This window comes from Acinetobacter oleivorans DR1, assembly GCF_000196795.1.
Lineage (GTDB): Bacteria > Pseudomonadota > Gammaproteobacteria > Pseudomonadales > Moraxellaceae > Acinetobacter > Acinetobacter oleivorans.
Genome location: NC_014259.1, coordinates 1729584 through 1844926, shown reverse-complemented (window position 1 = coordinate 1844926; position 115343 = coordinate 1729584). Strand labels below are relative to the sequence as shown.

The 115343-nt window shown below is 38.2% G+C and carries 108 protein-coding genes and 1 pseudogene (2 of these 109 cut by a window edge); 40 read left to right on the top strand and 69 right to left on the bottom strand.

Going from position 1 to position 115343, the window contains the following annotated elements:
* On the top strand, positions 1 to 2042 hold the 3' portion of the coding sequence (locus tag AOLE_RS08700; protein ID WP_013197699.1) for a penicillin acylase family protein. Its footprint begins 421 nt before the window's first position; 2042 of the gene's 2463 nt are visible here — the last part of the coding sequence; its start codon lies off the left edge, out of view; its stop codon occupies positions 2040 to 2042.
* A gap of 70 nt (positions 2043 to 2112) precedes the next feature.
* Here the strand turns inward: AOLE_RS08700 and AOLE_RS08695 are convergent, their stop codons facing one another.
* The 14 genes from AOLE_RS08695 to AOLE_RS08630 all read right to left on the bottom strand — a co-directional run bounded on the left by AOLE_RS08695 (position 2113) and on the right by AOLE_RS08630 (position 18077).
* Positions 2113 to 3600 (bottom strand): NAD-dependent phenylacetaldehyde dehydrogenase, encoded by a 1488-nt coding sequence (locus AOLE_RS08695; RefSeq protein ID WP_013197698.1) that lies wholly within the window; start codon positions 3598 to 3600, stop codon positions 2113 to 2115.
* A gap of 44 nt (positions 3601 to 3644) precedes the next feature.
* Positions 3645 to 5252 (bottom strand): GMC family oxidoreductase, encoded by a 1608-nt coding sequence (locus AOLE_RS08690; RefSeq protein ID WP_013197697.1) that lies wholly within the window; start codon positions 5250 to 5252, stop codon positions 3645 to 3647.
* A 66-nt stretch (positions 5253 to 5318) separates the two neighbouring features.
* The gene (locus AOLE_RS08685) at positions 5319 to 6536 is read right to left on the bottom strand and encodes a hypothetical protein (RefSeq protein ID WP_081399306.1); all 1218 of its coding nucleotides are present in this window, start codon (positions 6534 to 6536) and stop codon (positions 5319 to 5321) included.
* Positions 6537 to 6680: 144 nt separating this feature from the next.
* Positions 6681 to 8996: a primary-amine oxidase gene (gene tynA, locus AOLE_RS08680; protein ID WP_081399140.1), complete on the bottom strand. Its 2316-nt coding sequence runs from the start codon at positions 8994 to 8996 to the stop codon at positions 6681 to 6683.
* Positions 8997 to 9205: 209 nt separating this feature from the next.
* Positions 9206 to 10120, bottom strand: a complete 915-nt coding sequence (gene feaR, locus AOLE_RS08675) for a transcriptional regulator FeaR (protein ID WP_013197694.1) — start codon at positions 10118 to 10120, stop codon at positions 9206 to 9208.
* A 198-nt stretch (positions 10121 to 10318) separates the two neighbouring features.
* On the bottom strand, positions 10319 to 11275 hold the full coding sequence (locus tag AOLE_RS08670) for a p-hydroxyphenylacetate 3-hydroxylase reductase component (protein WP_081399139.1): 957 nt from the start codon (positions 11273 to 11275) through the stop codon (positions 10319 to 10321).
* A 45-nt stretch (positions 11276 to 11320) separates the two neighbouring features.
* Positions 11321 to 12274: a PDR/VanB family oxidoreductase gene (locus AOLE_RS08665; protein ID WP_013197692.1), complete on the bottom strand. Its 954-nt coding sequence runs from the start codon at positions 12272 to 12274 to the stop codon at positions 11321 to 11323.
* 34 nt (positions 12275 to 12308) lie between these two features.
* On the bottom strand, positions 12309 to 13046 hold the full coding sequence (locus AOLE_RS08660) for an SDR family NAD(P)-dependent oxidoreductase (RefSeq protein WP_013197691.1): 738 nt from the start codon (positions 13044 to 13046) through the stop codon (positions 12309 to 12311).
* Between the two features lie 10 nt (positions 13047 to 13056).
* Entirely contained in the window at positions 13057 to 13542 is a 486-nt protein-coding gene (locus AOLE_RS08655; protein WP_004792056.1) for an aromatic-ring-hydroxylating dioxygenase subunit beta, read from the bottom strand.
* 10 nt (positions 13543 to 13552) lie between these two features.
* Positions 13553 to 14830 carry an aromatic ring-hydroxylating oxygenase subunit alpha gene (locus tag AOLE_RS08650; RefSeq protein WP_013197690.1) on the bottom strand — a complete coding sequence of 426 codons (1278 nt, stop codon included), beginning with the start codon at positions 14828 to 14830 and terminating at the stop codon, positions 13553 to 13555.
* A gap of 29 nt (positions 14831 to 14859) precedes the next feature.
* The gene (locus AOLE_RS08645; protein WP_081399138.1) at positions 14860 to 15393 is read right to left on the bottom strand and encodes a nuclear transport factor 2 family protein; all 534 of its coding nucleotides are present in this window, start codon (positions 15391 to 15393) and stop codon (positions 14860 to 14862) included.
* A gap of 4 nt (positions 15394 to 15397) precedes the next feature.
* A complete protein-coding gene (locus AOLE_RS08640) occupies positions 15398 to 15757 on the bottom strand; it encodes a hypothetical protein (protein WP_013197688.1) in 360 nt (119 codons plus the stop codon).
* A 25-nt stretch (positions 15758 to 15782) separates the two neighbouring features.
* Positions 15783 to 16931: an acyl-CoA dehydrogenase family protein gene (locus AOLE_RS08635; protein ID WP_081399305.1), complete on the bottom strand. Its 1149-nt coding sequence runs from the start codon at positions 16929 to 16931 to the stop codon at positions 15783 to 15785.
* Between the two features lie 36 nt (positions 16932 to 16967).
* Positions 16968 to 18077: an amidase gene (locus AOLE_RS08630; RefSeq protein WP_013197686.1), complete on the bottom strand. Its 1110-nt coding sequence runs from the start codon at positions 18075 to 18077 to the stop codon at positions 16968 to 16970.
* A gap of 149 nt (positions 18078 to 18226) precedes the next feature.
* Between AOLE_RS08630 and AOLE_RS08625 the strand changes: the two genes are divergently transcribed.
* From AOLE_RS08625 to AOLE_RS08615, 3 genes are all read left to right on the top strand, one after another.
* Positions 18227 to 18694, top strand: a complete 468-nt coding sequence (locus AOLE_RS08625; protein ID WP_009392094.1) for a MarR family winged helix-turn-helix transcriptional regulator — start codon at positions 18227 to 18229, stop codon at positions 18692 to 18694.
* Positions 18695 to 19109: 415 nt separating this feature from the next.
* Entirely contained in the window at positions 19110 to 20459 is a 1350-nt protein-coding gene (locus AOLE_RS08620) for a spinster family MFS transporter (protein ID WP_013197685.1), read from the top strand.
* A gap of 109 nt (positions 20460 to 20568) precedes the next feature.
* The gene (locus AOLE_RS08615) at positions 20569 to 21825 is read left to right on the top strand and encodes an OprD family outer membrane porin (protein ID WP_013197684.1); all 1257 of its coding nucleotides are present in this window, start codon (positions 20569 to 20571) and stop codon (positions 21823 to 21825) included.
* Between the two features lie 34 nt (positions 21826 to 21859).
* Here the strand turns inward: AOLE_RS08615 and AOLE_RS08610 are convergent, their stop codons facing one another.
* The 4 genes from AOLE_RS08610 to AOLE_RS08595 are packed head-to-tail and all read right to left on the bottom strand — an operon-like array spanning position 21860 to position 25697.
* A complete protein-coding gene (locus AOLE_RS08610; protein ID WP_013197683.1) occupies positions 21860 to 22603 on the bottom strand; it encodes an SDR family oxidoreductase in 744 nt (247 codons plus the stop codon).
* Positions 22604 to 22618: 15 nt separating this feature from the next.
* Complete coding sequence (locus AOLE_RS08605; protein ID WP_013197682.1) at positions 22619 to 23317, bottom strand: histidine phosphatase family protein; 699 nt, start codon at positions 23315 to 23317, stop codon at positions 22619 to 22621.
* Positions 23314 to 24435 (bottom strand): phosphotransferase family protein, encoded by a 1122-nt coding sequence (locus AOLE_RS08600; protein WP_013197681.1) that lies wholly within the window; start codon positions 24433 to 24435, stop codon positions 23314 to 23316. Before AOLE_RS08600 ends, AOLE_RS08605 begins: the two co-directional genes overlap by 4 nt.
* Positions 24436 to 24452: 17 nt before the next feature.
* The gene (locus AOLE_RS08595) at positions 24453 to 25697 is read right to left on the bottom strand and encodes an acyl-CoA dehydrogenase family protein (RefSeq protein WP_013197680.1); all 1245 of its coding nucleotides are present in this window, start codon (positions 25695 to 25697) and stop codon (positions 24453 to 24455) included.
* Positions 25698 to 25785: 88 nt separating this feature from the next.
* On the opposite strand from AOLE_RS08595, the gene AOLE_RS08590 reads away from it, so the two are divergent.
* Positions 25786 to 26706: a LysR family transcriptional regulator gene (locus AOLE_RS08590; RefSeq protein WP_013197679.1), complete on the top strand. Its 921-nt coding sequence runs from the start codon at positions 25786 to 25788 to the stop codon at positions 26704 to 26706.
* 42 nt (positions 26707 to 26748) lie between these two features.
* Positions 26749 to 27561, top strand: a complete 813-nt coding sequence (gene pcaU, locus AOLE_RS08585; RefSeq protein WP_000030964.1) for an IclR family transcriptional regulator PcaU — start codon at positions 26749 to 26751, stop codon at positions 27559 to 27561.
* 93 nt (positions 27562 to 27654) lie between these two features.
* Here the strand turns inward: pcaU and AOLE_RS08580 are convergent, their stop codons facing one another.
* The 21 genes from AOLE_RS08580 to AOLE_RS08480 form a co-directional block, all read right to left on the bottom strand.
* The gene (locus tag AOLE_RS08580; RefSeq protein WP_013197678.1) at positions 27655 to 28521 is read right to left on the bottom strand and encodes an MBL fold metallo-hydrolase; all 867 of its coding nucleotides are present in this window, start codon (positions 28519 to 28521) and stop codon (positions 27655 to 27657) included.
* A 4-nt stretch (positions 28522 to 28525) separates the two neighbouring features.
* Positions 28526 to 28939: a DUF6691 family protein gene (locus AOLE_RS08575; RefSeq protein ID WP_013197677.1), complete on the bottom strand. Its 414-nt coding sequence runs from the start codon at positions 28937 to 28939 to the stop codon at positions 28526 to 28528.
* Between the two features lie 4 nt (positions 28940 to 28943).
* Entirely contained in the window at positions 28944 to 29357 is a 414-nt protein-coding gene (locus tag AOLE_RS08570; RefSeq protein WP_013197676.1) for a YeeE/YedE family protein, read from the bottom strand.
* A 135-nt stretch (positions 29358 to 29492) separates the two neighbouring features.
* Positions 29493 to 29951, bottom strand: coding sequence for a DUF6438 domain-containing protein (locus AOLE_RS08565; protein ID WP_081399304.1), 459 nt, complete (start codon positions 29949 to 29951; stop codon positions 29493 to 29495).
* Positions 29952 to 30601: 650 nt separating this feature from the next.
* Positions 30602 to 33031, bottom strand: a complete 2430-nt coding sequence (locus AOLE_RS08560; RefSeq protein ID WP_013197675.1) for a glucose/quinate/shikimate family membrane-bound PQQ-dependent dehydrogenase — start codon at positions 33029 to 33031, stop codon at positions 30602 to 30604.
* 81 nt (positions 33032 to 33112) lie between these two features.
* Complete coding sequence (locus AOLE_RS08555) at positions 33113 to 34432, bottom strand: carbohydrate porin (protein WP_013197674.1); 1320 nt, start codon at positions 34430 to 34432, stop codon at positions 33113 to 33115.
* A gap of 69 nt (positions 34433 to 34501) precedes the next feature.
* On the bottom strand, positions 34502 to 35956 hold the full coding sequence (locus AOLE_RS08550; RefSeq protein WP_013197673.1) for a right-handed parallel beta-helix repeat-containing protein: 1455 nt from the start codon (positions 35954 to 35956) through the stop codon (positions 34502 to 34504).
* A 19-nt stretch (positions 35957 to 35975) separates the two neighbouring features.
* Positions 35976 to 36803: a type I 3-dehydroquinate dehydratase gene (gene aroD, locus AOLE_RS08545; protein ID WP_081399303.1), complete on the bottom strand. Its 828-nt coding sequence runs from the start codon at positions 36801 to 36803 to the stop codon at positions 35976 to 35978.
* A gap of 75 nt (positions 36804 to 36878) precedes the next feature.
* Complete coding sequence (gene pcaG / locus AOLE_RS08540) at positions 36879 to 37508, bottom strand: protocatechuate 3,4-dioxygenase subunit alpha (RefSeq protein ID WP_013197671.1); 630 nt, start codon at positions 37506 to 37508, stop codon at positions 36879 to 36881.
* Positions 37509 to 37522: 14 nt separating this feature from the next.
* Positions 37523 to 38248, bottom strand: coding sequence for a protocatechuate 3,4-dioxygenase subunit beta (pcaH, locus tag AOLE_RS08535; protein ID WP_004792028.1), 726 nt, complete (start codon positions 38246 to 38248; stop codon positions 37523 to 37525).
* 10 nt (positions 38249 to 38258) lie between these two features.
* Positions 38259 to 38672: a 4-carboxymuconolactone decarboxylase gene (pcaC, locus tag AOLE_RS08530; protein WP_005306044.1), complete on the bottom strand. Its 414-nt coding sequence runs from the start codon at positions 38670 to 38672 to the stop codon at positions 38259 to 38261.
* A 15-nt stretch (positions 38673 to 38687) separates the two neighbouring features.
* Positions 38688 to 40043: an MFS transporter gene (locus AOLE_RS08525; RefSeq protein ID WP_004792024.1), complete on the bottom strand. Its 1356-nt coding sequence runs from the start codon at positions 40041 to 40043 to the stop codon at positions 38688 to 38690.
* 42 nt (positions 40044 to 40085) lie between these two features.
* Positions 40086 to 40871, bottom strand: a complete 786-nt coding sequence (gene pcaD / locus AOLE_RS08520; protein WP_013197670.1) for a 3-oxoadipate enol-lactonase — start codon at positions 40869 to 40871, stop codon at positions 40086 to 40088.
* Positions 40868 to 42226, bottom strand: a complete 1359-nt coding sequence (gene pcaB / locus AOLE_RS08515) for a 3-carboxy-cis,cis-muconate cycloisomerase (protein ID WP_013197669.1) — start codon at positions 42224 to 42226, stop codon at positions 40868 to 40870. Before pcaB ends, pcaD begins: the two co-directional genes overlap by 4 nt.
* A gap of 2 nt (positions 42227 to 42228) precedes the next feature.
* On the bottom strand, positions 42229 to 43440 hold the full coding sequence (pcaF, locus tag AOLE_RS08510; protein ID WP_013197668.1) for a 3-oxoadipyl-CoA thiolase: 1212 nt from the start codon (positions 43438 to 43440) through the stop codon (positions 42229 to 42231).
* 12 nt (positions 43441 to 43452) lie between these two features.
* A complete protein-coding gene (locus tag AOLE_RS08505) occupies positions 43453 to 44106 on the bottom strand; it encodes a 3-oxoacid CoA-transferase subunit B (protein WP_004792017.1) in 654 nt (217 codons plus the stop codon).
* Between the two features lie 18 nt (positions 44107 to 44124).
* Positions 44125 to 44796 carry a 3-oxoacid CoA-transferase subunit A gene (locus tag AOLE_RS08500; protein ID WP_013197667.1) on the bottom strand — a complete coding sequence of 224 codons (672 nt, stop codon included), beginning with the start codon at positions 44794 to 44796 and terminating at the stop codon, positions 44125 to 44127.
* A gap of 340 nt (positions 44797 to 45136) precedes the next feature.
* Entirely contained in the window at positions 45137 to 45853 is a 717-nt protein-coding gene (gene ispD, locus AOLE_RS08495) for a 2-C-methyl-D-erythritol 4-phosphate cytidylyltransferase (protein ID WP_013197666.1), read from the bottom strand.
* Positions 45819 to 46208, bottom strand: a complete 390-nt coding sequence (gene ftsB, locus AOLE_RS08490; RefSeq protein ID WP_004643028.1) for a cell division protein FtsB — start codon at positions 46206 to 46208, stop codon at positions 45819 to 45821. Before ftsB ends, ispD begins: the two co-directional genes overlap by 35 nt.
* A 267-nt stretch (positions 46209 to 46475) precedes the next feature.
* Positions 46476 to 47429 (bottom strand): bifunctional helix-turn-helix transcriptional regulator/GNAT family N-acetyltransferase, encoded by a 954-nt coding sequence (locus AOLE_RS08485; protein ID WP_013197664.1) that lies wholly within the window; start codon positions 47427 to 47429, stop codon positions 46476 to 46478.
* Positions 47430 to 47575: 146 nt separating this feature from the next.
* Positions 47576 to 49753, bottom strand: coding sequence for a TonB-dependent siderophore receptor (locus tag AOLE_RS08480; RefSeq protein WP_013197663.1), 2178 nt, complete (start codon positions 49751 to 49753; stop codon positions 47576 to 47578).
* Between the two features lie 426 nt (positions 49754 to 50179).
* Here AOLE_RS08480 and AOLE_RS08475 point away from each other — a divergent pair, with 426 nt between their 5' ends.
* Positions 50180 to 50860, top strand: a complete 681-nt coding sequence (locus AOLE_RS08475) for a hypothetical protein (RefSeq protein WP_013197662.1) — start codon at positions 50180 to 50182, stop codon at positions 50858 to 50860.
* 23 nt (positions 50861 to 50883) lie between these two features.
* On the opposite strand, the gene AOLE_RS08470 is transcribed toward AOLE_RS08475, so the two are convergent.
* The gene (locus AOLE_RS08470) at positions 50884 to 51261 is read right to left on the bottom strand and encodes a hypothetical protein (protein ID WP_013197661.1); all 378 of its coding nucleotides are present in this window, start codon (positions 51259 to 51261) and stop codon (positions 50884 to 50886) included.
* Positions 51262 to 51597: 336 nt separating this feature from the next.
* Here AOLE_RS08470 and AOLE_RS08465 point away from each other — a divergent pair, with 336 nt between their 5' ends.
* Positions 51598 to 52275, top strand: coding sequence for a DUF421 domain-containing protein (locus AOLE_RS08465; protein ID WP_013197660.1), 678 nt, complete (start codon positions 51598 to 51600; stop codon positions 52273 to 52275).
* Between the two features lie 76 nt (positions 52276 to 52351).
* Here AOLE_RS08465 and eno read toward each other — a convergent pair whose 3' ends face one another.
* From eno to AOLE_RS08450, 3 genes are all read right to left on the bottom strand, one after another.
* The gene (gene eno / locus AOLE_RS08460) at positions 52352 to 53641 is read right to left on the bottom strand and encodes a phosphopyruvate hydratase (protein ID WP_013197659.1); all 1290 of its coding nucleotides are present in this window, start codon (positions 53639 to 53641) and stop codon (positions 52352 to 52354) included.
* A 61-nt stretch (positions 53642 to 53702) separates the two neighbouring features.
* Positions 53703 to 54560 (bottom strand): 3-deoxy-8-phosphooctulonate synthase, encoded by an 858-nt coding sequence (gene kdsA, locus AOLE_RS08455; RefSeq protein ID WP_003652054.1) that lies wholly within the window; start codon positions 54558 to 54560, stop codon positions 53703 to 53705.
* A gap of 30 nt (positions 54561 to 54590) precedes the next feature.
* Positions 54591 to 56228, bottom strand: a complete 1638-nt coding sequence (locus AOLE_RS08450) for a CTP synthase (RefSeq protein ID WP_004792002.1) — start codon at positions 56226 to 56228, stop codon at positions 54591 to 54593.
* A 223-nt stretch (positions 56229 to 56451) separates the two neighbouring features.
* Here AOLE_RS08450 and AOLE_RS08445 point away from each other — a divergent pair, with 223 nt between their 5' ends.
* Together AOLE_RS08445 and AOLE_RS08440 are read left to right on the top strand one after the other, a co-directional pair.
* Positions 56452 to 56925 carry a hypothetical protein gene (locus tag AOLE_RS08445; protein WP_013197658.1) on the top strand — a complete coding sequence of 158 codons (474 nt, stop codon included), beginning with the start codon at positions 56452 to 56454 and terminating at the stop codon, positions 56923 to 56925.
* 243 nt (positions 56926 to 57168) lie between these two features.
* Entirely contained in the window at positions 57169 to 58014 is an 846-nt protein-coding gene (locus tag AOLE_RS08440) for a metal-dependent hydrolase (protein WP_013197656.1), read from the top strand.
* Positions 58015 to 58077: 63 nt separating this feature from the next.
* On the opposite strand, the gene AOLE_RS08435 is transcribed toward AOLE_RS08440, so the two are convergent.
* From AOLE_RS08435 to AOLE_RS08420, 4 genes are all read right to left on the bottom strand, one after another.
* Complete coding sequence (locus AOLE_RS08435; RefSeq protein ID WP_013197655.1) at positions 58078 to 59172, bottom strand: YheT family hydrolase; 1095 nt, start codon at positions 59170 to 59172, stop codon at positions 58078 to 58080.
* Between the two features lie 19 nt (positions 59173 to 59191).
* Positions 59192 to 59908 (bottom strand): SGNH/GDSL hydrolase family protein, encoded by a 717-nt coding sequence (locus AOLE_RS08430; protein ID WP_013197654.1) that lies wholly within the window; start codon positions 59906 to 59908, stop codon positions 59192 to 59194.
* 38 nt (positions 59909 to 59946) lie between these two features.
* The gene (locus tag AOLE_RS08425; protein WP_013197653.1) at positions 59947 to 60354 is read right to left on the bottom strand and encodes a nuclear transport factor 2 family protein; all 408 of its coding nucleotides are present in this window, start codon (positions 60352 to 60354) and stop codon (positions 59947 to 59949) included.
* A 70-nt stretch (positions 60355 to 60424) separates the two neighbouring features.
* Positions 60425 to 62449 carry an NADPH-dependent 2,4-dienoyl-CoA reductase gene (locus tag AOLE_RS08420; RefSeq protein WP_013197652.1) on the bottom strand — a complete coding sequence of 675 codons (2025 nt, stop codon included), beginning with the start codon at positions 62447 to 62449 and terminating at the stop codon, positions 60425 to 60427.
* Between the two features lie 135 nt (positions 62450 to 62584).
* On the opposite strand from AOLE_RS08420, the gene AOLE_RS08415 reads away from it, so the two are divergent.
* On the top strand, positions 62585 to 63145 hold the full coding sequence (locus AOLE_RS08415; protein ID WP_005306103.1) for a PadR family transcriptional regulator: 561 nt from the start codon (positions 62585 to 62587) through the stop codon (positions 63143 to 63145).
* 2 nt (positions 63146 to 63147) lie between these two features.
* A complete protein-coding gene (locus AOLE_RS08410) occupies positions 63148 to 64065 on the top strand; it encodes an alpha/beta fold hydrolase (protein WP_005306106.1) in 918 nt (305 codons plus the stop codon).
* Positions 64066 to 64112: 47 nt separating this feature from the next.
* On the opposite strand, the gene AOLE_RS08405 is transcribed toward AOLE_RS08410, so the two are convergent.
* From AOLE_RS08405 to argC, 6 genes are all read right to left on the bottom strand, one after another.
* Positions 64113 to 65168 (bottom strand): 3-deoxy-7-phosphoheptulonate synthase, encoded by a 1056-nt coding sequence (locus tag AOLE_RS08405; RefSeq protein WP_013197651.1) that lies wholly within the window; start codon positions 65166 to 65168, stop codon positions 64113 to 64115.
* Between the two features lie 424 nt (positions 65169 to 65592).
* The gene (locus AOLE_RS08400; RefSeq protein ID WP_013197650.1) at positions 65593 to 65955 is read right to left on the bottom strand and encodes a YnfA family protein; all 363 of its coding nucleotides are present in this window, start codon (positions 65953 to 65955) and stop codon (positions 65593 to 65595) included.
* 3 nt (positions 65956 to 65958) lie between these two features.
* Positions 65959 to 68235, bottom strand: a complete 2277-nt coding sequence (clpA, locus tag AOLE_RS08395; protein WP_005306114.1) for an ATP-dependent Clp protease ATP-binding subunit ClpA — start codon at positions 68233 to 68235, stop codon at positions 65959 to 65961.
* A gap of 9 nt (positions 68236 to 68244) precedes the next feature.
* Entirely contained in the window at positions 68245 to 68658 is a 414-nt protein-coding gene (gene clpS / locus AOLE_RS08390; protein ID WP_002121129.1) for an ATP-dependent Clp protease adapter ClpS, read from the bottom strand.
* A gap of 9 nt (positions 68659 to 68667) precedes the next feature.
* Positions 68668 to 69426, bottom strand: coding sequence for a DUF6776 family protein (locus AOLE_RS08385; RefSeq protein ID WP_081399300.1), 759 nt, complete (start codon positions 69424 to 69426; stop codon positions 68668 to 68670).
* A gap of 75 nt (positions 69427 to 69501) precedes the next feature.
* On the bottom strand, positions 69502 to 70557 hold the full coding sequence (gene argC / locus AOLE_RS08380; RefSeq protein ID WP_081399135.1) for an N-acetyl-gamma-glutamyl-phosphate reductase: 1056 nt from the start codon (positions 70555 to 70557) through the stop codon (positions 69502 to 69504).
* A gap of 184 nt (positions 70558 to 70741) precedes the next feature.
* Between argC and AOLE_RS08375 the strand changes: the two genes are divergently transcribed.
* Entirely contained in the window at positions 70742 to 72265 is a 1524-nt protein-coding gene (locus tag AOLE_RS08375) for a hypothetical protein (protein WP_013197647.1), read from the top strand.
* Here AOLE_RS08375 and AOLE_RS08370 read toward each other — a convergent pair.
* Both AOLE_RS08370 and rpiA read right to left on the bottom strand, forming a co-directional pair.
* A complete protein-coding gene (locus AOLE_RS08370; RefSeq protein WP_013197646.1) occupies positions 72262 to 72942 on the bottom strand; it encodes a YgjP family zinc-dependent metalloprotease in 681 nt (226 codons plus the stop codon). The genes AOLE_RS08375 and AOLE_RS08370 overlap by 4 nt on opposite strands.
* Positions 72942 to 73613 (bottom strand): ribose-5-phosphate isomerase RpiA, encoded by a 672-nt coding sequence (rpiA, locus tag AOLE_RS08365; RefSeq protein WP_004791976.1) that lies wholly within the window; start codon positions 73611 to 73613, stop codon positions 72942 to 72944. Before rpiA ends, AOLE_RS08370 begins: the two co-directional genes overlap by 1 nt.
* 101 nt (positions 73614 to 73714) lie before the next feature.
* Between rpiA and ilvA the strand changes: the two genes are divergently transcribed.
* The 3 genes from ilvA (at position 73715) to AOLE_RS08350 (ending at position 77413) form a co-directional block, all read left to right on the top strand.
* Positions 73715 to 75262, top strand: coding sequence for a threonine ammonia-lyase, biosynthetic (gene ilvA / locus AOLE_RS08360; RefSeq protein WP_171056849.1), 1548 nt, complete (start codon positions 73715 to 73717; stop codon positions 75260 to 75262).
* A 145-nt stretch (positions 75263 to 75407) separates the two neighbouring features.
* Positions 75408 to 76058 carry a potassium channel family protein gene (locus AOLE_RS08355; protein WP_005306134.1) on the top strand — a complete coding sequence of 217 codons (651 nt, stop codon included), beginning with the start codon at positions 75408 to 75410 and terminating at the stop codon, positions 76056 to 76058.
* A 17-nt stretch (positions 76059 to 76075) separates the two neighbouring features.
* Positions 76076 to 77413: a TrkH family potassium uptake protein gene (locus AOLE_RS08350; protein WP_013197645.1), complete on the top strand. Its 1338-nt coding sequence runs from the start codon at positions 76076 to 76078 to the stop codon at positions 77411 to 77413.
* A 42-nt stretch (positions 77414 to 77455) separates the two neighbouring features.
* On the opposite strand, the gene AOLE_RS08345 is transcribed toward AOLE_RS08350, so the two are convergent.
* The 3 genes and pseudogenes from AOLE_RS08345 to AOLE_RS08335 form a co-directional block, all read right to left on the bottom strand.
* A complete protein-coding gene (locus tag AOLE_RS08345; RefSeq protein WP_013197644.1) occupies positions 77456 to 78607 on the bottom strand; it encodes a phospholipase A in 1152 nt (383 codons plus the stop codon).
* A gap of 20 nt (positions 78608 to 78627) precedes the next feature.
* Positions 78628 to 81567 carry an insulinase family protein gene (locus AOLE_RS08340; protein ID WP_013197643.1) on the bottom strand — a complete coding sequence of 980 codons (2940 nt, stop codon included), beginning with the start codon at positions 81565 to 81567 and terminating at the stop codon, positions 78628 to 78630.
* 251 nt (positions 81568 to 81818) lie between these two features.
* A pseudogene (locus AOLE_RS08335) lies at positions 81819 to 83874 on the bottom strand (TonB-dependent receptor).
* 237 nt (positions 83875 to 84111) lie between these two features.
* Between AOLE_RS08335 and AOLE_RS08330 the strand changes: the two are divergent.
* From AOLE_RS08330 to AOLE_RS08295, 8 genes are all read left to right on the top strand, one after another.
* Positions 84112 to 85116 carry an adenosine kinase gene (locus tag AOLE_RS08330; protein ID WP_013197642.1) on the top strand — a complete coding sequence of 335 codons (1005 nt, stop codon included), beginning with the start codon at positions 84112 to 84114 and terminating at the stop codon, positions 85114 to 85116.
* 16 nt (positions 85117 to 85132) lie between these two features.
* Entirely contained in the window at positions 85133 to 85441 is a 309-nt protein-coding gene (locus tag AOLE_RS08325) for a Rieske (2Fe-2S) protein (RefSeq protein ID WP_003652095.1), read from the top strand.
* Positions 85442 to 85466: 25 nt separating this feature from the next.
* A complete protein-coding gene (locus AOLE_RS08320) occupies positions 85467 to 86075 on the top strand; it encodes an OB-fold-containig protein (protein ID WP_005306154.1) in 609 nt (202 codons plus the stop codon).
* A gap of 377 nt (positions 86076 to 86452) precedes the next feature.
* A complete protein-coding gene (gene cydP, locus AOLE_RS08315) occupies positions 86453 to 86647 on the top strand; it encodes a cytochrome oxidase putative small subunit CydP (RefSeq protein WP_005306157.1) in 195 nt (64 codons plus the stop codon).
* On the top strand, positions 86647 to 88233 hold the full coding sequence (locus AOLE_RS08310) for a cytochrome ubiquinol oxidase subunit I (protein WP_005306160.1): 1587 nt from the start codon (positions 86647 to 86649) through the stop codon (positions 88231 to 88233). Before cydP ends, AOLE_RS08310 begins: the two co-directional genes overlap by 1 nt.
* Complete coding sequence (cydB, locus tag AOLE_RS08305; protein WP_013197641.1) at positions 88230 to 89375, top strand: cytochrome d ubiquinol oxidase subunit II; 1146 nt, start codon at positions 88230 to 88232, stop codon at positions 89373 to 89375. The genes AOLE_RS08310 and cydB overlap by 4 nt, the downstream gene beginning before the upstream one ends.
* Positions 89376 to 89385: 10 nt before the next feature.
* Positions 89386 to 89487, top strand: a complete 102-nt coding sequence (gene cydX, locus AOLE_RS19810) for a cytochrome bd-I oxidase subunit CydX (RefSeq protein WP_000270276.1) — start codon at positions 89386 to 89388, stop codon at positions 89485 to 89487.
* Positions 89488 to 89787: a cyd operon YbgE family protein gene (locus AOLE_RS08295; protein ID WP_023274216.1), complete on the top strand. Its 300-nt coding sequence runs from the start codon at positions 89488 to 89490 to the stop codon at positions 89785 to 89787.
* Positions 89788 to 89799: 12 nt separating this feature from the next.
* Here AOLE_RS08295 and AOLE_RS08290 read toward each other — a convergent pair whose 3' ends face one another.
* The 6 genes from AOLE_RS08290 to AOLE_RS08265 form a co-directional block, all read right to left on the bottom strand.
* A complete protein-coding gene (locus AOLE_RS08290) occupies positions 89800 to 90324 on the bottom strand; it encodes a GNAT family N-acetyltransferase (RefSeq protein WP_013197639.1) in 525 nt (174 codons plus the stop codon).
* A 78-nt stretch (positions 90325 to 90402) separates the two neighbouring features.
* The gene (locus AOLE_RS08285) at positions 90403 to 91074 is read right to left on the bottom strand and encodes a YccT family protein (protein ID WP_013197638.1); all 672 of its coding nucleotides are present in this window, start codon (positions 91072 to 91074) and stop codon (positions 90403 to 90405) included.
* Positions 91075 to 91292: 218 nt separating this feature from the next.
* Positions 91293 to 91889 carry a nitroreductase family protein gene (locus tag AOLE_RS08280; RefSeq protein ID WP_009392698.1) on the bottom strand — a complete coding sequence of 199 codons (597 nt, stop codon included), beginning with the start codon at positions 91887 to 91889 and terminating at the stop codon, positions 91293 to 91295.
* Positions 91890 to 92077: 188 nt separating this feature from the next.
* On the bottom strand, positions 92078 to 93190 hold the full coding sequence (gene ftsY / locus AOLE_RS08275; RefSeq protein ID WP_013197637.1) for a signal recognition particle-docking protein FtsY: 1113 nt from the start codon (positions 93188 to 93190) through the stop codon (positions 92078 to 92080).
* Between the two features lie 120 nt (positions 93191 to 93310).
* A complete protein-coding gene (locus tag AOLE_RS08270) occupies positions 93311 to 93637 on the bottom strand; it encodes a hypothetical protein (RefSeq protein WP_005306180.1) in 327 nt (108 codons plus the stop codon).
* A gap of 104 nt (positions 93638 to 93741) precedes the next feature.
* Positions 93742 to 94101, bottom strand: coding sequence for a hypothetical protein (locus AOLE_RS08265; protein ID WP_004791942.1), 360 nt, complete (start codon positions 94099 to 94101; stop codon positions 93742 to 93744).
* 216 nt (positions 94102 to 94317) lie between these two features.
* Between AOLE_RS08265 and AOLE_RS08260 the strand changes: the two genes are divergently transcribed.
* The 3 genes from AOLE_RS08260 to AOLE_RS08250 all read left to right on the top strand — a co-directional run bounded on the left by AOLE_RS08260 (position 94318) and on the right by AOLE_RS08250 (position 95817).
* The gene (locus AOLE_RS08260) at positions 94318 to 94551 is read left to right on the top strand and encodes an SEL1-like repeat protein (RefSeq protein WP_002121063.1); all 234 of its coding nucleotides are present in this window, start codon (positions 94318 to 94320) and stop codon (positions 94549 to 94551) included.
* A 315-nt stretch (positions 94552 to 94866) separates the two neighbouring features.
* On the top strand, positions 94867 to 95241 hold the full coding sequence (locus AOLE_RS08255; protein ID WP_005306184.1) for a DUF2750 domain-containing protein: 375 nt from the start codon (positions 94867 to 94869) through the stop codon (positions 95239 to 95241).
* Between the two features lie 144 nt (positions 95242 to 95385).
* On the top strand, positions 95386 to 95817 hold the full coding sequence (locus AOLE_RS08250) for a CBS domain-containing protein (protein ID WP_004791938.1): 432 nt from the start codon (positions 95386 to 95388) through the stop codon (positions 95815 to 95817).
* Between the two features lie 51 nt (positions 95818 to 95868).
* Here AOLE_RS08250 and AOLE_RS08245 read toward each other — a convergent pair whose 3' ends face one another.
* A complete protein-coding gene (locus AOLE_RS08245; RefSeq protein ID WP_004791935.1) occupies positions 95869 to 97077 on the bottom strand; it encodes an aspartate aminotransferase family protein in 1209 nt (402 codons plus the stop codon).
* A gap of 227 nt (positions 97078 to 97304) precedes the next feature.
* On the opposite strand from AOLE_RS08245, the gene grxD reads away from it, so the two are divergent.
* On the top strand, positions 97305 to 97646 hold the full coding sequence (grxD, locus tag AOLE_RS08240) for a Grx4 family monothiol glutaredoxin (RefSeq protein WP_004791933.1): 342 nt from the start codon (positions 97305 to 97307) through the stop codon (positions 97644 to 97646).
* A 47-nt stretch (positions 97647 to 97693) separates the two neighbouring features.
* Here grxD and AOLE_RS08235 read toward each other — a convergent pair whose 3' ends face one another.
* Positions 97694 to 98017 (bottom strand): hypothetical protein, encoded by a 324-nt coding sequence (locus tag AOLE_RS08235; RefSeq protein WP_013197636.1) that lies wholly within the window; start codon positions 98015 to 98017, stop codon positions 97694 to 97696.
* Between the two features lie 244 nt (positions 98018 to 98261).
* Here AOLE_RS08235 and AOLE_RS08230 point away from each other — a divergent pair, with 244 nt between their 5' ends.
* Entirely contained in the window at positions 98262 to 99161 is a 900-nt protein-coding gene (locus AOLE_RS08230; RefSeq protein ID WP_005306196.1) for a LysR family transcriptional regulator, read from the top strand.
* A gap of 42 nt (positions 99162 to 99203) precedes the next feature.
* Here AOLE_RS08230 and map read toward each other — a convergent pair whose 3' ends face one another.
* Positions 99204 to 99998: a type I methionyl aminopeptidase gene (gene map / locus AOLE_RS08225; RefSeq protein ID WP_013197635.1), complete on the bottom strand. Its 795-nt coding sequence runs from the start codon at positions 99996 to 99998 to the stop codon at positions 99204 to 99206.
* Positions 99999 to 100352: 354 nt separating this feature from the next.
* Between map and brnQ the strand changes: the two genes are divergently transcribed.
* From brnQ to AOLE_RS08210, 3 genes are all read left to right on the top strand, one after another.
* Positions 100353 to 101654: a branched-chain amino acid transport system II carrier protein gene (gene brnQ / locus AOLE_RS08220; protein WP_013197634.1), complete on the top strand. Its 1302-nt coding sequence runs from the start codon at positions 100353 to 100355 to the stop codon at positions 101652 to 101654.
* Positions 101655 to 101844: 190 nt separating this feature from the next.
* Positions 101845 to 102258 carry a GlcG/HbpS family heme-binding protein gene (locus AOLE_RS08215; RefSeq protein ID WP_013197633.1) on the top strand — a complete coding sequence of 138 codons (414 nt, stop codon included), beginning with the start codon at positions 101845 to 101847 and terminating at the stop codon, positions 102256 to 102258.
* 273 nt (positions 102259 to 102531) lie between these two features.
* Positions 102532 to 102786, top strand: a complete 255-nt coding sequence (locus tag AOLE_RS08210; RefSeq protein WP_013197632.1) for a hypothetical protein — start codon at positions 102532 to 102534, stop codon at positions 102784 to 102786.
* A 25-nt stretch (positions 102787 to 102811) separates the two neighbouring features.
* Here AOLE_RS08210 and AOLE_RS08205 read toward each other — a convergent pair whose 3' ends face one another.
* A complete protein-coding gene (locus AOLE_RS08205; RefSeq protein ID WP_013197631.1) occupies positions 102812 to 103267 on the bottom strand; it encodes a hypothetical protein in 456 nt (151 codons plus the stop codon).
* 141 nt (positions 103268 to 103408) lie between these two features.
* Here AOLE_RS08205 and AOLE_RS08200 point away from each other — a divergent pair, with 141 nt between their 5' ends.
* From AOLE_RS08200 to AOLE_RS08185, 4 genes are all read left to right on the top strand, one after another.
* Entirely contained in the window at positions 103409 to 104266 is an 858-nt protein-coding gene (locus AOLE_RS08200) for an alpha/beta hydrolase family protein (protein WP_023274214.1), read from the top strand.
* Between the two features lie 322 nt (positions 104267 to 104588).
* Positions 104589 to 107444, top strand: a complete 2856-nt coding sequence (gene ptsP, locus AOLE_RS08195; protein ID WP_013197629.1) for a phosphoenolpyruvate--protein phosphotransferase — start codon at positions 104589 to 104591, stop codon at positions 107442 to 107444.
* Positions 107445 to 107459: 15 nt separating this feature from the next.
* Positions 107460 to 108407 (top strand): 1-phosphofructokinase, encoded by a 948-nt coding sequence (pfkB, locus tag AOLE_RS08190; RefSeq protein ID WP_013197628.1) that lies wholly within the window; start codon positions 107460 to 107462, stop codon positions 108405 to 108407.
* Positions 108394 to 110112 (top strand): fructose-specific PTS transporter subunit EIIC, encoded by a 1719-nt coding sequence (locus AOLE_RS08185; protein ID WP_013197627.1) that lies wholly within the window; start codon positions 108394 to 108396, stop codon positions 110110 to 110112. Before pfkB ends, AOLE_RS08185 begins: the two co-directional genes overlap by 14 nt.
* A 104-nt stretch (positions 110113 to 110216) precedes the next feature.
* Here AOLE_RS08185 and AOLE_RS08180 read toward each other — a convergent pair whose 3' ends face one another.
* Positions 110217 to 110720 (bottom strand): peptidase associated/transthyretin-like domain-containing protein, encoded by a 504-nt coding sequence (locus AOLE_RS08180; protein ID WP_013197626.1) that lies wholly within the window; start codon positions 110718 to 110720, stop codon positions 110217 to 110219.
* Positions 110721 to 111480: 760 nt separating this feature from the next.
* Here AOLE_RS08180 and AOLE_RS08175 point away from each other — a divergent pair.
* The 4 genes from AOLE_RS08175 to AOLE_RS08160 all read left to right on the top strand — a co-directional run.
* Complete coding sequence (locus tag AOLE_RS08175; RefSeq protein ID WP_004791909.1) at positions 111481 to 111945, top strand: MarR family winged helix-turn-helix transcriptional regulator; 465 nt, start codon at positions 111481 to 111483, stop codon at positions 111943 to 111945.
* A 180-nt stretch (positions 111946 to 112125) separates the two neighbouring features.
* Positions 112126 to 112341 (top strand): hypothetical protein, encoded by a 216-nt coding sequence (locus tag AOLE_RS08170; protein ID WP_013197625.1) that lies wholly within the window; start codon positions 112126 to 112128, stop codon positions 112339 to 112341.
* A 601-nt stretch (positions 112342 to 112942) separates the two neighbouring features.
* Complete coding sequence (locus tag AOLE_RS08165) at positions 112943 to 115039, top strand: sensor domain-containing protein (RefSeq protein ID WP_013197624.1); 2097 nt, start codon at positions 112943 to 112945, stop codon at positions 115037 to 115039.
* A 140-nt stretch (positions 115040 to 115179) separates the two neighbouring features.
* On the top strand, positions 115180 to 115343 hold the start of the coding sequence (locus AOLE_RS08160) for a universal stress protein (protein ID WP_005046644.1). Its footprint extends 280 nt past the window's final position; 164 of the gene's 444 nt are visible here — the first part of the coding sequence; its start codon is at positions 115180 to 115182; the stop codon falls past the right edge of the window.

Genomic DNA, 115343 nt, shown 5'->3' with positions numbered 1-115343 from the left:
AGGTTTTAGCAGATCCAGCTCTTATGCCTAAAGAGTTCACAGATCATGGTTTTAAACCATCAACATGGCAACCAGAAGATATTGCTATGGTTTGGGTAGGCTTAATTTTGAATCGCTTCTTTTCAGCCAGTTCTGAAGTATCAAATTTAGATTTGCTCACGCAACTGCAAAAAGAAAAAGGCCAAGAAGAAGGTCTTAAAGTCTATCAACAATTACGTTGGCTAAATGACCCAAGTGCTCCAACCATTATCCAATATGCACAAAAACCACAGCTTATAGCGCGTCAACAGCAAATACTTAAAGACATTAGCCCTATTTCAAACAAAGCAGCAAAAACCTATCTAGCGCAAGCTCGGATTGCTTTAGGCAAAAGTGTTGTAGATGGTGTACCTACCGCCAGTAATGCATGGGTCTTAAAAGGTGATAAGACTATTGAAGGCCAAGCAGTTTTATATAATGGCCCACAGCAAGGATGGTATACACCAGCAATCACCTACGATATTGGTTTACATGGAGCGGGCTATAATTTGACAGGTATTACTCCTGTTGGCTTACCTGCAATTTTATTTGGAACCAATGGCAAAATAGCATGGGGCTCTACGGTAGGCTCACTCGATACTAACGATGTTTACCAACTCACTCTAAATCCAAGCAATTCAAAAGAATATTTATACAAAGGAGCTTATATTCCATTTGAGCACAAGCAAGTAAAAATCAAAGTTAAAAATCAAGCAGACCATGTTTTAGATGTTTATAAGAGTAAACAAGGTTTTATAAGTACATGGGATGATAATAACCATACGGCGTATGCGCAAAAACGTAGCTGGGAAGGCGTAGAAATTGAAACTTTGTTAGGATGGGCAAATGCAGCGAAAGCCTCAAATTGGGATGAATTTCTTGCTCAAGCCAAACGTGTCGCAGCCTCTATCACTTGGTTCTATGCCGATACTAAAGATAATATCGGTGTTGCTGCTTTAGGTCGTTTACCTATTCGTCCTGAAAACCAACATATTCAGCTTCCAGCTAAAGGTGATGGTTCAATGGAGTGGCAAGGTTTTTATGACTTCTCGCATAACCCTAAAGAATACAATCCGCAAAAAGGTTATGTCACAAGCTGGAATAACAAAGCCTATGCTGGCTTACGCTCAGATTCGTCAAACTTTTCTTATGTAGATCGGGCGAATGAACTGATTGAACCTTTAAAAAGTAAACCAAAACTGAGTCAGCAAGAAATTTGGGAAATTAATAAAACAGCTGCATGGTCTGATTTAAATGCCCGTTATTTTGTTCCTTATATGATTCAAGCGGCACAAAGCCCTAATGCATCGCCATTAGCCAAAAAAGTCGCACCACTACTTGCCAGTTGGGATCTTAAATTACGCCCTGATAGTGAGGCGAAATATTATCAAGGTGCAGCACCAGCAATTACACGTGCATGGCTTAATCAAATGATTGAACTGGTACTCAAACCAAACCTTTCAGAAAATATTTATAAGCGTTATACCGATACGCTTTATCCAGTAAATAATGATCCACGAAGTGCACAGCCTGCGAGTGCTTCAAAATTAATCTGGAATGCCCTGCAAGGAAAACAGGCGAGTATTCCTCAACAAGTTGATTTCTTAAAAGGACAAACAGCAGATGAGGTTGTCTTAAAAGCTTTAGAAAATGCGTTGACTGAACTTTCAAAACAGTATCACTCTACTGACCCGAATGACTGGAAAATTCCAGTAGCAACGATGGGCTTTTCTAGCAAAAACTCCGTCGGTATTCCATGGGCTGCCCCATCACATGAACAACACCTTAGTACTTATGGAAATACGGGAAGTGCTACGTTTAGAGTGGTCTTAAATCCAAATCAAGTCACCATGTGTTCGATTTTGGCCCCAGGACAAAGTGGATTTATTAATCAAAATGGAAAACCTGATGTCCACTTTGCAGATCAGCTTCCTTTATTTGAAAGTTACAAGTGTAAAGATGATGCGGTGAGTCAAAAGGAAATCGACCAATCAACTCAACAAAGCATCACTTTAAACTACTAATGTTTTAGTCCAATTTTTATTTTAAAAGCTGAGGTTTGTTATTTATAAAGTGACAAACCTCTTTATTGGCTTAATACCGAATCATAACTGATTTTAATTCGGTGTAATCTTCAATAAATGCATCAGAAAACTCTCTGCCAATTCCTGAAGCTTTTACCCCGCCAAATGGAACAGATGGATCTAAGAACGTATGCATATTGACCCACAAGGTTCCTGCTTCAATTTTAGGAATTAAACGCAAAGCTTTAGATAAGTCATTTGTCCAGATACTAGCGGTTAAACCAAAGCGCGACTGATTCATCAGTTGAACGAGTTCTTCATCAGTTTCGAATGACATTACCCCAACTACTGGACCAAAAGTTTCCTCTGAAAATAAAGGATCATCCGTATTTTTGAAGGAAATCAAAGTCGGCTGTACAAAATACCCTGTCTGATCTAGAGCCGCACCACCAGCAATAATCTGATTGTTGGCTTTAGCCATATCTAAATAATGTTTCACTTTATTAAAATGTGGCTGATTAGAGAGTGGACCAAACATACTTCCTTCATCCATAGCCGATCCAATTTTAAAACTAGAGAGTGCTTTAGAGAGTTTCTCGACAAGTTCATCATGTTTTGTATGGTGTACAAAAAAACGCTCTGGAGATGCACAAACTTGGCCTTGATGTACAAAAGTTGCTTGCAACAAAGTTGGTAAAATCTCATCAATATTTGTATCTGCCAAAACAGCTATGGCATTTTTACCACCCAACTCCAGACTGACACGAGTTAAATCGCTGCTCATCGCGAGCTTACCAATGGCAATGCCTGTTGGTACCGAACCTGTAAACGAGACTTTCTTAACGAGCGGCGACTCAATTAAATATTGCCCTGTATCGCCCTTACCTGTAACCACATTAATTACACCAGCCGGAATACCTGCCTCAATGGCAAGTTCAGCTAAACGTAATAAAGATAAGCTGGCAAACTCACTTGGTTTAAGCACAATGGTACAACCAGTTGTTAAAGCTGAGCCGATTTTCCAAACACCAATCATGAGTGAAAAATTCCAAGGCACAATCCCTGCAACCACGCCAATAGGCTGTCTTAAAGTAAAGGCTGTATATTTCTCACCTTGCATAGAAGGAATAGACGGTTGCATGGTTTGACCATTAATTTTGGTTGCCCAACCAGCAAAATATCTTAAGAAAATAACAGATTGTGCAACTTCAAGATGACGGGAAATATTGATGAGTTTTCCAGTAGATAACGTCTCGAGCTGTGCAAGTTCTTCAGCATGTTGCTCAATTAAATCTGCCAACTTATTTAGTTTAACGCCACGTTCATACGGCGTCGTTTCAGCCCAAGCATTTTGAAAAGCATGTTCAGCACTTTTCACCGCACTTTCGACATCTTGTTGACTACCTATACTAATTTGAGCAACAACTTGTTCGGTCGATGGATTTACAATATCCACTTTATCTAAATGCTCAGCAACAACTAATTTTCCATTAATAAAATGTCCATGTTGACGTGCCATAAATTGTTGGACGCTTTCTAATATCTGAACTTCACTCATTTTCTTTTCCTCTTTTCATTTCTAAAATATTGTTATGACAGCAACTACGCGACCTGATTCAAAATAAAGTCTGCACCTCGTTCACCAATCATGATGGCAATTGCGTTAGTATTGCCGCTTGGAACTTGTGGGCAAATAGAACAATCCACCACACGTAAATTTTTAAAACCATGTACTTTAAGCGTCTGATCGGTGACCGAATCTTGCGGAGCATTGCCCATTTTGCAGCTACCTGCGGGGTGATAGACCGTTTTAATGTTCTGGCGCATCCATCGATCAATCGCTTCAATATCATCAGGATCGATATTTGCAGGCTCAATCACTTCTTTGACAATCGCTTTCAATGCTGGTTGTTGTAATAAGCGAAGTCCAGCCTGTACCGCACGGATATTTACATCAATATCTTCTTGATGGCCTAAATAATTAGGGTCAATAACAGGTAAATCTTTTGGATCTTTACTGCGTAAACGTAAAGTCCCACGTGCTTTTGGCTGTACATGTCCGACTTTAATGGTAAGGCCATGTGCCTGAGCCGCTGCTTTTTCACCTGGGGTATTATCGAAATTATCCAGCACAGGTAAAAAATGAAATTGGACATCAGGTCGACCATTGTTATTGGTGTCAATAAAACCACCACCTTCTAGAATATTGGTGGTTAGCAATCCTGAACGTGTAAAACACCATTGTAAAAAGTGTCGTACTGCGGTTAAACCTTGGTCTTCACCGAGCAGACTATTATTGGTTGTTACTGTCGCATTAACCGACATATGCAAATGGTCGTGAAAATTGTCACCTACAGGTAAGTCACGAATGCATTCTATTCCGAGTTCATCTAAATGCTGTTTTGGACCAATTCCCGAAAGTAATAAAACCTTAGGACTGCCAATTGCACCAGCACTCAGAATGACTTCTTTTTGAGCCTTTATCGTAATTGGTGATTTTCCGCCAACACTATAAGTCACCCCAGTAACCTGATCCCCTTGAGTTTCAATTTTATGTACTAAGGCATCCGTAATGACTGTAAGATCTGGGTGGTTTTCGACTGACTTTAAATAGGTTTTAGAAGTACTCGCCCTAGAACCGTTTTGAGTAGTAGTTTGATAAAACCCTACACCCGCCTGATCCCAACCATTAATATCATTGACATAATTCATCCCCATTTGTTGACCTGCTTTAATACAAGCAAGCGTTAAAGGATGGCGATAGCGGTTTTCACTGACAGGTAAAATGCCATCTTGTCCATGATATTCATCAGCAAGACTTTCATTTTTTTCTGCTTTCTTAAAAAAAGGCAGCACATCCTGATAAGACCACTGATTGCATCCCCATTCCGAAGCCCATAAATCATAATCCTGTCGTTGGCCTCGGCAATAGATCATGCCATTAACCGAGCTTCCACCTCCCAACACTTTTCCTTGTGCAAGGATCATTTCACGATGATTACAATATTTCTGCGGAACAGTCATGTATTGCCATGATTTTTGCTGGAATACTTTAACTACTGTTGCAGGTATAGTATGAAACATACTGCTATCGCGGCTTCCAGCCTCTAAAACAAGAACGCGCCCTGCCTTGGCTTCTAATAGTCGTGCTGCGACCACACAACCTGCTGAGCCAGCACCAATCACGATATAGTCATATTGTTGATCCATCTGATTTCATCCTAATTTTATTTCTATGAATGTACCGCCAATAAACACGATCTCCTTCGCTCTAATTTAATAGATGTATTGCAGAATCAACTGCGCATATACATTGGTCTTATCATCGTAGTTTTGAGTACCACCACTATGGATATCGTGTTTTGGTTTATAGAGTCCCACTAAAGGAATAACATTGAATTTTTTATTAACCGACCAGACCGAAAAAACATCCAGCTCATGTCCGTCTACATTAGTTAAAGACTTATTTACTGTTTTGAACTTATAGGCCAAAGCACCCAGCATAAAATTTTCTTTCAAGTTCATCATGTAAGAAACTTGATGAATATCTGCATTTTTATTGAATGGACCAGCATAGTTTCCGGCAACTTCACCCTGAAACCATGTGCCAAAGCCGACTGTATTTCCATAAAACATAGTGTCATATTGGTCTGAAAAATGACTAAAGCGGTAACCGAATGAAGGCGTATATTTTGAAGATAAAAAATTATAGTTCAGCGCTAAATAGCCAGCATTTTCGTGGCTATCTTTTTTATCTTGAACTACAAACTCAGTTTTAACTTGTAGCTCTGGTAAAGGTTGATAATTCAAACGTAAAGCATAATTTTTAAGGTCTTGTCGTCCTGAAACCTGTTCAGCATCTTCAAGGTCTAATACATTTAAATAAGTAAACCCAACGCCCTTATCTTTAAGCTGATACATCAGATCAGTCACAAAGAGTTTTGGGAAAAATTGTGCTTTATTGTCTGACTTTAAATAAGCCAGCTTTAACGTTGTATTCTCTTGCGGTTTGTATTGAAGCAAGCTTGTAAAATCAAAGCTTCGACGAGCTGCCAAATAATATGCTCCGCCCCGATCTAGTGTGCCGTCCGCAGGCGCTTTACCGAGATTTAATGCATCACCCGCAATAAAGAACCCATCACCAATCATGATATTTTGTCGACCGATACTTAAATCATAGGTCGTTAACTCATCTTTATTGGTACCGTCTTTAAAACCAATGATCCATTCATTCACATCCGTTTTACGTTCTTTGCCATTACTATTTTGGCCAGCGTCGCCATCACCAAATGTTGCCGAGCTAATACCGCTCAAGCTTGCATAGAGCTGATTGTTTTTAAAGGTATATTGCCCTTTAGCACCATATTTAAGATGACCTTCTTGCCAATTGACTCTTTCATCATCTAGGTTTTCGCCGTTATAGCTTTTACCGCTACTAAAAGCCCCAAAAGTTGCTTCAAAAGTTGGCTTAATTTCAAGCTCACCAGCATGCACAGTTGAAAAAAATGAGACAAAGAGAGTCCCTCTCACAACCTGAGAAAATAAATTTTTCATTGAGAAATTCCTTTTTTGCGAACTGCCTAACCGTGCTCAAGTGTGGGTAACCGATTCGTTACCCACTCTAGATCATGCACCCATTTAGTGATGGTCGTGCTGTGTGTTTTGCTCTTCTTCACCCAAGTTTAAAGTCGGGGTACTGTCAAAGAAGTTCCAAGGTTTGATGAGTGTATTCACCCATTCTGTTGGCATGATTGGCCACTCTTCAGCACGTGCCACATGGGTTGTTCCTGTTGTCATCCACACTACAAGGTCTTTATTTTCAATATTTTCATTGTTGCCAATGAATTGTCCTAACCCTGTGTCATGAGTTGAACGGTTTGAATATTTCCCTTCTGGATAGCGTTCGTCTGGGTTGTACTGAGTCACCCAAATTTGCTTATCCATAAAGTTCAAACGTTTAAATAACCATTCATCTTTAGAGAAATTGGCTCCTTTTGCCACAGGGTGTGTTCCACCTGCAAACGGAATGAGTTGGTAAGAAACTGGATTACCTAATTTATTTTCCTTATTGAAATTCGTGAGTAAACGAATGGTGGATGGATCAAATTTTTCAGCTGCATTTTGCTCATTCGTAATGACTTTACTGTCAATTTGCATTGAACTTGTACGAACACCGCCTTTGTCGTTGGCTTTCACTACAGGGTCCATATGCATAAAGCTGTTGTTTTCACCATCGACATCCATGTCTAAGCGGAAATTATAGATGTGCTGATGCGTTGTACCCACAATATTATGGTCAATTAAAGTTCCATATTTGGTGTCTTCTTTGGCAGTACTGTCATGCATGGTGCGTGATTTAACGCCTTTAACAGCTTCAATACCTGTTGCACCCGCATTAATCCCAATTACACCATTTTGGGCAAATACCCAGTCAAACATGTAATCGTAGTTTCCAACCGTACTAATCCAGCGAATGACAAGTTCACGGCGTGCTTCACTGGCATCTTGATTGCCAAAAATTTCGTGATGTTTATATTCAGGCCCAGCATAACGTTCAAACACAGCAATCGCATTTGGAATCACTTGTGGCTGGCCTTTGTAGTCTGCAATCACAGCATCAAGTAAAACAGCGTTGTCAGGTGCATCTGTTCCCGGAAGAATAGATGAGGTAAGTGTCCCCATACCATATTCGCCAGAGTCTAAATAGGATTTGAAGTACCATCCAATATCAGGGTCACCATATGGAACTACCATTCCACCCAAGTTCCCTTCATACATAACTTTACGCTTAACGCCTTTATCTTTATAGGTCACCGTTGAAAGCTGTAAGCCAACACGAGAATCTAAGGCCACATGCAAACACCAATTCCCCCAATGTATGGTTTGGCCAGTAATGCTAAAGTTCTTACCCTCAGGTTCAGTAATATTGAGTGGTTTTAGCTTACTTGCTACGGGCTTATTCGACATATAAGGTCGATTTGCCATCGGTACAGGAATGATTGCGCCTTCTTCAATCTTGATAATTTTTTCTTTATCTAAATCCACTACAGCAACTAAATTTTCAATTGGATGCGCCCAATAATTACCATCGCCTACATCGAGGTAAGCGACGACTTTTAATATATTGAGTTGTTTGTCCAGACCATCTTTACCGCCAAAATATCCAACAGTTAGTGGTGTAGCAATCACTTTCTTCACATCGGTAATGCCACGTTTCCGTAAAGCCTCCTGATATTCTTTACTTGTCTCAATTACACGCTGTACGGCTTCAAAATTATCGAGCAACACCATTCCATGAGTGTCTTTAAGTACATTCCATTTGGTGACTTGTTGAGTGTTAAGGTTAACTTCACCTTCAATCGCTTGACTCCCCTTTAATAAAATAAATGAGGCAATACGATCTTCTTTAAATTCTTTGTGATTAATAAAGTAATCCCAGACTTTGGCTTTTTCAGGTTCTTTAAGCTTTAACTCGGCAAAACGCATATTTTTATAGGCGTATTTCGAGCGATTAATCACATCAAAGGTCTTTTTAATTTCGTCAGAGTTTAGGCTATTGAGCGGGTGAAACGTATTTTCAATTTTAAAAGTTTGATCTAAACCAGACTGGAATACTTCATTAAAAAAGTCTTTTCCAATAACAGGCTTACCATCTTTGATTAGTAAAGGCACGCTGAGCTTGAAAGGTTTGCCGTTCACCAAAACCTGATCTGAATTGGGTTTAGCTCGAACCACCATAGAACCTTTGGTGATCATATAAGTATTGGTAAAATCGTCTTTGACAACTTTAGCGCCTTGCTCACTCATGTTTTGATAAAGTGAGACCATTTCGGCCTTGCCACCATGCGCAAACGCTTGAGTATTGAGTCCCCAAAAGCTTGCAGCGATTGATAAGTTAAGTGCCAGTATTTTTTGTATGTCATTCAATAATCGTTGTTTACGCATTGGTTTCATCCTTTTGGTCTATCCCTGAACTATCTGAATCAGACAGTTAAAATGCACTTTCCTGTGAGTGAAATTAATTAGATTAACTTAATAGTTTTATGATTATTAAGCTTATCTAGCCTGCTCTAATGAATTTAATTTCAACACAGTTACATAGGGCTAGCTTGTTCAAGAATGACGTCGAACTTGTCTAAAAATGACATTGAGAGATGAAAGTTTTAAACCGAGATACCCTCTCTAAATTCTTTAGGAGAAATACCATAAGTCTTTTTAAAGATTTTTGAGAAATGAGCGCCGTCCCAAAAACCCCATTTCAAGGCAACTTGGGTAATTGAGCTTTGTTTATTTCTTTTATCAAGCAAATCTGCTTTGACTTTTTCTAGGCGTTTGAGCTGTATATATTTGTTAATAGATAAATTTTCTTGAAGAAATAAACGGTAGAGATGACGCAGCGATACCCCAATATGCTCTGCAATTAATTTAGGTGTTAAATCTGGTTTTGCTAAGTTTTCTATAATATAACGCTCAGCTTTTTCCATAAGATTATTTGAGCTATTAATATTTTTATAATTAATTGTGGGTTTGATTAAAGCAATTAACGCATCTTCAAAAGCATTACCATCTTCGGTTGCGTACCAAAGTTTAATGTTTTCAGCAGACATATTTTTCAAAATATTCTTGAGCAAAAAACCACTCATATTTTGAGTAATCAGTTTTCCAAAATATTCGGTACTAATATTTTCTTTAAGTAATTTTTCACGCGACAGATGGACTGAAATCTGACTTACCAAACCTTGCGGATACATCGAAATTGTTTCGACCGGGTCCACCAACACAATATCGCCTTCATTTAGGCTTAAGGTTTCATTTTTATATTCGAGCAGCATTTTTCCCGAATACTGTAAAATCAAAAAGCAAAAACGATTATTCACTCGATCGATTTCATCGGCTTTTCGGACAATTTTATTGGCATTGTTTTTGATAAAAGCAATTTCGGTATCACCCAATAAAAAGCACTGAACTTCACCAATGAATAAATTACGGGTTCCGTCAAAATCGGTTTCAAAATTGCCGCACACACTTTTAATATGGTGCGTCCATGTGAGTAATGCGTCGCTTACATATTGGTTCATCCCTTACCTCTCTATACATGTGCAACCGCTCAAAATTTTGCGTTTGTGGTGGTGCACTGTCTTGGCTTATTTGCAATCTTGTTTTATTGATAAACAAATTGTGTGCCAAAAATTCCTTATCCTTGGAATTGTTTTGATGATAGTCAGCTAGATATGAAGAAGCCGATAAATCAATTCAATTTATCAGCTTAATGGGACTTATGCTACTCCTGCAAAATCTCGCAGCATGGTAATAAAAATATCTTTTTGTTCCTCAGAATACTTTTTAAACACCTCATTTTGGTGGCTGTCGGCGATATCAAACAAATACTGTGCCGTTTGTTTACCCTTTTCCGTTAGTGCGTATAAATTATCGTGATCGACCAGCAACCCTTCAAATTTTAGAATTTCAGCCGATCTTTCAACTTCCTGCATTGGCATAGCAATATCGCGCGGTAAATCTTCCTTACTTGAAGCAGTACCACTAGCCAAAACAAGTAAGAGACGTGATTCACTGGTACGGAACCCAGAAGCCATTTGCTTAGGAATATAGTCGGTTTGATAGGCTTTAAAAGCACGACTCATTAAATAGCAGACATTGTTATATAAGTGTCCATAATGTGTTTGGTCTACGCCGTTCTGTTCAGTTTGCTTAACTTGAAGGCTCGGATGCGGCATGACACAAGAATATGCGCCTTGATGGTAGACCAACGGGCTTCGGCCTTGGTCATGGAAACGAACCACTTTACCAACAATAATCCAGTGGTCACCACCTTCTATCACTTGATAGCGTTCGCACTCAAATACCGCAGAACAATTTTCTAAGATTGGTGCACGTCCTGCACCAAGTTGAAAATTGGTGTCTGCAAATTTATCAATATTGCGTCTCGAAAACTTATTAGACAGTTCAATTTGCGTGCCCGATAAAATATTGACTGCAAAATGTGTGGCTTGTTCAAATACTGAAAAACTTGACGATTTTTTATCAATACTCCACAAAATAAGCGGTGGGTCGAGTGACACCGAGTTAAAACTATTTGCAGTTACACCGACTTTCTCACCTTGTGCATTTTGTGCAGTAACAATGGTAACACCTGTTGCAAAATTTCCTAATGCTCGTCGGAACTGTAATGGATCGACCGTAAACTCATCTATTTGTTGTAATACATTCATCATCTTTCTCCTAAACCTTCTCTTACATCCATATAAATCGCGAGAGCATTAGATATCTAAAACTAGTCTCGGTGTTTTAGAGCGCGAACAGCACACCAATATTTGTTCATTGCTGGCTTTTTCTTCATCAGTAAAATAAACATCTCGATGATCAGGTTCGCCTTCAATTACATCGCACATACAGGTTCCGCATACGCCTTGCTCGCAAGACATTTCAATGTCGATCCCTTCTTTAGCTAAAGCCTGTAAAATGGTTTCGCCAGCTTCAACCATAATGATTTTTCCGCTACGCTCAGCCACCACCTCAAATGAATCACCAGAAGTATCAGTTTCAACTTGGAAATATTCTTTGTGGATTTGCTGTTCAGGAAAATCGTGAGTTGTAGCAAGGTTAATCACCCAGTCCATGAAACCGACTGGACCACAGGTATAAATATGGCTCTCAAGGTCAATATCTTTAATGGCAGATTCAAAAAATGCTCTGTGGCTTGCACCTTCGGATTTAAAATGAAATGTTGTATATTTTGCTAACTCACCATTTTTAATTTCATCAACAAAAGCACAGTGTTCAGGGCTAGCACCACAGTAGTGAAGCTCAAATGATTCACCTTCGTGTGCAAGTTGATAAGCCATCGTGATTAACGGCGTAATTCCAATTCCACCGCCAATCAATACACTGTGTTTGGCTTTTAAAAGTGGAAATAAATTTTTTGGTTCACTGACCTGAATTTGCATACCATCTTTAATTTCATCAAAAGCCGAGACTGAGCCACCACGTGATTCAGGGTCACGTAAAATTCCAAGGCGGAACTTTCCTTCGTCATTTGGATTTTGACAAAGTGAATATTGGCGCACCATGCCATTCGGTAAGTGCACATCAATATGCGCACCCGCTTCAACTTTTGGCAATGTTGTAGAGGTTGCAGATTCAAATTCCATGACTGCAATATTTCCACCTTCCACATGGCGATTTTTAACGACAACATCATAAAGTGTAGTCATGATTTAACTCCCTTTTCATGCTTGAGCGATTGGCTTAACGCATGAATAAACCACCGTTAATATCCCATGTTGCACCAGTCACAAACCCCGCATTTGGACTCGCGAGCAACCCACAAGTTTCAGCAATAAAATGCATACTTCCTAAGGATTTAACCGGAATATTCTGGATGAACTGTTCCATTTTCTCGTCAGACACCACACTATGAACGATTGGAGATTCCATCGGACCCGGTGCAACCGCATTAACCGTCACCCCTTTTGCCGCAAATTCTTTGGCAAAAATTTTGGTTAACGTCATAATTGCACCTTTGGTTGCCGCATAGTGTGCACCCGTTGCAGTACCGCCATTTTGTCCTGCTAACGAGGCCATATTAATGATGCGTCCATAGCCTTTTTTAGCCATATATTGACCAATAATTTGACAAGCTTGAAAGGTGCCGCGTTGGTTAACTTGGGTCACCCAATCAAAATCGGCTGCAGTAATTTCTAATACGGGCGTTGCTTTGGTAACGGTGGCATTGTTAATTAACACATCAAGTTTAGAAAATTTCTCTTCAATCCATTGCACCGCAGCATGAAAATCTGCTTCAACCGAAATATCTAATTTCAAGGGAAACATATTTTGTGCATATTGACTTTGTACCTTGGCATTTTCGGCTTTTTCAAGCGTACTTGCTGACAAAACCACTTGATGGCCTTGGCTCGCAAAATATTCAGCAATCACATTACCGAGTCCAGAAGCAGCACCTGTCACTAAAACAACTTGTTTCATGTTACCGCTCCTAAAGAATGTAGCTAATACCAGCTAAGGTATCGGTTGAGTTAACTAAGTTAATGATTTTACGGTTAATCTTAAAGCCTGTAGCCGCATCACGAGTCAAATGGTAAGTAATATCAGCTGTGTAATGCTTGAGGTTTTCTTTACGGAACTCGCGCAAGTTTTGAGCACAACGCAAAACGATCTCATTATCTTGATCTTGAATAACACGTACACGAGAAACACTACGTACAGTATTGGCTTTAGGTGCTGTAGAAATTGCTTCACCATTTTCCAGACGCTCTACACGTAAAGTACGCATATGATTATCGTCATAGGCATAATTTAAGTTGTTTTCGTAGTCAGTGAGGTTTGGGTCAATCGGAATGATATAAACACCTTTTTCATTCCATAAATTGAGCCATTCACGGTATTCACTGTGGTCCAACATATCTGCTTCAGCCCAGATGAAAGCAGTGACTTCATTTAATAATTGCAGATTCATATTCATTGCTCTCTCCTTAAGCCGTCATCATCTTTTTCCACTGCTGATATGCTGCTCGCATACCTGTTTCAGCACTGACATCACTTTTTAAGCCATCTTCAGTTTTGACTTCGCCCGGTAAACCACGGTTAAGCATGATCCATAAATCATTACCAGCATTGGCGCCGTGTTGTACGCGTTCCCAAGCTTCAGAGTCATCTGGCGTACCAAAACCAAATGGGCCTTGAAAATGCTCATGCAAACGTAAGCGATATTGGTTGGCAATTTGTGGACCACCGTCCATGGTAATTACCGAGTGATGAATTTCTGTTTCAGCAACTGAAATTGGCTGTAACACACGGAAGAACGCCATCGAACATGCAATATTCGGGAATAAATTTAAGTTAAAGCCAGAACCACCGACTGCACGAACAATACGGCGTACTTCTAATTCTTCATGTCCTTCGTCACGCAAAGCTTGAGCCAAGTCTTCAAAACGCTCTTGAATTGGACGTTCCATGAGCTCTTCGTCTAAATCAACCAGTTCAGGAATCATCACCATGACACTGTGACCATTACCTAAATCTTCAACAAAGCCCGGTTGGTTCTCGAAGTTAAAGAGTTCTTCGGTTTTTTCATCGACAGAACTCAAGAATGACTTGTGTACCAACGGGAAGTGATATGCATCGGTGGTATTTTCAAGCTGGATTTTCCAGTTACCCGGGAAACGGAAACGGTGTTCACCCAACACTTTAATTGGATAACCCGCGCCCTGTTTCATAAACAGGTCAATCCATTTTTTCGCAGGCCCAAGGAACTCTTCAAGCGGTTGAATGTCTTCTTTAAATGAAGCGAAGATCATGCCGTTATATTCTTCTACCCGTAGACTCACCAGTGGTAATTCTGATTTATCTAAACAATCACCGTAGCTTTCCGGAGATGGCACACCACGTAAACTACCGTCAAGTGCATAACTCCAACCGTGGTACGGACATACAAAACTATTTGTTTTTCCCTTTTTATGTTCGCATACGGTTGCTGCACGGTGACGGCAACGGTTTAAAAGTACATGGACTTTCTTTTTACGGTCACGCACCACAACAACAGGCTGTTTACCGATGTTAATGGTTTTATAGCTTCCGCCTTCCGGAATTTCGCTGGCATGTGCAACCCACACCCAAGTGCTATAAAAGATTTTTTCCATTTCTTCATCAAAAATGCGTTCATCTTTATAAAGAGAAGTATGAGCACGGTCACTTTGAACCAAAGTATCGTAATCAGTGCCAATGTTATGCGTCGGGATAATACTGTTCATATCAATAGTCCTTTTAAATATGTCCTGGGTCATTCCTCGGAAGGTACCGGCAGTTCGGCTTCACTGTGCCAATGCGATACGGGACGACTGAAAATATTCTGTGTTTGGAAATGTTTAATTTTCCATGTTCCATCTGCTTGCTTTTGAAACTTCACATTGAGCTTTGCTGCATTTAAATGACTACGGCCATCTTGAAACGTTGAAGTCTGCAACATCAGCCATGAAGCTTTTGCATCATTTTGATTTACATAAATTTGTTCTGAATTTACAAAGTGTGCATTCATAACAAAGTGAGATTCTTTTTGGGTATAGCTTTTAAACATGTCGTAAATCGACTGCCAAGAATCATAACGGCCAAAGGATTTGGCATATTTCTCACCAACACCTTCCCAAATACAGTCTTGATCAAAAAGATTCATCAGCTCGTTAAGGTCTGTATTTGCATTGAGCTCGTCGCAGATTTCCATATAACGGTTCAGGCAGTTACGAATGGCGTTGTGCGCTTCTAACTGTTCTAGTCGCTCTATGATTTCTGCAAAATTCACTTTGTCATTCATTACCATCGCCTTAACGTTGGATAATCAATTCACGCCCAACACGAGCTTCAACTTTGCAATATTTCCAAAGTTTGTATGGCCCTTCGCCCACTACCGTCGTTCTAAATAAGTTACAAGCGGCATGTACGGTTTCAATATCCGGAACATCAGCAAGCAAATAAGTTGTCCAAGGCCAACCTGCACTTGGGCCAACCATGCTTTGGTCATCATCAAGATTTCCAAAAACATGTACACCCGGTAAGTCATGAATGCCATTCCACATTTCACCAAATGCTGCCCAAACTGCTTTTGCTTCAGCAGGTTCCGCATCAAAAAAGTTTTGGTTAATACCCATGCAGAACAAAACGCGTAATGATTTTTTAACTTCCATCTCAATATCCTTTTAAAAATTAAACTTATAAATAACCTGGGGTTGGCTTTAACCCGAAACTGATTGAGCCTGCATTTTGTAAAGTCGCATCACCCATAAAGGCATGCTGGGTCACCACGTTGGTGTCATTCACAAAACGGCTAAATGGATTGTTGGTATAGATTGCTGTCATACCCGCGAGCATTTGCATTTTTCGGGTCACTTTGGCGCAAACTCGCGCTGCATGGGTACATGCCAGACGCATATCGCTAATTTGTTCAGTAGTTGCTTCACGCCCAGTAATAATTTCATTCCAAACAATATCCATGGTTTGATAAAACCATGACTTTGCCGCTTGAAACTCTGCATCAGCTTGAGCGAACTCATATTGAGTCACTGGACGGTTGGCAATTTCTGACCCACCTGTAATCGATGCTTTACCCGGAGCTAATTTTTCAAATTCTTCTAATGCGGCAGCTGCAACACCAATACCCACCACGGTTAATACTTGAGTCGCTAAAGACAATGACGGATATTTAAAAAATGGCTCGTTTAGTTTTGAAGGTTCACCACGGACAAAAGTCCATTTCTTTTCAACCAATACATCTTCGACCACTAAATCATGGCTTCCTGTACCTTTTAGGCCAACGGTGTCCCATGTCATTTCAATTTTGGCTTTTTTGGCAGGCATCACTGCCATGCGTGGTAAGCCCTGCATTTCATTATTTTTAAGCGGTGAAATTCCCACGCCAACAATGTCAGCTCCCATACAGCCACTTGAGAATTTCCAACGTCCACGAACTACGACACCTTCATCGGTAATTTCGGCAGGTTGTGGTGGGAAAATACCTCCAGCAAACACCACATCAGGCCCGTTTTGGTACAATTCTTTCAGTGTATCTTCAGGCAAACTTCCTAAATACGCAGGGCTCATACCGAAACTTGCCACCCAACCGACTGAACCATCAGCTTTAGATAAAGTTTCAATCAATTCGCAAAACTGACGTGGTGACCATTCTTCCCCGCCAAAACGTTTCGGAACCAATGCACGGTAAACACCGATTTGCTTAAGCTTTTCGATAATGTCTTGGCTCACATAGGCCTGATTATCAAACTCACCTGCACAGGCACGCTCACGAATTTCTTGACACAAAGCATCTAAGTCAACTGCTTTGTCTTGAGAAGCAAACTCCATTTTAGACAACTTATTCATCATCTAACTCCTTGTAATTTATTGCATTGCATCAACACAAAATTTAGCTATAGCGCATAATTGCTCATCTTTTTGATGCTTCGATACGATCTGTAAGCCCACAGGTAAACCTTCACTGGTTTCAAGTGGCACTGAAATAACGGGATGTCCTGATAAATTAAATGGTCGAACTAAACCGGTAAGATTCAAAAAAGCAACCGTGTTTTCAGCTTCAGAAACTTTTGGTGGAATTTGCGGAAGTGTCGGTAAAACCAATGCATCATATTTTTCTAATAAAGCATCGAGTTCTTGGGTGAGCTGCGCTTTCACAACTTCCGCTTGTTTTACTTGCTCTAAAGTGGTGTGTGCCGCTTTTAATAAACGACCATTTACATCAGAACCAATTAAGCCAGTTTGGGTTAATTCACCAAAAGCTTGCCAATTTTCATAATTAATAATCTGCATGCCTGCATCATAAGCAGCTTCAAAATGTTCAACTTTTTCTGAAGTGGACTGTAAATTGGCTTTTTGAAGTGCTTGATGGATACAGTTCCAAACAACCTCATCTGCTTTGACATCTAAAACCGCAATTTTTGGTGTACGAGTAAATTCAGTTGGTTTGAAAGTTGGATCAATAATTTGCATGGCCTTTTCAATCATCTCGACTGAATTTGCAAAAGGACCAACGCAATCTAAAGAACTCGACGGCGGATATACGCCTTTTCTGCTGACACGACCAAAAGTTGGTTTTAAACCAAAAACTCCGCAGCACGCAGCGGGCATACGGATAGAGCCGCCCGTGTCTGTACCTAAAGTAAAGTCAGCTTGTTTAGCAGCAACTGCCGCAGCCGAACCACTCGAAGATCCGCCTGGAATAAGTTCAGAATATTTAGGGTTGATGGGTGTACCAAAAGCATGGTTAATGCCTGTAATACCAAAAGCCAATTCGTGCAAATTTGTTTTGGCAATAATTTCACAGTCAGCTTTTAAAATGTTTTTAACCACCTCAGCATCATCTTGAGCAGGTTCAACATTTAATAAAGCTCGACTACCAGCAATAGTTTTTAGACCTTGAATATCAATTGTGTCCTTGACCATCACCTTGAGCTTGCCACTTCCTTTGTGCACGCTTTGGCTAACAATATTCATTCACTTTTCCATGTATTTTTATTCATTAATTAAAATATCGGAAAATTTAATGGAATTGTCAAGTATTTTTTATAATTTGTTCCCAAGGAAATATCCAAAATTTTGTTTATAATAGGATTACCCTTTTTTCACTAAGTTATTGCTTAGCTATGCTTGATCATTTAGAACAATTTCTTCCTAATAAAGAACCGTCGAGTATTCAAAACTTCCCTTTTTTTTGGGTTTCCCAAGTGAATGGAAAATATTCACAACTCATTGAAAAATCAATAAAAAAACTAGGTATTGATAATACACGCCGTAAAATCATTTTAAGTACTAATGCTTTGGGTGAAGCCAGTATTACCGATATCGCTAATCTTTCTACCTTAAAGTTAACTACGGCAACAAAAGCTGTATATCGCTTAGTAGAAGATGGAATTGTCGAGGTCTACTCTTCTACCACCGATGAACGCATCTCGATGGTGAAATTAACGGCCAAAGGTGTTGAGTTGGTTGAACAGATTAATCAAATTAGTGTGGTTACCTTGGCAGGCATCCTGAATGCTTTTTCAGAAGATGAGCTTCACAATTTAAATCACCAGTTAAAAAAATTATTTGACCTCATGCCATCAAGTTGATTATTTGACTTGATATCAGGTTAGATACGCTCAAGAGCAGCATTAAACAGTTCTTCTTTGCTCGCTGCTCTTTATTAAAATAAGTTTTAATATTAAAAAATAAATAAAAATCAGCTTCTTAAATCAATAAATTATTACTATCTGTTTACTTAACATACTTTTTAGGTATTCTAACATACTCAATAAGTAATGGAATTTTACATATAAAAAGAAAATAATAATTCCATGATCTTTAAAAACCCATTAACTCCTAATTGGGTTTAAAAACACTCTTCCGGTCTGTACGAGACCAAATTACTCATTTCTAGCCTATTTATTATTCTTATCTAAAAGGGGGAAATATCGAAAACTTCAGAGGAATAATAAAAGTTAGATATCAATTTCTTTAAGCGTTTTATACATAAGGATTAAGTGTATGAACCAAAGTAATATCGCTGTTGAAAGGACACAAAAGAAAAGCAATGCTTATGCATGGTATGTCGTCACACTTTGTATGTTGGCATATATATTTTCATTTATTGACCGCCAAATTCTGGCACTGATGATTGAACCCATCAAAGCAGATCTCCAACTTTCAGATACACAATTTAGCCTGTTACATGGCCTTGCCTTCTCATTGTTTTATGCCGTTATGGGTTTACCTTTAGCCTATATTGCCGATCGTTTTTCACGACCAAAACTGATTTCAATCGGGATTATTGTTTGGAGCCTAGCAACGGCAACTTGTGGTTTAAGTAAAAACTTTATTCAACTGTTCTTGAGCCGCATGGCAGTCGGTGTGGGAGAAGCTGCGTTATCTCCAGCTGCTTATTCAATGTTTAGCGACATGTTTAGTAAGGACAAACTAGGCCGCGCGGTCGGGATTTATTCAATTGGCGCTTTTTTAGGTGGTGGTATCGCCTTTTTAGTTGGTGGTTATGTCATTAACTTGCTTAAAGGCGTGACACTCATTGAAGTTCCACTATTAGGTGCACTTAAAGCATGGCAAATTGCCTTTTTTGTAGTCGGTTTACCTGGCATCATTATTGGTCTGCTATTTATTCTGACCGTTAAAGACCCCGCACGTAAAGGACAACAGCTCAACCAAAATGGACAAGTTGACCAAGTCAAATTCTCACAATGTCTTCAGTTTATTAAAAAACATGCAAAAACATTTGCTTGTCATTATTTAGGTTTTACCTTTTATGCGATGGCACTCTACAGTCTGACTAGCTGGACGCCTGCATTTTATATTCGAAAGTTTCAACTCGCACCGACCGAAACAGGTTATATGCTCGGCACAATTCTGTTAATTGCAAACACATTAGGCGTATTTTGTGCAGGTTGGCTAAACGACTGGTTTATTAAGAAAGGTCGCCAAGATGCACCTCTGTTCACGGGGGTGATTGGTATTGTTGGCCTAATTATTCCAATTGCATTTTTTACCCAAACAGATCAGCTTTGGCTTTCAGTTAGCTTACTGATTCCTGCAATGTTCTTTGCATCTTTCCCTTTAGTGATTTCAGCAACTGCTTTGCAGATGTTAGCACCTAACCAATTTAGAGCACGTCTTTCTGCCCTATTTCTTTTGGTGAGTAACTTAATTGGACTCGGTATTGGTACAACATTGGTGGCCATTATCACAGATAAAGTTTTTGGTAGCCCGTTAATGGTAGGTTCTTCTTTATCTATTGTAGGTGGTCTGTCGTGTGTACTGGCTCTAATTCTGCTTTTTAAAGGCTGCAAATTCTTTAGTGAAAGCATGAAACTTGAAAAATTAAATTAATAGGTCTCACCAATTGCAAAAATGTACTCTCTAACTAAACGCTTAGAGAGTACCGAAATATTCAAAATTACGTAGTGCCGAGGACTGGCATACATCTGGGAAATGGATTATGGAATTATTTCACCGTTTTAAACCACACACTTTAGCCGTTGCCACTTTATTACTGATGTGCAGCAACTCATGGGCCGCAAATCCAAATCAGCAAACTGAAGATGAATGGAAATTCACTTTAAAAAATGCCTACATTAACCGTGATTTTGATAATGATGCCTTAAAAGATACTGGCAGTTGGTCTCAGGCAGCGTCTTTATTTTATAAATCGAAAATGCATGACACTCCGTTAGTCATAGCAGACAAGCCAATCACAATTGGGGCCGATGCATCGGTTCAATACGCCGTGCGCTTGAGTTCAGACAAACATATCGCTGACACAGTTTTGCCTTTTAATAAAGAAACGCAATCTCAGGCTTCAGACTATTTAAAATACGGCGCGACTTTAAAGCTGGGCTATGACAAAACACTTTTAAGTGTCGGTGAACTCTGGCTCGATTTACCTGTAACGGCAGTCGATGCTAGTCGTCAGTTACTTACTTCGTATTGGGGAACCAACTTAAAGTCACAACTTTCAGATCAGCTCTATGCCGAAATTGGCCGAGTTGAAAAAGTGTCTCCACGTAATGAAGAAGACTTTAAAAAGTTTTCTTTCACGTCAAATGGGGTTACTAAAGAATCTGATGGATTGAACTATATTGATCTGCGATATCAATTTACGCCGTCTTTAAAGGGCGAATATTATTTTGGCAATTTGGAAGATCTGTATAACAAGCATTATGTTGGGCTTGAACATACGTGGAAACAGCCAACTTTTGCCCTCACCTCTAAGTTTAAATACTTCAATGCAAAAGATGATGGCAATACTTTAGATATTGATGCGCAGAACATTGGATTACTTGAAACCGTTAAAGTAAAAAACCACACATTTGGCTTGGGTTACCAACAGATTATTGGTGAATCAGCTTACCCATTACCAGATGGTTTCTTACCAGAAACTTATTTTATTAACTGGAATGCTACGGGCTTCTTTAAAGAAGATGAAAAGTCTTACCATGTCATGTATGGCTACGACTTTAAAGATTATGTGCCAGGCCTAAATGCGATGGTGAAATATGTTTACGGAAATGATTTCAAGGCAGCCAATGGTGAAAAAAACCATGAAACTGAGTCTAATGTGATTTTAAACTATGCATTTCAGCAGCCTTTCTTAAAAGGCGTTGCCCTGCAATATATTCGGATTGATTACAACGTAAAACACGGCAATGACTTTGGTGAAGACCGTTTATTCGTCAATTACACCAAAAAGTTTTAATTAAAAATCCCCCTAAATCTTAGGGGGTAATTTTTTATCCTAATTTATTGACCAACTTTAATGGTAAAACCTTCATGGCAATACTCATTGGTAACCATGGCCACTGCGGCACATAAGCTTTTACAGGTTGTTTTTCAATAGCTTTGACCAAAGCTTTACATCCTGTTTTGGCATCTACCTCAAAAGGTAGATGTTTAGCACCCTCATTTATTTCAGTACGAATGTAGCCTGGGAAAATTGTTGAAACTTTAATTGGCGTATCCAATAATTCAGCACGAATACCTTCAGCCAAGTGAGCGACCGCAGCTTTACTTGCCGCATAAGTCGATAAGTGTTTTGGTAATCCACGCATCGCACTCATGGATGACATCACCACCAAATGACCGGCATTTTGCTCTCTAAAAATTTCAACTGCTGCTTCACACTGTGCTAAAGCAGAAATAAAGTTTGTTTCAGCTGTGGCTCTGTTAATTTCAAAATTACCTTTACCAATACGGCGACCATTTCCGACTCCCGCATTTACAATAATTCGGTCTAAATAGCCAAATTCTTGTTTAAATGCGCGAAATACTTCAAAAACCTGATCGTAATTGGTGACGTCCAGACTTTTTGCAATGACTTTAATACCGTACTGATTTTCAAGTTCAGTTTTTAAAGTTTCCAATCTGTCTAAACGGCGTGCACAAATCGCTAAGTTATAGCCTTTGGCAGCAAATTCATGCGCCATACCTGCGCCCAATCCAGAACTCGCACCTGTAATTAAAATTGTCTTCGCCATGCTTTTATCCTTATTTTAAATCCATGTCAGTAAATCTGGACGCTCAGCTTTTATAAAATGATGTTCATTTAAACTTAAAACCTGAGCTTCATTTCCAACCAAACGCAAAGTCGTGAGGCTTGTATTCGCAATTGCCCAATTCAAAGCAAAAGTTCGATTGGGGCTCAGTTCAAGCAATTTTCCAATTGCTACAGAAATCACACCACCAGAGGTAAAAACGACTGCATAACGAGGCTTGGTTTTTGCTAACTCATCACAAAGTTGCTGCAATGCTGTTTCGACTCTTTCTTTAAAATGTGGCCAAGACTCATCATATTCATGATGAAAATCGCCATCGGTCCATCGTCCAATTGCGCCTTCAAATATTTTGGCAAGATATGCACGTGGGTTCTGTTCTTGCGCCACGTCAGCTTTTAACAGTTCAGGCTGTTCAAAACGCGGCTCATAACGGGCAAAAACCTGTTGATGGTTAAACTCATTCCATAAATTATTATGATGAATCACCGCATCTGGAAAGCATTCATTGAGTGCGAGCTTTGCAGTCTGCTCATGACGCTGCATGGTTCCTGCAACCACATAAGGTTGTTCTTTCAATATTTGCTTAAAATATTGGCCTAATAAAGTCGCTTGAGCTTCACCATTTTCAGACAACTCATCATAATTACTTTTACCAAATGATGCCTGACCATGTCTTACCAGATAAATTGTGGTCATTTTCTTAAAATACCCTGTATTTTCTGTAGAGATTGTTGAGCAAATTCTGATTCTTGCAATTTTTGCTGTGCAATAAGTTTTAAAGCTCGGATATGTAGCGCATGAATGACAATCCAGAAATCTTTAAAAGCAGGGTTTCGGGTTTGTTTATGGTAATAACGGTAATAGATTTGCTGAGCAATCACTGCTAAACGGAATACACCAAACACTTCATAAAAAGCCCAGTTTTGAGGTTCCAATCCAGTTTTTTGCAAATAATAGTCAACGACTTCTTTTCGAGAGAACATTCCCTTTAAGTGAGTCGGCTGACGGCGTGTTGATCTAAAAATCATGTTATCCGTTGGCTCAACCCAATAGGCCAAAGCACTGCCCAAATCCATTAATGGATCACCCAAGGTCGCCATTTCCCAATCGAGCACGCCAATCACTTCTGTTGGATGTTCTGGATCTAAAATCACGTTATCAAAACGCCAATCATTGTGAATAATACAAGTCGTAGAGTCTTGAGGAATATTATCGTTTAGCCATTTTCGAACATATTTAAATGAAGGAACGTTGATTGTGCGGACTTTTTCATAGCGCTTATCCCAACCTTCAACTTGTCTACGGCAATATCCCGCACCTTTGCCTAGTTCAGCTAAAGCCGTGTTCTCATAAGGAACTTGATGTAGCTCAATCAACTTATCAATAACATTTATACAAAGCTCATGAACATCTTCTTCATTAAAGCCAAGCTCAGGTGGCAATTTTGCACGAGGAATAATGCCTTCAATGCGTTCCATGACATAAAAATCACAGCCAATGACCGACTCATCCTGACAAAGTGCAACCATTTTAGGAAGCACTGGATAATAAGGCGCAAGATTTTTCTGCACCATATATTCACGGGCCATATCGTGGGCCGACTTCGCTTTAGTTCCTTTTGGAGGACGGCGCAAAATTAAATCGGTATTTTCATACTTTAAACGGTAAGTCCAATTCGACGCCCCGCCCGTATATTGAGTAACGACTGCTGGGCCAACCAAATCAACGCCTTGGCTTTTTAGCCAGTTTTCAACTGCCCCAATATCAAGCTCTTCACCTTCACGTACTTCACCGCCTACATCAATTACCGACATATTCACTTCCTTTAAACTTATACTTTCTTATGACGACCGAAATAACCACGTTTGGCCAACTCTAATTTGGCAATCATGCCTTTATGTACTTCATCTGGACCATCAGCTAAACGTAAACTGCGTGCTTGAGCAAAGAAACCTGTTAATGGTGTATCTCTTGAAACGCCTGCACCGCCATGTAGCTGAATTGCCATGTCGACTACTTTTTCTAAAACGCTCGGAGCGACCACTTTAATTGCAGATATTTCTGTTAAAGCAGCCATATTTCCTAAAGTATCCATTTTATAAGCAGCATACAAGGTTAAAAGTCTAGCTTGATCTATGGCTACTCGTGCATCGGCTACGCGTTCGAGGTTTCCACCGAGTTTTAAAATTTCTTTGCCAAACGCCGTTCTAGACATGCCTCTATCAATCATGAGTTCTAGCGCTTTTTCAGCAGCCCCGATACAACGCATGCAATGATGAATACGCCCTGGCCCTAAACGCCCTTGTGCAATTTCAAAACCTTGGCCCGCTCCACCAATAAAGTTTTCAATAGGTACTCGAACATTATTAAAGTGAACCTCACCGTGTCCATGTGGCGCATCGTAGTCACCAAACACAGGTAACATCCGTTGAATTTCGACACCCACCGTGTCAATCGGTACTAAAACCATAGAGTGTTGATGATGGCGGTCTTTGGTTTCATCTGGTGTATGCGCCATAAAAATAATGACTTTGGCATTTGGGTCACCTAAACCAGACGACCACCACTTTTTGCCATTTAAAACAATTTCATTACTATCGATGAGTGCAGTCGCTTGCATATTGGTTGCATCGCTAGAAGCAACATCGGGTTCAGTCATACAAAAAACCGAACGAATTTTTCCGTCCAATAAAGGTTCTAACCATTGTTGTTTTTGCTGTTCACTACCATAGCGCCATAACAATTCCATATTTCCTGTGTCTGGTGCATTACAGTTAAAAACGGTAGGTGCCAATAAGCTGCGGCCTGTTAATTCAGCTATGTGCGCATATTCTTGAACAGTTAACCCTGCCCCCAGCTTTTCATCTGGTAAAAACATATTCCAAAGGCCAGCTTGCTTTGCTTTAGATTTCAAAGTTTCTAAAAGCTCAGGCCATTGCCATTTTTTCCAGTTTCCATCTGGATTTAACTCGTGAACTTCTTCCCAAAATTTTGCTTCGACAGGTTCTATTTCTTCTAAAATAAATTTTCTTGTTCGCTCGTTAAAATCCTGAGCTTTCTTGGAGAGTTCAAACATTCTTTTTCCTTTACATCATTATCTGGTCTTTACATCAACATAACTTGAAACTTAATATGAATGAAATGATTTTATTAAATAACACCTCATGAATAATATTCATAACCTGCATGGCCTAGACTTAAGTTTTTTCCATCGAATTGATATCAATTTATATCCGCTATTTATCGCAATTTATGAACAAAAAAGTATTTCAAATGCAGCAAGCAGTCTCAATATTACACAGTCAGCAGCAAGTCATGCTTTGCAGCGTTTACGCCAGCAACTTGAAGATGATGTATTTATACGTGTAGGCAATAAAATGTCTGCAACTCCTTTTGCAGAACAGATTTATCCAACTGTTAAGCAAGCACTTTTAACGATTCAAAATATTAGCCAACAGAAACATGTCTTTGATCCAACCAGTTTAAAAAGCTTAAAAATCGCCGTTCATGATGAGATTGAACCGATTATTCTTCCAAGGCTTGCTCAACATTTTCAAAATCTTAATTTAGATTTGCAGTTTGTCAGTATGAAGCTAGATCGAAAACATATTATGGCGGACTTGGCGACACAGCAGCTCGATTTCGTGATTGACCTAGAACAATATTTATCTCCAAAAATTACCTTTGATCATTTGGTAACAGATGAGTTCGTCATTTGCAGCCAACTTAAAGAAGTCGATTTATCTCGTTATATTAATGGACGACACATTGGTGTTTCATCACGCCGTACGGGCGCGTTACTTGAAGATATTTATTTAAACCAACACCAAAAAATTTCAAGAAATGTATTTATGCGCTGTCAAAACTACTCAACGGCGTTACAAGTTCTGGCGGCTCAGGCCAACGCAATATTGACCATGCCTCGTATGATTTTGCAGCATTTATCTTATAGTCCTGAAATTTGCTTACATTCTCTGCCTTTTGAGATAACCAATATTAAAATGGGTATGTTTTGGCACGAAGATTTAAGGGATAATTTAAGACATCAATTTTTGCGACATGAAATTATTAAACTTTTTCAGTAAAGCAAATTGATCTATTAAGCTTCTATCGTACAAGGACCAGTAATGAGTAAAGATGAACGGATAATCCAGAATCAGGACAACAAAAAAACGATTCGTCATGAAGATTACATTGCTGGCATCGGTAAAGGCATGGCGATTTTAGATAGCTTTAGCAGTAATCAACATCGTTTAAACATTTCTATGGCGGCTGAAAAAACCGGGCTCACCCGAGCGGCAGCAAGACGTCATTTATTAACTTTAGAATATTTAGGTTATCTTGAGTCAGATGGTCACTATTACTATTTAACCCCGAAAGTTCTTAAATTTTCAGGAGCTTATTTAGGTGCAGCTCAGCTTCCGAAAGTGTCTCAGCCTTTATTAAATCTGTTAACTAACCAAACTTCACTTATTTATTCAGTGATGGTACTTGATGGTTATGAAGCCATTACCATTGCCCGTAGTGCTGCCCACCAACAAACTGACCGCGTAAATCCATACGGCTTACATTTGGGTAACCGCTTACCTGCACATGCGACATCGGCAGGTAAAATTTTACTGGCACATTTAAGCCAAGAAGAACAATTAGACTGGCTTCAAAAATATCCTCTTCAGCGTTTGACCAAGTATACGCATGTCGAAAATGATAAATTTTTAGAGTTACTACAAGAGATTCGAGAACAAGATTGGTGTTACTCACGTGAAGAACACGAATTAGGCGTTCATGCGCTCGCCGTACCAATTTATGGACAAGACTTTAAAGTTGTTGCAGCTTTAAATATTGTCTCTCCAACCATGAAAACAACTGAAGAATATTTAGTTCAACACATTTTGCCTTTATTGCAAGAGACTTCGCGGGACTTAAGACAAGTTCTTTAAATCTTACTTAGGCTATTTTATAGAGTAAATTTTATTATTCGCTTAGGCTATTTAGAGTATGAGAAAGATCCCCAGTAAATGCTTAGGCTATTTCTAGAAGTAGTTGAAAGGAATTTTCAAATAACGAATGCCGTTTGATTCTGGCTCCGGAAAGTTTCCACCGTTCATATTAATTTGAATTGAAGGCAGAATTAATTTTGGCATTGTCAAAGTAGCATCTCGTTCTTGGCGCATTTTTATGAATGATTCTTTGGAAACTCGTCGATTTAAATGAATATTGCTTTGCTTTTGGGTTCTAATATCTGTTTGACAGACATATTCATCACGACCTTCGGGCTTATAGTCATGGCATAAAAACATACGCATGTTGTCAGGAAGTGTATAAAGTTTTTGTACCGAATCATAAAGTGCAGCAGCACTTCCCTTAGGAAAGTCGCATCTGGCCGAACCATAATCAGGCATAAATAAAGTATCACCCACAAAAACAGCATCACCAATCACATAACTTAAGCAAGCGGGTGTATGCCCTGGTGTAGGAATGTTATAGGCTTCTATATCCCCTATTTTAAAATGTTCATGATCTTCAAATAAATAATCAAAAGGTTGATTTTCATTAAATTTCTTAAAATCAAAATTATAGATAGCAGAAAATGTTTCTTGTACGATTGAAATCTTCTGACTAATTGCAATGTCACCGCCCAATTTAGATTTTAAATATTGGGCAGCAGTCATATGGTCGGCGTGGACGTGGGTTTCTAAAATCCATTGCACTTTAAAGTTTTGAGCCAAGACATAATCGACAATCAGATTAGCATTAGTTGTTTTTGTAGTCGCCGAAGCTGCATCGTAGTCAAGCACACTATCAATAATCGCGCATTGACGGGTCGCTAAATCCGCAACAACATAGCTAAAAGTATTGGTGTTTTCATCAAAAAAATCTTTTACTAGAGGTTGTTGCATAGGTTTAATTTCCTTTATTTAAGACTCGGTAAATAAACATTCCTAATAACATTGCCACAATAAAATAAAGCGCTTCAAAATGTCCTAATCCAATAAGAGTTAAAGCGGGCGCTGGACATATCCCTGCTATTCCCCAGCCTATACCGAAAATAAAAGCACCAACAATTAATCTTTGGTCAATCTGTGTATTCATTGGTAATTGAATTTTCTCATTAAAAAGCGTTTTAGGACTTTTTATAGCCTTTTGAAATGGAATAAATGCCACAGCAATTGCGCCTAACATCACAAACATTAAGCTGATATCCCACTGCCCAAAGATATCTAAAAAACCTAATACCTTTTCTGGATTAGACATGCCCGAAATCATTAAGCCTAATGAAAACAAACCACCAAATATAAAAGCAAAAATGTTTTTCATAGGATTACCCCAGCACATGACGAATGATATAGACGGTTAACATGCCAGCAAACATAAAAACTGCTGTCGCTATCATCGAGCGTTTTGATAGCCTGCTCATACCACAAATGCCATGGCCGCTTGTACATCCAGAGCCTAGCCGTGTTCCAAAACCAACAAGTGCGCCGGCTAAAATAAGTGCAAATGTATTGGCTTTAATTTCAATTTCAGGCTGATAAAAATAGCCATATATGAAAGGTGTAATCACGAGTCCTGCAATGAACCAGAATGCAGAACTTTTAAAAGTATCTTTAGTAGGATTAATGAGTTGAGCAAGCAATCCACTAATTCCGGCTATACGACCATTTATATATAAATATCCAACTGTTGCGATGCCGAGTAATAAACCACCCAAAAAGGCATAGACAATATTTGACATATAACCACTCTTAACAATATATGTTTTTATAATCTGTATTATACGCTGATTCTTTTAGAAATACTTAATATAAAACTTTTGAGTTTATAATTCTTCTTAACAAGTAAAAGCCCCAAGGTTTTGGGGCTTTTGTCATTAAATTAGATCTTTAATGCCTAATTGTTCAGGCAGTTTTTCCATGACCTTATTCAATCTAGTATTTGCAGGAGAGATACAACCTGTGTAATGGCTTAATTTTGTTTCCGTGCCATTTGGTTGAATCCATGAAATGTAATAGCTAGACATGTCGGTTGCCGTTTGCTGACAACCCGCAGTTTTAGATTGTGTACCTGTTTCAGGACGATAAGCTTTTAGATCATCTGCAAGTTTTTTATAATCTTTTACGCTACCTTGAATTTCTTTAACACCGATAGCTTTAGTATATTGCTTGCCTTCAAAACGAATTAAACCTGTAGGTGTTACTTCTACAGAATAGATTGGGCATGCGCCAAAGCATGGACTAGAAGCATAACGAATTGTCTCTTGTGTATTCGGTGCTTGCTGAACAGAAGCACAACCCATCAAAGCTAAACCAGATAAAGTTGCAAGAACCAAAAATCTCATCGTATCACCTATTATTATCAAGTGGCTTTAATTTATCAAATCATACACTTCTTGTCATTAAAGACTATTTTTTGTGATTGTTTTCATCAATTCATATATCTTATTGCTTAGGCTATTTTTATAAAAATTAAATATTATGATCTAAAGAGCATAAAAAAAGGCCCATCTTGCGATGAGCCTTAAGCCAATAAAAGCTTAAATTCCTGAAATACAAATTATTACTGGGTAGTAATAATCTGCGATGACCATTCTAACGTAATGCTATAAATTATATAAATATAATATAAATATATATTTACGCTGGTTTTTCCAGCAAAAAAATCCGACTTTTAAGGACTAAAAAGACAATAATGTTTATTTCTAATTAAAATTCACAACCTTAAGTTAAACAAAACTTAATAAACAAATCAGTTTTATTTATAGGTAAAACATTGTGAAAAATATCTAATCATTCGGCCACCTCTGCGGTTCAAGTATTCTCAATCTTAAGAATATTTTAGGTTTTGCAATGAGTTAAAGCACTTTTTTACTATTTGGTAAATCTATCTAATTAAAACAATAGAATTTACCACAGCACTTTAATATAAAAAACATATTAAAATTAAAGGCAAAAGAGAATTACTCTCTTTTGCCTTATTTAATTATTGTTCTAAGCTATAAGCGATTACATAATCACCATGATCAGGTGATTGACGTGCTCCGCCTGCCGTAACAACCACAAATTGTTTACCTGTTTTCGGTGAAACATAGCTTATTGGAGTTCCTTGGCTACCTACAGGCATGCGTGATTTCCACAGTTCTTTACCTGTAGATGAATCAAATGCACGTAAATAGTAGTCCTGTGTCGCAGCAAAGAAAACCAAGCCACCTTGAGTTGCCATCGGCCCGCCAATTGTTGGCATACCAATCGGTGCTTTTAAGCCCATTTTGATACCCATAGGTCCTGTGTCTTCAACTGTACCCAGTGGTACTTGCCATGCAACTTGACGAGTTTTCATGTCAATTGCAGTCATAGTACCAAATGGTGGTTTCTGACAAGGAATACTTAAGGCCGACATAAAGCGGTTTTTATTCACTTTATATGGTGTACCTTTCATTGGTACAGCACCCATACCAGTATTTACTTTTTCACCGCCACTCGCCTGAATCTTAATATCTTCAGGAGTTTGTTCCATTAATTGAACCCATAAGCCAAGGCGCATATCGTTCACGAACATATAACGATGAGTCGGATCAAACGCAATGCTACCCCAGTTCATGCCACCCAAAGAACCTGGAAAGCTTAATGAAACGTCAGTACCCGGTGCAGTAAATAGACCTTCGTAACGCATTGACTTGAAGTTAATACGGCACATGAGCTGATCAAACGGCGTTGCACCCCACATATCTGATTCAGTTAAAGTCTGATTACCAATTTGAGGCATTTCAACTGAACGTGGTTGAGTTGCACTATATTGCTCACCCGGAATATTGGCAGGCTTAACTGGCTGTTCAATTACTTTAGTCAGTGGTTTACCGGTTACACGGTCAAGCACAAAGAATTGACCTGATTTGGTTCCAATCACAACAGCAGGTTTAGTTGTACCATCTTTCAATGGGAAATCAACTAGGCTTGGTTGCATTGGTAAATCGAAGTCCCATAAATCGTTATGAACAGTTTGATATACCCACTTTTCTTTACCTGTTGTCGCATCAAGTGCCAAAACAGAAGTATTGTATTTATGATCTAACGGATTACGGTTACCACCCCAAATGTCGACAGATGAGCTACCCATAGGTAAGAACACCGTATTCATTTGCGGGTCATATGACATTGCAGCCCAAGAGTTTGCCGAACTACGTTTATAAGTTTCACCTGGTTTAAGAACATAGTTAGGATCTGGATTACGTGCATCAAATGCCCAACGAAGTTTACCAGTAATGACGTCATAACCACGGATAACACCACCCGGCATATCTGCTGCTACGTTATCGGCAATACGGCTACCCACTACAATGGTTGTTCCAGCAATAGTCGGAGCAGAAGTCACTTCAAAACGTGGAGCTTTAGTTCCAGCTCCCAGACCTTCTAACAGATCAACTGTTCCATTTACACCAAAATCAGCACAGCGCTGACCGTTATCTGCATTCACTGCAATTAAACGACCGTCAGGTGTATTTGTATATAAACGACGCGGACATGCTGTATTGGTTGCAACTGTGGTTACTGCATTTGCACCAGCCAAAGTTGGTTGTACAAGTGGTTTGGTCGAATCAAAGTATGCAACCCCACGGCAACGTTCCCAAGCATCGGCTTTAGAGTTCACTTCAGCTTTCCAGAGTTGTTTACCCGAGTCAGCATCTATCGCAAAAATGTTGTTATGTGGTGTACATAAAAAAACTTTATTTCCAACTTGTAGTGGGGTCATTTGGTCTTCAGCACCATTACCACTACCTGTTGTAGAATCACCTGTTCTAAAACGCCAAGCTTCTTTTAGTTTATGAACGTTATCTCGGTTAATTTGATCGAGAGCAACAAAGCGACTACCACCTGCATCATTTCCATAATTTTCCCAATTCACCTGTTTTTTAGCTGGGTCAACTGGTACTAAAGGTAGCTTTTCACCGGAACTTGCTACTGTTGGATGCGGTTGGAACATTTGATAAAACGCAATCAACATACCAACAACAACTAACCCACCCACTGCATAAGATGAAGATGCCAAGCTAGTTTGAAATTGATAACGTCGAATTGAAGGCAAGGTAAATAATAATGCGGCAAAAAGACCTGCAGGAAACATTAACCGCGAAAATAACGGCCAAAATTCCCATCCTGCATCAACAAATGACCAAATGACTGTGCCAACAAAAACAGCCGCAAAAATCCAGACACCAAGTGCCTTTTTACGAAAAATACTAAATGCGGAAATGGTAATTAACAGTCCTGCGACTAGGAAATACCAAGACCCGCCTAATGAAACTAGCTTGCCACCGCCTACGATGTAAAAAACACCAGTAGCCAATAAAACTAGGCCTAATAGAAAACACCATATTTTGAATAAGATATGAAACTTAGAATCTGACTCAGACATAGATCCTACTCCACATATACTGAACACAATAGTTCAAGCATTTGGGCCAGTTAAACTATGTCTAACTAGCCATCAACATTGTTAAAAATTGACTTTAACGCTTAAGCCCGCCACCCAAGCATCATCGACCGCTTTTACACCAGCAGGTTGATGGATATATTGAATGTTTGGACGTAACATAACGGCCGGAGACCATTGATAGGTATAGTTCAATTCGACATTTAGCTCGTCGTCTTGAATTGGAATATAGTCAGATGCAATCGCATCATAGCTATAATATCCACGACTTTCGTTAGTTGCGATTTGCTTATCTTTAGCACGATCATTGACCAAATAATTGGCAATACCAAAACCAATCGAATCATTTGGACGGCTATCAAATGGCCCTTTATACCAAAGAGCAAGTTGTTGGGTACTTTGAACAAAGGTCGTTGCCTTATCATTTACAACGCCATTAAAACTTACATATAAACCGCGTTTCGGATCTTGGCCGTTATTCGTCAGTTGTTGTTGTGCATTAATCCAGAAACTTTGTTTTCCGTCATGAACCTTCCCCGCAGTTTTAATATCATTTGCTTCTGCGGTTGAGTACAGCGCACCTACTTTATATTCACCCGGTAAACCATTAAAAGCAGCAAGTTTTGGTTTCCATGCGAGCTCAACTGGTATGGTTGCACCCTTCACGTTGTTCATATCCAGATTAAAACCATCACTATTTGATTCGGTTTTAATGTTGTCTGGATTTACTTCATAAACACCGACACCCAAAGTCCACTCAGGCGCAAATTGATATTTAACGTTTGCAGCCCAAACACCAACTGGTGAGTTGTACCAAATTGAACCAATTGATTTTCCTAGCTGCCCACCGCAAAGCAATAAGTTCTGAAACTCACATTGAGAACTATTGAAGTCTTCTGACATGCCCATACGGCCAACTTTGGCCTGTATAGTATTATCAACAAAGCCTTTCTTTACCCATGCTTGAGACAGACGCCAGATTTTACCGCGGCCATAAATCTCTTGAGCATTACCTAATTGGCTAGAACGCGGGTCTTTAATACGCTCCAAAGTAAGCGCATTTCCGTCACGTTTAGTCACGACTAGACTCGCTGTTGTATCTTTCCACCCAGCAATCTTTTCTAAATCGAAGTTTGCACCTAAAGAAAGTTGCGCAGCATTTTCAAAAGTATTGCTGTCGTTGTAACCACCATCTAAATTTGTGGCACTTTGGCTCATAATAGAAGCTGTAAATTTATAGCCCTGTTGTTCTAGCTGCTGGCGCTCACCATTCCAGTCGCCTAGCAACCATTGACGGTCTTGTGACCAAGGCTCATTAGCAAGTGCAAATTGACTGCCTAATACTGCGATTGTTAACACACTCAGTTTCATTATATTTGGCATTTCAAGTCCCTTTTATCATTTCTATATTTCTATGCTGCGCCTCAGTTTGAGGCGCTTCCCTTATTGTTATTATTTAGTTTGTACGGCCGAACTAAGTTCAGACGTCGCGCCAAAACGATCCGTTACATTCGCTGTAATTGAAGCAACTTTGCCAGTTGGCTTCCAATTTGCTTTTGCATTGCCTTCGGCATCTGTAGCAACGATAACCGCTCCCAAATATTGCTCAGCTTCTTTTGATGCCGCATTTTGATTTCCAAAGAACTCAACTTGATAGCGTTGGTTTGGTAATCCATTAATTTCTACAGCAACTGAACCTTTATTAACGGTTAACTTAGGCGCTTTAATGCCCTGATTCGGCTGAGCATTACAGTTTTGTTGATTTGGTTGAGTACAAGTTTTTTGTTGCTTAGATGGATCAACAACTACACCGCCACCACGAGAACCGACAAAACCTTCATGCTCAAGTGCAGGTACACCAAATACAATTGCACCTAAACGCTGATTTGGTACACATGAACCACCTGCTTCACAGCGTTTAATATCTTTACCATTGTCCCAAATCAGGTTTTTAGTCAATGTAATTTTTGCATTTGCATCTTTTTCCGAACGAATAGCAACACCAATACGGTTACCATGCACTCTATTGCTATCAAGAATGTTGCCATCACCTGTCATGTTGAAACCAATCGAGTTATTGGTCATTTCGTTGTAAGCAATATAGTTACGCTTACCCCAGTTAATCTGTAAACCATCCGAGTAGTTTTCGAATTTATTACCGACTACGGCATTATCATTACCCCACAAAATTTCAATACCTTGTGATGGCTCTGGGTTCGCTTTCGTTGAAACAAAATGGTTATTTGCAATTAAGTTAAACGCAGCGCCACGGGTCAGTTCTAAACCATCACCATTATCTTGGAAGATGTTGTCTAAAACTTTATTGTTATTGGTCGTGGTTGCAGTTGGGTTACCTTGTCCGTCATCACCAGTAAGCATGACACCAGCACCACCGTAATTATTACTAATACGGTTATGTTGAATAAGGTTATTGCTTGAACGGTTAACCAATACACCAATACAAAAACGATGAATGTCTAAACCTTTTAAAGTGACATTGTTGACGTCACGTAGTACCAATCCCGGTAAAGTCATGGTACGGACATTTGTTCCGTACTGTTCAGGGTTTGCACCTGGGCAAGCTTTTGCACCTTCGCCTTTAATATAATTTGAACCATCAATTGCGATGTATTCACCCGTTTTATCCCACTGGGTACCAATAATTTTGACAGGTGCTTTAATTTCAGGAAGTGCGCTATTTAATTTAATTGCATAAGGTGCTTTGCCTACCGCCTGAATCAAAATCTCGCTCGCTTCGCTTGAATTTGCATTGGCTTGTTCAATTGCCCAGCGTAAAGAGCCTTTATTGCTATCGTCTTGATAACGGTCAACAACATAAGTTTGTGCTGCAGTTATTCCTGAAACCATCAAACCTAATGCAAGAGTAGTTAAACGTAATGTATTCATTTCATCATATCCTTATGATTTATGGGTTTGTTGGTTGAACGGTTTTTAAAATCTGTTTGAGCTTAGTCACATCAATTTGCCCTGGTGCAGAAGCCTCGCCAATCATGCCAAAGCTATAACTTCCGCCCATGTTGGCAGTCGCAACACGAGAAATCGTACCCAGCTGTCCCATCGACATCGTTAACAATGGTTTAGTAGTTTGCTGACTTACTTTTAAAGTTGCGTTCATTAGAGTGAAAACATCTTGTTTAGATTTTGGCATTACGGCAATTTTTAGAATATCTGCCCCCATTTGATCTTGTTTTAACAAACGTTTTTCAATTTCATCTTGGCTCGGTGTTTTTTGGAAGTCATGATTAGACATCACAATCAATACTTTCTTTTGATGTGCTTTTTGAACAATCTCTGAAACTACTTTTTGATCACGGAACATTTCAACATCTAACCAGTCCATGAACGGATTTTTTAAATAAGCCTGATAAGTCTTACCATAATCAGCATCGCTAATTTCAAGCTGACCACCTTCGTTTTTGGTGCGAATTGTGGCGATTAGTGGCTTATTGCCTAAAATCTTTTTTAATTCATGCCCCAATGCAATCACTTGTTTCGTATCACTCGCAAAACTGAGTAAGTCGATACGGAACTCTGCCAAATCAGCATCTGCTGTATTCGCAATCACTTGAGCTTGCGCTAAAGCTTGTTCTTTGGTTTTTGCTGTAATTGGAACAATTGTTTTAACTGCTGTAGTCGCAGGTTGTGTTTGATTAGCTAAAGCAACAGGTTCAGCATTTACCTGTGCTGTAAAAAATGGGAGTGCAAGCAAACTTAAGCTTAATAATGTTTTCATTTTCATCTCTTTCATACCATCCTTTAAAAAGGCTACACGCATCCATGGACAATCATGTGTAGCCTTAGGTGTTTCTTAAATATCAAAAAATACCGTTTCGTTATCGCCTTGAATACGAATATCAAAGCGGTAAACAATTTCACCATTTTCTTCAAAACGTTTTGCAATAAGCGTTTGGCGACGCGGTGCCCACTCAATGCTATTTAAAATTGGATCATTGCTATTTGCTTCGGCTTCATCTTCAAAATAAACACGTGTATGAAGACCTAAGTTAATACCGCGAGCGAAAATGACTAATGCAATATGCGGTGCTTGAGTTGAACCTTTACGACCGGCTGTAGCACCTGGCTTAATTGTATTAAAGCTCCAGATACCTGTTTCAAAGTCAGCGCCAGTACGTCCCCAACCCTGAAATGCAGGATCAGCTTTTTGCTCACGCGTATCTGCCTGACTTGGGTAAATACCATTCGCATCGGCTTGCCAAATTTCGATCAGCACATCGCGCAGCGGTAAACCTAATCCGTCAAATACCTGACCTTCAAGACGAATACGCTCGCCTTTGGTTTGGTCTTGTACTAACTGGTTATTAAAGTTGTTTTCAAACACTTCAATATTTGCTTGTTGTGGCAATAAACCAATGTGGACGTAAGGACCACCTGTTTGAGATGGAGTTTCTTTTAATTCCTGAAAATTCCAGTTATTCATGCTCGTGCTCCTGATTAAGTCAAATCATTTTCGAAGTAAGTCGCTCGACGACCACGTAAAGTGATGTCAAAACGGTAACAACGGCTATCAGCTTCGATAAAGTTGTTTTTATCTTCTAGTGCAATCAATGCACGACGTTGATCTTCAGAAGGAATCGTTTTTAAAATCGGGCAAGTGTCAATGAGCGTATCGCCTTCAAAATAAAACTGCGAAATTAGGCGCTGAGCCCAACCATCAGCAATTAAAGAGAAGTGAATATGAGCTGGACGCCATTCATTAATACGGTTACGCCACGGATATGGACCTGGTTTAATCGTACGGAAAATATAAAAACCATTTTCGTCAGTTAATGTACGACCACAACCACCGAAGTTAGGGTCCATTGCACCAATAAACTTATCGTTTGGATGGCGATAACGGCCAGAAGCATTGGCTTGCCATACTTCTAAAAGTGCATTTTTAACAGGACGACCAAACTGGTCACGGACATAACCATGAACAATGACACGCTCACCAATTGGTAAACCATCTTTGGCATAGTTCAAAATCAAATCGTTATCTTTTGGGCCAAACAAATTTGAAGAAAAATGCGGCGCAGTAACTTCAGTTAAAGTCTCATTAATAGAAATCAATGCATTTTTTGGCGAACGTAAAACACTTGTCTTATAACCTTCCGCATATGCAGGTGGATGATCTTCTGTATTACGTTGGGCGTAAGCACCCCAGCTATGTTGTGACATCTTTATCTCCTTAATCCTGTTCTTTTGCTGCAACTGAGTTGACTTCTATTCCCAACTCTTTAAAGACTTCTTCGGCCATATGCATTGCAGCATTTGCAGCAGGTAAACCTGCATAGAGTGAGCTATGTAAGATCAACTCTTTTAAATCTTCTTTGGTTACGCCATTGTTGAAGCAAGCACGTAAATGCATGCGTAGTTCATCTTCGCGGCCAAGCGCCAATAAAATTGCGATCGTCACTAAACTACGTGTATGACGCGGTAGGCCCGGACGAGACCACACCTCACCCCATGCGTAACGGCTAATAAAGTTTTGAAAATCTTGGTTAAAGTCATTTAAGTTTTGCAAAGACCGACCAACATGCTTTTCACCCAAAACTTCAGTCCGCACCTCAATGCCTTGTTTATAGCGTTGTTCATCATTCATTGTCATAGACCTCTATTAAGTTGCATCGGTATGCGCAACAAGTGATTTAACAAATACAGCAACAGCCGCAGCAGTCGCTGGAATTAGTAATAAACTGAGAATGGCAGTAAACGACCAATCATTACCAAGTAGTACGGCACCAATCCAAGCACCAAATACCGCACCGAAACGACCAATACCCGTCATCCAAGACACACCTGTTGCACGGCACTGCGTTGGATAGAAACGAGCACTTAACGCTGGCATTGAAGATTGCGCACCATTAATCGCGATACCGGCACAAAGAACGAGTACAGCAAGTAATGTTGAATTTCCTAAGCTTTGACCAACAGCAATCGCAAATAGACCCGCAGCAAAGTAGAAAATGGCAATAACTCGGTTCGGGTTAAATTTATCCATCGCCCAACCGATGAATAATGCACTTACCACACCACCAAACTGGAACAATCCACCAATAAATGCAGCACGCTCCATTGAAGCACCTGTTTCACGCATCAGTGTTGGTAACCAGCTTGTAAGCAAGTAAACAACCACTAAGCCCATGAAATAGGTCAACCAAAGTAAAAGTGTTCCTTTTGCATATGGTTTAGAAAACATAATTCCAAAGACATTTTTCTTTTGAGCTGTTTCAGTTTTCTCTTCAGGTACGTGGAATGCAGTCGCATTTTGAACTTGAGTTGGCGCGATATGATTTAAAATCTTGCGTACTTTTTCAGGGTTCTTACCTTTAACAATTAAAAAGCGGTAAGACTCAGGTAAGACAAAAATCACTAAAACCATTAAGATCAAAGGTGACCAGCCGCCAAGTAAAAATAGACTGTGCCAACCGTAGGTCGGGATGAGCCAGCTACTAATAAAGCCACCTGTTGCCATACCTAGGTTGTAGCCACAGAACATACATGTCACCAGCAGTGAACGAATGCGTGTTGGACAGTATTCAGAGAATAATGTGGTGGCATTTGGCATCGCTGCACCCAAACCAATACCTGTCAAAAAGCGTAAAACGACAAGGCTATCTAAGTTGGTTGCATAAGCAGATGCTAAAGTAAAACCACCAAACACAAGCATCGAAAAAGCTAAAACGATTTTTCGACCAAAACGGTCAGCTGTTGGGCCAGAAACCAAAGCTCCAATAATCATTCCACCAAGTGCAGCACTCATCACTGGGCCTAACTGAGAGCGATCAACACCCCAGTCTTGAGCCAAAGCTGGAGCGATAAAACCCATTGCAGCAGTATCGATACCATCAGTAAAAATAATTAAGAAACAGATGATTGCAATCATCCATTGATACTTACTGAGTGGAGCATCATTAATTAATGCTTGAGCATCGATACTTTTATTTGGTGCAGCGTAATCCTGAGACGCCATGTTTGCCTCCTTAAGGCCAATTCCTTTTAAACTACTAAGCTATTAGATTTGCTGAATAAACCTAGTCAATTCCTGAGTAAATCTTTGCGGTTGCTCGATATTAGAAAGATGAGATGCTTCCAATTTAGCAATTTGACTGTTCTTAATAGCATTCTGCATAAACTCAGCATCTGCTACTGTAGTTACCGGATCATATGTCCCTGCAACCAGCAATACCGGGATCTGGATTTGTGCAATTTCATCTCTTAAATCAGCATGTGCTAAAGCACGACACGCATTGGCATAACCTTGTGCTGGTGTGTTTGCCAGACTTTGAATCGTCGTTTGAGCAACCACATTATGTTGATAGTCGAATTTTTCACTAAACCAACGTGTATGCGTAGTTTTAACCAATTCAGCCAGTCCATTTTGTTCTACTGATTCTGCGCGACTCAACCACGCCTCAGCCTGTCCAATTTTTGCCGCCGAATTTGCGACAGTAATGCTTAGAAAGCGCTCTGGGTAATGGATAGCTAACCAAAGCCCTGTAATTCCGCCCATTGAAATGCCACAAAAATGAGCTTTTTTAATATCTAAGGCATCTAAAATATCAGCAACATCTTCACCTAAATTTTGTAAAGATGTTTCAGCGATCACATCACTTTCGCCATGACCACGTGTGTCGTATGTAATGACATTAAAATGACTTTTAAGCTCATCTACTTGCGGCTGCCACATTCCATGATCTGTTCCTAACGAGTTAGATAACACAAGTGCTGGAGCATCTTTTAATCCATCGGTATATACAGCGAGCTGTTTACCTTGTCGATTGGTTATAAGCTGTTTCACTTTATGTCTCCTCCTTGTGCTTCTTGCAGAACAGCATCAATTTGAGCTTGAATGTTGCCCAAATAGTTTTCTGCTTTAAATATTTCCAAAATTTCTGTTTGACTAAAATGTTCTTTTACTTCATCTAACTGACTAACAACCTTAGATAAATGCTGCTTTTGAGCCACGGCTGTTTTACAAGCTGCTTCAACAACATGATGAGCAGTTAAACGTCCAATTTTTGGAGCAAGCGCCATCATCACAGCTTCTGCCATAATCAGCCCGTTGGTACAGTCAAGGTTCTGCTGCATATGCTCAGCACTAACTTCGAAACCTTGTAAAACTTCACCAGTACGAGTTAATGCTCCAGCACAAAGCTGAAAAATTTCAGGGATTGCTAACCATTCTGCATGCCATGCGCCTAAGCTACGCTCATGTTCCTGCACCATGCTTTGATAGATGCTAGACATAAGTGCTGGTACACGATTTGCTGCTGCAAGTACTGAAGCTGCTGCAACTGGATTCCGCTTATGAGGCATGGTTGATGAACCACCACGGCCCTTTGCAGTTGGTTCAAACAATTCGGCAATTTCAGTTTGCATCATGAGTGACCAATCACGTGCCATCTTGCCCGTATTCCCAACAATCATGCCAAGCACACTTGCGATTTCTACAATACGGTCGCGCTCACCATGCCATGTGCTTGTCGGTACAGTCAGATTCAGCTGCTGAGCAAATGCACTGACCACAAGTGAACCTTGATCTTGCAAAGAAGCTAATGAACCTACAGCACCGCCTAACTGAGCAGTGAGTACACGTGATTTCATTGCTTGAATACGATCTAAATCACGTTTAAATGCAGAAGCCCAGCGAGCAAGCTTATGCCCTAAAGTAATTGGTAAAGCTTGCTGCAACCATGTACGCCCAATCATGACTTGATAGCGATATTGCTTAGCTTGGTGTAATGCAGTGGTGTAGCAATGTTGAAGTTGTTCTTCCACAATGTTTAACGCATCACGGCATTGCAAAATACAAGCTGTGTCTAAAATATCCTGACTCGTTGCGCCCCAATGCACATAACGTGAAGCATCTTCATCAACATCTTTAACAATTGCCGTAAGCTGCTTTACAAATGGAATTGCGATATTTCCAGCTAAACCTGTTGCGACAGCCAAAGCGGAAAAATCAAACTTTTCTATTGCCTGCTCAGCTACTTGGGCAATGGTATTAGCCGCATTTTGAGGAATCACGCCAACTTTTGCCTGTGCTTGAGCTAACGCAACTTCAACCTGAATCATATATGTGATTAAAGATGAGTCACTAAAGATGTCAGTGACGTCTTTTTGATAAAACAAACTGGCATATAAGTGGCTCATGATTAGACTCTCTCAATAATCAATGCGATGCCTTGGCCTACACCAATACACATTGAACATAAGGCATAACGACCACCTGTTTGCTCAAGCTGGTTTAATGCTGTTGTCACTAGGCGTGCACCTGATGCACCAAGTGGATGACCCAAAGCAATTGCACCACCATTTGGATTCACCTTGTCAGAACCATCTGGCAAACCTAAATCACGGGTCACGGCCAAAGCTTGTGCAGCAAAGGCTTCATTGAGCTCAATCACATCCATCTGATCTAAAGTCAGGTTGGCTTGTTTAAGTAGTTTCTTAATGGCTGGTGCCGGAGCAAAACCCATAATGCGTGGTTCTACACCCACCGCTGTTGAAGCAATGATTCTGGCACGTGGTTTTAAATTGTAAGCTTGAACTGCCTCATCAGAAGCAATCAGCAATGCTGCTGCACCATCGTTAATACCTGAAGCATTCCCCGCAGTCACAGAACCATCTGCTTTGACAACAGGTTTAAGTTTGCTTAAAGCTTCAAGGGTGGTTGATGCACGTGGATGTTCATCGGTATCAATCACAACAGCATCACCCTTACGCTGAGGGATCTCAACTGCCACGATTTCTTTAGAAAAAAAGCCTTTGGCTTGCGCGCTTGCGGTGCGTTGTTGGCTCACCAAGGCAAACTGGTCCTGATCTGCACGATTCACGTTAAACTGTTCAGCGACGTTTTCGGCAGTCTGGGGCATGGTGTCTACACCATACAATTCTTTAAGTTTAGGGTTAATGAAACGCCATCCCATGGTGGTGTCTTCAATCTTCTGGCTACGGCCAAAAGCACTGTCAGACTTACCCATCACATAAGGTGCACGGCTCATGCTTTCTACACCACCTGCAATCACCAAGTTTGCTTCACCTGCTTTAATGGCGCGGGCAGCAATAGCAATCGCATCGAGTGAAGAACCGCACAAACGGTTAATGGTGGTTGCTGGAACCTGATACGGCAAACCTGCAAGCAGTGCTGACATACGACCGACATTACGGTTATCTTCACCGGCTTGGTTGGCACAGCCATAGATCACATCATCGACCTGTTCCCAATCTACATTTGGGTTACGCTGCATGAGTGCTTTAATCGGTACAGCGCCAAGGTCATCGGCACGAACGGGAGCAAGGCCACCAGCATAACGGCCGAATGGAGTACGGATGGCATCGATGATATAAGCGTTTTTTAATGTCATTTCCCTACTTCCTTACCCTTGAGTCGCATCAATCAAAGTTGCACCAGTCAAAGCCTGTAACTCATCAAAGCTAAGACCTTCCACTTTCTCAATCACCTTTAAACCATCTTTAGTCACGTCAATCACACACAGGTCAGTGTAAATACGATCAACACAGTGTTTACCCGTAACCGGATAGCTCAGCTCAGCCACAATCTTCGGCTCACCTTGCTTGGTCACATGGTCTGTGGTGATAAATACTTTTTTAGCACCTACAGCTAAATCCATCGCACCACCCACCGCAGGAATCGCATCAGGTGCACCCGTGTGCCAGTTCGCCAAATCACCATTCGCTGCAACCTGAAATGCGCCAAGCACGGCAATATCAAGGTGTCCACCACGCATCATCGCAAATGAGTCGCCATGGTGGAAAAAGCTGCCGCCTTCAAGCATGGTCACAAACTCTTTACCTGCATTAATCAGTTCAGGGTCTTCTTCACCTGCCGCTGGTGGTGGGCCAAAAGCCAACAGGCCATTTTCAGAATGAAGAAAAATATCTTTATCGTTAGGTAGGTAGCTTGCAATCTTGGTTGGTAAACCAATGCCTAAGTTTACATAGGCGCCATCTGGAATATCTTGTGCCACACGTTTTGCAATCTGGTCACGGCTGAGTTTCTGGTAGCTCATGTTATTTCTCCTTATTGCTTACTGTGCGGGCTGTACTTGTACAACGTGCTGTACAAAGATACCTGGGGTGATGATGTGCTCTGGATCTAATCCACCTAGCTCAACCACTTCAGACACCTGAACAATGGTGACATCAGCAGCCATGGCCATAATCGGACCAAAGTTACGTGCAGATTTACGGTAAACCAGATTGCCCCAGCGGTCGCCTTTGTAAGCTTTAATCAAGGCAAAGTCCGCCTTGATCGGATATTCGAGTACGTAATCTTTACCATCAATTTCACGGGTTTCTTTGCCTTCAGCTAAAAGTGTTCCAAAACCTGTTGGGGTAAACACAGCACCAAGTCCCATACCTGCTGCCTGAATACGGCAAGCCAGATTACCTTGCGGAACTACTTCAAGCTCGACTTTTCCGGCACGGTACAATTCATCAAAAACATAAGAGTCTGACTGACGTGGGAAAGAACAGATCACTTTTTTAACTGAACCAGCCTTAAGCAGTTTAGCCAGACCATAATCGCCATTACCGGCGTTATTACTAACAATCGTTAAATCTTTAACACCGAGTTCAATCAGTCCATCAATGAGTTCAGCGGGTTGTCCTGCGGTACCAAAACCACCAATCAGAATGGTCGCGCCATCTTTAATCTGCGATAGTACCTCGCTTAGAGAGGACTTACTTTTGTCAATCATTAGACAACTCCATTGTGCTCATTCAGGAAGGAATAGATAAGAGATTTAGGCACACAGAGGCAGAATGAACAGATAGATATTTCACTCAATCCCGAGTGTTTCCCTTAGATTTCCTTTTAAACATTCTTGATAATTTTTGTAATTTGATCTAGTTATCAAACCATGGTTTTGTTCGGTATAAATATTTTTTGTTCGATGATCGAACATTATCTAGTATAGTTGTACGATTTTGATAAATCATAAAACTTATCAATGTAAAAGAATATGAGTGGTTATAAATAGATATGTAGAAAACTTACTTAGATGGGCAAATCATCTAAGCAAGTTAAAAATAATAGAATTATGACTGAGATTGCAGAATCAAACGTGCAAGTTCTAAATCATCGGGATAGGTAATTTTTATATTATCCGAACGCCCCATTACAACCTGTACAGTTTCACCCATATACTCGAGTGCACTTGCCTCATCGGTAATAGTGACGTTATTTTCTAAAGCGTGTTCAATTGCTTTTTTTAGTTTACCGATTTTAGTAATTTGAGGAGTTTGAGCTTGCCATAATAAATCTCGGCTAACTGTTTTATCAATTTGATTGCCTGACTTAACCTGCTTTAAAGTATCACGAACAGGAATTGCTAAAATAGCGCTCTCATTTGATTCAATTGCATTTGCAACAAGTGCATTTAAACAATCAAGGGTTACACAAGGGCGAGCCGCATCATGCACAAGGACCCAATCATTTTCATCAGCAAAATTTAAAAGATGATTTAACGCATTTAAAACTGAATGAACTCGCTCAGCTCCACCAATGCAAAAATGCGCCTTATCTATATTTTGAAATGCTAGAGTCTGAGCAAAGGTATCTTGTCCACCAATTGCCAAAACATAACCATTTAATGGAAGTTGGCTTATACGGCCAATCGTATGTTCTAAAACAGTCCTATCCTGAATATATTGATACTGCTTCAATTCAGTTTTAGAAAAACGACTTCCTGATCCTGCAGCTGGAATTACTGCCCACAATTTAGTCCGGGATATCTGGGGATGCAGGTGTCTCATTCGTTTCCAAATCAACTTTAGCGTTCGGGTCAATATAAATAGGTTTGTAATGGGTACTGATCGTACTCATTTGAACAAATGTCTCGTGAGGTTTAACCAAACCAAGATCAAGGCGAGCATGTTCTTCTATTGCTTCTGTACCATTTTTCAGGTCAAAAACCTCTGCTGCCAAAATACGGTTTCGTTCTTTAAGCTCTTCATTTACCTCAGCTTGTTGCTGAATTTGTTGCATAAGAGCTTGATGAGGGATATAGCCACCCTCACCTAACCAAAATTGATATTGCAGAATAGCTACTAAAACAATAACAAGTAGCAATATCAGTTTGCTTGAAGTGGATCGAAATACTTCTAACATATCATTAAGATTTTTAATTAAAAACTTTCGTTAAGAGATTGTATTGTATAGTAATTAACAAGTAGCATGCGCAATTCCTGCAAAAATTTAAGCAAAATTATTAATGGGCATATTACTTTAATTGACCATTGTGACATGTTTCATTTTGTCAAAAATGAATAGAATTTGAAAGGGAAATAATATTTATAAGTACAACTGTTTATAAATCAATCTACCCACAAAAAATCATTCTAAGTATAAGAAATTTATGTCGAGAAAAGCTTATGGTTAATTTCCATTATTTACCCGTGTAAATTGTTGCTCTAACATGGTGTTGCCCCATTGGTCTCCTTCCCATTCATTCGTCAGCTTAAAACCAAAAGTTTCATAAAGTTTTCTTGCGGCGCTAAGGCCACTAAACGTCCATAATTGAACAGCAGAGAATTGCTTTTGATCACAAAAGTTTATTGCTTCTTTTAATAGCTTTTTGCCGATTCCCTGTCCTCGACAATCGTCACTTAAAATAAACCACCGAAGATGAGCCTCGTTATTTCCTAAATCTTCACCATCAATCGCAACAGAACCCACAATCTTATTATTTTTTATTGCCAACCAAATATTATTAGAGTCTTTATAAAGACGGTTAGAGAACTCAGCTAAATTGGTAGCCACTTTTCCTTCAAAAAAAGGTCCAAAATTATAATTTTCATAATAATAAGTACCATGCATTTCTGCGATTCTGCCAATCATACCTGCGCGGTAGCCACTCACAATTTCAATAGTATTGTTATCTATAAGATCTTTATTACCTCGACAGTCTACTAAAGATTCAGCATAGGCTGTCAAACCTTGAGCAATAATAAGTTGTTCAGAAGAGTTTAACTTTTCAATGGCTTGAATAACTCGCATTTCTCCATAATTATTAATTTTTCTTACAGTATCCACTCCTTTCGGTGTAAGTTTAATCACTTTTAGTCTGGCATCATTCTTATCTTGTTCCTCTTTAATCTCACCAGCCTTAATGAGTTTAAGCAACATTCTACTCACACTCGATTTCTCTAGACCTAAAAGCTGTCCTAATTGTACAGCGGTTAAAGAACCTCTATTTTCAAGCTCAAGTAAAGAATGAACAGCTGACGGAGAATAATCAGTAGTAGCAAGAGTTGAACTCATAAAACCTAATTCACGAACCATGATTCGAGATGAACTACGGATTTCATCAATAATTTTTTGGTCAATCATCACTGCACACTCAACATATAGTTGTACAATACAACCATATTTGTAAAAAAGAAGTCAAGATTTTCTTCTCTTTTAAAACCAGCTTAAAAAGAATAAAAGCCCTCTTTCGAGGACTTTTATAAATCGTTTTCTTATGTGAGTTTAAATCAGAAATTATAACGAACACTCAACGTTGCATTTCGTGGTGTGCCCCAATTCATTGAGTTAGCACCAATACCTTCATAATATTTTTCATCAAAAATATTATCGATATTAAATTGAAGTTTGATATTTTTATCTACTTGATAGCCAAGCATCGCACTTGCTAAAACATAGGCATCTTGCTCAATGCGAGAGCTTCCACTTCCCGTATAGTATTTACTCTTATAATTTAAACCAAGTCCTGCACTCCATTGATCAAGTTTGTACTTAACAAATAGATTCGAGGTTGTTCGAGAGTTTGTCGTATTAACCTTTGTGCCTTGTGCATCTTTTGCTTCAAAATTAGCAATACCAAAGTTAATACCCCAATTGTCGTTAATCTCACCATCAGCTTCAAACTCAAAACCTTTACTTTCAACCCCATCTACAGCGCGATAGGCCTGCTCTGTAGTTTGTGTACCATTACGGACAATAAACACTCCCGGTATCGATTCAGCAAAATTAGATTGTTCTATTCGGAATACTGACAATGCTGTATTTAAACGCCCTCCAAACCATTCACTCTTTAAACCAGCCTCATAACTCTTACCAGTAATCGGATCTATATATTGATCATTTATATCTTTACGTTCTTGAGGTTTAAAAATTTCTGTATAACTTGCATACACAGAATGATCTTGAGCAAAATCATAAATAGCGCCAACATATGGTGCTAATTCATTGTTAAATTCACGATTCCCTTTATCATTTTCAGACTTATACTCCCAGTTAGATAAACGTGCCCCAGCAATAATTTTCAAAGGATCCAGAATCTGAAATTTTCCAGCAACATAAGCAGCAGTTTGTGTGGTTTCATTTAGTGCATTTTTACCATTTAATACTACTGGTTGAAGCAACTCTTGAGCCATATCATTATAGTTAAGTGGTCCACCTAAATATTTTTCAATGTCTTGGTTTGTGTTAGAGCCACCAAAAATATCTTTTGTCTTTTCATTCTTATTCCACGATCCACCAATAATGATTTCTTGTGGACGATTAAATAGCGTAAATGGAGCATTGATAAAAACATCAATATTGTTTTCTTCATTTGCAGCTTTTGCGCCATATACTGAGACATTATCCTTACCCTCTTCATTTTTTAATGGACTGGTATTGGTTGCCTTGTCTACTTTTCCAGCTGTATACAACAACATAGAAGCTGTATCTTCTTTACGGAAGGTATAAGCAATATTTAAATTAACGTCATTAAATAAATTCTGTTTTAAATTTGCAAATACTGCCGTTGTATTTACATCCCAATAGGTCCAAGGTGCACTTACTGTTAAGCTTCTGGAAAAATTGGTACGAGTCCCATCAGTGTAAAAAGCAGGTGTACCGCCCCAACGAATACCATCACGATGTAACTCTTGATAAGTTGTACCAAGCGACATGCTTGTTTTATCACTCAAGTCATAATCAACCGCACCATAAAATACATTGCGTTCTTTCTCATAGAAATCCATAAATGATTTTTCATCAGAATGTTTTACAAACATGCGACCACGCAATGATCCATCTGCATTAAGTGGTGTGGAAACATCTGCTGAGCTACTCCAAGAGTTCCACGAGCCTAAAGATGTGCTGACATTACCAGTGAGTTCTTTTGAATTTGCATGTTTCCGAATCATGTTCAGCGCCATCGCTGGGTTTCCCGCACCTGTGGTTAGTCCATTGGCGCCCTTTACAACTTCGACACGATCATAAATATCTAAATCTAAATCTCCAGTGCCTAAGTTTGTAGTACTAGGTATTCCATCAATTAAGTAATAATCCACCTCAAAACCACGTGCATAAACTCTTTGACGTTCATCGGTACGTGAGGTTGAAACACCCGTAATATTATTCATTAAATCTTGAAAGGAATCGATTTTTCGATCATCTAAATATTCACGAGTTAAAACTTTGACCGATTGAGGAGTTTCACGAAGAGATAAATTTAATTTTGTAGAAGTATTTGTGCTTTTTGCTGTATAGCTCCCTGAACCTTCAGTAACGACCGGATTTTCTTGTTCTGCTTGTACTTTTATCGTTGCTAAAGTGGTTGTTTCAGTTTGTTCTGCATAAACAAATGAAGGTACCGTTAAAGCCATAGAAATTGCTAAAGGGTGAACTCTAAATGCTTTTCTAAAGGGCGGATTGTACATAAGAAAATTCCATAATAACCAATGTGCTGAACCATATTTTTAGCCTTCCACTACCTTGTTCCTTGTTACACAGTAGTAAAAGTTCGGCACAAAAATTAACACGAATGATAATTGTTATCAACTTTAAGTTAATAATTATTCTTATTTGTTTAATTTAAATTACCAATTCATCATTGCATTAAAGAATCGCTATCCACGACATCAAAATTTGGATTTCTAACAGATTGAGTGTTGATCTTGTTGAAGCATAATGCTGAAACCCCAGGCTTTATATTATTGATTCAAAAATATATAAACCAATTTTCAAATTCAAATTGACTGTTGAACTGCTCATGAACATGAGAAATAAAAAACTACACAGTATTTTCTTTTATATTTTATTATTCTTCATAAATCTCATGAAAGAGAATAAAGGTATAAACTGTAGTGCACAAAATTTTAGCGTTTTCTTTAGTAAGCTTAGGTTTAAGCGCTTGTGATCACCCTACTGATGATAGCCCTTCAAAAATAATTAATATGGAGAGCAAACATAAACAATATACACCTGCTAACCCTTATATATTTGAATATAATGATATTGTTTACAGTCTAAAAGCTGGGCAACCCCAAGATACTTCCCATATAAAATTTAAGAACTTATTAAAAAAAATTCCCTCTAATGATAATAATTTAGATATTTTAAAAACCAAACGCAAGGTGCTTATTCACTTAGGTTGCCTTAAAGAGGCATATATAGTTACCGAAAAAATTTTAAATAAAACAGATAGTTCACAACTACAAGAGATGCAATGTATTTTCTTAAGAAAAATGAAAAAAGATGCTCATGAAATAAAAGAATGTTATGAAAAAACGGCTCATAGCTATTTAAACGAAATAAATTTAATTCCAAAGGCAGCCATACGATATCAATATGCACTGTGGGGCCATTATGCAGCGATGTTTCATGCGGGACATATAGAATATAAAGATAAACTTCAAGAAATCGTTGATTATCATCATATTGAGGATCATAAACGAACATATCAACAAATGTATGAAAATATACTGAATCCAAATGTTTTTCAAAAACGTTTAGACGCTATTCCCTACAGTCCTGATTGCCACTGAATCATATTCGCAATTATTTATAATTAATCATCGTAGCTCAGTTCATCCTCCTCAACATTGATATAATCTGGTTGAGGGTCTTTATCAAATCGTACAGCACATATTTTAACCTTACCTAAAATTTTTGCTTTCCCTACCCTATGCATACCATCCATTATTCTTCCCTGTGAACATAGTATTATTGGATAAGACAAATCTGCTTCTTGAATTAATATCATATGATCAATGATATCTTGAGTGGTGGGATAAGAATCTGGATACCAGTAGGGTTCATTTAATTCTTTTATTTCTGATAGCAAAATTTCTTTTACTTTAAAATTTCTAGTTAATGCTACTAAATTATCTACATCCCAAATATAAGTATCATTTTTAACTTTTCTAAAATGATATTGCTTTATCATCATATGAAATTCTCTTAAAAAACAATAATATTAAAATATATCATATACATATTAAGACCAAACATTATAAAAATTGAGAAACTAAATTTAGGCCATACATATCAAAATTTTTATTTTATTTGATAATTTTAACAATCATTTTTCTTGCTGTTTCATATACAACTGAAGCTCCAACTATATGTTTATTTTATTAAATATTTTAAATAGTAGAATTTATACAAAATCACATAAAGTTCGAATTTTTAACCAACAACTACTTAAAAAGTATATTTTTTCTATTTTTAATTTGCTAAGAATTTTATAAAGACTTCATATACCTATTAAAAAGGAGAAAAAATGGATTTTTTTAATATTTTCATAGGTGACACGACTTGGACCTTTATTTTAGAAATCTTGGTTCGATGCTTTCTTATGTTTATCATTATTATTAGTTTTTTAAGACTATCAGGTAAACGTGGTGTTCGCCAACTCTCCCTTTTTGAACTCGCAATTATTTTATGTTTAGGCTCGGCTGCTGGTGATCCAATGTTTACCAAGGACTTACCTATTTCTCATGCTTTTGTCGTATTTATCGTTATTCTTTTTCTCTATCGTCTTGTAACTTGGGCGATGGTGAAACATAAAAAAATTGAAGACTTATTGGAAGGAAGAGCTCTCTGTGTAGTCAAAGATGGACTTTTGGTTTACAAAGATTTCCAGAAACAATCATATTCACATGATGAGTTTTTCTCAGAAATGCGCCAACAAAATGTTGAACATCTAGGCCAAGTGAGAACAGCCTTATTAGAGTCTGACGGTATCTTGAGTTTACTTTACTATGAAGATGAAGAGGTAAAATGGGGACTCCCCCTATTCCCAAATGCTTATTGCAAAGCTGACGTACTTAAAATCAATACTTTTTATTCATGTATGAAATGTGGTGAAACGAAAATTCTAAATACACTCGATCAAGAATGTTCTCGTTGCAAACACCATAGTTGGGCTAAGTCGTTAAAAACCCGTCGTCTAGGATAATAAAAAAGGTGCTATTTTTTATTAAAAATAGCACCTTAAAATGTTAAAAAACTAATTTTAACTTTTTATTTAAAGATTAGTTTAAACCTTTAAACTCAGCTTTACCGCGGTAAGCAGCTTTAGTCAATTCTTCAATACGAAGCAATTGGTTGTACTTAGAAACACGGTCAGAACGGCAAAGTGAACCAGTCTTAATTTGACCAGCCGCTGTCCCTACTGCTAAGTCAGCAATAGTTGAATCTTCAGTTTCGCCAGAACGGTGAGAAATTACAGTTGTATAACCATTTTCTTTAGCAAGGTAAATTGCATCAAGAGTTTCAGTCAACGTACCAATTTGGTTGTATTTGATTAAGATAGAGTTACCTACTTTCTCATTAATACCACGTTGTAAAATCTTAGGGTTTGTAACGAACAAGTCATCACCAACCAATTGGATTTTGTCACCAAGGATAGATGTCAAGTAAGACCAACCTTCCCAATCTGACTCATCTAAACCATCTTCAATTGAGATAATTGGATATTGGTTTACAAGGCCTGCTAAATAGTCAGAGAACTGGTTGCTTGTGAATGCTTTATTGCCTTCACCCGCAAGAACATATTGACCATTTTTGTAGAATTCTGAAGATGCACAGTCAAGCGCCAACATAATATCAGAACCAGCTTTGTAACCAGTTTGACCGATAGCTTCAAGAATAACAGTGATTGCTTCTTCATTTGAACGCAAGTTTGGTGCAAAACCACCTTCATCACCTACAGCAGTGTTTAAACCTTTTTTGTTTAAGACTGATTTTAGTGAATGGAAGATTTCAGCACCAGCACGTAATGCTTCAGCAAATGAAGTAAAGCCTACTGGCTCAATCATAAACTCTTGAATATCAACGTTGTTGTCTGCATGTGAACCACCATTGATGATGTTCATCATTGGTACAGGCATAGTCAAAATCTTTTGACCACGTAAGTCAGCGATGTATTGGAAAAGAGGAATTTTCTTTTCATCAGCAGCAGCGCGCGCAACAGCTAGTGACACAGCCAAAGTTGCATTTGCACCCAATTTTTCTTTGTTTTCAGTACCATCAAGTTCGATCATCGCATTATCGATGTCTTTTTGTTCAAATACTGATTTTCCCACTAAAGCGTCACGGATAATCGTGTTTACGTTGTTAACCGCAGTTTTAACGCCTTTACCTAAGTAACGTGATTTATCACCGTCACGTAGTTCTAAAGCTTCACGAGAACCAGTTGAAGCACCAGATGGTGCACATGCACGACCAACAACCCCAGATTCTAAAATTACGTCTGCTTCGATGGTTGGGTTACCACGAGAGTCCAAAATTTCACGTGCACGGATGTCAACGATTTGGCTCATGAACAATTCCTCTGTTGAATGAATATGAGCTGCGATTAAAGCAGCGTAAATGAGTAAAAACTCAATGGGTGTCTAACTTTTTGAATCCTTTAACCAAAGTATCCAATTCTTTTATTTGTGCCAAGAATGGCTCAAGCTGCGACATGCGTAATGCACAAGGTCCATCGCATTTTGCATGTTCTGGGTCTGGATGACCTTCCAAGAACAATCCAGCCAAGCCTGTTGCCATTCCAGCGCGTGCTAAAGTTGTAATTTGAGCACGACGACCACCTGCCGAGTCAGCACGACCACCAGGAGTTTGCAACGCATGTGTTACATCGAAGAAAACAGGAACATTCATTTCTTTCATGATGTCAAAGCCAAGCATGTCTACAACAAGGTTGTTATAGCCAAATGCTGAACCGCGCTCACAAAGAATTAGTTTATCGTTTCCTGCTTCTAAACATTTATTCAGGATATGGCGCATTTCATGAGGTGCCAAAAACTGAGCTTTCTTAATGTTAATAATAGCCTGTGTTTTTGCCATCGCTTCAACAAGATCAGTTTGGCGACTTAAGAAAGCCGGTAACTGAATAATATCAGCTACTTCTGCAACTGCTTCAGCTTGGTGTGGCTCATGGACATCGGTAATGATAGGAACATTAAAATGTTTTTTAATATCGCCTAACCATTCAATACCTTTTTCAAGTCCAGGACCACGGAACGAATGCAGACTAGAACGATTTGCCTTATCGAAACTCGCTTTAAATACATAAGGAATGTCTAAGCGTTTGCAGATATCAACATAAGTTTCTGCAATTTCGAAAGCTAAATCTTTTGATTCAAGTACGTTCATTCCGCCAAATAATACAAATGGCAAATGATTTGCCATTTGTATATCGCCTAAACGTACAACTTCTTGTGGTTTTAATTGTGACATTTAAACTTTCCCAGTTTATTTAAAATCGCATTATTTACTTTTTTGATGCTGTGTTTTCGCAGCGTCAATAAAACTAGCAAATAATGGATGTCCATCACGTGGTGAACTTGTAAATTCCGGGTGGAATTGTACAGCAATAAACCAAGGATGTTCAGGAATTTCTACAGTTTCAACCAAATGTTGAGCCGAAGAGTAACCAGAAATCTTCATACCAGCTTGTTCAATCGCCTCAATGAAACGGTTATTCATTTCATAACGGTGACGATGACGCTCAGTAATTTCTGCTTTACCATAAACTTCACGTGTTTTAGTGCCTTCAACCAATTCAGATTTTTGTGCACCCAAACGCATAGTTCCGCCTAAATCAGACTCTACGCTACGTTGTTGTAACTCACCACGCTCATCTAACCATTCAGTAATTAAACCAATCAATGGATACTTGGTAGAACGGTTAAACTCTGTAGAAGATGCTTCTGGCATTGCAGCAACATGACGTGCATATTCGATTACAGCCAATTGCATGCCTAAACAAATACCCAAGAATGGAACTTTGTTTTCACGTGCATATTGAATAGCTTTCATTTTGCCTTCAGTACCACGCTCACCAAAGCCACCTGGGACTAAGATTGCGTCAGCTGTTTGCAAAATAGAAACGTCTTGGCTTTCAAGCTCTTCAGCATTGACATAGTCAATCTGTACTTTCACACGGTTTTTGATGCCTGCATGCAATAATGCTTCATTAACAGATTTATAAGCATCTGGTAATTCAACATATTTACCAACCATAGCTACACGCAAAGTGTATTCAGGATTGAGTAATGCTTCGACTACATTGTCCCAATCTTCTAGGTTTGCTTCTGGAAGATCATTAAATCCAAAACGTTCACAGATCAAGTCATCAACGTTTTGTTCATAGAAAGTACGTGGAATTTGATAAATCGTTTTCGCATCTTTACATACCACAACGGCACGCGCTTCCACGTTAGTGAACAATGCAATTTTGCGTTTAGTATCAACATCTACATCATATTCAGTACGGCAGATTAAGATATCTGGTTGAATACCAATTGAAAGTAATTCTTTTACAGAATGCTGAGTTGGTTTCGTCTTAAGCTCTGCTGCCGATTTAATATATGGCAACAAAGTTAAATGCATAAGCATGGTACGTTTATGACCAAGCTCAACCATTAACTGACGAACTGACTCCATAAATGGAAGTGATTCGATATCACCTACCGTACCACCAATCTCAACGATTGCAACGTCGTAACCTTCACCAGCGCGAAGTACGCGTTCTTTAATATTGTCAGTAATATGTGGAATAACTTGAACCGTACCGCCTAAGTAGTCACCACGACGTTCTTTATTTAGAACATCTTGATAAACACGGCCACTAGTAAAGTTATTCAGTTTGGTCATTTTCGCACGACGTAAGAAACGTTCGTAATAACCCAAGTCTAGATCAGTTTCGGCACCATCCTCTGTGACAAAAACTTCACCATGTTGGAAAGGACTCATTGTCCCCGGATCGACATTAATGTAAGGATCCATTTTAACCATTGTGACTTTTAAGCCACGGGCTTCCAAAAGTGCAGCAACTGAAGCAGCAGAAATACCTTTACCTAGCGATGAAACCACACCACCAGTAACAAAAATAAAATGGGTCATTAAGTTTCTCGTACAATCAAGCCGAAATCGGCCTACAATGTTGGGCAATTTTACTGTACTCTGCCCCTATAAAGCAAAGTCAAACCGCACCAATTCAAAGATCATTAAACAACTGGCTATTCTATCAGCATTTTTAATAAAAAATTAGGTCAATCTCACATGATTTTTTCATTCTCTTTTGCTGTTATAATGCGAGCTCCTCAATTAAATGTTGTTTAGGACAATGGCAAATAAAAAACTTTTAATCTGTGCTGCTATTGCGGCTGGACTATTGTTAACCGCATGCGTCAAAAAAGAAACACCAGAAGAAGAGCAAGAAAAGGTTGAAACTGCTGTTTCAGAACCTAAACCTGCTGAACCTGCAAAATTTGAGTCTTTAGAAAGTGTTAAAACTGAAGAAGCTCAAACTCAGGAACCAACGCAAGTCGAAGTTCATCACGAAGAAACAGCGAATACTACAACTGAAATTCGCCGTGAAACTCGTCCTGCCCATTCTGAGCAAAATTCACAAACAACTGTTTCTGAACAACCTAAAGCAGAGCCGAAGCCTAAGCCAGAACCTAAACCTGAGCCAAAAGCAGAGCCAAAGCCTGAGAAAGCTCAGTCTAAACCTGCTAAGCCAGCAGAACCATCTCAAACTGAAGATGATGCTGTTGCCGCTGCAATTGCTGCTGCTACGCCAGCGCTTAAAAACTAAGTTATCGTATGAATATGCCCAAATTAAACACTTGATTTGGGCTTTTTAAATATTATTAAAATTATCAATTCACTCATTAGTTTCACTTTTTTATTCCAATTTGTCTTTAAAGTTTCCCTAGATATCAATTCAGGACAACCTACTTCTTTTACTTCAAAAAACATTGACGCTCCCTATTCCGAGATGTAATTTTTAATCAAGTTCCTTTTTGGAACTTTAATTAAAAGAAGATTGGAGCTTAAAATGAATACCGTATCAAATCGCGTGCCTGCCTCATTTCCAGTCCGTCGTATGGACTATAATTTTGAAAATGTACCTCGCTATTGGTGTAATAATGAACCCACTTTTACACATTATTTTACGGGTTTATCTACATTGTTCCCCGAGGGTGAATCATATTTTGTTCGTTCAGTTCGAGCATTACGCGCAAAAGCAAAGTCGAATGAACTTCTAGATCGTGAAATTAGTGCTTTTATTGGTCAAGAAGCAATGCATTCTAAAGAACATCATGCTTTTCATGTGAGTGCACAACAACATGGTTTAGATCCAGAATCTTTAGAAAAAGTAACGGGTATTGTTTTAAAGAGTATTGAAAAAGTTTTTAGTAAGAAATGGAACCTACTTGTAACGGTAGGCCTTGAACACTACACCGCTGTACTTGTAGTAAGCATGATGCAGTCTGTTAATGAACTGATGACAGACTCAACGATTCGTAACTTATGGTTATGGCATAGTATTGAAGAAACTGAGCATAAAGCTGTAGCCTTTGATCTTTATGAACACTTATATGGAAGTGGGCTAAGCGCATATCTCCCACGTATCACCGTCTTTACTTTAAGTTTATTTTTAATTACTGGCTTCTCAACAATCTATCAATTCGTTCTTATGAAACGGGATCGTCAACTTCTTAATTTTAAATCTTGGCGTAAGTTTCTTGGTTTTATGACAACACAATATAAAGTTCTAACTCCGAAATTTTTTGACTATTATCGCTTTGACTTTCATCCTAACCAAACTGACGAAAAAGATCTGGTTGCCAGTACTAAAATCAAAATTGGACTAAAAAATTCAAAATTACTTTTATCCTGATCCGATAAAACAATAAAGCCCATCTATTGAATGGGCTTTATTGAACCAATTACGGCAACATAATCACTGCTTATGATCAACCATAAAATAATTCGATATTAATTTGGCTGCCCATGAAGTACTTTTCCAACCTTCGTAAAAACCACAATGACTTCCCTTTTTAGTGGTTACCACTGCAATATTACTCATTTGCTGAATAGTTTCTTTATACGGCTCTAAATTTTTAATAGAACATACTGGATCATCTTCAGCATTAAGAATCATTAATGGAATTTTGACATTTTCAAATACATAAATTGGATTAATTGCCTGACAATAACTTTGATAGTCCTGAAAACCTGCCATTTCAAAGTATTCTTTTTCAAACTCTTCGAGACTAGTCGTTGCAAGAACTTTTTCTAAAGAAGCAACCTGATTCCAAGTACTTTGATAAGGATGAATAAAATATTTGAATAACTTTTTGGTCATCATTTTGCTATAAAACGGGTGAACATTTTTAAAGCCAATCTCCGTGTTGTAGCCTGGGCACATTGCAAAAGCAGCTTTAAATGGTGTGTCAGAGCCTTGCTCACCCAAATAACGAACTAACAATCCTGTGCCAGCAGAAGACCCGACTGCGTACAAATCCGATTCAGGAAACAAACTTTGAATATGCGTAAGCTGCTCTTTAAGATCACTGGTTGATCCGAAAAGAGAAATCTGTGGTACAGGCATAGGTAAACCCGCATGCCCACGGCGTAAACATAGTGCTATTCTCCATCCCGTATATTTATGAATATCTCTCACCAATTCACGCATACTTTCAGGTGTCCCTGTAATGGTGTGCATGATAACCACTGTAGGAGTATCTTTCGGAAGATTATAGCCATACCATGCAATTGCAGTTACACCACCATCTTTCATACTGAGTTGCTCAATACGGTCATATTCAAGCTTGATGGTTTTTTTTCTAATAATATCGAAATATAAAAGATGGACATGATTGTTAGTTAACCATGGCGTAGGACGATATTTCTGCTTAAGTTGGGGCAACTTATCCAAAACATCTTTAATTTTCCCTTGTGGGTCATAATAGATTTTTGGCTGTTCAGCACCGAGTACTGAGTCAAACAATTCTGAACCGAAAGCTTTAATTTTATTTAAAGTAGATATGTCCATATCCAATCACGACCTCTGATTATGAGTTAAATGATTGCCGCACTAATGCTGCAACCTGCTGTCCCCAAATTGCATAAATTTCTTTGCTTGGATGAAAGCCATCACTTGCCATAGGCAGATTCAAAGCTTGAAAACTTTCAATATCATATTGAATGAATCTAAATTGGTTTTGTGCTTCTACCCAGTTATATAACACTTGATTCATTTGCTCCGCGTATTTTCCAAACAACCAAGCCAATGGATTGGGTAAAGCTGGAAAATGTTGCATGGGCGGAACGCCTGAAACAATAATGAGTTTAGGCTGAAAACGTGCTTGTATATATTCAAATAATTGCTTTTGTTGTTTTATCCATGAATTTTCTGACGTTAATTTTGTCACATCATTAACGCCAATAGATGTAACAACAACATCATAATTTTGCGGCTCTAAATACTGTAAAGCTTGAAAAACCTGCTTAGTAGTATCACCTGTTTTTGCATGAAGTTTCCAATTTATCAAATATTGATTTTGTAACTCAGAAATAATTGCGCCAGATAAAGCATCTTGTTGTGTTTCAACGCCAACTCCCGCTGCGGCAGAGTCTCCTAAAATAAGCAGAGACAATGGTCTGCCCTTACCAACCATGCCTTCTCTTTCACCACTGGCTTCTAGCAAGCGTGGTGTATTCTTACGAACCTTTGTTCCCTGCACAAAAATTACAGGTAACAATGCTAAAGTTGAAAGTTTTAACCACATTCTATTAATCTCTATCTCACTTAGGCTATTTATTAAAATTATTGTGGTTGAAACTTGGCAATTCTTATACCCATTTGTTCAGCCAGCGCAGCTAAGCCACTCATTGGACGAATCATTACTTCAAAATCAACAATTTTGCCTTGTTCATTAAAACGAATCATATCAATACCTTTTAATGATTTACCACTGACATTAGCACTGAACTCAAGCACTACATTCTCGCCATCTTCTGTATAAAACTCACGATGATAAGTGAAGTTTTCGAACACTTGGATGACATTGGTAAGAATAAAGAAAACGACCTGCTTTCCTTCATAAGGTTTATAGGCAACTGGTGAACGAAAAACTACGTCATCTGCCAGTAAATCATTTAGATCAGACAAGTTACCTGCCTGAATCATGTGATGCCATTTTTCTAAAGACTGTTTTGTAGTTTCAAGTGTCATTGTTATTTTATCCTGTAATTTAACCAATAACGTTAGGGGCATTTCGGTATAAAGAAATGCCCCACAATATTTATAGTACTGCTGCTAATTCAGCACCTTGACGTATTGCACGCTTTGCATCTAGCTCTCCTGCCTCTTTAGCACCACCAATTAAATGAACATTTTTACCTTCTGTTTTTAATTGGTCATACATTGCAGTGAAAGATTCTTGACCCGCACAAATCACAACATGATCAACTTCAAGCACACTCGGTTGCCCATCTATAGTGATATGTAAGCCCTGATCATCTACTTTGTTGTATTGAACGCCTGCAAGCATTTTAACTTGGCGATTTTTAAGGCCTGCACGATGAATCCATCCTGTAGTTTTACCTAAACCTGCACCGACAACAGCAGTCTTACGTTGCAGTAAATAGATTTCTCGTTCAGAAGTCTCAACTTTTGGCTGCTTTAAACCACCTACATGCTCATATTGAGTGTCAATTCCCCATTCTTCATAAAACTTTTCTGGGTTTAAACTGCCACTTTCACCTTCGTGAGTGAGATATTCAGCCGTATCAAAACCAATACCACCTGCCCCAATAATGGCTACACGTTGTCCCACTGGCACACGTTCTTTTAAAACTTGTAAATAGCTAAGTACTTTAGGATGTTCAATACCCTCAAATTGTAATTGACGAGGCGTTACACCAGTTGCAACTACAATTTCATCAAAATTTGCTTGGCTCAACTCTTCATAAGTTGCTTTATGATTCAGAATTAATTCAATGTTTGGTCGTAACTCAATTTGGCGAGCAAAGTAGCGTAAGGTTTCATAGAACTCTTCTTTTCCAGGAACAGTCTTTGCAATATTAAATTGGCCACCAATTTGATGACTAGCCTCAAAAATTTTAACTTGATGACCACGGTCAGCTGCATATACAGCAAAACTTAAACCCGCAGGCCCTGCACCAATAACAGCAATATTTTTTTGAACTTGTGCATCTTTAAAAATAAGTTCAGTTTCATAACATGCACGCGGGTTCACTAAACAAGTTGCGATTTTCATTGAGAAAATATGATCTAAACAAGCTTGGTTACAGCCAATACATGTATTAATTTCATCACTACGGCCTTCACTTGCCTTTAAGACAAATTCAGCATCAGCAAGCATTGGGCGTGCCATAGATACCATATCAGCATGACCAGATGCCAATACATGCTCAGCCATTTCTGGCGTATTAATTCGGTTAGAAGTAACTAAAGGAATAGAGACTTCACCTTTAAGTTTTTCAGTAACCCACGTAAACGCAGCACGAGGAACTTTGGTCGCAATTGTTGGGATACGAGCTTCATGCCAACCAATCCCCGTATTAATAATAGTTGCACCTGCTTTTTCAATTTCTTTTGCAAGCTGAATCACTTCTTCAATACTTGAACCACCTTCAACTAAATCAAGCATCGATAGACGATAAATAATGATAAAGTTTTCACCTACTAATGCCCGTGTACGTTTTACAATTTCGATAGGAAAACGAATACGGTTTTCATAACTACCGCCCCATTCATCATCACGATGATTCGTACGCGCGGCAATGAACTCATTAATTAAATAACCTTCAGAACCCATGATTTCCACACCATCATAACCCGCATACTGAGCAAGTTTGGCGCAGTTTGCAAAGTCATCAATGGTCTGCTGCACTTCGGCAGAACTTAAAGCTTTTGGCTTAATTGGGTTAATCGGTGCTTGAATTGCTGAAGGAGCAACGTTATTTGGCTGATAAGAATAACGTCCAGTATGTAAAATCTGCATTGCAATTTTACCGCCAGCTTCATGAACAGCTTGGGTAATCACTTTATGTTTTTCAGCTTCTTCAACTGTATCTAACTTCGTACCATGGCTAAATACAACACCATCATCATTCGGAGAAACACCACCAGTTACAATTAAACCCACATCACCTTTTGCACGCTCAGCATAAAACGCAGCCATGCGTTCATATCCCTGTGGTGCTTCTTCTAAACCAATATGCATAGACCCCATAAGCACACGGTTTTTTAAAGTAGTAAAGCCTAAATCAAGTGGCTTCAATAAATGCGGATAAGCTGACATATTTTCTCCTTTGGCTAGCAATAAGCTTGCTAATGCAACTTGTTGCATTAACTTATAATCAAATTTTGACTTTTATGCAACATGTTGCATAATCTCATCAGTCACACTTTACTTTTGCTTACAAACCGGATTGCTATGTCACTTCCTCATGTTTTATTAACCAGTTTGCTTGAACGACCAAGTACAGGGTTCGAACTTGCCCGCCGGTTTGATCGTTCAATCGGTTTTTTCTGGAATGCTACCCATCAGCAAATTTATCGCGAACTCAATCACATGCTAAAAAAAGGTTGGGTTTCAACTTTAGAAAATGAAATGGAAAATAGTCGAAAAAAAACCTACCAAGTTGAGCAATTGGGGCGTATTGAACTAGCTTCATGGATGACACAACAAAGTGAACCCGCGCAGCTTCGTGATGATTTAATGGTTAGATTGCGTGCTGAAGCACAATTGAGCAATAATCAGATATTACCTGAGCTGTTAAGGCATCTTGGTTTACATCAAGAGAAACTAAAACTTTATCAAAGTATTTATGATAAGGATTTTAAAGATAACGATGATCTAGATAACCGTGTTTTATACATTCACAAAATGATCTTAGAACTTGGGATTACGATGGAAAGTGAATGGATCAAATGGTTGGAACAAGTCATCCCTCAATTAAAACGCTTTGCTCAAGATAGCGTAGCCGGAGAATAGTCATGCCATATTACACCATGCCCGATCGGGAAAATTTATTTGTTCGTCGTGTTGGTCGTGGTGAACCAGTTTTGGTTTTATCTGGTCTTGGCATGCAAAGCTGGCAATGGCTTCCTTTTATTTATGCAAACCGTAAAGATTATGAGTTTATCATTCCAGATTGGCGTGGTTTCGGTGGATCAAAGAACTGTGCAATCCCTGAACAAGATGCAATTTCTAGCCACTGGCAAGATGTCGCCCATTTAATAGAACAATTAAAACTCGATAACTTTATCTTAATGGGTTATTCAATGGGCGCTACAACGGCCATGCATGGCATGAAGCATGCTCATCTGGCGCAGCAGTTAAAAGCCTATTTGCATATTGATCAAACACCAAAAATATCTGTCGATTCAACATGGGAATATGGTCTATTCGGTCCTCTGCACCCCCAGTTCAAACAATTATTAAATGATATTTATCAATTATTATCAAAGCACAAAAATGCAAAATATCTTTATGAATTATCGCTTCCAGATCGACAAGAACTGGTTCGTCTTTGGGTAGATTTTATTGAGTTACAAAGCAGCAATCCATTTAGCCCTTTAGTTTTTAAAACAGCGCTCAAACAGCCTTTTCTACAAAAATACTTATTACCAATTCAGCGTCTAGATTATTTATTTTGGTATGTCGAAAATTATCTTTATCACAATGAAGATTATCGTGAAGCCATTCAACAATTACAATGCCCAACAACCTTCTTTATTGGTCGTAACTCGACGCTTTATCCAGAAACTGGACAGACACTTATTGCACATAGTGTTGAACACGCAAAAGCAATATATTTTGAACGCTCAGGCCATACACCTTTATTAACCGAGCCGAAAAAATTTGGGCATGAAATTACTACATTCTTATCAGAACTAAAACATGCTTCTTAAAAAATAAAGGGATCTATTCGTAGATCCCTTTTTAAATCGACAAATGATTAAGCAGAATGAGCTAACTCTTTCACTTTTAATTGCTCAGAAACACTTAACAAAAGTTGCTCGGTTTTTTCCCAACCTAGACAACCATCAGTTACTGACTGCCCATACGTCATATCACAAGAAATCTTTTGGCTACCATCAACCAAATGACTTTCAATCATGACACCTTTTACTTGTGTTTTTAAACGTTCAGCAACGATTTGCTGTAAAACTTCTGGCTGACGCAATGGATCTTTACTGCTGTTGCCATGACTACAGTCAATGACTAATGCAGGAAGATTTTGTTTATGTTTTTCTCGTATTGCCTGAATTGAAGCTAAATCATAATTTGGCCCATGATTCGCTCCACGCAAGATCAAGTGCGGTAACGGATTGCCAGCGCTCTGAATCACTGAAGGCAAGCCTTGTTGATTCATTCCTAAAAATTGATGCTCATTTTGTGCTGACTGAATTGCATCTAATGCAATCTGAATTGAGCCATCTGTACCATTCTTGAAACCAATGCTGTATGGCATGTGGCTTGAAATTTCACGATGAATCTGAGACTCGCTGGTACGAGCACCAATTGCGCCCCAAGCCAATAAATCATCAAAATAACCAGTTGCCATTGGACTTAAAATTTCACTCGCAATTGGCAAACCCTTTTCAATAATTTGCAGGTAAAGTTCACGAGACCTTTCTAAACCAAGTTGTAAATTTGATGAGCCATCTAAATTTGGATCGTACATGAAACCTTTCCAACCCACAGTTGTACGCGGTTTTTCAATGTATGCACGCATCACGATAAAAATCTGATCTTTTACTTTTTCTTGTAATTTTTGCAATCTTTCAGCGTATTCAAGTACTGCAACCGGATCATGAATTGAACAAGGCCCTGTAATTACCATTAACCGAGGATCTTTGCCGATAAGAATATTTTGAATAGTTTGGCGATGTTCGGCAATTTGACGCACGAAAGAGTGTGCAAGCGGATATTTTGCTTTTAACTGGACAGGTAAACTAACTGGTGTTTCTTTTGTATTGCTTTGTGTCAATAAAGTATTTAGGGCATTCATTGGTTTTTCCTTGGGACTGCAATCTATTCAGTCCGATCATTTATTTGAGCGTTTTGGATCTATTCGTTGGTAAAGGTAAGCAAAAGTAAAACCAATAAAAGTTGCTAAAGTACGAATAAGTCATGTTGTTCATTTTAAGTTCCTCAAATCAAAAAAGATAAAGCATAAAAAAACCTGATCGGGGTTGCCGATCAGGTATTAACTGTGATGGGCAACTTTCTCATGCCCGAATACGCTCAGGCAACTATCTAAATTGCCAAAAGTAATAATAAGCGTTAGTGTTCACAGATAGATTTAACATCTTTATCTCAAATATTAAAAAATGTTCCTTAAATCTAAAATACGCATTGTTGAGAGCTTTGACAAGTCTTTTTTTAGAAAAAACTTCTTATTTTCACGCTTAAGATTTGATTCACTCATTGTATTAACGAATCAGCCCTTGTGGTTGTAAAATAATTAAGCCAGCTCCACAAAGCACGATTAGACCACCCAATATATCCCATCTTGTTAATCCAACCTGATCCACAAAACGCAACCATATGAGAGCAGTAAAAATATAAATACCGCCATATGCAGCATAAATGCGCCCAGAAGCCGCTGGATGTAAAGTCAGCAGCCATACAAAGACAGCCAAGCTCAAAGCTGTAGGTAGCCATAGCCAAGCAGACTTGCCTTCTCTTAAAATCAGATAAGGGAAATAACAACCAAGAATTTCAGCAATTGCTGTGATAATAAATAACCCGAATACACTCAGTATTCGGGTTATAGCAAGACTATCAATTAACATAAATTACGCTGGTTCTGCCGTATGATGATCTTCAAAAACTTCAAGTTTTAAGCCGACAGCTTTGCCATCTTCATTTTTCACTGATACAGCCACATTACCACCATGATCTGCAAGTTCGCCAAACAGAATCATTTCAGCTAGTGGTTTCTTCAAGTGTTCTTGAATGAGGCGTTGCATTGGACGTGCACCCATCAAGCGGTCATAACCATTTGTTGCCAACCAATCACGAGCACTTTGATCCACATCAAGTACAACTTGTTTGTCATCTAGTTGTGCTTGTAATTCTGTTAAGAATTTATCAACCACAGACTCAATCACAGTTGTTGGCAATGACTTGAATTGGATAACACTATCTAGACGGTTACGGAACTCTGGTGAGAAAGCACGTTTCATTGCTTCTTGGTTATCAGAACTATGATCTTGTTCAGTAAAACCAATACTCGCACGAGAAATACTTTCTGCTCCAATATTCGTAGTCAGGACAATAATAACGTTTCTAAAGTCTGACTTACGTCCGTTGTTATCCGTTAAAGCCCCATGATCCATGATTTGTAGCAACAGATTAAACACATCTGGATGTGCTTTCTCAATTTCATCTAGCAATAAAACACAGTGTGGGTTCTTATGAATCGCATCAGTTAATAGCCCACCTTGGTCATAACCCACATAACCCGGAGGTGCACCAATCAAACGTGAAACTGCATGACGTTCCATATATTCAGACATATCGAAACGCACAAGCTCAACACCTAACAGCTTCGCAAGTTGCTTAGTCACTTCGGTTTTACCGACACCTGTTGGGCCAGCAAAAACAAAACTACCTACTGGCTTATCTGGTGATTTCAACCCAGCACGAGACAACTTGATCGCTGAGCCTAAAGCAGTAATTGCCTCATCTTGACCAAACACAACGCGTTTTAAATCACGCTCAAGATTTTCAAGCACTGACTTATCGTCTTTAGAAACAGTTTTAGGCGGAATACGAGCAATCTTAGAAACGATATCTTCGATATTCTCTACCGTAATCAAACTATCATCGCTTTCAGCTTTCAAACGACGCTGAGCACCAGCTTCGTCAATCACATCAATTGCCTTATCTGGCAAGAAACGATCATTAATGAATTTAGCAGAAAGCTCTACAGCTGATACCAATGCCTTATCGTCATATTGTACGTGGTGGAAATCTTCAAATTTAGATTTCAAGCCACGCAAAATATCAATTGTTTCAGCAATACTTGGCTCATTGACGTCAATTTTCTGGAAACGACGTGATAACGCATGGTCTTTTTCAAAAACCTGACGATATTCTTGGAACGTCGTTGAACCGATACAACGTAAAGTACCATTAGCCAAAGCCGGTTTGATCAAATTCGAAGCATCCATTGTGCTGCCCATACTTGAGCCTGCGCCAATGATCATATGAATTTCATCAATGAATAAAATCGCATTTGGATTTTTCTTCAAAGCATTAAGCAATTGTTTTAAACGTTTTTCAAAATCACCACGATATTTGGTGCCAGCAACTAATGCACCAATATCTAAGCTATAGACTTCAGCCTGACTTAAAGGTTTAGGCGCCTTACCATTCACAATTAACCATGCTAAACCTTCAGCAATCGAGGTTTTACCAACGCCCGGATCACCGACAAGCAATGGGTTATTTTTGCGACGGCGGCACAGAATTTGAGCTGTACGTTCAATTTCTTTTTCACGGCCAATAAGTGGATCAGTTTTACCTTTTTGCGCTTCAACATTTAAGTTCAGCGTATAAAGCTCTAATGGTCCTGCATTGCCCGCGCTAGTTTCACCCTCAATATCTTCAACTTCTTCTTCAACTTGCACTTCATCTTTACGCGTCCCATGAGACAAGTATTGAGTCAATGTCAATCGATTGATTTGATGACGTTTAAGCAAATACACAGCAAAAGAATCACGCTCTGAATACATTGCGACCAAAACATCTGCACCTTCAACAGTACGATCGCCGCCACTTGATTGCACGTGGAAAATAGCACGTTGCAAAATGCGGTCGAAACTTTCTGTTGGATGAGGCGCTTGCTCGCTATTTTCGCCAAGCTTAGGAGTATGTTGTTCTACATATTCTTCTAATTCTTTACGTAAAGAAACTATATCAGCCCCACATGCTTTTAAAGCATTCACGGCCGAATCGTTGTCGAGTAGTGCTAATAATAAATGTTCAACTGTAAGAAACTCATGTCTCTTTTGACGAGCCATGCTAACAGCCAAACGTAATGATACTTCTAATTGACGACTGAGCATGTAACCCCCTTATGCTTTAGGCTCAATCTGGCAAAGTAATGGATGACCTTGCGATCGAGCGTAATTATTAACAAGGTTTGCTTTGGTCTCCGCGATGTCTCTTGGATATACCCCAGCAATACCTTTACCTTCATAGTGTACTGTTAGCATTACTTGAGTTGCTTGGTCAAGATTCATTGCAAAGTATTGTTGTAAAATTTCAATTACAAAGTCCATTGGCGTGTAATCGTCATTCATTAATACGACTGCATACAATGGCGGACGCTTGAGTTCAGGAGGTGCTGTTTGTACAACAACCTCTCCGTCATGATCTTCGTTTTGCGAATCACTTAAGCGTGGATGGAAGTGCCAATCGACATAACCAGACTGCTGAAAAGAAGCCTTAATATCTTTTAAGTTTGTTTGACGCTTATTTGTTCGCATAGGATGTTACTATTGTGAATTTGCTTCAGCTTGAGGAATTTCTGCCACGAAAGCAGAAGATGTTTCGACAGGTTTACCGCGCTGCCAACTAAAACGTTTAATAACTGGTGTATCAGAGCCGCCTGTTAAACGTACCTCAATAAATTGAGGTGTAAAACCTTTAGGCATCGTCCAACGACCTGTTAAGCGCTCGAAGTCAGTAAAGTTAAAGCTTTTAGCTTCAAGTGGTACAACTAAAACTTCTGTATCCTTAATGAGTCTTATCTCAATTGATCCTGAAGCACGGCGCTTACTTGGGCTTACCTGTACTAGATCCAACTGATATTCATAAGCATTTTCAGGCAAAGGTTTGATTGCCAAATTTTGAATAGTCAAACTTAAACCACCACGCTGCCTCAAGATATCTCGGTAGATATTACTCATACCTTCTTGCTGCGTTTTATCAGCGTTGGCCTGATTAAGAGCTTCAAACAGATCATTTGCATTTGTTACAGCAACGTCACGCTCTTGTACCGCAGCGTTCAGGCTTTTATTAACTGCATCTAAAGCTGTTTTCTGCTTTTGCACCACTTCAACCAATTGCTCTGCATCTGCATCGTAACCTACAACAGTTAAACCTTGACGGTGTCCAATTGTATAGCCGAGCGCAAGACAACCACTCATTAAAATAGCCGCACCAATAAACAAAGGTTTATTAGTATTTAAAAAATTTTTCTTTTGCAACGAACTGTCTGCCGAAGTCGTCTGTCCAGAGTTTTGCATCGTCATCTCAGTGTTTAAGATCAGAGTCAAGACACACATTTAAATCGAAATTTAAATGTGTGTGAAGCAAAAAAGAGTTTTTTATGGTAATAAACCAATCCCTTGTAAGCCTTCATCTTCATCAAAGCCGAACATAAGGTTCATATTTTGTACAGCTTGACCAGATGCACCCTTCACAAGGTTATCTTGTACCGCAAGAATAATAAGTTTATTCGGCTGCGGCTTATATAAAGCAATACGAAGCTCATTCGCACCGCGCACACTACGTGTTTCAGGCGAACTGTTAGCAGGCATCACATCAACAAATTTTTCATTTGCGTAAAATTGCTCATACAATGCCTGAATATCAGTTTGTTTTCCAGTTTCTGTCAAATCGACATAAATTGTGCTGAGCATACCGCGAATCATTGGAACTAAATGAGGAACAAATAAGAGCCCTTCAAAGCCTCCCTTTTGTCCAGAAATATTTTCTAATGCTTCAACAATTTCCGGATGATGACGGTGACCCGCAACGCCATAAGCCTTGAAGTTATCAGCATTTTCACTATAGATCATGCCTAAGCTTGCTTTACGGCCAGCTCCTGAAACACCTGACTTCGCATCAATAATAATATTTTTTGTTTCAATCAATGCTTGCGCTGATTTCAAAAGTGGCGCCAAACCTAATTGAACAGTAGTCGGGTAGCAACCAGGGTTACCAATAACTTGCGCCTGTTTAATTTTTTCGCGGTTTAATTCAGCCAAACCATATACTGAGTTTTCTAAAACGTCTGGGCAAGCATGCTCCATGCCATACCATTTTTCAAACTGCTCAAGATTTTGCAAACGAAAATCAGCAGCCAAATCAATCACTTTAGAACCTGCTGCAATCAATTCTTTTGCATGCTGCATCGCAACACCATGCGGTGTAGCAAAAAATACAACATCACACTTTTTTAAATCATCGATATTTAAATCAGAAAATTGAAGATCAGTATGTCCACGTAAATTAGGGAACATATCTGCAACTGGTTTGCCCGCTTCTGTACGTGAAGTAAGAACTCGAACCTGCGCTTTAGGATGTCGTAATAAAATACGTAATAGTTCAACGCCTGTATAACCCGTTCCACCAACAATTCCGACAGAAATCACGTGCATTACCTCAATTTTTGAATCTATACTTGTGCTGTAGTATGACAGGATGTCCAAGCTTACAAAACCATTTCATGCTTGGTAATTTTAATTTTTTTAATTTTAGCGACAATTAGATAGCACTTATTCAACTGTCAGAACTAAACAAATATCAGCAAATAAATATCAGATTTAATTTTGGAGAGCTAGGATGCTTCATCAATCAAAAGAAACAAAATTACGCACTTACCTTGGTTTAAGCACATTAATTTTAAGTGCTGCACTTGTTGGTTGCGGAGGTGGAGGCAGTAGTAGTGGTAGTTCACCAAACACTCCAACACCTGTTGATCCTACTCCCGAGGCAACAACGGATGTTACTCTTAAATCTCCTATAGAAATGCGTAATATCCAACTCAAAGTATATGACAACACCACCAACTCTGTTTTAGTCGATACTTCAATTGCGAGTTTAAATAGCTTTAATGTCAAAATTCCTACTGCTAAATTAAGTCGTTTATATCGCGTAGAAATTACGACTCAAAATTCATCTCAAGTATTTGATCCGATTACTTCAACATACCAAAATTTCTCTGGCGTTTATCATGCGTTTATTACACCAAATAGTGTAAGTGGTAGAACCCTTTTCATTAGTCCAAGCAGTGAAGCGATTTACCAACGAGCTGCTATACGCTCGGGACAACTCCCTCAAGAAACGATTGACCCAACCCGCATTGAGCAATTGCATGTAGATTTAGCTTCTCAAGATGTTTATAGATCGCTTCTTAACGCGTTTAAAGATGCTGACATTCCAAGTTTAAGTCCAGCCAATCCTCTTACAGTTTTAAATTTATTGCAGTATTCAACTAAAAAACCTAGTACATATGTGGATAGCTATCTTAGCTTTGGCTACTTACAATATTGGTCAACTTTTCATGGTGGAACAACCACATACCAAGAGCTCATTAAAAGTTTGGCAACTGATTTAAAAGATGGCTTTTTAGATGGGAAAAAACTTCAAGGTGATCAAACAACATTTACTCCTATTTTCGCATCTGCTCCAGATAATATTGATCCAGTTAAAAATACACTGTTAGATATCGCAGCTAATCAAAAAGCTACACGCGATAATTTTGCAATCAATTTAAAAGTCGCTACCTTTAAATTAGCAGATGCCCAAAGCCAATCCACTCTAGATCAAACAGGTTATGACCTGCTGCAAAAGAAACTATATTCAGGGGTCGTACCTGTCGGAAATACGACTGACTTTTTCCGCATAGATGGTGCTGGTGATTATCGTCGCGCTGTAGGTTTTAGCGGTATTACAGTGACCTGTAATGGTTCTGCCTATCCTTGCAAACAAGGTTTGACCAGCATTAATCTTTCCGACCCAAAACTACCTGCTACAGACTATCTAGTGGGTCACTACGAAGACACCACAACAGGTTGCCAGCTTAATTTCCGTGCGAATGGTCAAATCGACCTTATTAAAGGATCACAGACTTATCGCTCTGCGTTAAGTGCGGATAGTACAGATAATTTATTGCAAACAAATGCTGCAAGCTCAAGTTATTTACTCAACTCAAGTTCCGCTGAACCAAATAACTCAACGCAGCAATACAACTTTATACAATTATCAATTAAAGCAAATAAAATCGTGAGTGCTAAAGCAGGTTTAGACAGCCGAAAAGCACCAGATAACTTACAAACACCACAACTAGAATGTAGTTTTAGTTAGTTTGAGACATACCACCATGCAGGCAACGGATTTGATTTAAGTTGTCTGCGGTGTTTTTGAAAATATGGATCGTATTTTTCAACTTCAGCCCAAAAAGCTGGGCTATGGTCAAAATGTTTAGTATGAGCTAATTCATGAATAGCCACATAACGAGCAATCTCGTGTGGCATCAATACTAATCCTGCATGTAGCATAATATTATGCTGACTACTACAACTTCCCCAACGAGTTTTCGGACGGCGAATTGTACATTCTCTATAAGCCAAATGAGTGTGTTCGCTTAACTCTTTTAAAAGCTCGGGTAACTCTTGTTTTGCAAAGGCAATCACTGCACTTTGTAATGCCAAATATGGCTGCGTATCTTTAAGAAATAAACAACTGCTTTCCCAATCGAATTGAAAAACTCGATGCTGCTTTTGAACAATGACCTGAAACGGTTGGTCTTTATTAAAAAAATAAATCTCGGAAGGAATTTCAATCGATGCCGATTGAACATTTTGTTGCTTATTCCACGTCTCGGTCAACCATTGTTCAGATTGAGCCAAAAATTGCTGAATTTGTTTTTTACTACAAAACAAAGGAACTGTGAGACGGATTGAAGCAGGCTCAACACGTAAGCGCAATTTTCTTGCTCTTACGTGTCGAACGATTTTAATTTCTGGCATTTCCGCAGACATTACTGTGCAGTACGCTCTTCAATACCATTATTTGTTGCAACAATTGCAATTGTTGCAGGGTTTAACGCAAAAATACCGTTAGTCACAACACCTGGGATATTGTTGATGGTCTTTTCCAAATCAATTGCATTTAAAATATTAAGATTAAATACATCTAAAATCACATTACCGTTATCTGTTACTACACCTTCACGATAAACTGGGTCACCACCTAAACTTACCAACTTACGAGCTACAGCAGAACGAGCCATTGGAATAACTTCTACTGGAAGTGGAAAATCACGTCCGAGTTGATCAACCCATTTTGAATCATCAACAATACAAACAAATTTCTTAGCAATTGAAGCTACAATTTTTTCACGTGTTAATGCAGCACCACCACCTTTAATCATATGCATATGACGGTCAATTTCATCTGCACCATCAACATAGGCATCTAAACCACCTACATGGTTCATATCTACAACTTCAATGCCTAATTTTTTAAGGCGATCAGCAGTTGCTTGAGAACTTGCCACAGCTGCTTCTAATTGTAATTCAGGCAATAAATCAATTAGAAAATTTACGGTACTTCCAGTCCCAACCCCCAAAATGCCACCTTTGGGCAAGTGTTTTAAAGCAGCTTTCGCAGCAGCTTGTTTCTTTTCATCTTGGGTTGCATATAGACTCATGACATCACTCAACTATTTTTTGACATTTATGCACCAATAATCGGCGCAAATGCACAAGGGTTTGCTACAATAATTTCCTATTTTAAACTGTTATAGGGAAGATGAACATGCTGTCTCGTGTGGTACGACAAATTTTACAAGCAACGGTTTATGATGTTGCAATTGAAACGCCTCTCGAAGCAGCTCCACGAATTAGTCAAAAATTAAATAATACAATTCGTTTTAAGCGCGAAGATTTACAGCCTGTTTTTTCTTTTAAATTACGTGGTGCCTATAACCGTATTAGCCAGTTACCTAAAGAACAACTCGAACGTGGGGTAATTTGTGCCTCTGCTGGCAACCATGCTCAAGGTGTAGCATTGTCTGGTCAACGCCTAGGAATTCCAGCAATTATTGTTATGCCAAGTACAACTCCTGACATTAAAGTTCAAGCAGTTAAACGCTTGGGCGGTCAAGTTGTGTTACATGGTGATAGTTTTGATGTAGCAAATAAATACGCACAACAACGTGCCGAAGTTGAAGGCCTTGTATTCATTCCACCCTACGACGATGAACTTGTTATTGCTGGTCAAGGCACAATTGCAAATGAAATCTTACGTCAATGGCGTGATGTAGAATATGTGTTTGTTGCTGTTGGTGGCGGTGGCCTAATTTCAGGTGTAGCAGCTTACCTTGGTGAAGTTGCACCCCATGTGAAAATTATTGGCGTTGAATATGAAGAGTCTGCATGTTTAAAAGCAGCCTTAGAAGCCAATGAGCGCGTAATCTTGCCACATGTAGGCTTATTTGCAGATGGTACTGCTGTTGCACAAATTGGCGCTTTACCATTTGATATTATTCGTCTGCGCAAGTCTGACAACTCAGGCCCAATTGTTGATCCAGATATTGTCACTGTAAATACAGATGAAATCTGTGCTGCCATTAAAGATACATTTGACGAAAACCGCAGCATTGTTGAACCATCTGGTGCAATGGCCCTTGCTGGTATCAAGAAATATATTACCGAACATAAAATCAGCAATAAAAATATGGTATCGATTGTATGCGGTGCCAATATGAACTTTGACCGCCTACGTTATATTGCTGAACGTACTGAGTTAGGTGAACAACGCGAAGCGATCTATGCGGTGACCTTATCTGAAGAAAAAGGCGCATTCCTAGGCTTCTGCCGTGCTTTACAAGGTCGTAATATTACCGAGTTTAACTACCGAGCAAACAATACAGATGAAGCGCAAGTATTTGTCGGTATTAGCTTAAAAGGTGGTGATGCAGAGCGTCATGAAATTTTAGAGCAATTAAAGCAACAAAATTATGTAGTAGATGACCTCTCTGATGATGAGGTTGCCAAACTACATATTCGTTATTTAATTGGTGGTCACGCAAATATAGATGATGAAAGATTGTTCCGTGTTGAGTTCCCGGAACGTCCAGGTGCCCTTTTAACCTTCTTAACTCGTTTAGGCCCAACCCATAATATTACGTTGTTCCATTACCGTAACCATGGCGCAGCAGAAGGACGTGTTTTAGTAGGTTTACAAGCAACCGATGCGAAGCAGAACCCTGATGGTCTAATTGAAACTCTTGAGCAGATTAGTTATCCGTATGCTGAAATTACGAATAATGTTGGCTACAAACGTTTCTTGAAATAATCTTCAATTTTGATGAATAAGCCGACAAATTTGTCGGCTTATTCATATAATTCTTTTAATATTCCCCTCATATTTACATTGCCTCTCTTTATCTCAAAGAAAATATCCTTAAAAATAAACGTCTAATCAGGAAACAAGGATCAATATGGCACAGTTTGCAGTCATTGGCTTAGGAAGTTTTGGAGCAACTGTTGCTCAAGAGCTCACAAAATTAAATCATGATGTTATTGGCATTGATACGGTAAAAAAGAATGTTGAAAATCTTGCCGACGTTTTAACTCATGCCGTCATTGCCGATGCGACTGACGAACACGTACTTGATGAACTTAATATTCAAAACTGTGATGCAGTTGTGGTCGCAATTGGTGAGGATATTGAAGCAAGTATCTTGTGTGTACTCAATTTAAAAAATTTAGGTATAGATAAGATTTGGGTAAAGGCAAAAACCAAAGCACATCACACCATTTTGTCGCACCTCAATATCAATAAAATTATTCATCCTGAAGAAGATATGGGGGTACGAGTTGCCCAAGCACTGAACTATCCAATGGTTAGTCGCTATATGTCTTTAGAAGACGATCACTACATTATAAAAATTGAAATTCCTGACAAGCTTAATGGCATTAACTTATATGGCATTATGCAGCAAGCGCCACAGGTTAAAACATTGCTCGTAAAAAGACAGCAGCAAATTTTGTTTGAGACCGAAGAAAATTTCACATTGCAAACACATGACATTCTTATTTTAGAAGGTCATTTACCGCAATTAAAGAAACTTTCTCATTGCTTCACATAAGAGGCGAAATCTAGAATATGTCTATATATCCCAAGCCCAATAAAACATTAAATTTAAGCCCTCCTTCACTCTTGGCATTGGGTTTTTTGGGCTTTATTATTTTTGGCACTTTATTATTAAAACTGCCATTTGCCAATACAGGTCATGTGAGCTGGATGGATGCACTCTTTACAGCCACCTCAGCAGTCACAATTACTGGTTTATCTGTTTTAAATATTCATGAGTCTTTCACCCTGTTCGGACAGACCATTATTCTATTGCTGATTCAATCGGGTGGTTTGGGTTTCATGACTTTTGCCATCTTAGCTGCATTAAGTTTGTCACCCAAAGTTGGTCTTAAACAACAAATGATGGCTCAAGATAGTCTCGGTCAGACAAGCCTCTCAAAGGTGACGTTTGTTGCTAAAGGAGTTGTTACTTACACTCTTATTTTTGAGCTTATTGGTACAATTATTCTCACTATTGCTTTTACACCGTCTTACGGCTTTGCACGTGGATTGTACTATGCAGTTTTTTACAGCATTTCGTCATTTAACAATGCTGGTTTTTCATTATTTTCTAACAGCTTAATCAGCTTTCAAAGCAATTATATGATTTGTATAACTGTTAGCATACTTTACACCTTGGGTGGCCTTGGCTTTTTAGTCCTCATGGACATTAAGCAAAATAAAAAATGGAAAAAACTCACTCCGAATAGCAAGCTGATCCTTACAACGATTACAGTGATTAACCTGATTGCCTTTATTTTAATTTGGGCTTTAGAAGCTCAAAATCCTCATACCCTAGGAGTGCTCAGTGTAGGTGATCAAGCGTTAAATGCTTGGTTTCAAGCCACTGTTCCGCGCTCATCAGGGTTTAATACTATTGATACAGGCGCAATGACCAACAGCAGCTCGTTACTCATGATGTTGCTTATGTTTATTGGTGGTGGCTCACTCAGTACAGCTGGTGGAATTAAAGTTGGGACCTTTGTCATTTTAGTACTCAGTGTGATTTCATTTTTACGTCGCACAGATGAAATCCGAATATTTAATCATTCAGTCGCACACGAAACGACGTATAAAGCATTAGCAGTGACTGCAATTACAAGCATACTCATTTTCATGGGATTCTTTATTATTTTGCTTTTAGAGCCTAAAGCAGACTTTATGAACTTGCTTTTTGAGGTTGTTTCCGCAGCTTGTACAGTGGGGCTTTCTCGTGGAATCACGCCAGAGCTGCATAATGGGAGTTTATTCATTTTAAGCTTACTAATGTTTGCTGGGCGACTCGGTCCATTAACACTAGCTTATTTAATTGCCACACCGAAAAAAAGTCGGCTCAAACATCCCCAAGCCAACATTCAAATTGGATAATAAAAAAGCCGCTTTTAAAGCGGCTTTTTTACAAGTAAAAACTTAGTACCAGTTCATGAGTGAAACACCCAAGCCCGCGTAGGTTGCTCGGTGATTATAGTCAATTAAGCTTTCACCGTAACCATTAAACAACTGGAAGTGTCCACGCAGTTTGCCACTGATTGGAAAAGCCCAATCAAATTGAACTGCGCCATGAGAATCATCACCGCCTTTCAGTGAATGACGCAGCATTAAAGAGAAATCATTCTGCTTCCACTTATAAAATGCTGTTAAATCACCACGACCAACGTAATCTTCAATATCGGGGTTATTATCATCTTTGCTGTCTTCTTCCAGACGAATCCATGGACGAAGCATTACAGCAAAGTTACCGCGCTCTAACCCAACGTTAAAAATCACACGGTTCCAGCTACGAGATAATGGATCTGAACGACCATTTGATTGGTGGTTTAAAGTAACCCCAAGCAAACGCCCATCTAAACCAAGCAATTCATAGTTTGTTCTAAACATTAAACTTGCTTCAGGCTCATAATTCGTTTCACGGAAAGGACGAGACTCTTCTGCATTAAATGTCTGCCAACGTGAAGATTGGGTATAACCTACCCACAAATCACCATTATTACCAAAAATATTTTCCCAAGCTTTGGTCTTTAAAGAAATCTGAAATTTACTTTCTGTTGATTTCAGATTTTGGGCTGTATGTTCTACATTGTTTGGATTTGGGCTAGTAGGTAATTCATTTTTATCACTGGTCCAGAATACAGGTAGTAAATAGACAGGCTGATAAGCACGAATATTCCAAACCCCTAATTTACTCTCTTCAGATAGCTCCCAACGTTGATCTAGCAGAGAGGTAGTAGGTTGAAGTTTTGGGGCTTTGCCAATTATTTTGATATTACTCACTGTATCTACCACCTTCTCTTTAAAGGTTTCAGGTGGAACAGCAGGTGCATCAATTTTTTTAACAGGCTCTGGTACAGCCGCAGCTTGAATAACTGGTAAAGCTGACGGTTTAAATACAGAGTCATAACAAGCCAGACGATCGGCATTCGAAGCAAGAGCAACACATGCATCTACTGTCGCGGGGGTTACAGGTGCCAAGGTGTCAGCATATGTCACAGACGCACACAAACAGCTAAGCACGATTCCCATGCTTAGCTGTAAAGATGTGCGTTCAAATTGTCTGAACGCCATGTTCATCTCCAATTTTTATTTTAATTAACTTGTTGAATGGTAAAACCTAATTGCTGCAGTTCATCACGTTTGGCAAATGGTGCAACTACAGCTTTTACAGGAGTTTGCTCAACCAAATATTGACGAGCAACACGTTGTAAATCATCTAAAGTTACATGCAACAGTCTCTCACGCAAGAGACGGCGGAAAGCTGGTGTTCTTGCATGCAATAATGCATAACATGCAGTAATCGCCTCACCCGCTGGTGAACCTGGCTTATCCATACTTGCAACTAACCCAAGAATCGCTTCTTCAAGCTGATGAGGCTGTTGTTCCGTATTTAATAACCATTGCACGCTTGCTTCAAAGTCTTTAAAAGTTTCTGCTAAACGTGGGTCACGGTAACTATAGAAACGGAATGAACATGCATTCCCATCATAACTTGCTCCACCACCGTATGCACCGCCTTTCTCACGAATGGCGCTGTGTAAGAAGCCATTACGTAAATAAGCTGCCAATACCATTAACGGAGCTGCATCTGGATGCGACACGTCCACCGCCTGATAGGCTGAAGCACAGAACTGAACATTTGCCTGAATTAACCATGCTTCATGATTATTGTCATTTACCTGTTCTACGTGAGTTAATTCTGTTGCAGTTGCATCAACATTTAGTTTATCCCAAACATTTTGGATTTCTTCAACCAAACGTTCAGACTGATGTTCTTCACATACAAGCAAGAACTGTTTAGGTGCTTGCAATAATTTACGATGAATACGCTTTAATTCTGCAATCAAATCATCATATGCAGCAGAGTCTTGAGTAATCTTAGCAACAAGCTCGCCTAACCAGTTTAATGCACCTAAACCAGTGTTTTGATAGTCGCGTTGAGCCAATGCACTCATATTACGTGACGCGATTTGCATTGCGTAACTATGGCCCGCTCCAGACAAGCGAGATTGCCAACGTGTTTTACGTTGTTGCAACAATTCAATAATTCGTTCTTTCTCATCAAATCGAAGCTGTTCAAATGCTAATTTTAATAAATGAATTGCATCAAACCTCTGAGTCAACGATTTAGTCGTTAACGTTAGCCAAGCACTAATTTTATCTTTGTCATCAACTTTACTACGTAATGAAGCGCCCATTCCTAAACCACCACTTACAGCTGTTTGTAAGTTTTGTAGTTCAAGATAGTCATATTCACCTGCACCCACTTCGCCCATCAAGATAGAAAGCAAATTGAAGTAAGGTGACTTCACAATATCATCAGGAATCTGAATGAGTACTTGTTGATAGTAAATACCGTTCGTACCAGCATGGTACAAATTCAACGGCGTATCCATACGATTACAAAGAATTTCGCGTAACTGCCCCTGCACAATATGCAAGTCAGCAGGTACATCTTCCAAACCTACTTTTGGTAATAGTTCAAGGTTGTCTGGAGTATCCTGACGTTCCTCTAGCGCCTTGGTATTAGCGATAATTTCAGCCTTATCAGCATCTGTTAACTTTTCACCAATAGCAGCTAAACGTGCTTTTTCTGCTTCTTGCTCCTTTACAGACTTAGTTGGGTCTGGAACTAGAGTCATTTGCACACGATGTGGGTTGTCAAGCAAATGTGTTTGAATCAGATTTGATAACCACATTGGGTCTTTCAACTCTTCTTTAACTTGTGCAATTGCGCTGTCAACATCCCAAATTTGAATTGGGTCATTATGGTGAATCGCACCGCTTAAGCCATTTAAAATTAAACTTAAGCCATAAGGTGTACCATCACCATTAATTTCACGCTGATGCAACTCAATCTGATGCAAGATTGCATCGACTAAATTACTATCAATTGGTTTTGCAGCAACATCATGCAGAATATTTAAAACACCTTCTCTAAAGCTTTGTGCATGTTCAGGATTTGAACCTTGAACACCACAGTAGAAAGTCATTTCAAAATTACTGTCGTCTACGCCCATCAATGGACCTGTTGATTGAGCATAACCACAAGTTTCTAGGTAATGACGCAATGGTGAAGCTGAATTTTCTAACAAAATTCCTTCAACCAAACGCATTCCCAAACGCAATTTCACATCATTTGCTTCTGGTAATAACCAAGATAAAACATGATAAGTTTTATCTTTTAAATCATCACTATCAACACCATAATTTTCTGTTACTTCAATTGGTGCTGCCAAACGTTTTTCGGGCTTAGAATATAGAGTTGTTCCAGCAGAAAACTTATGTAGAGCTAGTTTTTCAAATTGCTCTTGCAGTTCATATGCTGTTTGATTACCAAAGGTCATGAATACAGCATTACTTGGATGGTAATGTACTTTATAAAAATCGACTAACTGCTCATAGGTTAAATCAGGAATATCTTTCGGATCACCGCCTGAGTTGTAATGATAGGTCGTTTCAGGAAATAAATGATGAGCCAACTGATGATAAAGTTGGTCAGACGGTGCACTCATCGCACCTTTCATTTCATTAAAAACAACACCTTTATAAACAGGTTGCCCATTTTCTAGTTCAATACGAATACCTTCTTGAGCAAAATCAAGCGGATTCAAATTAGCAGCAAATGCCGCATCAAGATAAACAGAGAGTAAGTTTTGGAAATCTTTTTTGTTTTGAGTAGCAAATGGATACGCAGTCCAATCTGCTGCTGTAAATGCGTTCATGAACGTATTTAAAGAACGGCGAATCATTAAAAAGAACGGATCACGTACCGGAAACTTTTCAGATCCACATAAAGCGGTATGTTCTAAAATATGTGCCGTGCCTTTAGAATCCATAGGCTGTGTTCTAAAAGCAACAAGAAATACATTTTCATCATAGTCAGTTGCCAAGTGATAATGCACCGCACCTGTGACTTTATGCTTATATTCAGACACTAAAATATCTAATGCTTCTACATGGTGCTGACGTAGCAACTGAAACGCAGGGTGAACAGTTTGAGAAATGGTTTCAGTGACATCTACAGTCATGTGATCTCCTAACATATCGGATAAGTGAATAAGTCTCATTATAGCCTGAGTCAGCTTGAGATTGGCGAACAAAAGCCAAGTAAAATACTATGTTTTTGTTGAGTATTAGTTTTCATTGGCAAGGCTTTGATATCAAGCACATAGCCATGAACGTTTTATCCTACCAGAACAAAAGCTTTTAATTCTATTTATATATTAACCAATAAATAAAAAAGCCCATCAAGTCGATGAGCTTTTAGAAAAACTTTTACTTAAAAGCGATAACGAAGTGCAATTTGAGCATTCAGTGGATCGCCCATCATGTTTGAATCATTGGCTCCGCTATGTCCCGAAACAAAGTAATCACGATCAAACAGGTTATTTAGATTGAGGTTCACATCGTAACGTTCACTTTGATAACCTAGCGCTGCATTTACAACAGCATAACCTGGTAAAACATTCTTGTTATCTGGCGCACTAAAACGTGATGATTCACCACGACCACCTACAGCCGCATACCAATGATCATTCATTTGATATTTTAACCATAGGTTAGCAGTATTGTTTGGCGTAAGCGCAGAACGATTGCCTGTCAGTCCAATAGCGGATTTTTCAATCTTACCATCCATATACGAATAGCCAGCTAATACTGATAATTGATCAGTTAATTGTCCTGTTAATGAAAGTTCAACACCTTTGGTTTTTTGCTCACCTGCTAATACTGCTAGTGTTGAATCTGTAGGGTCTTGATTTTGAATATTTGTTTGGCTCATTTCAAATAAAGCCAACGTCACATTCAATTGATCATTCACATCCCACTTCGCACCGACCTCAATATTTTCGGTTTTTGTTGGGCTCAAATCATCACTGTTTTTATATAAAACAAATGAATCAGCCAAAGGCTGGAAAGACCGATTATAAGAAGTATAGAGTGAAATATTGCTTACTGGCTGATAAACCACCCCGATTCTTGGAGAATAGGTGTTATCAGTTCTATTTAATATTTGAGACTTCACTTTATCATTGCGATCTTGTGACAAATTATCATAGCGTAGACCAACTAAAACTTTCAGCTGATCTGTAACTGTCATTAAGTCTTGTAAATAGATACCGTAGTTTTCAAAGGTATTACTATTATTATTACGTGCAGTTGTTGAGCCTGTATTAATCGGAGCCCAATACTCTAATTCAGGATTATACAAATCAGTTGTGGTTTTAGCACCTTGCCAAAGTATTTCATCTTTGTGCTGCTTACTATACTCAGCACCAATCAAAGTATTGTGCTTTAAGAAACCAGTATTAAATAAACTACTTAATTCTTGCTGAACATACACGCCATCTTCATTACGTAAACGCTTATTTTGAGTCAAAGTAATTTGTGACTTATCAGCGGGATGTGAATCAACACTATATTGACGGTCTAATGAATAGTTATAGTGACGAACTGCTCCATGATATTTTAGATTATCGTTAAACTCATGATCTAAACTTATGGTTTGGCTTGAAATTTCAGTATCAACATCACCAACCTCTTTACCGTTTAACGCACCATAAAAAGTTTTAGGGTTTGTTTTAACTGGTTTACCTGTAATTGGATCTGTCGGGAAACCTTGATCTGCTAAACGGTCATCATGCAAATAGTCAGCCTGAATTAAAAGCTTCGTCTTGTCTGAAATATCCCATTGTAAAGAAGGAGCAACCGCTTGGCGTTTTAAAAAAGCCTGATCACGATAACCATCTGAATCTTCAACTGCGCCAGTTAAACGAACCTTAACATTCTCTGCTACTTTTTCATTCACATCGACTACTGACTTCATGCAAAGATTCGTCCATTGGTTTTTTATTAATTTTATTGACTAATCCACCCGCAGAACCACGTCCATATAATACAGAAGCAGGCCCTTTTAATACTTCAATACGCTCAACATTCGACATGTCGCGAAAATACAATGCATCATCACGAATACCATCTACATAGTTATCTGTGATTGCAGAGAAACCACGAATCATGACCTGATCACGTTGTCCATCACCCACACTAAAGCTCAGCCCAGCAACGTTTTGTAAGGCACCTTGCATAGAGGTCACAGTCTGCTCTCTTAAAGCTTGTTTAGGCACCACATTTACGATTTGAGGAACATCTTTTAATTGCATAAGTCCTTTAGTTGCAGTTGATGCTTGTCCCACTTCTTGTTTTAAGCTTTGTTCCTTTTCAGCTTTTACTGAAATTGTTGGAAGGTTGGTTACAGCTTGTTGCTCTGCCTCAACGGCATATACATGGCTTGTCATAACCCCAACTGATGAAATAAATAAAATTGAACGCTTCATGTAAGTTCGCTACGAAAAATTTCATGCGAAGTTTCAATGAAGTACACTGTATTTGTAAATATTAGCAAGAATCATTATTAATTGATAATATTTATTAAAAGTAGCATTTCAATAGCTTAGTTAAACAATAATTTTCCATTAATCTCTGAAGTAACTGAATTTTATTCAACAAACTACAGCAAATCCAAGCAATGGTGTAAACTTAGCAACCTGATTTTTTTATTTGTGACAACACATATGGCAACTGTAGATCTTTTTGCAATTGGTAATGCATTAATCGACCAAGAATTTAAAGTGTCTGATGATTTTCTGAATCAACAAGGCTTGCAAAAAGGCACAATGCAGTTGTCCGATGGTGACACTCAATCTGGTCTTTATGCAGAGTTAAAACAGCACCAAGACTACAAAGGTCAAGCGAGTGGTGGTTCAGCAGCAAATACGACCGTGGCTTTTAGTGCATTAGGTGGAACTGCTTTCTATGGTTGCCGTGTTGGTAACGATGATTTAGGTTCAATCTATCTGCAAGGTTTAAATGAAGCTGGTATTCAAACCACTGCAAAGTCAATCAGTGAAGGTGTAACAGGTACTTGTATGGTACTCATTAGCCCTGACTCTGAACGCACAATGCACACCTATTTAGGTATCACTGCTGAACTCTCTCAAGATCAAATCGATTTTGAACCATTAAAAACAGCAAAATGGCTTTATATTGAAGGCTATCTTTCTACAAGTGAAACAGCGCGTAAAGCTGTAAAACAAGCAAGAGAAATTGCAAAAGCAAATGGTGTTAAAATTGCCCTATCTCTTTCAGATCCTGCAATGGTGCAATACGCTCGCGAAGGCTTGGAAGAACTTATGGATGATGGTGTAGATTTACTATTTTGTAATGAACAAGAAGCCTTAATGTATACAAATACAACATCTGTAGAAGATGCTCTTGCTCAATTACGTTTTAAAAATCATACATTAGTTATTACACAAAGTGCTAAAGGTGCTTTAGTTTCTAACCCTACCCAACATTTCCATGTGGCAGGCCGTCATGTAGAAGCCGTTGATACAAATGGTGCAGGTGATGCATTTGCAGGCGCATTCCTTTATGCCCTCAACCATCATCAAGATTTAAATGCTGCTGCACAGTTAGCTGTCTTAATTTCGAGTGAAGTTGTTTCTCAATTTGGTCCACGTTTAGCAATTAATGATTATGCTAAACTTCTTGAAAATTTTCAGAAGGAATGTGCTTGAAATGGAAAGGATCTGTATGACGGAAGAAGTTCCTGAGCGTGAAGCTAGAGCTTTTGACACTTTACAAGGAACGACTATTTTCGTTACGCAACGTGACGGCGCATTCTATGCTTATCAGAATTTATGCCCTCATTTGCAAACTGAGCTTGAATATTTAGAAAATCAATTTCTTGACCAAGATCAAGAGTACATCCAATGCTCTACTCATGGTGCTTTATTTACCGTGGAAACAGGTGAATGTATTTCTGGACCATGTTTAGGCGATTTTTTGAATAAAGTTGAGCTTAAAGTACATTCAGATGGCGGTATCTATATCGTAGACTGAAGCTATAAACATTAGAGTTTCTGCCATGGCTGATTTCTTTTTCAATTATTATCTTATGCCATTTCACTTAAGTGTAGTGGCTTTGATATTGCTCAGCGTGGTAGAAACCATTGGCATGTATATTGGACTCCGTCCAAGTCAGTTACTCAAAAAAATTGCACCCGATTGGCTTTCTAACTCACCGCTACTTAATGTTAAATTTTCTAAAGCTCTAATTTTCGTTTTTTTACTCATCAATTTCAGCTATGCAGGTTACTTTTTACAGCTCTCTTTCTTCGCAATTCAGCATTATTTTATTTCCCCATTTTATTTAATCGTCCCAGCTCTTGTGATCGCAATCTTTTTTACTGTGTTCATGATCCACTGCCTTGACCAAGTGATTAAGCCCAAGCTCACTCATACCAACTATAACCTTTTAGGCCGATTAGCAACCATTTCTAGTGGTAATGCCAGACCTGGATTTTCTGCCCAAGCCCGCGTGCGTGATGAATTTGGTCAGCTACACTACGTTCAAGTAGAACCAGAGTACGGCGAACTCGAATTATACTCTCAAGTTATTCTTGTTAGAGTGCATAAAAGCCATTATGTAGCTAAGAAAATTTCTGTATCCAACGATCTTTTTGCACCCGATTAACTCTTAATTATTCTTGTAGTTTCCTATAACTTTTTGCAGGCTTCATTACGCCTGCATTTTGTTATTTTCTTTCTTAATTAATATTTATTATCCCGAGCACTTTAGTTGGAAATAAAGTTAATAAATATTATATACAACTATTTTAGTTGGTATTAAATAAAAACAAACCATTTTAATAAACTTTATTTTTTATTTACAAGTGTTTTAGTAGGAATTAATAATCAATTCAAACTATTTTAGTATGATATTTATTTTAAAATAACAAGTATTTGTTTTATATAAACTAATTATTTAAATATTCATTTTAAATATATTTAATGTTTATTTTTATTATGTTTTGATTAATAATAAAATTATTATCAAATGAGGTTTAATATATGAGCCTTTATTTTAAAAATCTTAATAGTCGTTTAATTAAAGAAATCACTATTATTCTAATAATAAAAATAGTGCTTCTTTTAACGATTAAACATATTTGGTTTGATGCTCCCACCATCCCCAAAAATTTCGACAATCAGGTCGCTGAGCATATTGCTGGCGATAACATTTCCAACATTAAGGAGACACGTTGATGATTTCTGAAAGCGTGGTTGATCTTTCGCGGTTTCAATTTGCAATGACCGCAATGTATCACTTTCTTTTCGTCCCTTTAACTTTAGGTTTGGCATTTATTCTTGCCATCATGGAAACCACTTATGTCATTTCTGGTAAAGAAATTTACAAAGATATGACTAAATTTTGGGGAAAATTATTTGGTATTAACTTTGCTTTAGGGGTTACGACTGGCCTAACAATGGAGTTCCAGTTTGGAACAAACTGGGCTTATTACTCACACTATGTAGGTGATATTTTCGGTGCACCATTAGCAATTGAAGGCCTTATGGCATTCTTCCTTGAATCGACATTTATAGGTCTATTTTTCTTTGGATGGGACCGGTTAACTAAGGTTCAGCATCTAGGCGTAACATGGTTAGTCGCTCTAGGTTCCAACATGTCAGCGCTCTGGATTTTAGTGGCGAATGGTTGGATGCAAAACCCAGTAGGTGCTGCATTTAACTTTGAAACGATGCGTATGGAATTAGTTGATTTCGGCGCGCTTATCTTTAACCCTGTAGCTCAGGTTAAATTTGTACACACTGTATCTGCGGGATATGTAACTGGTGCAATTTTTGTACTTGCTATCTCAAGCTACTACTTGCTTAAAAAACGTGATCTACCTTTTGCACGTCGTTCATTTGCAATTGCTGCAATTTTCGGTCTTGCATCTACACTTTCAGTGATTTTGTTAGGCGATGAATCTGGCTATGAGCTAGGGGATGTTCAAAAAACTAAACTCGCTGCGATTGAAGCCGAATGGGATACTCACCCTGCTCCGGCTCCATTTACCTTGTTTGGCGTACCCAATCATGAAGAAATGCGCACAGATTATGCAGTTAAAATTCCATATGCATTAGGTTTAATTGCAACTCGCTCAACAACCAAAGAAGTTACTGGTCTTAAAGACCTCATGCAACAGCATGAAGTCCGTATTCGTAACGGTATGCTTGCCTATGCTGAACTTGAAAAATTACGTGCAGGCGATCGCTCACCAGAGTTATTGGCTTCTTTTGAAAAAAATCAAAAAGATCTAGGTTATGGTCTGCTTCTTAAGAAATATGCACCCAATGTAGTTGATGCAAGCGAGCAAAATATTAAAGCTGCTGTAAAAGATACTGTTCCAAATGTTACAGCGCTATTTTTCTCTTTCCGCGCAATGGTTGCCTCTGGCTTCTTAATGCTATTACTTTTCATTTTAGCGACTTGGGCTGTAGCAAAAAGAAATGCTGAAAATAAACCTTGGCTACTTAAATATGCATTATTTGCACTGCCGCTTCCTTGGATTGCTGCACAAACTGGTTGGTATGTAGCTGAAGGCGGCCGTCAACCATGGTCAATTGGTGAAATCTTACCAACTCACCTATCTACTTCTAGCTTAAGTACTGGTGATGTATGGGGTTCGATTCTTGCTTTAGCAGCGTTCTATACAGCTCTTTTAATTATTGAAATGTATTTAATGATCAAGTTTGCTCGTTTAGGGCCAAGTTCTCTGCACACTGGCAAATATCATTTTGAAAAGCAAGAACCGAAAACAGCTGTTAATGGGGAGGCCTTATCATGATTGAATATGAATTATTAAAAATCATTTGGTGGGTGTTAGTTGGCGTACTACTGATCGGCTTTGCTCTGACTGATGGCTTCGATATGGGTTCTATGGCTCTCATGCCTTTCGTTGGAAAAACTGATAGCGAACGCCGTGCTGCAATCAACACGATTGCGCCACACTGGGATGGTAATCAGGTCTGGTTTATTACGGCAGGCGGTGCACTATTTGCTGCTTGGCCAATGGTCTATTCAGTTGCCTTCTCTGGCATGTACTGGGCACTGTTATTAGTTTTATTCGCCCTCTTCTTAAGACCTGTTGGCTTCGATTATCGCTCTAAACTAGATAATACCAAGTGGCGTAATTCTTGGGATTGGGGCCTGTGCATTGGTGGTGCCGTTCCAGCGTTTGTGTTTGGTGTAGCGTTCGGCAACTTATTTCTAGGACTACCATTCGGGTTAGACGATACTTTACGCTCCGAATATACTGGCAGCTTTTTTGCCCTTCTTAACCCCTTTGCTCTAGTTTGCGGTGTGGTAAGTCTGTCTATGCTTTGTGCACATGGCGGTGCATGGCTCATGTTGCGTACAGATGAAGCTTTAAAACAACGCTCTGCCAAAGCTACTCAAATTATGGCAATTATATTTTTAATTTGTTTCCTTGTGATTGGAGCGTGGCTCTATTTCGGGCAAGTTCCTGGTTATAGCTATGCTGTTGCCATAGATCCAAATGCTGCACTCAACCCTTTAGCTAAAGAAGTGGTGACTAATAGCAATCCTGGTTGGATGAATAATTACAACACCTATCCAGTGACTAAAGTTGCTCCAGTTCTTGCAATATTAGGCGCCATCATTGCAATTTTTGCATCTTCAAAAGCAAAAGCAGGCTTAAGTTTTACTGGCACAAGTTTAATGATTGTAGGAGCAATTTTAACTGCTGGTTTTGCTCTATTTCCGTTCCTGCTTCCATCTAGTATTAATCCCAACTCGAGCTTGACGATGTGGGATGCTGTCTCAAGTCACCTTACTTTAGGCGTTATGACGGTTGCTGCGTGCATTTTTGTTCCTCTTATTTTGATCTATACCAGTTGGTCTTATTACAAAATGTGGGGAGTCATTACCAACAAACACATCGAGTCAAACTCGCATAGCTTGTATTAAGGAGAACACAATGTGGTATTTCGCATGGATCCTAGGCATTTTGATGGCATGTTTTGCGGGTGTACTCAGTGCACTTTATATCGAACATCATCAAAATTTAGATGAGGAATAAATGATGGCAAAAGCAATGACAGCATCAAATCATCGAAAAGCTCAAGCATTTACAATGGCCCTTTCTTTTCTGTTGGCATTGCCTCTTGCTGCAATTTTGTTGGTTTATCCTTCACTCATGCTAGATGCTAATGGACACTACAATCATAGCCAGCTTATGCTGGTGATGATTGGTATTTCTGGTGGCTTTATTTATGGAGTGGGTTTCGTACCCAACTTCTGGCTATGGAAATGGCTATTCAGCCCATGGGTGGCTTGGCCTCTCATGCTTTTAGGCTATTACATCTGGTTTCTAACCTAAATCAAAAAGACCTCAAATGAGGTCTTTTTTCATTTCAACCAACTTAATAGGCACCCTTGGCACACCTACATTTGCATCAACTGGATATGACTGTTCATTTCCCGTTTTCACATATCCACGTCTTTCATAATAAGCTATCAACTCAGAACGGACATCGAGTACATGCATTACGGCGTTTGTCAGATGTGGATCTTCTTTCAATGCGTATTGCTCTGCATATTCTAAAACAGACCGACCCACTCGCATATTCTGAACTTGAGGATCCGTACAGAATGTTCCAATCTCAACCTGACTATTTTCAAATGTGAGCCCAATACACGCAACAATTTTGGAAAATTCAGTTTCCGCTATCAATAATGTTGAATTCCTAAGTTGTAGTTGTTCTTCTAATTGATGCTCTGTAATACGCAGTCCTTTTACCCACCCGAGCTCTGTTGTCCAACTTCGACCCTGCTGTTCTCGATAAGACTTATTAATTAAATCTACAAGCTGTGGAATATCAGCAAATGAAGATAAACGAAATTTTAAATTATTCATAAAGTATACTTAGGCTATTTATAAAAATTCTAAAAATAAAGCCGATATTAAATCGGCTTTATTTTAAATAGCAATTAATTAATTTGATTGTTCAGCTAACCATGCCATGAATTTTTGACGCTCAGCTTTAGATGCTTTCTGCCAAGTTTCAACTAAACGTTGATCATTCGTTTGTGCTCCACCTGTTGCTGCCATAGACGTTGCAGTTGGCACAACAACTTGAGCGGAAGTAGGTTTAGCCGATGCATATACTGCTTCAGGCTGTGGCTTAGATGATCTAGTTGTAAAGTCAGTTACTTTACCCAACAAGCCAGTTGCAAACCATGGTTTTGCTTCATTGTTTGCGCCCGTTTGTTTCACAATTAATTCATTATTTGCACTGTATAAAGCAACTGTTGGTTGTTCTGCATATTTTTTCGCATTTTCATAATCTTTAGGTACATCTACCATCGAAAGCTTATAAGTTTTCCCATCTTGCAATGCAGGCGTTTGAATTGTGACTACACCAGATTTAACAATGTCATGCTCACCATTTAAATGTTCAAAATATTCTTGATAGCGCACGCTTAAGCTAGTTTCACCCGCATCAACTTTATAATTATTTTTAGATGAACGAAATAACCCAGAATTGACTTCTTGACCATTCACAGCAAGGATTACAATTTCCTCTGGTGCTGTAATTGTAACTGCTGAAAATACCGAACTACTGAGTAACAAACCAATTGCAGCAACACCTAATCTTAAAGTCATCTGTCTCTTTCTCTATATTTGATAAGCTATGAAATCATGAGCAATATGCAATATGATTGTGACTATTTTATGACAGTGCAGCGATCCATTAATTTTTCGATTTATTATTATTAAATATACATTTGAATTTTATCAATTTGTGTTGCTTTAACCTTTTTATTAATTCAAAAAGCACATAAAAAAAGAGTACCTATTTAGGTACTCTTTTTAACTTTCAATTAGTTGAAAGTTTTGAAACGATCAGCATCATTAATAAATGCTTTTTCGCCTGCTGGTGCTTCAACTGAACCAAATACTAATTGAGCACGTAGTTTCCAAGTTGCAGGAACATCAAAAGCTTCAGCAGCTTCAGCATCAACAATCGGGTTATAGTGCTGTAAAGATGCACCTAAACCAAGCTCTGAAAGCGCAGTCCAAGTTGCAAATTGAGCAATTGCACTTGAATGTTCAGACCATACTGGGAAGTTATCTGCATATAATTCGAATTGCTCTTGTAAGCTTTTAACAACGGCTTGGTCTTCATAAAATAAAACCGTACCAACGCCAGCTACAAAGCTATCAATTTTTGTGTTTGTACCAGCAAAAGCTTCAGCAGGAACAATTTTACGTAATGCTTCACGAACCAAATTCCAGAATTTAGCATGTGATTCACCATATAGTGTCACCACACGTGAAGACTGCGAGTTAAAAGCTGAAGGACTATGTTTAACCGCTTCACGAATAGTTTCTTCGATTTTAGTGCGATCTAATGCAACATTTTTACCAATTGCATAAATAGTACGACGATTTTTAATTTTATCTAAGAAAGTAGACATTTTGTTATTTCCTACCTATTGATTGACCAAGGGCCGTTGTTTGGGAATGAATACAGTGTATTAAAGTCATTTTTCATAATCAGCATTAAAAATATGACAGTTCGTTTTATTTTCGCAACAATAAAAAAAGATATACATATAAAAAAAGCTTCACGTTTTAGTGAAGCTTTTGAATGCTAACAACCGTTTTACTTATCAGTTTCAAACAGCGCCGCAACAAATGATTTAGCCGAGAATGGTCTTAAATCATCAATTTTTTCACCAACACCAATAAAACGAATTGGCACATGGGTACGACTTGCAATATTAAAGAGCACGCCACCTTTCGCAGTCCCATCCAGTTTGGTAATGGTAATACCAGTTAAACCCACAGCTTGGTCAAACTCTTGCACTTGGTTAATCGCGTTTTGCCCTGTACCCGCATCTACTACCAACATAATTTCATGAGGCGCAGTTGCATCAATTTTTTGCATAACCCGTTTAACTTTTTTAAGTTCTTCCATTAAGTTGCTTTTATTATGTAAACGACCTGCTGTATCTGCGATTAATACGTCAATTCCTTTAGCACGAGCACTTTCAAAAGCATCAAAAATAACAGAAGCACTATCAGCTCCGTGACCTTGAGCTACCACAGAGATATCATTACGTTCACCCCAGATCTGTAATTGTTCTGTCGCTGCAGCACGGAAAGTATCCCCAGCAGCCAACATCACTTTTTTACCTTCGCCTTGCAAACGTTTCGCTAATTTACCAATCGTTGTAGTTTTACCAACACCATTTACCCCAACCATTAAAATCACATAAGGTGATTTGTTAGGATCAATATGCAAAGGTTTAACACGTGGGGCCAACAAAGCAACCAACTCTTCTTGCAACGCTTTATATAGAGAGTGGGAATAGATCAAATCACCACGAGCTGTACGCTCTGTTAAATTGGTAATAATCGTTTTAGTAGCTTCAACACCAATATCTGCAACTAATAATTGCTCTTCGACTTCTTCGAGTAACTCATCGTCAATTTCTTTTCCGCCAATCAAGATATTGACCATACCATCAGCGAAATTACGACGAGTTTTGGTTAAACCCTCTTTCATTCGGCCAAAAAAACCGGTTTTTGGTTGTTCAACCGCAGCTTCTGTAGAAGCTAATTCAACTTTGGCTGCTTCAATATTTTCTTGCGATTTAACAGGAGATTCAACGATGGGAACATCGATAGCAGGTAAATTAGGTAATGTGACATCGTCATCACCGATCTCAGCATCTATCAAGAATTTATTTTGCATATTCGATTGTTGCTCCATGCGGATTCCTTGAAAAGCAGCGCGTTTAAAAAGATAAAGTTTAGCATAAATTCAAAATTTTGCCTGCCACAATAGTGCTCAAAAAGCTTAGGAAACCAAGATTTAGCCTGATTAACCCATTTACTGAGTATCTTCCTGAGCGAGTGCTGGATATTGCTTAATATGAGCACCCTCAAATTGGTAAGCATGCATTAACTTTAAATAATCTGCCCGATGAATTTCTGACTGAGCTATAAGCAACTCAGCCATGTCTTGAGTTCTTGGATAAGTAGCCTGATGAGAAAGTTGTATAATTCGTTGATATTGATCCGGACTAATAGGCCGAAGTAATGCTAAATATGACAGCACAAAAATACAGCCAATGACAATAACCACAAACAGGTTAAAACATTGATCAACTTTTAACTCAGACTTTAATTTAAGAAAATTTTGTTTGAATATGAGCATGACCTACCTCGAATTAGTGTAGTGTAGGGTTCAATACTCATAAGTACAAGATCAAACATCCAGTAAGGTTAATAATCATACCTTACTGGATAGTATGAGTATGCTTAACTTATTAGTGAACGAATGACGGAAAAGTATAAAATTGCCGCAATAATCACCAAGACTAGAAACATAGCAAAAATACTTAACCCTTCTTCTGCATCTGCTGGATGCAATTCGTCTTCATCAGCAATTTTTCGAAGTTCCCCATCATAAACTTGATAAAACCAGTTTTTTTGGGCAGGTTCCAAATGACCAGCAAAATCAAACACCCTTTTACGCTGTGCTAGACAATAATCCCCTAAATGGATTTCCTCATGAAAGATAGCTTCATCTAATAATTTACGGTGATAATGGGCCAGTTCTATGATTTGTTCCTCTTTAGGAGGCGTGTCAAAAACAAAGCCGTCGATTGTATTTGTCATATTTTATTCTCCTTGTCTTTTATTCTCATATTGATTTTAATCAAAATTATTTGTGAATAATGTTTAATCATGTATCCTAATAGTGAACTAAACGAAATGACAAATAGTTGACAAATCCATCAATTTGTAATATTAGTTTAATAATTCTAAGTTAAATTAATTTAAAGGCACTAGCCTTTAGAAAAAAGTAATCATAATTACAATAAGGAGTTTTCTATGATTCAACGTATCTCTCATCATGATTTAGAACATGTATATGCAACTGCAGTAAACACAATTCACTCTCAAATGAATTTCCAAGATGCGGTTGCACAGTTAGAAGAAGTTGCTCGCGCTGGGCATGGTAAAGCCGCTCTATTCTTAGCAGAATTATATTATCAAGGTTTCCGTGTTGAACGTGACTCACTTAAAGCACAATACTGGCAAAAGTTAGCCACAATGCAAGCATAAAGAGACGTCACCTAGGTGGCGTTTTTTTGTACCCGTAAAAACCCAAAGTTATCAATTTATATAAAGCCTTACTTCGCCACTTCAGTCTTAGCGCAAGTGGCGTTTTTTTATGTCTGTAAAAATATTCTATAAATATAATTTGCTATGCACTTCATTTGTCTTACGCTAATGTCAACGCTTTAATCATATTGACTTTCTCAAGTGACATTTTTTATAGCTGGGAATATTTGTTTACGATTTGATACCTGTTTAAACTGAAATGTCATCTGATTTTTCTATAATAAGCAAGATAAGTTAAGAACCATTAAATTGACAATGAATAGTTTAAGCAATCTGCAACCGGTTTCAAAAGACTTGATGATTAAAATTTATATTTTAAGAACCATGATGTATTGCGGAGTTCTCTGGGGATTATTTCATCAGGGCTGGGCAATTAAATCAGATCAAGAAGACTTTATTTTTCCTTTTTGGCTCAATGGATTGCAAGCTCACCGCTACGCTAAAGAACATTGGCCACATTACAAACCTAGAAGAATTACTCCTAAAGATTTTCACGAGTCTTTATTACCAACTTTAACTCGACTCAACGTTACACCAGCTTTGTTTAATTCTTCTCATCGCAAGTTGAAATTATCTACACAACAAATGCAACATTTCTTTTTTAAACAGCCGCACTGGCAAGGAGCCTAAAGTTTTCTTTAGGTTCTTAATCTCTATTAGAATGCTTTTTGAACGCTTGAGTGTAAAACTTGTATTTGAATGACTATCAAGTCTTTGCATTTTTATAAAATCAAGCTAATTTAAAACAAAATGATAAAACATAGGACAGAAGAAATGACAATCGTTGCACAAGTAATCAAAAACAAATCAGAGCAAGATATTTTTACAATTTCTCCTGAAGCCACTGTCCTTGAAGCGATTAAGATCATGGCTGATAAAGGAATTGGTGCGTTAGTGGTAGCCGAAGGTGAAAAAGTTGTCGGAATTTTATCTGAACGTGACTACACGCGAAAAGTAACACTGATGGAACGTTCTTCATATAGCACTACAGTTGCTGAAATTATGACATCTAAGGTGCTTACTGTAAGTCTAAACAACACAGTTGAAGAGTGTTTACAGCTTATGACAGATCGCCACTTACGTCACTTACCTGTATTAGACAATGAAAAATTAGTTGGTTTTATCTCTATTGGTGACTTGGTAAAAGCAGCAATGGAAGACCAGAAAAATTTAATTGAACAGTTAAAGCAGTATATCTCTGGTTAATTATTCGAAATAAAAAATGGGCATATAGATGCCCATTTTTAATACTGAAACTTAAAGATAATTGTTAATCAAAGCAACTAAACGTTCTAATAAGTCATCAGCTTGTGCTTGAGTCATATTAATTGGCGGTAAAAGACGAACCACAGAACCTGCTGTAACGTTGATAATAAGCTTGTGCTGATCACGAGCAATCGCAACGAGTTCAGCACAGTCTTTAGGTAATTGAATACCAATCATCATACCAAAACCACGCACCTGAACATTCTTGTCAGCTAACTGTGTGCGAAGTTGATCCACAATATAGCGTCCTACTACTGCCGCATTTTCTACAGCATTTTCTTTTTGAATTGTATCGATTACCGTATAAACCACACGAGAACCTAATACAGTACCGCCATAGGTAGAACCATGACTACCAGGTCCTAATAAACCAACAGCTTTACCTTGTGTCATTACAGCACCTACTGGAAAACCATTTCCAAGTCCTTTCGCAGTCGTCAAGACATCAGGCACAATGTTGGTATGCTGATATGCAAAATATTTACCAGTACGCCCATTACCTGTTTGAATTTCATCTAGCATCATAAGCCAGTTATGCTGATTACAAATATTGCGAACTTCTTCAAGATAGCTAAAGCCTTGGGGAGCAGTATTAATACCACCCTCACCTTGAATTGGTTCAATCAAAATCGCAACAATATCTGGATGCTGCAATGCAGCTTCTTGAATTGCTTCTACATCACCAAATGGCACACGAATAAAATCATTGGTTAAAGGAGCAAAGCCATCTTGTACTTTCTTATTACCAGTTGCTGAAAGTGTTGCTAAAGTACGACCATGAAAAGATTGTTCTGCCACAATAATCTTTGGCAAACGTACACCTTGTTGAGTACCAAATTTACGAGCAATCTTAATCGCACCTTCATTTGACTCAGCACCACTATTTGAAAAGAAGATTTCTTCCATACCAGAAACCTCTGCAAGCTTCTGAGCAGCAGCAGTTTGCCAAGGAATTTCAAATAGATTACTTGTGTGCACAAGTGTTGCAGCTTGTTCAGCAATTGCTTCTGCAATAACTGGGTGAGCATGACCTAAACCACATACAGCAATACCCGTTAAAGCATCTAGATATTCCGTACCATCCTCAGTATATAGATATGCCCCTCGGCCTCGTACAAAACTGATCGCTTGGCGACCATAAGTAGCCATTAAGTGTGATGGTTGATCAGGTTGTATTGGAGCTAGGGTAATATCAGTCATAACGAACTCTGTCTGTATGAGGTTTTTAGAAGGGTTTATATAAACAAAAACTGGCTCTGATGAAAAGTCTCATCAATCATTTATCTAAAATTTCGTCCGCTTTTCGCTATCACTTCGGTTTATACAATAAAATATTGAATATTCAATGCAACTTTAAGCATTAAGGTGGTTTGCAAAGCAACATAAACACCCCCTATAATGCTGCTAGATTAGTTGAGGATCTATTTATGACTGAACAAGCACGTGATACTGAAGCGTTAATCCGCGATCAAATTGCGAAGCATCCCGTTTTACTTTACATGAAAGGCACTCCACAGTTTCCACAATGTGGTTTCTCTGCACGTGCTGTAGAGGCGCTCAGTCAAATTGGTCGTCCATTTGCATATGTAAATATTCTGGAAAATCCTGATATTCGTGCAATGTTACCAGCAATTGCGAATTGGCCTACATTCCCGCAACTTTGGGTAAATGGCGAACTTATTGGCGGTAGCGATATTATGCTAGAAATGTTCCAAAATGGTGAATTAAAACCATTAGTTGAACAATATAGCGCTGCACCAGAAGCGTAAATAATAAAAAAGCCAATCAATAGATTGGCTTTTTTATGTTCTTAATTTTAAAGATCGCTTACCCCAACATAGCGAAACAAACCTTCCACACCTAAATCAGATTTTAAAACAATCAAATTTTCATAAGCTGTTGTAGTCAAAGCTTCAAAAATATTCATATTTGGATCTTCGTGCAACTCATCCACGCTCTGGCTCATGCACTCTTCAAATCGATCTGCAACAAATTCAAAGCCCAAATCCATCGCAATAAATAAAGTATGTTCGCATGGCTGAACATACTGTTCTTGTGCCCAGTCAATTATCGCTTGTTTGCAAAATGGACACTCAATATTTGCAGAGGCATCGTTAAGTTCTATCAGTTGATAAGGCATTAGATTTGAAAAGTAGAGAAAAATATAGTGTAGAAGAAAATGATGAACACTTCTATAGACAATGTCTAAAGCTACTGGAAATGCATACATTAAAATCACAACGTAATTACAATATAATTTCAAAAAGCCATTTCTAGCAATAAGTAATGAATCTATCTCCTGCTTACAAAAAATTTAGTATAAGAATTATCGTTGCAAAAATAATAATGTAAAATCATGGTTGTTGCAGAAATAGGATATTTTAATGCTCACCGATCTTGATGATTTTTATTGTTTTGCTCTTGTTGTTGAGCATGGTGGCTTTAGTGCTGCTGAGCGTGTAACGGATATACCAAAATCAAAATTAAGTCGCCGCGTTTACAGCTTAGAAGAAAACTTAGGGGTCCGTTTAATCCAACGTAGTTCTCGTCATTTTGCTGTTACAGATATTGGGATGGATATTTACAGACATGCTCAAGTCATGATGAATGCTGCTCAAGCTGCCCATGATTTGGTTGATCACTTAAGTATTCAACCTAGAGGTGTAGTGAAGGTTAGCGTTCCTGTTGATATTGCTCAAAATCAACTTCCAAAAATCCTACCTGCTTTCTTAAAAAAATATCCAGAAATTCGTTTGCAACTGATGGTCAGTAACCGTCGAGTAGATGTGATTAATGAAGGGATTGATATCGCATTACGAGTTCGCTCAAAACTGGATGACGATCCAAGTTTAGTTCTTAGACAGTTTGCACTTATAGAACAAAGCCTATTCGCAAGTCAGGCCTATTTAAATGAGTTTGGGGATATAAAAAATCCTGAGCAACTCAGTGAACACCGTATTTTAAGTTTGTCTGAAGAGCATCTCGATCAACAATTCATCCTGCATGGACCTGACAATCAACAGAAAAAAGTGAAAGTTAGCCCAACAGTAATGGGAACAAATATCTATATGCTCGCCCAACTTGCGAGTCAAAATTGTGGTATTGCATTGTTACCTGACACAGCGGCTGAAGATTTTGTGAAATCGGGGCAGCTTGTACAAATCTTGCCAGATTGGAAAGCAGCTCACGGTATATTCCATGCCGTATATCCATCACGCCGAGGATTACTACCTGCTGTTCGAGTATTTATTGATTATTTAGTAGAAAATCTTTCTGAGCGTTAAAATAAAAAAGTTCGATAATTTATCGAACTTTTTTTATATTTTTCAAATTGCAGGATAGCTTCCCACACCTTCAGGCCATGGGGTCAATAGTTCAAAACCAGTTTCTGTTACTGCAACCATATGTTCCCATTGAGCAGATAATGAATGATCTTGAGTAATGACAGTCCATCCATCATTTAACTCTTTCACTTGCGGTCGACCTGCATTTACCATTGGCTCAATGGTAAAAACCATTCCTTTCTTTAAGACTAAGCCTTGCCCGCGCTGCCCGTAATGCAAAACATTAGGTTGTTCATGATAGACCTTACCAATCCCATGTCCACAATATTCTCGAACAATACTATAGCCTTCTCGATGAGCAACCGACTGAATAGCATAACCAATATCACCTAATGTAGCTCCTGGCTTAACAGTGTGAATACCTGCAACCATGGCCTCATAAGTTGTATCAACTAATTTTTTTGCTTGTGGATTTACATTACCCACAAAATACATGCGGCTCGTATCACCAAAATAACCATCTTTAATAATTGCGACATCAATATTAATAATATCGCCATCTTTTAAAATTTTATTCGGCGATGGTATGCCATGGCAAACAACTTCATTGACTGAAGTACATATCGTTTTTGTAAAACCGTGATATCCCACATTAGCAGGAATAACTTTTAAATTATTTACAATATAGTCATTACAGAGGTTATCTAAATACTCAGTAGATACGCCCGGTTTTATATAGGCCTCTATCATTTCTAAAACTTGTGCAGCCAAGCGTCCAGAAACTCTTAACTTTTCCAGATCTTGTTCAGTTTTAATGGTAACAGTAGAAGCTCTCATTCAATTCTATCCTCGCAGACAAGAAACATGCCCTTCCCTACAAAAACCTAAGGTAATTCAAAATATTTTAGGATGAATATAAGTCAGATCAAAAGCCTAAAATGCTTAAATATTCGGCATTCACAATAAAAATTTATGTTTTTATTCTTACATATTTTTTATAAAAAGTCAGAACTTAAAAAGAAGTTCTTTTCTCCTTTTTATGGCTTTTCAAGTACATACTTTAACCAAATAAACGCTTATAACACTATATATGGTTTTAACCACCTAAAAAAAAGCTTTTTCCCATAAATTAGAGCTTGATCATGATTACTTTTGCTCTAAAATTCCTTCTTTTTTTATTAACTTTAATTTATGCAACATCTTCGTACCGGAGATATTATTGCCTTAGGTTTTATGACCTTTGCCCTTTTTATTGGGGCTGGCAATATTATCTTTCCTCCCATCGTTGCTCAACAAGCTGGTGAGCATGTATGGTTAGCTGCACTAGGCTTTTTAATTACGGCTGTCGGCTTACCTGTAATTACCATCATGGCACTCTCTCGTATGCAGGGTTCCATTGAAATTATTAGCTCTCCCTTAGGTCGAGTAGCAAGTCTGATTTTAACTGTTGTTTGTTATTTATCAGTCGGCCCTCTATTTGCTACCCCACGTACAGCTACTGTTTCTTATGAAATTGGTTTTTCCTCTTATTTTGGAACCTCAAGTAGCAGTCTTTTAATCTATAGCGCAATTTATTTTTCATTTGTAACTGTAGTTTCACTTTATCCAAACAAGTTATTGGATACTGTAGGACATGTACTTGCTCCACTAAAAATTATTGCTTTAGCAATTTTAGGTATTGCAGCAGTGATGATTCCTGCGGGTTACGTACCTGCTCCGATCAACCATTACGTCACCTCTCCGGTTTCAGAGGGCTTCGTAAACGGTTATCTCACTATGGATACATTAGGTGCACTAGTATTTGGTATCGTTATTATTCAAGCGATTTACTCTCGCGGCGTTACTGATAAAAAGTTAGTCACCAAATATGCAATTATTGCCAGTCTCATTTCAGGTGTTGGCCTTACTTTAGTTTATTTAAGCTTATTCAAATTAGGTTTAGGTAGCCATGAAGTAGCACCAAATGCAGCAAATGGCGCAGTAATTTTACATGCATATGTACAACATGCTTTTGGAAATATGGGTTCATTATTCTTAACTGGACTAATCTTTTTAGCATGTATGGTTACAGCAATTGGCTTAACTTGTGCGTGTGGTGAGTACTTTGCTCAGTTAACGAAATTACCATATAAGCTTTTAGTATTTATTTTAGTTGGTTTCTCTTTCATTATTTCGAATCTTGGCCTAACTAAACTGATTGCTATTTCAGTACCTGTCTTAAGTGCAATCTACCCACCAGCAATTGTGGTGATTATGCTGAGCTTCTTCTGGAAATTTTGGCACAAGCCTTCTTTCATTGTCGGTTCAGTAACAAGTATTGCTTTAATTTTCGGTATTATCGATGGTCTTAAAGTTGCAGGCTTCAGCAATTATTTACCTGAATTCCTTCAGCATTTACCATTAAATGAACAAAACTTAGCTTGGTTGATCCCATCTTTAGTTGTTCTTGCAGTTACTGTACTTATCGACAAAGTTAAATTCAAAAGCATTTAATCTAGTGACTTTTTTGAAATCGAGTTTTATCCAAACATGATTTTATATATTGAATAGAATGCTGTGTTTACCCAACCAGCATTTTATTTCCACACTAGTTTTTAATGACAAATCAACTATAGATATAATTAATTTTTACTATAAAATTACACTAAAATAATTTTTAGCTACTCAGGAAAGAAGAGCAACAATGAAAACTAAATATTACCTAACATTAGCAGATGCAGAGTTTTTAATGGAACAAGCTCAAAAATATGCAATTGAACACAACTTTAAAGTCAGCATTGCGATTGTTGATGAAACAAGCTCTCTATTATTCATGAAACGATTAGATGGTGCTTCTCCTCTAACTACACATCTATGCCTAGAAAAAGCAAAATGCGCTGCAATATCAGGTAGACCTTCAAAATTTTACGAAGAACTTCTAAAAAGTGGGCGTCTTGGTTTCTTAAGTATGCCTAGTGCTCAAGGGATGTTAGAAGGTGGAATACCGATTATTTATGAAGGTGAAATTTTAGGTGCTATTGGTGTATCGGGTGTTCAATCTTTTGAAGATGCAGAAATTGCTCAACATGCGATCGATAGTTTTTTTAAAAAAATATAATAGCTAAAGCAAAACCATAGGAAAGAGAAATTAATACACTTTTCATTTAAATAATTTCTCTTTTCTAAAAGAATAAGTATTTCATACAAAAATATTAAACATTTACTTTTTTAATACCTTAAACCTTTATAAATGTAGAGGTTTTTATAAAACTGCTCAAAAAATTTTCTATTTGCTATTGAACTGAATCAAAAATAGCAGTACAACATTAAACTTAAAACTTATTCTTGACTAAAACATTAGGTTTTAGCGCAACCACAAGGAGGGATGGAGATGTTATCATTACATTTCAACAAACAAGTCTTCATTAACACTCTGAACAGCAAAGATTCAGTTGTTTATGGAGTAACACCGCTTGCTCTTATGCTGACTTTACTGTTTCAAGGTATGATTAAAGGAAATCTGAAGCCCGAATACTTTATGTATGCGATGGTCGTTTCTTTCATATTTTGTCTGTGGGCCTTTGTCGATCATAAGATGCGAAAACTAGCTAAAAGACGTCTTAGTCAACAAAATTTGAATTCTTAAAAAATGGATGAGTAATCATCCATTTTTATATACCTAGAAATAAAAAAATTGTTCCAATAACTAAAATAGCTGTAGCCAATAATTCAGTCACAATTAATCCCACCATCATTAAAGACATCATCCACGAAGGTAAATTAAATCTGCCCAACCGATGGGGAGTTTTGAATTGATTTGTCGTGTCCTGTAAACATCCATGTATGATATAAACCAATATTGAAAAGCTAAAAAAGAAAATATTAGCTAATACACACCACAAAGCAACATTTTCATTTAAAACAGTAAAATAGCTTAATACAGCAAGAATGAGACTAGCAGCCGCATATAGCAAGCTACTGCGATGAGCAATGTCAACATAATAGTGGGCACGATGTAACTCTGAACGGCGTATTTGCCAATACTTCCACACCCCTGTGAACATTCCTACCCATAAAAATATGCCACTAAACACAATTGCTAACTGTACAGCTTTCGGTAAATCCATCTTTTTTCCAATTATTCGTTTTATTAAAATTTAAAGAGCTGTATAGCATAAATCTTGACTTTATAGTCACATTTTAAACAAGTATCGTTTTGGAACTCATGTAAATTAGAGTCACTAATAAGCTAATCATTACGTAACATTATGGATAACACTTTTGAATCATTTTGGATGACCTGCGAAGATGGTTATCAACTTGCTGCACAATTTTATCCAACTCAATCAAAGAAATCGGTACATCCTGTTTTGATTTGTCCAGCAACAGGTATTACCAAAAACTTTTATCATTCTTTTGCTACATGGTTAAGTCAGCAAGGCTATGATGTATTAAGTTTTGATTTCCGTGGAATTGGAGATTCATTGCATGGGCCTCTAAAGCAAAGTAAAGCGAGTATTAATGATTGGGGGACGCTTGATATCCCTTGCGCAATTGAAACTTTATTAGAAAAAACCCAAGCAGAAAAAGTTACTCTTCTTGGCCATAGTGCGGGTGGGCAACTGCTAGGGATTGTGCCAAATTTTCATAAAGTAGCAAAAGTTGTTGCAGTAGCAGGTTCTACAGGCCATGTAAAAGGACTTAAAGGTAAAACAAAATTTCTAGCCCCTGTCATGTTTAACGTTATCTTTCCAATTTCGAGTACTTTAAAAGGCTATGGTGCTACTCAATTTATTGGAATGGGTGAAAACTTACCTAAGAAAGTCGCACAACAATGGAGAGAGTTTTGTAGTCACCCAGGCTATGTGAAAAATGCTATTGGTAAAACTATTTTTCATGACTTTCATAGTGAAATTATTTGCCCTATTACTTCAATTTGGGCAAGTGATGATGAAATTGCCACTCAACACAACGTTGCAGATTTATTAAGTTTATACCCGAATGCATCTACTAAAATGCTAGAACTGAACCCGAAAAAACTCGGCTATAAATCAATTGGGCATATGTTAATGTTTAAAAAATCACATCAAAAGCTGTGGTCAGTCTTAGAGCAAGAAATTCAATAGTAATTTAAATTCTATCATTTAGTTTTTGCCTCTATGCCCGTAATCCGGTGTAGAGGTTTTTTTATTATTAGCAGTCCCCTTTTTATAAAATAACTTTATTAAATTTATAGTTACCATAAGAAACTAAAATATATTAAGTCATGATTCCTTTGTATTTTTAATAAGCATTATTTACGTAAATACGTCGATATAAACTTAAAGTTCTGCTATGGTAATTTGTCTGAAGCTGTTGTTTAAAAACAGGTAAACCAACCTATTTTAATACAAACAGCTTCTTTTTTTCTGTTTTAGTTAAAACCTAAGAAATTGTTCAAGGATAAGTATGCTAGCACTCGAGCCTCGACATATTCATATGAATCAACATGCTGTTGATAAAAAGCATGCATTACAGTGTCTAGTAGATATATTAGTAAAAGATGGGCTAGTTACGCCTGAATATATAACAGGACTCATCAATCGTGAACAACAAAGCGCTACCTATTTAGGCCAAGGTATTGCTATTCCACATGGTACGCCACAATCTCGTGAATTTATTTTAGAAACAGGTATTCGGTTAGCTCACTTCCCTGAAGGAATAATCTGGGATGAGGAAAACACGATTTATTTAGCTGTTGTTATTGCAGCAAAATCTGATGAACATTTACAAGTACTACAAATATTAACTAGAGCGTTAATGCAGGATGTAAGTGAACAAGTAAAAAATGCGACGCAACCTGAGCAAATTATTGAACTATTACAAGCTCAACCCCTATCCTTAACACTGCATGAAAATTTAATTCAAACTGAAATTGAATCTCAAGATATCGAAGACTTATTGTGGTCAGCCTCTCAAATTCTCAAAAAGCATAATTTCGTAAAATGTGGTTTTTTAAGCTCACTTGAGCCAGATCAAGTTATCCAGTTACAAGACCAGATCTGGTCTATTTCTAGCAGCAAGTTTGTTCAACAGCCAGCAATTAGTATTGTAAAACCACGCCATGCTTTAGATGTAAATGGACAAAAACTAAATACTCTCGTCTGTATTGCTGCTAATGAGCAGTTAGATAGTCAAAGATTTAACCGACTGATTGATATTTTATTTAACCCAGAACAAGTTGCACAGCTAGATCAAACACAAGCACCAAATGAGATTGCTAAAATTATTGGTGCAGATGTTATTCCAGATTGGCCTCATCGTTCGGTTGTATTAGCCAATGCCCATGGATTACATGCTCGACCAGCGACTCATTTGGTGAACTTAACTAAAAGTTTTCAAGGTGATATTCAGGTCGCGGTGGACGATGGTAATTTTGTTTCGGCCAAAAGTTTGACGCGCCTCTTGGCTTTAGGATGTAAACGTGGTCAAACTTTACGTTTTATTGCCGAGCCAGAAACAGATGCTGTTGAAGCTTTAGATAAAGTTATTCAGGCCGTGCAAGAAGGCTTAGGAGAAGAAGTTGAACCTATTCAATCTTCAGATACCCAAGAAGCTCAATCGCCTCAAACAGTCAAATCATTGCCGAAAACATTGAGTACAAATACAGGTATTCCGGCTTCTAGTGATCTAGCTTTTGGCCCCGTACATGTCATCAAACCTAAGGTTTACCAGTATGAACGTATGGGTTTAAGCGTTAAAGCAGAAAAAGAGAAACTTGATATTGCTCTTCACGCAGTTAAAAACAATATTCACCAAGTTATTGCAAAATCTGAAGTAGCTGAAATTAAGCAAATTTTCCAAGCACATTTGGAAATGTTAGACGACCCTGATCTTATTAATGGTGTTTATCAAAAGATTAACTTAAACCTTTCTGCTCCTGCTGCTTGGCATGAACATATTGAAGCAGCAGCTAAAGAGCAAGCAGCTTTACCAGACCGCTTATTGGCTGAGCGTGCTACAGACTTACGTGATATTGGCGATCGGGTTTTAGCACAGCTCTGTGGTGAAGTTATTATCGAGGAGCCTAAAGAGCCTTATATTTTGATCATGTATGATGTGGGCCCTAGTGATGTGGCTCGCCTTAATAAAGATCGAGTAGCAGGTATTTTGACAGCTGTAGGCGGTGCAAGTGCACATAGCGCTATTGTTGCTCGTGCGTTAGGTATTCCTGCAATTGTTGGTGCTGGTGATCAAGTACTAGATATTGAACAAAAGAGTTCTCTTTTAATTAATGGAGATACAGGAACTTTTGTATTAAACCCTAACACTCAGCAAATCGAACAGGCAAAACAAGAACGAGAGCTTCAACAAAAAATTCGTGAAGAGGCTGAACGTCACAGCCAAGAACCTGCGATTACCCTAGATCAACACCAAATTGAAATTGCTGCAAATTTAGGAAAAGTTCAAGCTACAGCACATGCAGTTGAATGTGGCGCAGAAGCAATTGGCTTACTTAGAACAGAGCTTGTTTTTATGGCTCATAGCAGTGCTCCAAGTGAAACTACCCAAGAAGCAGATTATCGTGTTGTGCTAGATGCCCTCGCTGGTCGCCCACTTGTAGTACGTACTCTTGATGTAGGTGGTGACAAACCACTTCCTTACCTTCCAATTGCTGAAGAAGAAAATCCATTTTTAGGCTTAAGAGGTATCCGTTTGACATTAAGACAGCCAGAGCTGTTACGTCAACAACTTATCGCTTTGCTTAAAGCCGCAGATGATCGTCCTTTACGAATCATGTTTCCAATGATTGGCCGTGTGGAAGAATGGCGTGCTGCCAAAGCTATTCTTGATGAAGTTAAAGCTATACATCCATGTGCCAACTTACAAGTTGGTATTATGATAGAAGTTCCTTCTGCTGCTTTACTTGCTCCTATTCTTGCTCAAGAAGTGGACTTTTTCAGTATAGGAACAAATGACTTAACCCAATATACTTTAGCTATTGACCGTGGTCACCCTATCCTATCAGCTGAAGCAGACGGCCTCCACCCAAGTATTTTGCAATTGATTGATCACACTGTAAAAGCTGCACACAAACATGGCAAATGGGTGGGTATATGCGGAGAACTCGCAGCTGATCCAAAAGCTGTACCGATTCTTATGGGATTAGGCGTAGATGAGCTCAGCATGTCTCCAAATAGTATTCCTTTAGTAAAAGCCCAAATTCGTACACTTAACTACAGCCAAGCTCAAGCGCTTGCAAAACGCGCACTAAAATGTGAAAGCGCCATTGCTGTACGTCAATTATCCGAACAAGAAATCTAAACATTAGGAACAGTAATGGCTAAAGTTTTAACAATTACTTTAAATCCTGCAATTGATGTAACGATACAACTTAATGAGTTACAGGTTGGCGAGGTAAATCGCCAAGAATCTGTAGAAATCCATGCAGCAGGTAAAGGGTTAAATATTGCACAAGTTTTAAAAGATTTGGGGCATGAAGTTATCGTTTCTGGCTTTTTAGGAACGACGAACAAACAAATTTTTGATGACCATTTTAAAGAAGCTCAATTCCAACCTGAGTTTATTTATATTGAAGGCGAGACTCGTCAAAATATAAAAATTGCTGAACATTCTGGGCGTATGACCGATTTAAATGGAAAAGGTTTCTTGGTTTCTGGACTAAATAAAAAGAACCTCTTTCAAAAAATCGAAATGATTTTGCCACAAGTAGATGTAGTTGCGATTGCCGGGAGCCTTCCACAAGGTTTTAGTGTTGATGAATTACAGCAACTTATTAAGCTCATTCAACAGCAAGGGAAAAAAGTTGCACTTGATACAAGTGGTAAAGCATTGGTCGCTGCAATTGAATGTCAACCATGGATGATTAAACCAAATACAGATGAGTTAGTAGAAAGTTATCAACTTCCTACCGCGACTTATGCTGAACAAAAAAAGCTTTTTGAAAACTTAGCTAAAATTGAGCATGTCGTTATTTCGATGGGCGAAGACGGTGTAAACTGGCTACATGACACTCACCCGCTTCATGCCAAAGCCCCTAAAGTGATCGTTAAAAGTACCGTTGGTGCAGGTGACTCTCTTTTAGCAGGCATGATTCATGGCTTAATAAATGGTTTCTCTGATGAAGAAACATTAAAAACTGCTACCGCAATCGCAAGCAATGCTGTCACACAAATTGGCTTTCGTATTCCCAATAGTGAAACGCTAAACCAGTTAAAAGCCCAAATTACAATCAATTCATTGAGTGAATCTGATGCTAACTGCTAAACATTTATTATTTGTCATTAATAGTCCGCAACAGCAAGTCAATGCTTTGATTTTAGCTCGGAAACTTGCACAAGTCGCATCCCAACAGGGTTATCCAAATAACATTATTTCGCTTGATGAATTCGAAATAAGTGAAAACTTTGATCAAGTCATTGTTGTTGGACAACGCCCGAAAGATCTTAATAGTTTTGGTGCACATCCATTATCTTTCATTAGCATTGAAGAGATAAAAAATGATGCTCACACAGCTTTCCAAACTGTCTTAGATCACTTTAAGCCAGCTCAAGATTGGCTAAGTGATAATAGCTTGGCAGTAACTACTACTAAAAAGTTTGTAGCAATCACTGCGTGTCCTACAGGTGTTGCACATACTTTTATGGCTGCCGAAGCTTTACAACAAGGTGCAGAAAAGCTTGGGTATGAGATTGAAGTAGAAACACAAGGTTCTGTTGGTGCAAAAAATATTTTATCAGCTCAAGCTATTGCTGAAGCGGACATTGTGATTCTTGCTACTGACATTGAAGTTAACACAGACCGTTTTATAGGTAAGCGTGTTTATCGGTGTGGTACTGGCTTTGCTCTAAAGCAAACAGATAAAGCCTTTGCTGAAGCAATCAGCAATGCACAAGTTTTAGAACAAGGTAAGCAACAAGCATCGACAGAAAATAAAGATAAAACTGAAAAAGTTGGCGTATATAAACATCTCTTAACTGGTGTTTCTTTTATGTTGCCTATGGTGGTGGCTGGAGGTCTGTTAATTGCTCTCTCCTTATGCTTTGGTCTAAATGCTGCTGAACAAGCAGGTAGCTTACCCGCCATATTAAAACAAATTGGCGCTGCCGCATTTATGCTTATGGTCCCGATGTTATCGGGTTATATTGCCTACTCAATTGCTGATCGCCCTGGTCTTGCACCTGGTCTAATTGGAGGGTTACTCGCCTCTCAACTACAAGCAGGTTTTTTAGGCGGTATTGTTTCAGGTTTTCTTGCAGGTTATATCGCATTATTTATTGCTAAAAAACTTAAACTTCCTACAAGTTTAGAGGCACTTAAACCGATTTTAATTATTCCATTATTAGGTACATTATTTGTCGGTCTGATTATGTTCTACGTGGTTGGACAACCTGTAGCACATATTTTCGAGCTAATGAAAGACTTCTTAAATAACATGGGTACAACAAATGCAGTGTTAATGGGAATTATATTAGCTAGCATGATGTGTATCGATTTAGGCGGTCCAATCAATAAGGCAGCCTACGCTTTTACTGTCGGATTGTTGACAACAAATACCTATATGCCAATGGCAGCAACAATGGCGGGTGGTATGGTCCCTGCAATTGGTATGGCCATTGCGACTTTCATTGCTAAAAATAAATTTAGTACAGGAGAGAAAGATGCAGGTAAGGCTGCTTTCGTATTAGGTTTATGTTTTATTTCCGAGGGTGCTATTCCCTTTGCAGCTAAAGACCCAATGCGTGTTATTCCAACTTGCATTTTAGGTGGTGCTGTAACTGGAGCACTTGTTGCATTATTCCATTGCGAATTAGTTACTCCTCACGGCGGCGTATTTGTTCTTTTAATTCCAAATGCAATTAACCATGCTTGGTTATATCTTGCTGCCATTGCAGCAGGTAGTATTGTTACAGGCATAAGCTATGCGATTGTTAAGAAAAAAATAGAAGAAAAAATTGTGACTACTGCATAATTAAAAAGGGAGAATATAAATTCTCCCTTTTTTATAAGTTTTATATGCTTAATTAAAAATCTTAAATTGAAGAGTATTCAATAATCAATTTTATATTATTCATATCACTTAATTTGAATAGCTCTTGCCATAATCTGTGTTGGCATGTCCTCTGCCAACATTACAGTTAAAGTAGGCTCTTTTTGCGATTTAGAAGATAAATTCTGAGACTCTAAAACTGTATTTACATCTTTTGGAGCTAATTTAAACATTGCACCCGTTACAGGATCTACAATTAAAATTCCAATTAAACCGCCAAAAAGAATATTACCAAAATACCAACCACTTAATGTCCCAGTAACCTCTACAGTTTTACTTTGATAACCTGCTTTACTAAAACTCACCTGATAGCTTTCAGGTTTAAAATAACCAGCTCCTTTTTTCAAGCTTACAGTGGCTGGAGTTTGACCAGTATGGATTTTTACTCCTTTACGATTTTTAATCTCAATTGTTGCAGACTCTGGAACACTAGTGAAAGTGACTGTTTGTGAAGAACCAGAAACAATAGTTGCACAACCATTAATTCCCAAAGTTAAAGCAATCAACGAAGTAAGTAATAATTTTTTCATGATTAAGCCAAAAGTTTTATCAGTATTTATTGGAATGCGCACTATAGTTAATGAAACAAAAAATAACAATTAAAATACAATTTATTAGAGTAACAATTAAGCAATCATCTAAAGTAAGAGTTATTAAAAATATAATTTATAGACAAAAAAGCTAAATATATATGGTCAATCATTCCATCAGTTAATTTAATTTTACTTATAACAATCAATAGTTTAATTAATAAATCAAATTTATTTCACTAAATAAGAGATGATTCATGTTAAATGTATGGTAAATTTCACGAACCATAAAATAAATTAAATAACTGATATTTATAAATATTTATTATTTAAATGTCTTGATTTTTCATAATTATGACTTTAGAGACAAAAACTATCTCGTTCAATGCCACGTTCAAATCATAATTTTTTTTCTACGATGCGCTTGTAAGCCAATATCGTTCAATTAACGATCAAGCAAGCCTAGATGCAATCTTGTATATCTGTTCAAAGATTTTAAGGAATTAATGACTATAACTTATCAAGTCACATTAACTTTCAACAAACTTTGACCATAGTAGAAGAGTATTTTTAGTTTGTGCAAAGTATAGGAAAACTTATCAAGACAAGGTCCTTTAAACCATGTCATTGTTAAATTTAGCTATATAAATTTTGCTCACCAAGTAAAGTCCTGATATAACTTGCTTGATGAAACTATATTTTTCAACTATTAAAGATAGTTCACCAGAAATGCGATCCACCAAGGTATGGGGAAAAGTCAATGACAAAGAAGTATGCGCGTTTTTTACCTACAACAGAATCTTTTACTCTTGAAGATTTTCCATATTATTGGATTACTCAAGTACATGCTCAATATGTACAAAACATTGATAATGCTTTAAAAAAATATGGTTTAGATAACTCACGTCGACGCATTATGTTGGCTTTAAGTAGTAAGCCCCATGCAAGTGTTTCTGAACTTTCAGATATGATTATTTCAAAAATGTCGACAACCACCAAGATTGTTTATCGTTTAAAAGATGAAGGTTTGGTTGAGACTTATTCTTGTCAGACCGATGGTCGAATCACCCGCGTAGTACTTACAGACAAAGGTACTGAAATGATCAATAAGATTAATGACCTAACCAGCGTAGTACTCGAACAATCTTTCGAAGGTATCACCCCTTTGCAATTAGAAAAAATGATGGAAAGTTTAAAATTACTTTTAAAGAATCTTTCTCGTTAAAAATAGGATAGACATCTTATTAAGCTCTCCTAGGAGAGCTTTTCTATTTTAATGCCTCGTCTGGGTATTGATAGAAACAACACCTCACATAAAATAAGCAATTAACTTCTCATCTGTTGACTTGAGTCCTTAACTCCAGTAGAAATTCTCTTTCAACAACTGCATAGCAAATTTTTGAAAATGGCTAAAAGAAAATACAAAAGTGACAAATTTCAAGTGCGTCGTATTAACCGTCAATGGTGGGTACTTGAAAAAGACCTTGAAACAAACTGCTATTTTAAACATGAACGAGTAGCAACAAAAACCTTAGCAAACAACTATGCTGATGATTATATTGAACAATATTATATGAATCTCTATATTCAACAAGAGTTGAAAAAACCTGAAACTGTATAAAAAAGCCATTTGGCTTTTTTTTATTTTTAATATTTAAAGATTATAAGGTCAAAAATTAAGAATAAAAAAAACCTACATCTTGGGGAAAATGTAGGCTATAAAATGCACAAAAAGGAAATATATATCCTTCTTGATGAAAAGAATTTTACGATAATATAAGCCTTTATTTTATATTACTTTTGTAAACTTAATAGTGGTTATTGTATTTATTCAGACTTTTAAAAACCTCCCCGTCTTTATATATCGTGGTTAAATTTTGGCTTATTAAGATTTTAATCCTCGCAATTTAATCCTTCTCATTTTTATAATTTATTTTCATGGCTTTTATTAAGATAGTTCTGCAGAGACAAATATAAGCTTCTGTTTTAATAAGTTTTTTACAAAAATAAGCATAAATCTTTTTTTAACTTAAGACAGATAAAAATTAATAAATAACAAAAACATAAATTAAATATTAAGTATATAATTTATTTAAGATCTCAATTTTAGTTCAAAAAAAAGACAATTGAAATTTATTTATTACTGTTTTGATTACTACAGAAAGATTACAATAACGACTAATAATTAGATTACCCGCCCATACAATCTTTCTAGGCATGTTATGACTTCAATGTCGAACAACACCCAAAAGCATTTTATTGTTGAGCAGATTCCACTACCGACTTGGGTCAGTGATGAAAATGGCTTGATATTATATTGCAATGTAGAGTGTACAGAATATTGGCAGGATACTTTTTCTCCATTACCTCAGCAATGGTTAGATTTTATATCTCCTGTCGATTTAGACGAAGTCAAAAATAGATGGCTCGAAGCAATTCGCCTGCAAAAAAGAATAGAATTAAAATGCCGACTTTTACAAAGTGGCAATCAATATAGATGGTGCAAACTTTCCATTCAAGCATCTAAATATCGTGGCTCTTCTTTAGCCAGCGAATGGTATGTCAGCTTTTTAGATATTGATCACGATATTCAAGAGCAACAAAACCTACAAAAGAATATTGAAATACAAAATCAAATGTTAGACATCAGTGTAGATTGCATTAAAGTATTAAATGTAGACGGCACAGTTTCTCATATGAATAAATCAGGATGCCTCGCTCTAGGTGTCCCTGTTGATGAAACAAAATTTGGGATGAAATGGCTTGAGCTTTTGCCACCTCATATTCGTAAGCGTGGACGTGTCGCTTTAAAAAAAGCCCTTCAAGGCAAAGTTGCCAGATTCGCTGGAATGAGTTGTTTACCAGATCAGGATCCTGAATATTGGGATAATATGTTGACCCCGATTCATCGGGAAAATGGTGAAATCATACAGATACTGTGTGTATCCCGTAACGTCACTCAACAGCATCTGACAGAAAATCAACTTAGAAATATGAGTGAAAGAGATGAGCTGACCGGATTATGTAATCGGCGTTCATTTAAATTTCAGCTTAAACGGACCCTCGCATATTCAAAAGACAGCCAAACAAGTGTGGGTTTACTATTAATTGACCTTGATCATTTTAAGCATATTAATGACACATTAGGGCATAGCGCAGGCGACCATCTTTTAAAAGTTTTATCCAAACGGTTTAGTCATTGTGTTGATGATGAAAGATGCTTTGTCGCAAGACTGGGTGGAGATGAATTTGCGGTTATTATTAATAACCTTAAATCTGAAAGTGATGTGCGTGACCTAGCAGCGATCTTACTTCAGCAGCTAAATCAACCTATTACCTATTTAGGCAATGTTCTAAATGGTGGTATGAGTATTGGCTGTGCGATTTATCCTCAAGATGCCGTCGACCAATCAGGTTTACTCAGTTGTGCAGATATGGCATTGCATGATTTAAAAGCACGTGGTCGTGGTGGTATTCGCATGTATGACCCATGCATGATGCAAATGACCGAAACAGTCGCTTCTCAGCTTAATTTAGCACGTCAGCTTATTCGTCATCATACCATCCAGCCCTACTATCAACCTAAAGTAGATTTAAAAACTCATCGTGTTGTAGGTTTTGAAGCTTTATTGCGATGGCATACAACTTCCGCTCAAAGAGGCTATCCTTCTCAAATTGCAGAGGCTTTTAAAGATTATAATTTAGCGAGTAAAATCGGTGAAACGATGCAACATCAAGTTTTACGTGATATCGCAAAATGGATAGATCTTGGCATTAAGCCTCTTCCTGTTTCGCTCAATGCCGCGCCTGTTGAGTTTTTAAGAGACAACTATGCTGAACGGCTTTTGAAAAAGATCAATCAATTTCAAATTCCAACACATTATATTGAAGTAGAAGTCACTGAACATATGTTGGGTGATCGAGGTTCAGAGTATGTGATCCGTGCACTTAATAAATTAAAACAACATGGCGTACATATTGCTTTAGATGACTTTGGTACAGGTTTCTCATCGCTTACCCATATTCGTGACTATCCAATTGACAGTTTAAAAGTAGACTGTAGTTTTATACAAAAGATGCAACATGACCCATCAATTTATGCGATTGTTCAAGCAATTGGATTACTCGCTCCAAATTTATCACTGGGGCTTATTGCAGAAGGAATTGAAACCCCTGAACAAGAAGAACTACTTCGACAATTTGGATATAGTATAGGCCAAGGATTCTTGTTTGAATCTGCTATAGATGCCAATCAAGTCATTTCAATACTTAAGCAGAATCAACCTTACTTAGAAAGTCATTATCATGCTTTAAGATAAAATTTATAATAAAATCTCTCATCTTTCTCCATACTAAAAATAAACAATAATCTTTCAAAAATTGTTCATAATATAAGCATAAAGATAATAAATCGGTGTTTTGGCACCATACATTGTCACAGGACAATAAGGAGCAATATATGAGTTATCACCATATCTTGGTTCCAGTCGATGGTTCTCCTACTTCACTCATTGCTGTCAATCATGCAGCAGCACTTGCTAAGGCCTTTGGTAGTAAAGTGACTCTAGTATATGCGCTTACTATAGATCCTTTTATTTCTGTAGAATTCATTGATAGTACAGA

Bases quoted from the DNA above. Each gene is read 5' to 3' on its own strand.
- AOLE_RS08695 (WP_013197698.1), bottom strand. From the start codon at position 3,600: ATGAGTGAAGTTCAGATATTAGAAAGCGTCCAACAATTTATGGCACGT.
- AOLE_RS08690 (WP_013197697.1), bottom strand. From the start codon at position 5,252: ATGGATCAACAATATGACTATATCGTGATTGGTGCTGGCTCAGCAGGT.
- tynA (WP_081399140.1), bottom strand. From the start codon at position 8,996: ATGAAACCAATGCGTAAACAACGATTATTGAATGACATACAAAAAATA.
- feaR (WP_013197694.1), bottom strand. From the start codon at position 10,120: ATGAACCAATATGTAAGCGACGCATTACTCACATGGACGCACCATATT.
- AOLE_RS08670 (WP_081399139.1), bottom strand. From the start codon at position 11,275: ATGATGAATGTATTACAACAAATAGATGAGTTTACGGTCGATCCATTA.
- AOLE_RS08665 (WP_013197692.1), bottom strand. From the start codon at position 12,274: ATGACTACACTTTATGATGTTGTCGTTAAAAATCGCCATGTGGAAGGT.
- AOLE_RS08660 (WP_013197691.1), bottom strand. From the start codon at position 13,046: ATGAAACAAGTTGTTTTAGTGACAGGTGCTGCTTCTGGACTCGGTAAT.
- AOLE_RS08655 (WP_004792056.1), bottom strand. From the start codon at position 13,542: ATGAATATGAATCTGCAATTATTAAATGAAGTCACTGCTTTCATCTGG.
- AOLE_RS08650 (WP_013197690.1), bottom strand. From the start codon at position 14,830: ATGAACAGTATTATCCCGACGCATAACATTGGCACTGATTACGATACT.
- AOLE_RS08645 (WP_081399138.1), bottom strand. From the start codon at position 15,393: ATGGTAATGAATGACAAAGTGAATTTTGCAGAAATCATAGAGCGACTA.
- AOLE_RS08640 (WP_013197688.1), bottom strand. From the start codon at position 15,757: ATGGAAGTTAAAAAATCATTACGCGTTTTGTTCTGCATGGGTATTAAC.
- AOLE_RS08635 (WP_081399305.1), bottom strand. From the start codon at position 16,931: ATGGAGTTTGCTTCTCAAGACAAAGCAGTTGACTTAGATGCTTTGTGT.
- AOLE_RS08630 (WP_013197686.1), bottom strand. From the start codon at position 18,077: ATGAATATTGTTAGCCAAAGCGTGCACAAAGGAAGTGGCAAGCTCAAG.
- AOLE_RS08625 (WP_009392094.1), top strand. From the start codon at position 18,227: ATGCTTGATCATTTAGAACAATTTCTTCCTAATAAAGAACCGTCGAGT.
- AOLE_RS08620 (WP_013197685.1), top strand. From the start codon at position 19,110: ATGAACCAAAGTAATATCGCTGTTGAAAGGACACAAAAGAAAAGCAAT.
- AOLE_RS08615 (WP_013197684.1), top strand. From the start codon at position 20,569: ATGGAATTATTTCACCGTTTTAAACCACACACTTTAGCCGTTGCCACT.
- AOLE_RS08610 (WP_013197683.1), bottom strand. From the start codon at position 22,603: ATGGCGAAGACAATTTTAATTACAGGTGCGAGTTCTGGATTGGGCGCA.
- AOLE_RS08605 (WP_013197682.1), bottom strand. From the start codon at position 23,317: ATGACCACAATTTATCTGGTAAGACATGGTCAGGCATCATTTGGTAAA.
- AOLE_RS08600 (WP_013197681.1), bottom strand. From the start codon at position 24,435: ATGTCGGTAATTGATGTAGGCGGTGAAGTACGTGAAGGTGAAGAGCTT.
- AOLE_RS08595 (WP_013197680.1), bottom strand. From the start codon at position 25,697: ATGTTTGAACTCTCCAAGAAAGCTCAGGATTTTAACGAGCGAACAAGA.
- AOLE_RS08590 (WP_013197679.1), top strand. From the start codon at position 25,786: ATGAATAATATTCATAACCTGCATGGCCTAGACTTAAGTTTTTTCCAT.
- pcaU (WP_000030964.1), top strand. From the start codon at position 26,749: ATGAGTAAAGATGAACGGATAATCCAGAATCAGGACAACAAAAAAACG.
- AOLE_RS08580 (WP_013197678.1), bottom strand. From the start codon at position 28,521: ATGCAACAACCTCTAGTAAAAGATTTTTTTGATGAAAACACCAATACT.
- AOLE_RS08575 (WP_013197677.1), bottom strand. From the start codon at position 28,939: ATGAAAAACATTTTTGCTTTTATATTTGGTGGTTTGTTTTCATTAGGC.
- AOLE_RS08570 (WP_013197676.1), bottom strand. From the start codon at position 29,357: ATGTCAAATATTGTCTATGCCTTTTTGGGTGGTTTATTACTCGGCATC.
- AOLE_RS08560 (WP_013197675.1), bottom strand. From the start codon at position 33,031: ATGTCTGAGTCAGATTCTAAGTTTCATATCTTATTCAAAATATGGTGT.
- AOLE_RS08555 (WP_013197674.1), bottom strand. From the start codon at position 34,432: ATGCCAAATATAATGAAACTGAGTGTGTTAACAATCGCAGTATTAGGC.
- AOLE_RS08550 (WP_013197673.1), bottom strand. From the start codon at position 35,956: ATGAATACATTACGTTTAACTACTCTTGCATTAGGTTTGATGGTTTCA.
- aroD (WP_081399303.1), bottom strand. From the start codon at position 36,803: ATGAAAACATTATTAAGCTTAAGTTTGCTTGCACTCCCATTTTTTACA.
- pcaG (WP_013197671.1), bottom strand. From the start codon at position 37,508: ATGAATAACTGGAATTTTCAGGAATTAAAAGAAACTCCATCTCAAACA.
- pcaH (WP_004792028.1), bottom strand. From the start codon at position 38,248: ATGTCACAACATAGCTGGGGTGCTTACGCCCAACGTAATACAGAAGAT.
- pcaC (WP_005306044.1), bottom strand. From the start codon at position 38,672: ATGAATGATGAACAACGCTATAAACAAGGCATTGAGGTGCGGACTGAA.
- AOLE_RS08525 (WP_004792024.1), bottom strand. From the start codon at position 40,043: ATGGCGTCTCAGGATTACGCTGCACCAAATAAAAGTATCGATGCTCAA.
- pcaB (WP_013197669.1), bottom strand. From the start codon at position 42,226: ATGAGCCACTTATATGCCAGTTTGTTTTATCAAAAAGACGTCACTGAC.
- pcaF (WP_013197668.1), bottom strand. From the start codon at position 43,440: ATGACATTAAAAAACGCTTATATCATCGATGCCATCCGTACTCCATTC.
- AOLE_RS08505 (WP_004792017.1), bottom strand. From the start codon at position 44,106: ATGAGCTACCAGAAACTCAGCCGTGACCAGATTGCAAAACGTGTGGCA.
- AOLE_RS08500 (WP_013197667.1), bottom strand. From the start codon at position 44,796: ATGATTGACAAAAGTAAGTCCTCTCTAAGCGAGGTACTATCGCAGATT.
- ispD (WP_013197666.1), bottom strand. From the start codon at position 45,853: ATGAGACACCTGCATCCCCAGATATCCCGGACTAAATTGTGGGCAGTA.
- ftsB (WP_004643028.1), bottom strand. From the start codon at position 46,208: ATGTTAGAAGTATTTCGATCCACTTCAAGCAAACTGATATTGCTACTT.
- AOLE_RS08485 (WP_013197664.1), bottom strand. From the start codon at position 47,429: ATGATTGACCAAAAAATTATTGATGAAATCCGTAGTTCATCTCGAATC.
- AOLE_RS08480 (WP_013197663.1), bottom strand. From the start codon at position 49,753: ATGTACAATCCGCCCTTTAGAAAAGCATTTAGAGTTCACCCTTTAGCA.
- AOLE_RS08470 (WP_013197661.1), bottom strand. From the start codon at position 51,261: ATGATAAAGCAATATCATTTTAGAAAAGTTAAAAATGATACTTATATT.
- AOLE_RS08465 (WP_013197660.1), top strand. From the start codon at position 51,598: ATGGATTTTTTTAATATTTTCATAGGTGACACGACTTGGACCTTTATT.
- eno (WP_013197659.1), bottom strand. From the start codon at position 53,641: ATGAGCCAAATCGTTGACATCCGTGCACGTGAAATTTTGGACTCTCGT.
- kdsA (WP_003652054.1), bottom strand. From the start codon at position 54,560: ATGTCACAATTAAAACCACAAGAAGTTGTACGTTTAGGCGATATACAA.
- AOLE_RS08450 (WP_004792002.1), bottom strand. From the start codon at position 56,228: ATGACCCATTTTATTTTTGTTACTGGTGGTGTGGTTTCATCGCTAGGT.
- AOLE_RS08445 (WP_013197658.1), top strand. From the start codon at position 56,452: ATGGCAAATAAAAAACTTTTAATCTGTGCTGCTATTGCGGCTGGACTA.
- AOLE_RS08440 (WP_013197656.1), top strand. From the start codon at position 57,169: ATGAATACCGTATCAAATCGCGTGCCTGCCTCATTTCCAGTCCGTCGT.
- AOLE_RS08435 (WP_013197655.1), bottom strand. From the start codon at position 59,172: ATGGACATATCTACTTTAAATAAAATTAAAGCTTTCGGTTCAGAATTG.
- AOLE_RS08430 (WP_013197654.1), bottom strand. From the start codon at position 59,908: ATGTGGTTAAAACTTTCAACTTTAGCATTGTTACCTGTAATTTTTGTG.
- AOLE_RS08425 (WP_013197653.1), bottom strand. From the start codon at position 60,354: ATGACACTTGAAACTACAAAACAGTCTTTAGAAAAATGGCATCACATG.
- AOLE_RS08420 (WP_013197652.1), bottom strand. From the start codon at position 62,449: ATGTCAGCTTATCCGCATTTATTGAAGCCACTTGATTTAGGCTTTACT.
- AOLE_RS08415 (WP_005306103.1), top strand. From the start codon at position 62,585: ATGTCACTTCCTCATGTTTTATTAACCAGTTTGCTTGAACGACCAAGT.
- AOLE_RS08410 (WP_005306106.1), top strand. From the start codon at position 63,148: ATGCCATATTACACCATGCCCGATCGGGAAAATTTATTTGTTCGTCGT.
- AOLE_RS08405 (WP_013197651.1), bottom strand. From the start codon at position 65,168: ATGAATGCCCTAAATACTTTATTGACACAAAGCAATACAAAAGAAACA.
- AOLE_RS08400 (WP_013197650.1), bottom strand. From the start codon at position 65,955: ATGTTAATTGATAGTCTTGCTATAACCCGAATACTGAGTGTATTCGGG.
- clpA (WP_005306114.1), bottom strand. From the start codon at position 68,235: ATGCTCAGTCGTCAATTAGAAGTATCATTACGTTTGGCTGTTAGCATG.
- clpS (WP_002121129.1), bottom strand. From the start codon at position 68,658: ATGCGAACAAATAAGCGTCAAACAAACTTAAAAGATATTAAGGCTTCT.
- AOLE_RS08385 (WP_081399300.1), bottom strand. From the start codon at position 69,426: ATGACGATGCAAAACTCTGGACAGACGACTTCGGCAGACAGTTCGTTG.
- argC (WP_081399135.1), bottom strand. From the start codon at position 70,557: ATGCACGTGATTTCTGTCGGAATTGTTGGTGGAACGGGTTATACAGGC.
- AOLE_RS08375 (WP_013197647.1), top strand. From the start codon at position 70,742: ATGCTTCATCAATCAAAAGAAACAAAATTACGCACTTACCTTGGTTTA.
- AOLE_RS08370 (WP_013197646.1), bottom strand. From the start codon at position 72,942: ATGTCTGCGGAAATGCCAGAAATTAAAATCGTTCGACACGTAAGAGCA.
- rpiA (WP_004791976.1), bottom strand. From the start codon at position 73,613: ATGAGTCTATATGCAACCCAAGATGAAAAGAAACAAGCTGCTGCGAAA.
- ilvA (WP_171056849.1), top strand. From the start codon at position 73,715: ATGAACATGCTGTCTCGTGTGGTACGACAAATTTTACAAGCAACGGTT.
- AOLE_RS08355 (WP_005306134.1), top strand. From the start codon at position 75,408: ATGGCACAGTTTGCAGTCATTGGCTTAGGAAGTTTTGGAGCAACTGTT.
- AOLE_RS08350 (WP_013197645.1), top strand. From the start codon at position 76,076: ATGTCTATATATCCCAAGCCCAATAAAACATTAAATTTAAGCCCTCCT.
- AOLE_RS08345 (WP_013197644.1), bottom strand. From the start codon at position 78,607: ATGGCGTTCAGACAATTTGAACGCACATCTTTACAGCTAAGCATGGGA.
- AOLE_RS08340 (WP_013197643.1), bottom strand. From the start codon at position 81,567: ATGACTGTAGATGTCACTGAAACCATTTCTCAAACTGTTCACCCTGCG.
- AOLE_RS08330 (WP_013197642.1), top strand. From the start codon at position 84,112: ATGGCAACTGTAGATCTTTTTGCAATTGGTAATGCATTAATCGACCAA.
- AOLE_RS08325 (WP_003652095.1), top strand. From the start codon at position 85,133: ATGACGGAAGAAGTTCCTGAGCGTGAAGCTAGAGCTTTTGACACTTTA.
- AOLE_RS08320 (WP_005306154.1), top strand. From the start codon at position 85,467: ATGGCTGATTTCTTTTTCAATTATTATCTTATGCCATTTCACTTAAGT.
- cydP (WP_005306157.1), top strand. From the start codon at position 86,453: ATGAGCCTTTATTTTAAAAATCTTAATAGTCGTTTAATTAAAGAAATC.
- AOLE_RS08310 (WP_005306160.1), top strand. From the start codon at position 86,647: ATGATTTCTGAAAGCGTGGTTGATCTTTCGCGGTTTCAATTTGCAATG.
- cydB (WP_013197641.1), top strand. From the start codon at position 88,230: ATGATTGAATATGAATTATTAAAAATCATTTGGTGGGTGTTAGTTGGC.
- cydX (WP_000270276.1), top strand. From the start codon at position 89,386: ATGTGGTATTTCGCATGGATCCTAGGCATTTTGATGGCATGTTTTGCG.
- AOLE_RS08295 (WP_023274216.1), top strand. From the start codon at position 89,488: ATGATGGCAAAAGCAATGACAGCATCAAATCATCGAAAAGCTCAAGCA.
- AOLE_RS08290 (WP_013197639.1), bottom strand. From the start codon at position 90,324: ATGAATAATTTAAAATTTCGTTTATCTTCATTTGCTGATATTCCACAG.
- AOLE_RS08285 (WP_013197638.1), bottom strand. From the start codon at position 91,074: ATGACTTTAAGATTAGGTGTTGCTGCAATTGGTTTGTTACTCAGTAGT.
- AOLE_RS08280 (WP_009392698.1), bottom strand. From the start codon at position 91,889: ATGTCTACTTTCTTAGATAAAATTAAAAATCGTCGTACTATTTATGCA.
- ftsY (WP_013197637.1), bottom strand. From the start codon at position 93,190: ATGGAGCAACAATCGAATATGCAAAATAAATTCTTGATAGATGCTGAG.
- AOLE_RS08270 (WP_005306180.1), bottom strand. From the start codon at position 93,637: ATGCTCATATTCAAACAAAATTTTCTTAAATTAAAGTCTGAGTTAAAA.
- AOLE_RS08265 (WP_004791942.1), bottom strand. From the start codon at position 94,101: ATGACAAATACAATCGACGGCTTTGTTTTTGACACGCCTCCTAAAGAG.
- AOLE_RS08260 (WP_002121063.1), top strand. From the start codon at position 94,318: ATGATTCAACGTATCTCTCATCATGATTTAGAACATGTATATGCAACT.
- AOLE_RS08255 (WP_005306184.1), top strand. From the start codon at position 94,867: ATGAATAGTTTAAGCAATCTGCAACCGGTTTCAAAAGACTTGATGATT.
- AOLE_RS08250 (WP_004791938.1), top strand. From the start codon at position 95,386: ATGACAATCGTTGCACAAGTAATCAAAAACAAATCAGAGCAAGATATT.
- AOLE_RS08245 (WP_004791935.1), bottom strand. From the start codon at position 97,077: ATGACTGATATTACCCTAGCTCCAATACAACCTGATCAACCATCACAC.
- grxD (WP_004791933.1), top strand. From the start codon at position 97,305: ATGACTGAACAAGCACGTGATACTGAAGCGTTAATCCGCGATCAAATT.
- AOLE_RS08235 (WP_013197636.1), bottom strand. From the start codon at position 98,017: ATGCCTTATCAACTGATAGAACTTAACGATGCCTCTGCAAATATTGAG.
- AOLE_RS08230 (WP_005306196.1), top strand. From the start codon at position 98,262: ATGCTCACCGATCTTGATGATTTTTATTGTTTTGCTCTTGTTGTTGAG.
- map (WP_013197635.1), bottom strand. From the start codon at position 99,998: ATGAGAGCTTCTACTGTTACCATTAAAACTGAACAAGATCTGGAAAAG.
- brnQ (WP_013197634.1), top strand. From the start codon at position 100,353: ATGCAACATCTTCGTACCGGAGATATTATTGCCTTAGGTTTTATGACC.
- AOLE_RS08215 (WP_013197633.1), top strand. From the start codon at position 101,845: ATGAAAACTAAATATTACCTAACATTAGCAGATGCAGAGTTTTTAATG.
- AOLE_RS08210 (WP_013197632.1), top strand. From the start codon at position 102,532: ATGTTATCATTACATTTCAACAAACAAGTCTTCATTAACACTCTGAAC.
- AOLE_RS08205 (WP_013197631.1), bottom strand. From the start codon at position 103,267: ATGGATTTACCGAAAGCTGTACAGTTAGCAATTGTGTTTAGTGGCATA.
- AOLE_RS08200 (WP_023274214.1), top strand. From the start codon at position 103,409: ATGGATAACACTTTTGAATCATTTTGGATGACCTGCGAAGATGGTTAT.
- ptsP (WP_013197629.1), top strand. From the start codon at position 104,589: ATGCTAGCACTCGAGCCTCGACATATTCATATGAATCAACATGCTGTT.
- pfkB (WP_013197628.1), top strand. From the start codon at position 107,460: ATGGCTAAAGTTTTAACAATTACTTTAAATCCTGCAATTGATGTAACG.
- AOLE_RS08185 (WP_013197627.1), top strand. From the start codon at position 108,394: ATGCTAACTGCTAAACATTTATTATTTGTCATTAATAGTCCGCAACAG.
- AOLE_RS08180 (WP_013197626.1), bottom strand. From the start codon at position 110,720: ATGAAAAAATTATTACTTACTTCGTTGATTGCTTTAACTTTGGGAATT.
- AOLE_RS08175 (WP_004791909.1), top strand. From the start codon at position 111,481: ATGACAAAGAAGTATGCGCGTTTTTTACCTACAACAGAATCTTTTACT.
- AOLE_RS08170 (WP_013197625.1), top strand. From the start codon at position 112,126: ATGGCTAAAAGAAAATACAAAAGTGACAAATTTCAAGTGCGTCGTATT.
- AOLE_RS08165 (WP_013197624.1), top strand. From the start codon at position 112,943: ATGACTTCAATGTCGAACAACACCCAAAAGCATTTTATTGTTGAGCAG.